The following is a 111948-nucleotide window of genomic DNA, read 5'->3' on the forward strand; positions in this document are numbered from 1 at the left end:
ACAATGAGGTTCCGGAACCGGAGCCCGGCGAACCGATAGGTCTTGCCCTCCCTCTCGAACGGGGCGTTCTCATCCGCCGCCTCGGGCGGCGCTTCCTGCGGCTTGTCCTTCTCGCCAGGCGCCTTGTCGTCCTGCGCCTTCTCGTCCGTGGCCTGCTTCTCGGCAGCAGGGGAGTCGTCCAGGTTGCCTTCGGCGTCGTCCTTGGGCTGCGCGCCGGCGCTCGATGAGAAGCACACGGCGCCGAGCAATGCGGCGAGCGCGGCGGCCCTTGCGTGCACCCCGACCGCGAGCTGCCGACCCATCTTCACGTGGTACATTGTAGGTCACCTAGCGATGCGTAAGTTCAGGGCCGGGCTCCGCGCCCACGGAACGGGCGCGCCGAGGTCAGCATCGGGTTCTCCGCGCGCCCCGGTGGACCGGGCACCAGCGGAGGGGAGGGTACACGAGACGCAGCGCCGTGTGACGCCTGCGGACCGCCCACGGCGGAGCTTTTTCCACGACCGCGCGCCGGAGCGCGCCTGCTCGTGATCGCCGTCGGTGGCCGTGCGATGTTGGCGCGGCAGGGCCCCACGGCGACGGCATTGCTGGCGGACCAAACGAGGTTGCACACAGCAAAATAATCCGCAATAGACGGAAAGGATGATCCTGCATCAGGCCCAGGTCGAGCAGACGATCGACCGCGACGAGCGGGACAGGTTCATCAAGGAGCTCGTGGTGGTGCGGGTCCGCAGCACCGCGCACGAGTCCCCGCCGGCGAGCCGTGGGATCGAGGGGGCGCGCGCGCCGGGGGTGGAGGACGCGGAGCCGGTGGAGCGGGACGTGCCGCTGGCGATGATCCGCAAGCGGAGCGCGCGGCTCCGGAGCACGGTGGCGAGCGTGCTGCTGGTCCACGGGTACGGCCAGAACCGGTACATCTGGCACCTGCCGTCGCGGAGCTTCTCGAACTACCTGGCGCGCGCGGGCTTCGACGTCTTCAACCTGGACCTGCGGGGGCACGGTCGGTCGCGGCACCTCGGGGCGCGGCGGCCGGCCCACGTGACCGATTTCGTCCGCGAGGACGTGCCGGCGGCGATCGAGGAGATCCGGCGCATCTCGGGCCCGCGGCCTGTGTACCTGATCGGCCACTCGCTCGGGGGGCTCGTCGGCTACGCGACGGCGCCGACGATGGGGGACGCGGTCGGCGGGATCGTCACGCTCGGGAGCCCGTACCTGTTCACGCACGGGTCGCGGTCGCTCGCGCTGCTCGGCCGGCTGATGCTGACGGTCGACCGGCGCGTCCCGCTCGGGCAGGGGGCGCTCCCGCTGTCGGCGTGGGGCGAGCCGTTCCGGTTCGTGCGGGCGTTCGTCGAGAGCCCGATCTTTCCGCTGCCGATCCGGGGGTTCGTGCCCGGCTCGATGGAGACGCGGGTGCTCACGCAGCACATGTCGCTGGCGATGGACAGCGGCAGCATCACGGTGCTCCGGAACATGTTCCTGGACGCGGCGGCGTCGCGGAAGAGCGGCCACCACATGGGGAGCCTCTTCGGCTACGCAGAGCGCTTCGAGCAGCTCGACCTGCCGCTCCTGGTCATCGCGGGCACGCACGACGACCTCGCGCCGCCGGCGTCGGTGAAGCCTGCGTACGATTTCAGCCGCTCCTCGGACAGGACGTACCGCGAGTTCCCGCGCGGCCACCTCGACATCGTCGTCGGCCGGGACGCGCCGCTCACGGTGTGGCCGCTCATCGAGGCCTGGCTGAAGACGCGCATCCGGCGGGCGGCGGCGAGGGAGCGCGAGCAGCTGAGCGCGTAGGACGCCACGCGAGGGCGCCGGCGCGACTGCTATCGTAGGCGGATGACCATCGAGCTGCGGCAGCTGGCCCCCGAGCAGCACGGCGAGTTCGTCCATCCCATCCTCACCGCCTTCGGCGCGCTCGTGAACCCCGAGCGCCTGGAGGCGACGAAGCGGCTCCGGGAGCTCACGTATGGCCTCGGCGCGTACGACGGCGGGTCGCTCGTCGGGGCGGCCGGCTCGTTCTCGCTCACGATGACCACGCCGGGCGGCGACGTCCCGGTCGCCGGGCTCACGATGGTCGGGGTCATGCCGACGCACCGCCGCCGCGGCATCCTCACGCGCCTCGTCCGGCGGCACATCGACGAGGCGCGGGCCGCGGGGCAGCCGATCTCCTCTCTCTGGGCCACGGAGGGCTCCATTTACGGCCGCTTCGGCTACGGCCTCGCGTCGCAGGCGTGCTCCATCTCGATCGAGCGCGATCGCAGCGCGTTCCGTGGGGAGGCGAGCGCGGAGGGCCGGGCGCGGCTCCTCGGGGAAGCCGAGGCGCTCGAGGCGTTCCCGCTGGTCTGGGAGCGCGCCCGCCCGCTCGTCCCCGGGATGCTGGCGCGCTCGGAGCCGTGGTGGCAGGGCCGGCGGCTCTGCGACAACGACTTCATCCGCCAGGGGGGCGGCCCGCTCCAGCGCGTCGTGATCGAGGTCGACGGGCGCGCCGAGGCCTACGCGCTGTACTGCGTGCACCACCGGTGGGACGCGTCCACGATCCCGATCGGCTCCGTCCGCGTCATCGAGGCGATCGGCGCCTCGCCGCTCGGGACGAGGCTCGTCTGGCGGTACCTCTTCGACATCGACCTGGCGCATCGGATCGAGGCGAGCCTCCTGCCGCCCGATCATCCGCTCGGCATGCTCCTCGTCGAGCCGCGGCGGCTGCGCCTCACGGCGAGCGACGGGCTGTGGGTGCGCATCGTGGACGTCGAGGCCGCGCTCGCGGCGCGCGCCTACGGCAGCGGCGAGGCGCTCACGCTCGAGATCACCGACCGCGATTGCCCCTGGAACGCGGGCCGGTTCCAGCTCGACGGGGGCGAGCGGCGCGCGACGCGGACCACGGCGGCGCCGGACCTCCGCCTCGACGTCACGGCGCTCGGCTCGGCGTACCTCGGCGGCGTCTCGTTCCGTTGCATGGCCGACGCGGGCCAGGTCGAGGCGCTCTCCGGAGGCGCCATCGAGCGCGCGGACAGCCTGTTCCGCGCCGCGCGCGCCCCGTGGTGCCCCGAGATCTTCTGAAGGCCAGGCCCCGATGACGCTCCCGCTCCGCGGCGTCTACGCGGTGACCCCGACCCGCCGCCGCCGCTTCCTGTGGGCCGCCTGGTGGACGGCCGAGCCGGCGCGCGACCCGTTCCGCCCTCCGGACGCGAGCCAGGGCGGCGCGCGGACCGTCGAGGAGGCGCGGGCGCAGGCCGAGCGCGCGGCCGGGCGCCCGCTCGTCGAGATCGAGCCGGCGTGGGCGACGGCCTGGACGCGCATCCTGCGCGGCGAGCCCCCGTGGCCCAAGCCGCGCGCGCGGCGGGAGGCGCCCCCGCCGCCGCCACCCGGGCCGTCGAGCCGCGCGCCGTCGCGGCCGGCGTCAGCGCGCGGCGTGTCGCCGTTCGCGGTGCTCGGCCTGGCGGAGGCCGCGAGCGCGGACGAGATCCGCCAGGCGTTCCGCCGGCTCGCGCTCGTCACGCACCCCGATCGCGGCGGCGACGCCCGCGAGTTCATGCGCGTCAAGTGGGCCCACGACGAGGCGATGGCCAGGCTGGCGCGGCCCAAGCGCCGGTAGTGGTGCTGCGGGGACCTGGGGCTAAGGGTGGCTCGCCGCGGCGACCTTCCCCGCCTCGTCGAGGAGCGGCGCGTACTCGCGCGCGAGCAGCGGGTTGCCGCGGAGCGCCTCGTCGAGCAAGGCCCCGGCGCGCCGGGCCAGATCCAGGCGCGCCGCGCGCTCGCGCTCCGCCTTCGCCCTCAGGAGCAGCAGCGCGCCTTTCCTGGCGCTCGCCAGCGGGAAGCCCGGGTCGATGGCCAGCGTGCGCTCGATCAGCGCGAGGCCCGCCTCGACCTCCGAGCGCACGTCGAGGAGCCCCGGCCCGGTCAGGGCGGCGCGCTGCCGGTGGACCTCGGCCAGGGCGCCGAAGATCCTCGGATTGCCCCCGTTCGCCTCGAGGGCGCGGAGCAGCGAGCGCTCCGCGGCGTCGAGCGCCGCCGCAGGGCTCCCGCCGCGCGACGCGGCCCACCGCGCCGAGAGCAGCTCGATGTGCCCGAGCGCGAGGAGCGCCCCCGCGTGCTGCGGCCTCGCGGCCACGATGGGCTCGATCGCGCCCCTCGCGGCGCGGAGCGCGGCCGTCGGATCCCCTCCCCGGAGGAGCGCCCCGTGCGCCGCCTCGATGCGCGCGAGGCCCGCCCCCTGCTTCGCCTCGAGATCGTCCGGGTTGAGGTGCGCCGCCGCGCCGTACGCATCGATCGACCGCGCGAGCGAGACCTCCGGGCTGCCGCCGGTGAGCCGCTCGTGCCGGCCCTGGATCAGGTAGGTCAGGGCCAGGTTGTTGTAGGCGCGGTAGCTGTCCGGGCGCCGCCGCAGGGCCGCCTCGAGGCTGTCCTTGGCCACGTCGAGCGACTCCTCGGGCGACGCCCCGTGGTCGAGCTCGTACTGCGCGCGCCGCGCGTAGAGCCAGCCCTGGTTGAGGAGCGGCGGCATGTCGTTCGGCGCGATCTCGATCGCCCGCTCGGCGTACGACGCGCCGATCTCGAAGAGGGGGAGGGGATCGGCGCCGCGGGACGCGGCGTACTCGGCCATCATGCCGTAGGCGATGGCGGCGTCGTTCCACGCCCAGAAGGAGTTCGGGTCGAGGGCGAGCGACCGCTGCGCGCTGTCGACCGCGCGGCCGAGCGAGGGCCACGCGTCGAGCCCCACGGCGCTCTCGTGCGACGCGAGGAGGAAGAAGCTCGCCCCCATCGCGCCGTACGCGGTCGCGTCCGACGGGTCGCCCTGGACCGCTTGCTCGCTGGCCGCGACCGCCTCGACGAGGTCCGACCTCGGGTCCGATCCGCGCGACAGGTCGCGCCTCCCGCGGTGCACGAGCGCCCAGGCCTTCTTGGCGAGCGCGCCGCTCGCCCGCGGGCTCGCCCGGAGCGCCTTGTCGCACCGGGCGATGATCTGCGCGACGACCTCCTCCGCGTCTCCGCCGCGCTGCGCCTCGATCAGCATGATCTCGCTCAGGGCGCGCGCGGCCGCCTCGTGGACGTCGGGATCGCTCTCGGCCATCTCCGCCGCGGCCTCGTACGAGGCGACGGCGCCCCAGAACTCGACGAGCGCCGCCGCGTGCTCCCCGAGGTCGCGCGCCGCCGTGCCCTTCGCGAGCAGGATGTCGCCCTCGAGCTTCTTCGCCTCGTATTCCCAGGGCGATCGCGCGAACGCCAGCCGCGCGTCGGCGAGCGCCTCGTCGAACCGCTCCTCGTAGAGCGCGATGAGCGCCACGGCGTACGACGGCGGCTCCGCGGCCGATCTCACGCTGTCCCTCAGGTACCTGATCGCCGGCTGCTTGTGCCGCTCCTCGAGCTCGAGCTGGTGCGCGGACCGCTCCCCCTTGTCGGCGAGGCGCCGCGCCCGATCGAGCCCCTTCAGGTAGAGCATGCCGTGCACGAGGCCCGCCGCGAATTTCGCCTCGCGCGTGGCGTACCCGCTCGCGAGCGCCGCCTCGAGGTGCGCGAGCGCCTCCTCGGGCTCGTGCAGCGCGAGGTGCCCGCGCCCGAGCGCGTAGCGGCCAGGGCCCTCGACGAGATCGCCCGTCGTCTCGCGCATGCCCTGCATCTTCCGGTCGATCTCGCCCAGGCGCGCCCGGATGACCTCCTTCTCCCGCGACACCTCGTGGAGGGGGAGCGCGTAGGCGTAGCGCATGAACAGCTCCATCTCCTTGACGTCCTGACCGAAGCCCTCGGCCAGGGACGCCACGCGCGCGGCGAGCTCGGCCTGCCGCGCGGCGGCGAGCTTCGCGCGGAGGGCGACGGCGCCCGAGAGCGCGAGCACGACGAGCGCCACGGCGGCCGCCGCGACCGCGAGCCTGTGCTTCCTGGCGCGCTTCAGGGCGCGGTAGCCGATGCCCATCGGCCGCGCGTGGATCGGCTCCCCCTCGAGGTAGCGCTCGAGATCGAGCGCGAGCATCTTCGCGGAGTCGTACCGCCGCTGGGGCTCCTTCTCGAGGCACTTCATCACGATGGTCTCGAGATCGACGGGGATCCGCTTGTCGATCTTTCGCACCGGCGCCGGCAGCTCGCGCGCCACGCGGGCGATGAGGCTCGTCACCGAGGGGTCGACGAACGGCGGGCGCCCGGCGAGGACCTCGTAGAGCGTGGAGCCGAGGCAGTAGACGTCCGTGCGGCGGTCGAGCTGGCGCTGGCCCCCGGACACCTGCTCGGGCGCCATGTACGCCGGCGTCCCCTCGCCGCTCGCCGTCGCTCGGGCGTCCGCCGCGGTGTCCCTCGCGAGCCCGAAATCGAGGAGGTAGGGGCGGAAGGCGCCCTCGGCGGTCCGCTCCACCAGGATGTTCGCCGGCTTGATGTCGCGGTGGATCAGCCCGAGCCGGTGGGCGGCGTGCAGGCCGTCCGCGACGTCGGCCACGATCTTCACCCGCTGCTCGAGGGACAGCTGCTGCGCCACCCGGTGGAGCGGCTGGCCGTCGATGTACTGCATGGCGATGAACGGCTGGCCCTGCGCCTCGCCCACCTCGTACACCTTGCAGATGTTCGGATGCTCGACCCGGGCCTGGGCCCGCGCTTCCCAGATGAAGCGCTGGGCGAGCTCCGGATCGTTGCCCCGTATCAGCTTGAGCGCCACGTACCTGTGGAGTCGCGGGTCCCTGGCCTTGTAGACCGTGCCCATTCCCCCTTTCCCGATGAGCGACTCGCACTCATACCGATCCCAGTTGCGGATGGGAAACCTGCTCGGCACGCGCGACGAGGGCGGCTCGACGCACTGGAACACCGTTTCCTGCGCGGCGCCCGAGCTCCCCGGCGGGGCGGAGCGGGGCGGCCTGCTCTGGGGCGCGATCGAGACGGGGCGGGACGTGGGCTCCTCGCTCGCCGACCACGCGGCGTTCGCACTCTCCGGGCCCGCTCCTCCCATTCGGCTCATGACTCGGACCCTTTTCAACAGCGAAGGTGGAGCCCCCCAGCGCATGGCCTCGAATCGCCATCATCCCGGAGCGCCCGGCCGCGTGCCAGTGAGCGCCTCGCTTCAGGCGTGAGCTACGAGCGATATGACAAAACTGTCGCCCAACGGTAAACCTGAGTTTACGTCCATGTCAACACCCCGGACTGGGCCTATCGCCGCGAAGAGGCCAGGGTGCGATGCGCTCGACGGCGCGATGGGCGTGGGGCGGGAACAGACGGCGGGAGCGCCGGTCAGCGACGTTCAGCGCCGCGCCGACGACAGCGCCAATGAACGATCCAACGAGAGAGCAGCGAGGAGCGGACGCCGTCCGTGACGCTATTTGTGGGGCGCGCGACATGATGCCGAGGTGGGTTCAGCTGCTCCGCTGCTCATGGGCCCGCCGGCGGGCTCGTCAATACTTGACGGTGCAGCCGAACGCCTCGGTCTCTTTCGTGGAGATCGCCTTGCCGGCGGCGAGCTCGGTCAGCGCGGCATCGACGTAGTTCGTGACCTGCTCGCCCGGCTCGGGCTCACCGCCCTTCGTGCTGTCGATGGCGCCGGCGTAGACGACCGTGCCCTGCGGATCGATGACGACCATGTGCGGTGTGCGCTGGGCGCCGTACGCGCGCCCCACGTCGCCCTTCTCGTCGATGAGGACCGGGTAGCTCATCCCGAACTCGCCCTTTGCCTTCACGTTCTCTTCCTTGCCGGTGCCCTGCTTGCCTGGAGCGCCCGAGTTGATGGCGAGCCACACGACCCCCTTCTGGGCCTGCTGCGCCGGCACGTCCTTCAGGCCGCCCTGGCGGTGCGCGAGCTGCACGAACGGGCAACCGGGGTTGAACCACTCGAGGACGACCGTCTTGCCCTTGTGATCGGCCAGCTTGACGGGCTTGCCGTCGAGGTCCGGCAGCGTGAAATCGGGCGCGGGCTGGCCGATCTTGGCCTGGGCCGCCTTCACCTGGGCCGCCGGCGCGTCCGCGGCCTTCGCCTTCGGGGCGTCGGCCTTGGCGGGCTGCGGCGCGGCGGCGCCGGTGGCCGCGGGCGCGCTCGCCTCGCCGGGCTGGGTGCACGCCGCGAGGGCCGCGGCGAGGAACGTCAGGGAGATGAGCTTGTTCATACGGGGACGCTTACCACGCGTCGCGGCAGGCGCATGCGTCACGGGAACTCCGGCCAGTGATCGCCGGTCGCCCACCGGTATCGAAGGCCGAGCTGGCCGAGATCCGCGCCCAGCAGGCCGAGGCGATCGGGCGTCGCGGCCACCACCATCACCGTCCCCACCGCGTCCAGGTGGTGCGTCAACGACACGGCCAGCACGGGGCCGAGCCGCACGACGACGCTGTCGCGGCCAGGGTTGCCGAGCACCTCGGCGGCGGCGCCCAGGCGGAGCTCGCCGAACCGGTCCATCTCCGCCATGTAGCCGAGCCGGGCCCGGTAGAGGTACGGCGGCTTCATCACCGCGTGGAGCGCCTCCTCGTAAAGGTAGAATCCCTCCGGCGTCCCCAGCACCGCATAACCGGTCGCGACGCCGAACAGGCTGCCTCCGAGCAAGGGTATCGAGCCCGACACCTCGATCTCCGCCGCGACGTACCGCGACGGGGGGCCCTGCATGAGCTCGGTGTCCCTGCGCGTGTACGACGCCCGAGGCTCGAGGAAGTACTGGGTCGTCGAGAAGGCGTACCGCGCGCCGCCGCGGATCTCCACGCTGGGCAGCGCGGCGCGGAGGCCCAGGTACTCCGCGCCGCCGTTCGGCGAACCGCTCGCATAGCCCTCGATCCCGAGCCAGGACCAGTGGGGCTTGCCCACGCCGAGCGCGAGGCTCGGCCTGAAATAGATCACGCCGAGATCCATCAGGGCGGAGAGGAACGGGCGCGCGGCGGCGCTCCGCGCCCAGTAAGAGCGCTTCTGCAGGAGGTCGATGCCCGAGGGCACCGGCGGCGGCTCGCCGGCGGGCGACGGCAGGTCGGCCGGATCCTGGGCGCCGGCCCCGGCGGGCAGCAGGGTGAGCGCGGCGAGCGTCGCGGCGGCGGCCAGCGCGCGGCGGGGCGTCATCGCTAGAACCTGCCCACCAGGTACCCGCCGAGCGGCGCGGGCGCGAAGCTGAGCGTGACGCCGTCCGCGCGCGGCGCGTCCGAGGCGGGGGCGCCGCCGCGGTAGTGCAGGAGCCACGGGAGCCCGAGGCCGGTCAGGGCGCCGACCGCCGCGCCCGTGAGCGCGTCGGTCGCGAAGTGCTGGTCGGAGACGACCCGGAGCGTCGCCACGGCCGCCGCCGTCCCGAGCGACGCGGCGCACGCGAGCGCGTCGGGGGCGCCGCCGCCGTACAGGGGCAGGCGCGCGTGGTGCGAGCACACGAGCCCCGCCGCCGTGAAGGCGGTCGAGCTGTGGCCGCTGAAGAAGCTCCTGTACCGCTTGCTCCCGCGGCAGTCGCGGTCCTGCTGCTCCTCCGGCCCGGCGCACCCGGCGCGGTAGGGGCGCTCGCGGCTCGTGAGCCCCGCGACGACGCCGTTCAGGGCCGCGTTCAGCGCGAGCGCCTCGACGTCGATCATCGCGATCTCCCAGGCGACGCTGCCGCGGCCGTGCCCCCACCAGGTCACGAGCAGGGCGTCCACCGCGAGGTGGTTGGTCATCAGCGTGAGCAGGAGATCGCTCGCGTCCCGCGCCATCTCGCGCTGGCGATCGCTGCGGATGCGCATGGCGTCGCGCGCCGAGACGTCGAAGCCGTTCACGGTCGTCCACCGGCCCTCCGACGGCGGGATGGCGAGCGTGCCAAACGCGGTCGCGGCCAGGAGCCCCGTGGCCACATACTCGCTCACGCGGAAGCGCGGCCAGGCCGGATCCCACGCGACCTCGGGCCGCGCGCGAGAGAGAGCCTCCGGCGCGGCCCGGCGCGGCGCGCTCGGCAGCACCGCTCCGGAACGGAGGGCGGTGGTCTCGCCGGCTCCCCGTGTCGCCGCGCCGGACGGCGCTGCGAGCGGCTCGGCTTGCGCCGCAGCAGGCGGCTCGGCTCGCGCCGCAGCAGGCGGCTCGGCTCGCGCCGCTGCAGCGCCGAGCAGCGCCGTCACGGCGAGCGCGCTGGAGGCGAACCGGAGGGGCGCGGCGCACCTCAAGGAGCGGACCGCGCGATCAGAAATCGGGGTGGCCGATGACGAGGAACTCGAGCGGCCCGGCGCCCGTGTTGCGCAGCCCGTGGTGTACGTTCGTCTCGACGTGCATCATCTGGCCGGGGCCGAGGGGCACCTCGCGGTCGCCGACGATGCCGAGCGCCTGACCGGCCAGGATGTAGATGGTCTCGGTGGTCTCCGTGTGGAGCTCGCGCGAGATCTCACAGCCGGGGCCCATCGTGCCCCTGTAGAAGCCGAAGGCGTTCCCGCGGTCTCTTCCCAGCAGCTGCGCCATGAAGACGCCTCGGTTGGGCAAATACTCCATCACGTCTTCGTCGGCTGCGGTCAGCACCACGGCCCCGTCGATCTGCTGCCTCATGGCGATCCTCCTCCTTCACGAGTGAAGCCGCTGGGAGATCGATCCGTTACAGAAGCGCACTGCGTCCTGTCAACGGCGCTCCGCGCGAACCGTGCGACGGCGGCCGTCGGCGTCTCGGCTTCCCTGCTTCTCTCCTTCCCCGTTCCCGCTCTCTGCGTTTCCTGGCTTCAAAAAGGCAACACCACGCTCGCTGCGGCGCGGAGCTCGTAGCTGAACGACATCGTCTTCAACCCCTTCGGAGGGAGCTCGACGTGGCCACGGAGGAATCCGTCCTTCTCGTCCAGCGTCCAGCCGGGGGCCTCGCCGAGCGCGACCTCGACCTCGGCCACCTCGCTGACAGGGATCCGCTCGGTGACCAGCACCCGCTTCACGCTGCTGGAGAGGTTGGACACGGAGAGCTTCACACGCCGGCGGATCTTGCGGCTCCCCGTGATCGCGGCGGTGTCCTGCTCCTCGTCGACGGTGCGCCGCACGCGCACGGCGTCGTCCACGCCGAAGCCGAGCTCGAACGGCTCGCCGGCGCCCACGAAATCGAGCCGGGCGCGGCCGATGAGGCTGCCGCCCCGCGCGACGCGCACCGGGCCTGCCAGCAGCGGGCGCGGCCGCCCGCCGGCGCCGCCGCCGTCCAGCGTCACCGTGGCGCGCAGGTGGGCCGCGGGGTGGACCTCGGGGTACAGCACCAGCGCGAGCTCGGTGGGGAGCGAGCGCCGCGCGATCTCGATGCGCGTCGGGCGGCCGTCCGAGGGGAGGGTCACCGGCTCCGCCGCCTCGAAGATCAGCGGCTCGCCGCCATCGTCCACCCCCGGCATCTCGTCGACCGCCCGCGCCCCGCGGTCGAGCCCGGCCGCGGCGATCGCCTGGTCGCGCGCCTCGACGATCACGCGGCGGCGCTCGATCTCCGTCTTGCGCCGCGCGCGGAGCACGTCGTCCTCGAGCAGCGGCGCCTCGGCGCTCCTCGACGGCCGCGCGGTCGAGAAGCGCGCGGTGACGTTCTCCCAGACCTCGCCCGTCGCCTGCCATGCCGCCGCCCAGGTGGTGAGCTCGATCGAGCCGCCAGGCGCCTGCGCTGCCGCGCCGCCCGCGCTCGTGACCGCGGCGCCGGCGGCGAGCCGCGCCAGGTGCTCGGGGCGCCAGATCGCGCACGCGACGCGGTACGTCAGCTCGATGTCGACGGGCTGGGGCGCGGGGGCGTGCACCTCGACCTCGATCACCGCTTCATAGCGCGGTTGCTCGACGGACCCCTCCCGCAGCCGCGCCCCGGCGCGCCGGGCGTCCTCCTCGGCGCGCGCCCGCGCCGCGCGCGCGTCCGCCGACGCGCCGAGCGCCTCGGCGAGCGCCGCGTGCAGCGCCTCGGCGCCGCCGCGCCACGAGGCGAGGCGCGCGGGCTCGCCGGCGTCCTTCGGGACCTCGCTCATCGCCCGCGCCCACTTCGCGAGCAGCTGGTCGAGGTGGGCCTCGCGCCGCGACGCCCGGTCCCGCGCGCGCTCCGCGGCGCCGGCCCGCAGCGACGCCTCGCGCTCCTCGCGCTCCAGCGCGTCGATCGCCTCGCGACCGAGCGCCGCCTCCCTGTGCGCCCTCCATCGTACGCGCGCCGCCGTCACCCGGACCGCATCCGCGCCCGCGACGCGCGCCTGCACGGTGCGCTCGTCGACGAACACCGAGACGCCGCCGATCGCGATCCACTGCGCCCCGGCCTGGACCTCGACGCGCGCCGCGCGCACGACCTCGGCGCGATCCTCGAACAGCGTCACCGCGCGCGCCGCGCTCGGGTGCGGCGCGCGGGCGCCTTCGTGGCCGCCGCTCTCGTCGCTCGCTCCGCCTCCGCTGGCGCTCCGCCCAGCCCGGTCCGAACCGCTCGCATCCGTTGCCATGGTGCGCTCGTTTCCTTTGTTATTCCCGACGGTTACCGCCGACGATCTCGTTCTTGGACGAGAACACCACGCGGTAGGTGAAGGCGACGGAGGCCTTGCCGCCTGGCGCGATCGGGACGCGCCAGCGCAGCCCGCCGCGCACCGGCTCGCCGAGCTCCTCCTGGGTGTACGGCTCGGCCTTCGGCTGCGACGAGAGGAGCTTGATCTCGACGTCCTTGTCGTCCGTCACCGGGATGCGGTCGAGGACCTCGACCTCGACGCCCATCCCGAGCGACGAGGAGAGGTCGATGACGACCGCGTGCTCGACGGCGAGCGAGCCGCCGAGCAGGCCGGCGCTCGACTCGTCCACGCGCGCGTTCCTGGCGACCCGGATCCGCTCCTCGACGCCGAGGCCGGCGCGGAGGAGGCCGCCCCGGTCCACGCGGCCGAGCGCGGACTGCGCCGCGAGGGCGCCGTCGACGAAGATGTCGACAGGCCCCGCGAGCAGCGGGGCGTCGAACGGGTTCTCGACGCGCGCCTCGCGGTAGACCTCGGCGGCCTCGCGGGGCGCGGTCACGAACCGGGGCGCGGCGGGGGCGCGCGCGGCGCCCAGCGCGACGCGGTGGAGCCTGCCGTTCGACGGCACGTCGGCGGCGCTCTCGCCGACGTAGAAGTGGTCGAATTGCCCGCGCGAGTCGCGCGGATCCACGGCCCGGGGCGGGGCGCCGAGGTCCGCGATGTCCTGCTCCGCCCGACGCGCGTCGCGCCGCGAGGGCCCGGGCTCGTCGCGCGCGAGCCGGCCGCGCTGTTTGCCCGCGCCGGGGAGGTGCAGCGCGTCGAAGTCGAGCCACTCCTCGACCTGCGCGGGCTCGAGCGCCGGGGCGGCCCCGGCGCCCTCCAGCGCCTGCTCGGGAGCGAGCCATTCCTCCTCGAGGCTGGCCGCGGCCTCGACGCTCGCCGCGGAGCCCAGGGCGCTCCGGGGGACCGGGGGCGCGCTCGCCTGGGGAGCCGGCGGCGGGGGCGGCGCCCCGTGGCCGCCGCCGAACGACGGGAGCGACAGCCCGCGCGACTTGCGCGCCGGCGCGGCGAGCGGCATCGGCGGGGCGAACGCCATCGGCGCGGCGGCCTGCATCGGGGGCGGCGGGGCGGCCGGGCCGGATGGCGCAGGCGGCGCTGGCCTCTTCATCGCCGCGAAGGGCTCCGGGCTGGCCCGGTTCCGCGTGGCCTCGTCGCCGTCACGCGCGGGCGGGAGCTTTCCTGGTGCGGCGGTGGTCCGCGCGGCCGGCTCGGGGAGGGCGGCGACGAAGCGGTCGAACCCGTCGAACATGGCGTCGAGCCCCTCCGGCGCGGGGCGGTAGCCGCGGCGCGGGGGGCGCTGCGCGCGGCTGAGCCGCAGCGAGGCGAGCTCCGGCAGCCGCGTGTCCTGCACGAGATCGGCGGTGGCGAGCGCGAGGCGCACGTCCTTCCAGTCCTCGCCGGAGGCCTGCGCGACGAGGGCGTCGAGCTGCAAGGCGACCTCGGTCGCGCCGCGCGAGAACCGCGCCGCGTAGGCGGGCCACCAGCGCGCGGCGAACACGGCGTACTCGAGCCGGAGCGCCGGCTCCCCGGCCGCGCCGCCGCGCTCCGGCGCGAGCCGCACGGCGACGTCGAGGCGCGCCGGGTCGCGCTCCTCGACCTCGCCGCTCGTGGCCTGGGCGGCGTCGAGCTGGGCGGCCAGGAGCTCCTTCCGGGCGCGCTCGAGCTCCGCGTCGAGCGCGGCGGCGCGGGCGTCGAGCGCGGCGAGCTCGTCCGAGAGCAGGCCGCTCACCGCGAGCGCGTCGCGGATGCGGGCCGCCGGGTCGCCCGGCCGGAAGCGCCGCGCGAGCTCCGGATCGAGCGAGACGGCGCCGAGCTGGTCGCGCCAGAGGCGGAGGTGCTCGCGCTCCGCCGACAGGCGCGCGATCGCGAGCTCGAGCTCGCGGAGCTCGGCGGAGAGCGCCGTCCTCGAGACGGGCGCCGGGGGCACGACGAGCCGCGCGCGCACGCCGATCACGTCGCGCACGTCGCGCGCGGGCCCGGAGGCCGCCGCCGCGCCCGCCGGGGCGCCTGCGGCGTCGATGAGCGCGCGGAAGCTCCCCGGCTCGGCGAGCGGCGTGATCCCCGGCACCGAGATCTCGACCGCCCCCCGGGGGAGCGGCGCCGCGAGCTCGACGCGGCGGGTGACGATCGCCCCGCGCGCGTACACGACGACCCCCTCGATACGGCTAGCGCACTCGATCTTCTCGGCCGTCATCGCTCGTCCCCTCGCCCGCGAACGCCCCGTGAGAGCGCGACGGTACCACGCCGCGCGCGGGCCCGGATAGCGGGCTATCTCCTCGTGTCGAGGAAGCCGAACCCGGGCAGCGCGTCGATGCCGTAGGCGCGCAGCGCGAGCTCGTCGAGCCTGTCGAAGTCGCGCCGCCGGAAGGAGCTGCGGAGATCGCTCATCAGATCCTCCGCGACGCTCTCCGGCGGGGGCAGGCGGATCCGCCGCAGGTACTGGGCCTGGAAGCGCAGGTAGCCTCCGCGCATCTTGACCGCATAGGACCACACGAAGAAGAGGGCGACTTTGGAGGCGAGCAGCCCGCCGAGGGCCTCCATGTCCCAGCCCTCCGAGGTGATGAAATAGAGATTGTGGTGCGGATAGAACCTGCCCTCGTCATAGACCACCTCGTTGGAGCCCGCGATGTCGGGGACGAGCAGCTTGGGGGCGGTGGTCAGCGCCGGAACCACGCGATCGATGGTGCGGAACCAGCCTGCGCCGCCCCGCCGCGCGATGTAGCGCCTCCTGATCTCGGCCTCGTGCGCGTGCAGGTACCCGGAGAGCCTGGGGTACTCCTTAAGATGGACCACCTTGCCGTCGGATCCGAAGGGATTGATGACGAACCGCCTGGCGTCGCGGATGCGGCCGTCCTCGATATCGTGTCGCATGACGAGCGGCACGAGGCGATCGCGCTCGATATCCACCTCTTCGCCGACGATGTAGATCCTGTCGTTCCCGGTGGCGACGCCGATGCCGACGCGCGTCCCGCCGACCTCCTCGATCGGCGCGAACCGCGCCTCGAGCGCGCGCAGGGCCTCGAGGTGCTCTGGCGAGCCGAGCACCCACGGGTCGTCGCCCTCGAACCAGGAAGCGTACTCCGACACGGCGACGCCGGAGCCGCGCTCCGCGGCGCCCGCCTCCGCGCGTTCCTCCGCGCGCCCCTCCGCGTGTCGAAGAGCGGCGGACGCGGCCTCGCACTCCTCCGGCGAGGCGGTGCGCAGCGTCGCGACAGGGACGCTCCCCGTCTTGCCGGGCGACACGGCGAATATCGACGGGTAGGCGACGACCTCGGACTCGAAGGGAGACGCGCCGCGCAGATCGACGTAGCACCGCACCCGGAACCACCTCGACAGCAGCCGGCGGAGCGGCGCGCCGTACCGGTTGAGGGTCCACCGGTCGGCGCAGATGAAGGAGAGGATCCCGCCGGGCGCGAGGAGCTCGAGGCCGCGCTCGATGAACGCCACGTAGAGATCGGCGCGGTCGTAGAGCGACCTGTACCGGTGTCGATACTCCTCCTGGAGCTCGGGCGAGAGCTGTTCGATCCTGACATAGGGCGGGTTGCCGACCACCGCGTCGAACCGGCGTCCCTGGCTGGTGAGCAGGAAGTCGCCGTGGGCGATCCAGGCCTCGGAGAGGCGCGTCGCGTCGCCCTGCGGCAGCCCGAGCCGCGCGAGGGCGCCGGCGACCGCGAGGCGCGCGTGGTCGACGTGAGCTCGCTCGACGTCGTACGACCGGATCGCGGGCTCGATCTCGAGGAGGTCGCGATCGTGGCGGCGCGCCGACTGGATCAGCCGCTCGGCGGCGGGGACCAGGAACGCGCCATGGCCGCAGGCTGGCTCGAGCAGCGACAGCGACGCGAGATCCCGGTCCGCGGTGTAGCCCGCGAGATCGAGGATGAGATTCACGACGTGGGGTTTCGTCAGCACCACGCCGTGGGCCTCGCCCGACGAGCGCTCGCCGTAATCGTAGGCGCTCTGCGGGAGCATGACCGTCAGATCGAGGGCTGTCTGCATTGGCGCCGCGAGCATGGTAGCCGCGATCGGCGCGCGCGGGCGACGCTCCACGGCCGCGCTCGCCGCGCGGTCGCGGCGCCCGAGGCCGCGGCCGGCCGCCGCGCGCCGGGCCTCTTCCCCGCTCGCGTGCCGCCGTCGAGGCGCTTTCTGCGTCTGCTTCTGCGTCTGCTTCCGCTTCCGCGCTCGGGGCGAGGCGCGGATCGCGTTTCAGGAGGCGTCGCCATCGAATAGGGTAGAGTCGCCGCATGACCTTCCCCGTGTCTGTCCGTCCCGCCAATCGCATCGCGGCGAGCGTCGCCTGCGGAGGCGCCGTGCAACCGCCGGACGCCGGCGCGGACGCTCGGTCGAGCGAGGGGGGCGCGTGATCCTCGGCATCGGCATCGACGTCTGCGGCATCAAACGCATGGAGGAGGCGCTCGCGCGGTGGGGGGAGCGGTTCTGGGAGCGGGTGCTGTCCGAGCCGGAGCGCCGCTCGCTCGCGCACCGCGTGGACCGGGCGACGGCGCTCGCGGGCCGCTTCGCCGCGAAGGAGGCCGTGGTGAAGGCGATGGCCGGCGCGCCGGGCGTCAGCTGGCACCACCTGGAGGTGCGCGGCGCGCCGCGCATGCCGCCGACGATGGCGCTCCACGGCCCGGCGCGCGCGCTCGCCGAGCGCATGGGCGTCCAGCGGGTCCACCTGTCGATCACGCATGATGCAGGCGTGGCGGCGGCGGTGGCTATCCTGGAAGGGGAGAGCCGATCCCCGACCGAAGCGGACGAGGACGGCGAGAGCCGATCCAGCCTGGACGAAGGGAAAGAGCGCTCGTGATTCCGGTCCTATCGCGCGCGCAGATGCGCGCCTTCGACAAACACGCGATCCACCAGTGCCACGTCCCCGGCGTGGTCCTCATGGAGAACGCCGGCCGCGGCGCCGCCGACGTGATCTCGGCGATCATCGAGGGGCGCAACGCCGGGCAGCACGGCGACGCCGCGCACCGCGCGCCGCACCCGCTCGCGTCCGGCCTTTCGCCCGCGCGGGCGTTCTGGCCGGCGACGTTGCCCTCCGGGGCGGGTCTCCGGGGCCGCCCCGGGAGCGTCCCGCCGCCGCCGAACGGCCGCCGCGACGCCGAGGAGGCCCGCGCCGCGCGCATCCGATCGTTCCCGGTGCGGCACGTCCCGAGCCCGGGGCAGCCCGCGACGTACCCCCTCCACGCCCGCGTCGTCGTCGTCTGCGGGGCCGGCAACAACGGCGGCGACGGCTTCGTCGTGGCGCGCCACCTCCTCGCCCGCGGCGCGGAGGTCCAGGTCTTCCTGGCCGCCCGGTCCGAGAAGGTCACCGGCGATAGCCGCATCAACCACGACGCGTACGTGGATCTCGGCGGCGCGCTGACCGAGCTCCCCCCGGGCGCGTCCCTCGCCCCGCTCGAGGTCGCGCTCGCGGGGGCCGACCTCCTCGTCGACGCGATCTTTGGCACGGGCCTCGACCGCCCCATCGAGGGCCACCTCGCCGACGTCATCGGCGTCCTCAACACGGCGACCTGCCTCTGCATCGCGCTCGACGTGCCCTCGGGCCTCGACGCCGACAGCGGCGCGCCGCTCGGCGCCGCGGTGCAGGCCGACGAGACGGTCACCTTCGGCCACCTCAAGATCGGCCTGCTCACGCCCGAGGGCGCGCGGCTCGCGGGCAACGTGCACGTCGTCGATCTCGGGGTCCCGGACCGGCCGATCCTCGCCCAGGTGGGCCACGTCGCGGAGGTCCTCCGCAAGGAGACGATCGGCTCGTCGCTGCGCCCGCGCGAGGCGAGCGTCTACAAGCACCAGGCGGGCAACGTGCTCGTCATCGCCGGCTCGTCGGGCAAGCTCGGCGCCGCGCTGCTGACCGCGCGCGCGGCGATGCGGACGGGCGCGGGCCTCGTGACGATCTGCACCTGGGCCGACACCGCGCGCGCGATGGAGTCGCGCGTCGTGGAGCTGATGACGACCTCGATCGATCCGGCCCGCATCGCGGCGTCGCTCGACGGCGCGCTCGCCGGGCGGCGGGCGGTCGCCATCGGCCCGGGCCTCGGCCTCGACGAGCGGGCGCGGGCCGCGGTGGATCACGTCGTGCTCGGCTGGGACGGCCTGAAGGTCGTCGACGCGGACGCCCTGACGCACTTCGTGGGCCGCCCGGAGGCGCTCGCGACCGCGCGCGGGAGCCTCATCATGACGCCGCACTCCGGCGAGCTCGGCCGGCTCCTGGGCCGGAGCGCTCGGGCCGTCGAGGAGGACCGCTTCGGCGCCGTGCGCGAGGCCGTGGCGCTCACCCGGGCGATCGTCGTGCTCAAGGGGGCGCGCACGATCATCGCGCTCCCGGACGGCCGCATGTTCATCTGCATGGCGGGCAACCCCGCGCTCGCCACCGCCGGCTCGGGCGACGTCCTGACCGGGATGATCGCGGCCCTGCTGTGCTCGATGGATCCCACCGCCGCGGCGAGCGCCGGGGTGCTGATCCACGCGCTCGCCGGCGATGTGTGGCGCGCGCAGACGGGCAGCGATCGGGGGCTGCTCGCGGGCGAGATCGCCGAGCTGGTCCCGGGCCTGATCGCCGCGCTGGCCGCCGGGAGCGACCCGCTCTCGACGTGACGCGAGCGCCTGCTCCGCCGGACGCCTCGCCCGGCGCCCGCTCTGCTGGACGCCTCGCCCGGCGCTCGCGCGGGTGGGGCCGCCGGGCCGGGCGCGCCGCGGGGCGGCTCGCCACCCTGGCGCGCCCGTTCTCCCTGCTGTCGATTTGACACGCGCCCGCGTGTCTCCGCCCGCGCCGTTCAGCGTGATCCGCGGCCTTCGCGAGGTCCGCGCGGTGGCACCTGCCTTGCCAGTGCCAGTTACGCAGGAGGTCCCGCCATGCTCGTCCACGCCGCTCATGCCCCCGCCCGGTCCTCGAACCCAGCGCCGCCGCCGCCCGGCGCGACGCGCGCGCTCGGGCGCGGGCCGTCCTTCGGGGCGGCGCGGACGGCGCCGGGAGAGGGCTCGCGGGGAGCGGTCGACGAGCTGCTCCGGGGCCTTGTCGAAATGACACCGGAGCTCTTCGGCCGCGCGCTGCGGCTCTCCCGGACGCCCGCGACGGCCGAGGACCTCGTGCAGGACACGGTGGAGCGCGCGCTCCGGTTCGCGGGGAGCTACGAGCCCGGGACCAACCTTCGGGCGTGGGTGCACCAGATCCTCTTCAGCGTCTTCATCACCCGCTGCCGGCGCAGCCGTCGCGAGCGCAACGCCCTCGACGTGCTCGCGACCGACCCGTGCGCGTGGACGGCGCCGGAGCGCTGCGCCGACATGCACGCGCTCTCGCCCGGCGTGCGGCGCGCGCTCGCGACGCTCCCGCCGACCTTCCGTGACACCCTGGTGCTCGTGGACCTCGAGGAGATGTCTTACAAGGACGCAGCGACGCGGCTGGGCGTCCCGGTCGGCACCGTCATGAGCCGCCTGCACCGCGGCCGGAAGCTGCTCGCCGAGGTGCTGCGTGGCGAAGCGCCGGACGGCAAGGCCGAGGCGCCGGACGGCAAGGCCGAGGCGAGGAGCGACGTGAAGGCCGCGGCAGCATGAGCGATCGCGGCGGCGATCTCCGTCGCCCGCGACCGGGATCACGTCGCCCCTGCGCTGCGCCTCTGCGGCCCGATTCGCCGTCGCGACGAGGGCTCTTTCGGCCGCCTGCGCGCCGCGCCCGCCCGCTGCGCCTTCTTGCCGCGGTGATCTGGGCCCCCTACCATCGTCGTGCCACCGAGGAAGCGTTCCTCGCCAGGAGGCACCATGGCAACGACCGCGAGAGAGCCTCACGTCGTGATCGTCGGCGGAGGGTTCGGCGGCCTGAACGCGGCAAAGGCGCTCCGCGACGCGCCTGTCCGGGTCACCCTCATCGACAGGACCAATCACCACCTGTTCCAGCCGCTGCTCTATCAGGTGGCGACGGCCAGCCTCTCGCCGGCCGACATCGCGGTCCCGATCCGATCGGTCCTGTCGCGCCAGCGCAACGTCCGGGTCCTGCTCGGCGAGGTGACGGGCGTGGACCTCGCCGGCCGGCGCGTCACCGTCGACGGCGACCCGCTGGACTACGACTTCCTGATCCTCGCGGTCGGCGCGACGAACAACTACTTTGGCCACGAGGAGTGGGCCCGGTTCGCGCCGGCGCTCAAGAACCTCGACGAGGCGCTCACCATCCGCGAGCGCATGCTGCTCGCCTTCGAGGCCGCCGAGCGCGAGGAGGACCCCGCAGCGCGGCGGCGGCTGCTCACGTTCGTCGTCATCGGCGGCGGCGCCACGGGCGTCGAGATGGCCGGCGCCTTCGCCGAGCTCGCGCGCTACATCCTCGCGCGCGACTTCCGCTCCCTCGACCCTTCGCTCTCGCGGGTGCTGCTCGTCGAGATCGGCGCCCGCATTCTCCAGGCCTTCCCGGAGAGCCTCTCGGCGAGCGCCGAGGAGCAGCTCGCGTCCCTCGGGGTCGAGGTCATCAAGGGGCGCCGCTTCCGCAGCATCGACGAGCAGGGCGTGCTGTTCGAGGACGGCGAGCGCCTCCCGGCAGCGACCGTCATCTGGGCCGCGGGGGTCCGCGGCACCCCGCTCGCGCGCGCGCTCGGCGTCGAGCTCGATCGCGTCGGCCGCGTGAAGGTCGGGCCGGACTGCTCCCTCCCCGGGCACCCGGGCGTCTTCGCGATCGGCGACATGGCCACGCTCCGCGACCGGAACGGCGTCGACGTGCCCGGCCTCAGCCCGGCCGCGATCCAGGAGGGTCGCTTCGTCGCGCGCTGCATCCTCGATGATCTCGAGGGCCGCCCGCGCGGGCAGTTCGCCTACCGCGACAAGGGGACGATGGCGACCATCGGCCGCTCGCGCGCCATCGCGAAGGTCGGGCGCCTGCAGATGTCGGGCACGCTCGCGTGGCTCGCCTGGCTGGCCGTCCACGTGCTGTTCCTTATCGGCTTCAGGAACCGCTTCACCGTCATGTTCGCGTGGATGTGGCAGTACATCACCTTCAAGCGCGGCGCCCGCCTCATCACGGGCCATACCTCGCCGGTGCTCCTGGCGGCGCCCGCGCCTTCGGTGCGTCGCCCGTCGCCCGCGAGCCCGGTCGCGGAGGTGGTCTCCGGCGGCCCCTGAGCGCGCCCTTCCCCCCGCTCGCTTGACGCGCGCCCTCCACCATGGCGGATACGCGTCCAGTGAAGGCACGCAGAGCCCAGACACCCGCGCGATCGGCGGCCGCCGAGCCGCCGTCCCCACCCGCGCCCCCGGCGAGCGAGCCTGGCGGGGATGACCCGGCATTCGACGACGCGTCGGATCTCACGCCGGTCGTCGCCTCCAACCTGAAGCGGTTCCGGGCCGAGCGGGGCCTGTCGCTCGAGCGCCTGGCGAAGGCGTCCGGGGTGAGCCGGGCGATGCTGGGGCAAATCGAGCTGGGCCAGAGCACGCCGACCATCAACGTCCTCTGGAAGATCGCGCGCGCCCTCGGGGTCCCCTTCTCGGCGCTGATGAGCCAGGCGACCTCGCCCGTCACGACCGTCATGCAGGCCTCGCACGCGCGCATCCTGCGGTCTCGCAACGGCGACTTCTCTTCCAGGGCGCTCTTCCCGATGGACCGGCCGCGCAACGTGGAGTTCTACGAGCTCCGCCTCGCGCCGCGCTCGGTCGAGCACGCCGACGCCCACGCCCCGGGCACCGCGGAGAACCTGATCGTCACCGAGGGCTCGGTGGAGATCACCGTGGCCGGCGAGCGGCGCCTGCTCGAGACCGGCGACGCCATCCTGTTCGAGGCCGACAGCCCGCACAGCTACCGCAACCCGGGCAGCGCCGAGGCCGTCATGTACCTCGTCATGACCTACGGTTCGCGCGGGTAGCCCCGCCCCATTTCCGGACCCCGCCGGCCCCGTGTCCCTCCGGTATCCAAGACATGTCCTCCGTTATCCTGGCAGATCTCCCTTGCGTCCTCTGCTTTAGCGTGAGATATGTCCGTTATAGCGGCGGTCACCCGCTGCGAGGAGCAAGGAGGCGGAGCGATGCGGATCACCTGGATTGGTGGGTTGGATCGCAACCAGGCTCAGCTGGAGCGGATGGCGCTGCAGGCGGGGCACCACCTGGAGTTTCACACGGGCAACACGGGCGGCCGCGGGGCGGCCGAGCTGCGGGCGGCCATCGAGCGGGCCGATCTCGTGATCGTGCTGACCGACGTGAACAGCCACGGCGGCGTGCTCCTCGCCAAGAAGCTCTGCCAGAAGCTCGGTCGCGCGGCGTTCATGGCCCGGCGCTGCGGCGCCTCGCGCTTCCAGCAGCTGCTCGACGCGCTCGCGCAGCGGGAATCGCGGTATCTCGCGACTGGATGAGGGAGCAGGGACGATCGATGCGATGCTTGATGACGATGCTTTGTTGTGTGCTGGCGCTGGCGCTCTCGGCGTGCTCGAAGGGCGACGCGGCCGGCGCCTCGAAGTCGGGGTCGGTGCAGATACTGAACGTCTCCTACGACCCCACGCGTGAGCTCTATGAAGAGGTGAACGCCGCCTTCGCGAAGCGCTGGAAGGAGCAGAGCGGACAGGACGTCACCATCAAGCAATCGCACGGCGGCTCGGGCAAGCAGGCCCGATCGGTGATCGACGGGCTCGAGGGGGACGTGGTCACGCTCGCGCTCGCGTACGACGTCGATGCGGTCGCGTCCGCCGGGCTGATCAAGGAGGGATGGCAGGCGCGCCTCAAGGACAACAGCGCTCCTTACACGTCGACCATTGTCTTCCTGGTGCGCAAGGGCAACCCCAAGGGCATCAAGGACTGGGACGATCTCGTGAAGGAGGGCGTGGCGGTCATCACCCCGAACCCGAAGACCTCCGGCGGGGCGCGCTGGAACTACCTCGCTGCGTGGGGGTACGAGCTGAAGCGAGCGGGCGGCGACGAGGCGAAGGCGAAGGATTTCGTCGGCCGCCTCTTCAAGAACGTGCCCGTCCTCGACACGGGGGCGCGCGGCTCGACCACGACGTTCGTCGAGCGTGGGCTCGGCGACGTGCTGATCGCCTGGGAGAACGAGGCGCTGCTCGCGGTGAAGCAGAGCGGTAAGGACAAATTCGAGGTGATCGTGCCGTCGATCAGCATCCTCGCCGAGCCGCCTGTCGCGGTGGTCGACAAGGTGGTCGACAGGCGCGGGACGAGGGCGGCGGCGGAGGCGTACCTCGCCTTCCTCTCCACGGAGGACGGCCAGCGCATCGCGGTGAAGCACTTCTACCGCCCGCGCAACCCGGCGATCCTCGCGGCGGCCGAGTCGGAGGGTGTCTTCCAGAAGGTCGCGCTCTTCTCGATTGACGAGGTGTTCGGGGGGTGGCAAAAAGCCCAGAAGGCGCACTTCTCCGACGGCGGCGTCTTCGACCAGATCTACCAGGCCGGTAAGTAGACTTCGTGGCTCTCCTCTGGCGGCGACAGAGCGTTCTGCCCGGCTTCGGGCTGGCGATGGGGATTACGGTAACGTACCTGTCGCTGCTCGTGCTCGTCCCGCTGTCGATGATCTTCCTCAAGACGGCGACGCTCCAGCCCGCCGAGATCTGGGCGGTGGTGACCTCGCCGCGCGCCGTCGCCTCGTTGAAGATGAGCTTTGCCGCGTCGCTCATCGCGGCGGGCATCAACGCGGTCTTCGGCGTCCTCGTGGCGTGGGTGCTCGTCCGCTACAGCTTTCCGGGCAAGTCGATCGTCGACGCGCTCGTCGACCTGCCCTTCGCGCTCCCGACGGCGGTCGGCGGCATCGCGCTCACGGCCATCTATGCGCAGCAGGGGTGGGTCGGTCGGTTCCTGTATCCGCTCGGGATCCAGAGCGCGTTCAGCCGCCTGGGCGTCGTCATTGCGCTCACCTTCGTGGGGCTCCCGTTCGTCGTGCGGACCGTCCAGCCGGTGATGGAGGAGCTCGAGGTCGACCAGGAAGAGGCGGCGGCGTCGCTCGGCGCGGGCCGCTTCCAGATCTTCCGTCGCATCCTCCTGCCCGCGCTCTGGCCATCGATCCTCACCGGGTTCGCGATGTCGTTCGCGAGGGCGTTCGGTGAGTACGGGTCGGTCGTGTTCATCTCCGGGAACATGCCCCTCAAGACGGAGATCGCGCCGCTCGTCATCATGACCAAGCTCGAGCAGTACGACTACGCGGGCGCGACGGCGCTCGCGCTCGTGATGCTTCTCTGCTCCTTCGTGCTCCTCTTCCTGATCAACCGACTCCAGTCCTGGAGCGGCGCGCGCGGGTCGCGGAGCGCTGTCGAAGCGCCCCAGCCTGCGTCCGAGCGGCCCGCGGGGGCCAGAGCGCCCGGGGTCGCGTCGTAGTGGCTGGCGCGGCCGGCAAGCTGCAGTTCAGGTCGCGCGGGGCGGTGCGCGGCGCGACGTCCGAGCCCCCGCTGGTGCGCTGGGCGCTGACGGCGGCGGCGCTCGCGTTCCTCGGGTTCTTCCTCTTCCTGCCGGTCGTGGCGGTGTTCATCGAGGCGTTGAAGGACGGCCTCGCGGGGTACTGGCGGGCGATCACCGCGCCGGACGCCATCGCCGCCATCGAGCTGACGCTCACGACCGCGCTCATCGCCGTGCCGCTCAACCTCGTCTTCGGCGTGGCCGCGGCCTGGGCGATCGCGCGCTTCGAGTTCACGGGAAAGAGCCTGCTCGTCACGCTCATCGATCTGCCGTTCGCGGTCTCGCCGGTGATCTCCGGCATGATCTTCGTCCTGCTCTTCGGGGCGCAAGGGGTGCTCGGCCCCTGGCTCATCGAGCACGACCTCCGGGTCATCTTCGATCGTCCGGGGATCATCCTCGCGACGACGTTCGTGACGTTCCCGTTCGTCGCGCGCGAGCTCATCCCGTTCCTGGAGAGCCAGGGGGCCGACGAGGAGCACGCGGCGCTGTCGCTCGGCGCGAGCGGGTGGAGCATGTTCTTCCGCATCACCCTCCCCAACGCGAAGTGGGGCCTGCTCTACGGCGTGGTGCTCTGCAACGCGCGGGCGATGGGCGAGTTCGGCGCGGTGTCGGTCGTCTCGGGGCATATCCGGGGGCAGACCAACACCATGCCGCTGCACGTCGAGGTGCTCTACAACGAGTTCCACTTCTCGGCGGCGTTCGCGGTCGCCTCGTTGCTCGTCCTGCTCGCGCTCCTGACGCTCGTGGCGAAGCGCCTTATCGAGCACCGGGCGCAGCGAGACGCCGCTCCGGAGATCGACCCGGCGGCGAAGGCCGGCGCGGGGTGACGCGCGTGCTCCATCGCGCGCGGGACGGAGCGCGCGACGGAGCGAGGGCCGCTGGAGGACTCGGCACGAGCGGCACGAGAGGGAGCGCCGGGGACACGGCGCTTCCCTGGAATCGCCGTTGTCCAGGAGAACGGATGGCGCGCGGAGAACAGCAGATCTCGACGCTTCGACGCGGGTGAGCGCCGCGGGAGGTGCGCTGTCGGGGCGCGCCCAACTTGCGATTGGCCCCCGGCGCTCCAGGTTCGAGGGAGGGGTCACCATGCGGTTCTTCGAAGCGGTTGGGCGTGTGATCGGGGGAGCGCTGTCTCCTATCGCCGTGGGGGGCAGCTTCATCCGGAGAGCGAGGCTGTTCCATCCCGACGGCGTGGTCTACTGCGCGGGGGTGAAGGCGCTCGCGGTGGAGGGCGATGTCGGCGCACTGGCGCAGCGGCTGGCGGGGCCGGCGCTCGTGCGGCTCTCGGGCGCGATGTGGCGGTGGCGGGGCGGCAAGGGCGAGCGCCGCCCGGACGTGCTGGGGGTCGCGGTGCGCTTCCGGACCAGCGAAGAGGTGACGCCGGCCGCGAGCGCCGGCGATCAGGACCTCATCTTCGTGAGCGCGCGCCGACTTTTGCTGCTCCCGTTCGCCCTCTTCACGACGAAGAGGCACGACTTCCTGGACAACGACTACTACGCGCTGGCGCGGTTCGACGTGGCCGGCTTCGGTCGCGCGGAGTTCCGCCTGGTGCCGCTGCGCGCGGCGGTGGTGAAAGGCAACCGCCTGGAGAAGCTGGAGCGCGCCGCTGCGGCGGGGCTCGCGCTGCTGCGCCTCGAGGTGAGGCGAGGGGGCTCGCGCGCGCGGTGGATGGCAGTGGCCGATATGGAGCTGTACGAGCCGGTGGACATCGACCAGCGCGCCCTCCGCTTCAACCCGTTCCAGACGGGGAAGGGGATCGTGCCGCGCGGGCTGCTCCAGGCGACGCGGCGGGCGGTCTACACGGCCAGCTACATCGGGCGAGCCCTGGGGGCGCGGGAGAGGGTGCCGCGCGCGGGAAGGGCACGGCGCGGCGGGCGCGAACAGTAAGCCACGCGGGTGTTCTGGAGGGCTGCGGCGCGAACGCGCCGCAGCCCCCCTCCGCCGGCTCCAGGATCGGAACGGGAGGGAACTGGAAGCCGGAACGACGACGGAACGACGACAGAATGACGCCAGAACGAGCGTGGTGGAGCGCCGGCTGAAGGGACGGCTCGGCCGCGTGAATGTAGACGGCGGTATCAAAGGCGTTGACAGCCGCGCAGAGATGAGGCATGACCTCCCGCCGCTTCGAACAGTCGGTGAGGTAGCCAAGTGGTTAGGCAACGGTTTGCAAAACCGTTATACGCGGGTTCGAATCCCGTCCTCACCTCCGCAACGACGACAGTCCGGCCCGAGCGTTGACCGAGATGCCGCGGCCTCATGAGGCGAGCGCGGTGCGCCGGCGAAGCTGACGGGCGCTCGCCAGCGCGCCGGTATCGTCGACGTGAGCCGGAGCGGTACGGTCGCCACCACGGCGCTCGCGTCCTCGCCTCAGCGAGGATCGAACCAGGTGTAGCCGTAGTCGAAGCAGAGCTCCTCGCCCGCGTGGATGTCGCGGAGCGCGATGGCAGCCATCGAGTCCGGCACCGGACCGTCATTCATCTCGACGTTGGGTGTCGCCGAGTGGTTGTAGAGCGCGAGCAGCCCCCACGCATACGCCTTCTCCCGCCCCGGCTCCTCCCCCCACGTGAACACGTGATGGAGCGCCTGGCAGTCGCGGTGGTCCTCGCTCTTCAGATCCGACGCCTGGAAGCAGCTGACAGCGGCCCACTCGACGACGGCGCCCTTCGGCAGGAACCGGCGAGCGAAGACGCCCCGGCCCTTCCCGGGGATGCGGCGCCACACGACGTTCGGGTGGAACTGGTTCTCGGCGATGAGGGCGTCGATTTCCTGGTCGGTCATGGCAGGCGCCACCGACGCTATCACGCCCCGCCATCTCGGGTCACCGCCACGCCCCAGCAGGATACGCGGTGCCACCTGCGGTCCGGACCTCGCGCTCGAGTACAGCGGCGAGAGAGGGGCGTCCAGCGAGCGCGGCGGTGCTCGATCGCCTATCGGCAGCGCGGCCTATCAGCACGATCACCCAGCAGGTCGTGAAGAACGTGCTGCTCACGCACAGCGCACGCTGGACCGGAAGATGCGCGAGCTCCTCCTCGCCCGCCCCATCGAGCAGGAGCTCACGAAGGACCAGATCCTCGAGCTCTACCTGAACCACATCTATTTCGGGCACGGCAAGACGCAGTGATCGTCGCGAGGCGACCCGGCTCCTTCGGCGCCCCGCGCCGCGGCCTCCTGCTCGGGCTGGCCGGGCGCGCGGCGCCCTGGTGATCCTCGCGGCCGCGACACCGGCCCCACGCGGCGCCGCCGCGCGCTATGTTCGGCCCGCCCGCATGAAGTGGTCGCCGATCCTCGCCGCCCTGCTCCTGCTCGCGGCCGCGTGCAAGAGGCCCGACCCCGCCGAGGAGGCGGTCGCGCTCTCGCCGCAGGCCGCGAAGGGCAAGGCCATGTTCTCCACCCTCTGCGCGGCGTGCCACGCCCCCAGCGCCAAGCTGGTCGGCCCTCCGCTCAGCGAGATCGCAGCGCTCTACAGGACCGATCCCGCGGGCATCGTCCGCTGGGCCGTGACCCCGGGGCGAAAGCGCACCGACGTCCCCCCGATGCCCAGCTTCCGCGGCGTCCGGGAGTCGGATCTCGCCGACATCGCGCAGTACATCATCGAGGCCGGCACCGCGGCCGGAAAGCAAGGTCCATGATCTATTCGTTCGTCCTCGTCGCGCACTCGTGGCTGCGCTGGGTCGTCCTGCTGCTCGGGCTCCTGGCGCTCGCGCGGTCGGTCCGCGGCTGGGCCCAGCGGGGGCCGTGGACGGCGGCGGATCGCAAGGTGGGCGCGGCGTTCATCGGTTCGCTCGACGCCCAGCTCCTCCTCGGCGTCTTGCTCTACACCGCGCTCAGCCCGCTCAGGCCCACGTCGCTGGCCGCGCTGAAGGCCGCCATGCCCATCGCGGCGCTGCGCTTCTTCGCCGTCGAGCACATCTTCGCCATGATCGTGGCGGTGGCGGTCGCCCACGTCGCCTGGGCCCGGGCGAAGCGAGCCCCGGACCCCACCGCGCAGCACCGGCGCCTGGCGCTCGGCGTCGTCTTCACGCTGCTCATCATCCTCGCCGCCATCCCGTGGCCCTTCATGGCGTACGGTCGCCCGCTCTTCCGGCTGCCCTGAGAGGCCGTCCGCCGTCGCCTGCGCATCCCCGGAGCAGCAGCCCGGGGCGCCGGCTCACGCCACGTCCTCCCGGCTCATCCGGAGCAGCCACAGCGGGGCCAGCGCCTGCGACAGGCTCCGCACCAGCGACGACTCGGCATACCCCATCACGTAGTCCTCGATCTCGATCGGCGCAGTCGCGCCCGGGCGGCGCGGCGGGTCGAACCGGACCCGCCGCACCACCGGGAGGAGCTCGGCCGGGTTCGGCGGGAGCGCGCGCCCGCGCCGCGCCGCCTCGTCGAACGCCGCCTGCAGGTCGAGGTGCTCCCGGACCGCGCGCGCCGGCGAGAGGCCCGGCCGGGCCGGCAGGACGCGCACCCGCACCACCTCGGGGCCGCGCGAGAGCGACGTCCAGACGTGCGCGCCCGTCTCGAGCTCGAAGAAGTCCATCACGCACAGGCCCACGACGCTCAGGACGAGGAGCTCCGCCCCGCGCCCGGGGGCGGCGAGCATCGCCTCGATCCCCGCCGCCCCGCGGCCCTGCTCGACCACGCGCGCGCGCCCGTCGCCGTCGGACGCGCTGCCGAGCGGCGCGCACGCCCACCCCTCCACCTCCCCCCCTGCCTCGCCGTAGGCGCGCGCGAGCGCCTCGAAGAGCCCCTCCTCGGGCTCGTCGCGCGCGCCGGCCGGCCCCTCGTCGAAGCGCGCCGCGCGGAGCAGCTCGATCAGGACCGCGTGCTGGCCCGGCTCGTCCACCTTGCGGAGCGCGCGCCGGAGCGCGTGGCCCTCCGCGATGCACTCCAGGACCTCCTGCTTCGCCGGCCGGCGCAGCGGGCCCGGCAGCTGGCGCCGGTGGAACAGGCGCACCCGGGAGCGGCTCCACTCGTCCTCGACCGTCACGTAGCCGAACCGCCGCACCTCCAGGTCGAGGTGTTGTTGCTCGTCGTCGTCGCCGCTCCGCCGCCGGACGAGGTCGATCCGCTCGCGGAACGCCCGGATCGCGCCGCGCATGGCGTCGAGGTTGTAGACCGCCTCCGCGTGCTCGTGCGCCTCGGGCCCCTCGGCGGCGGTCCGGCCGTGCTCCGCGAGGTGGTAGCGGATCCGCTCGGAGAGGCGCGCGAGGCCGTCGCTCCGATCGAGCGCGTCGACGAACTCGAGCAGCGGTGAGAGCTCCGCCGTGAGCGCGCCGAGCGGCCTCGCCATGAGCGGCGCGAGGGCCCACGCCGCGGCCGCGGGCTCGGCCTCCGCGAGCGCCTCGCGGTGCAGCGCAAACGTGGGTGACGCGGGTGACCCGCGGGACGCGGCGCCGTCGCCCGCCGCGGCGGCGCCGTCGCCGCGCGCGGTCGTGAAGATGCGGATCACCTGCATCGCGGCGGGCGCGCCGCGGGTGAGCGCGTCGCTCAGCAGCGATCCGATCTCGTCCTCGATGAACCGCTTCACCGAGCGGGCGCCGTCCTCGGCCACGAACGCCTCGCGCGCGATCCGCTCGGCCACGCCGGCGCCCCGGCGCACGAAGACGCTCCGCTCGGCGAGCCCGCGCCGGCCGAGCAGCCGGTCGAGCTCCTTCTCGGCCACCCGCACCGCCACCTCGGGCGTCAGCGGGCGGAACGGCACGACGCGATCGATCCGGTTGAACAGCTCCGGCGGGAAGAAGTCGCGCACCGCCCGCGCGACCTCCTGGGCCGACTCCTCCGCGATCGCGAGCGCCCGCGCCTCCGAGAGCCCCGCGCCGCCGAAGCCGACCAGCGCCCGCGACCGCGCGCCCAGGTTGGACGTCATCACCACCACCGCGTGGTGGAAGTGCGCGGGCCTCGCCGCCGCGTCCGTGAGCCGCCCGTCCTCGAAGAGCTGGAGCAAGAGGCCGTGCACCGACGGGTGCGCCTTCTCGATCTCGTCGAGCAGCACCAGCGAGAACGGCTGCTCCCGCACCCGCTGCGTCAGGAGCCCGTCGGGCGCGTAGCGATCGCCGACGAGCCGCGCCGGCGCGTCCGGGCCGCTCTGCTCGCTCATGTCGAAGCGGAGCAGGCGCGACGCGCTGCCGTAGATGAGCTCCGCCATGCACCTGGCGAGCTCGGTCTTGCCGGTCCCCGTCGGCCCGGTGAAGAGGTACACGCCGTACGGGCGCCGCGGATCCACGAGGCCCGCCTTGATGCGCGCCACGAGGTCCGCCGCCGCGCGCACGGCCTCCGGCTGGCCGATCACCCGCCGGCCGAGCTCCTCCTCCAGCGCGCCGGCGTCGAGCGGCTCGTCGCCGCCCAGGAGGAGCCGCGGTACGCCGGTCTTCTGCGACAGGAGCCGCAGCACGTCCTGTGAGCCGATCGGCCGCGGCGCGTGGCCGCGCGCCGGCCCCGGATCCCCGGAGGGGGAGGGCGTCACGCCCGCGCGGACGACCTCGCGCAAGAGGTCGATGGCCTTGCCCGGCAGCGCCTGCGCCGAGAGGAGCGATCCGCCGAGGTCGAGGATCGTCCGCAGCACGTACGGGCTCACGCGGGCGGCGTGGCGCTGCTCGAGCGCGCGGACCTCCCGCACCATGAGGCGGAACGTCTCGGAGGGCGTCGCCTCGGGGAGGAAGAGCGGCGTGAACAGGGCCGCGAACGACGGGGACTCCTGCTCGAGGAGGCGGAACGCCTCGGGGGAGCACTCGCCGACCATCACGATCTCGCGGCGGGAGAGCGGGCCGCGGAAGAAGTCGGCGAGCGAGCGCTCGCTCTCGCGCGACCTGCCGATCCGGCCGAAGTGGTGGAGGTCGTCGATCACGAGGATCGCGCCGCGGCTGCGCGCGTCCTCGACGAGCTCGACGCACCGCTTCTCCCAGTCGCCGAGGTGGCTCATCCCGGCGATGAGCCTGCGGCCGCTCACGGCGACGACGTCGCGGACGCGGTCGAGGTTCTTGTGCGCGCCGTAGCCGTCGGCCGCGAGGAGATCGAGCACCGCCCGGTGGATCAAGGTCGTCTTGCCGCACCCCGGCGGGCCGACGACGACGACGGGCTGCGCCCTGCCCGCGCCGAGCAGCAAGGCGAGCTGCTCGCGCTGCGGCGATCGCGGCACGCCCGCGTCGAGATTGCCCTGGGCCGCGCGCTGCGTGAGGCTCACGCCGAGGTTCGGCAGGACCTTGAGGCCCCGGCGCTTCTTCCAGCGGAACGCCGGATCGGCGCCGGTGTCGTCGTCGCCTGGTCGCTCCGGCAGGTCCGCGAGCGCCGAGCGCGGGGCGCACGAGAACGACAGCGCCGCGATGCGCTCCTTGCCCCGGCTCCAGAGCCGCGCGATCTCGTCGTCGTCGAGCGCGGCCCACGCGATCTGGAACAGCGCGCGGAGCTGCTCGTCCAGCGGGAGATCCTCGCGGATCGGCGCGGCCTCGCCCTGGCGGGCGGGGTGGTAGGCGAAGACGACGCGCTCGTGCTCCGAGGCCCAGCGCGGCTCGAGCACGACGGGGCAGAGCCCGCTCACCTTGCGCCGCTCGGAGGCGCCGGAGAGCGTGAGCTCGAGGCGCACCTTCTCGATCCGGATGCCGCGGGGGAACTCGAAGCGCGCGAGCTCGGCCGCGCGCGCCTTCTCGAAGACGGCCCTGAGCTCCTCGGTGAGCAGGCGCCGGACGCGCTCCGCGTGCCGCCCCTCCCGCGAGCGCGTGCCCGGGCCGAGGCCGAGCGTCACGCACTCGACGTTCGTGGTCCGCCGTTCGAAGAGCGGGATCGTGAAGTGCACGGCCTCAGGGTAGTGGCTCTGCCAGGTCAGGCGTCGGGCAAATCATCCAGCGCCGGGCCGTCCCCGCCTGCGCTGAAGTACTCGCTCCGATCCAGCCCGCTCCCCTCGTCCTCGAACAGGAGCAGGTGCGTCAGCGCGACCTCGTCGAGCCGCTCAAAGTACCAGGCCGGATCCATCGCGATCCGCGCCCTGCGCCCCGCGATCAGCGCCGCGCCCTCGACCTCGTCGAGCTCGCGCGCGGCCGCCCCGCGCCGCCGCGCCGCGGCCGAGCCGGCGGGCGGCGGCGCGAGCGACCTGTGCTCCCACTGGTCCTCGGCGATGTCGGCCGCGTGCGCGACGAAGTGCACGAACACGTGCAGCCGGCCGTCGTCCGGCGCCTCGCCCGCGTCCCGCTTGCGCGCGACCACCCGGTGGAGCCCCCGCTCCAGCGAGAGGAACGCCCCGGCGTACGCGCCGGTGCAGCGGAGGAGCACGCTCCGGAACCCGCGCTTCGGCTTGTCGAGCGCGTCCAGCACGTCGCCGGGAGCGCGCGGCGGGCCCCACCGCCGGCTCGTGGGCCACGCGCCGTCGCCGGGCCCGGCCCGGTCGCCGTCGATGTGCAGCGTCGCGCCCCACCCGCGCCGCGGGAGCTCCTTGAGGAGCGGCGCGAGCCACCGCTCGAACGCCCCCGCGTCGAGCTCCTCCAGGATCAGCGTGATCGCGTCGCGCCGCGACTCGGTCGCGACGAGCGCGCGGGGCAGCACCTTGCGCACGCCCTCCCACGCCGCGCGCGCCTCGCCCGCGAGCCCGCGCACCTCCTCGCCCTCGAGCAGCGCCATCAGGGCGAGCTCCTCGACGCCGTGCATCTCCTCCTGCGCGCGCTCGAGCTGCCCCCACAGCTCGCTCAGCCGGTGGTGCTCGGCCTGCAGCGCCGCGGCGTCGATCTCCTTTCGCCGATCGCGCGACGGCCCGCTCGCGAGGCTCAGCTGCGTCAGCAGGAAGTCGATCTGCTCCTTGAGCTGCTCGAGCGGCCCGAGGCCCATCCACCGGTCCACCTCGCGCCGGAGCTCGCCGACCTGCTCGACGCCGAACGCCTGCTGCGCGGCCTTCGCCGCGCGCCGCCGCCGCGCCGCGAGGCGGAGCGCGGGCGTCTCGGCGCGGGCGACCACGGCGCCGTCGGCGGGCGCCGCCGCTTCAGGCTCGCCCGCCTCGGTCACCCACACCGTGAGATCCCGCGCGTCGCCCCCGAGCCTCGCGAGCAGCCGCGCGAGCGGCGCCGCGAGGTGCTCCTCGACGTGGCGCCGCAGCGCCCGCGCCCCGTACGCCGGCGCGTGGCCGTCCTCGGCGAGCCGCGCGAGCGCCCGCTCCGACACCTCGAGCGCGACGCCCGCCTCGGACAGCCCGCGGCGCTGGGCGAGGCGCTGCGCCGTGAGGCGCGCGACCTCGGCGAGCTCCGCCCGGGTCAGCGCCCGGAAGGGCACCACGCGATCGATGCGGTTCACGAACTCCTGCCGGAACGCGCCCGCGACGACGCGCTGGTAGTGCGCCTCGTCGAGCGCGGCCTGCTCCTCCGGGGCCTCGGCGCCTCGCTCGCCGGCGAACCCCGCCCGCGCGCGCCGCTCCGCCGCGCCGAGGTTCGACGTCATGATCACGATCGCGTTGTGGAAGTACGCCGTCCTGCCGCGCGCGTCGGACAGGCGCCCCTCGCCGAGCACCTGCAGCAGGAGATCGAACACGGCCCGGTGGGCCTTCTCGATCTCGTCGAGCAGGAGCACGCAGAACGGCTGCTCGCGCACGCGCTGCGTGAGCAGCCCGCCCGCGCCGTCGGTCCCGCGGATCAGGCGATCGGCCGCGCCCTCGCTCGAGAACTCGCTCATGTCGAACCGCGAGAGCCGATCGGGCGAGCCGAAGAGCAGCCCGGCGAGCGCGCGGGCGAGCTCCGTCTTGCCGATGCCCGTCGGCCCCACGAAGAGGAACGCCGCGAGCGGCTTGTCCGGCGGCGAGAGCCCCGCCTTCACCACGGCGATCGTCTCGGCGAGCGCGCGCACCGCGCGCTCCTGCCCGACCACGCTCGCGCCGAGGTCGCGCGCCACGCGGTCGACGCGGAGCGGGAGATCGTCGCGCAGCAGGAACGCCGGCATCCCGGTGCGCATCGAGAACAGCTCGTGGAGATCGCTCCGCCCGAGCGTGACCGGCTCCCCCTGCGCGGTCCGCTCCCGCTCGTGCACGGCGCGCAGGTCCTCGTAGAGGCGGACCGCCTTGCCCGGGAAGGCGCTGTAGGGCAGGTAGCGCTCCGCGAGATCGACGAGCGCCGTCAGCGCGTCGCCCGCGACCACGGGGCGGTGCGGCTCGACGCGGCCGTCGCGCTCGGCGCGCGCGGCGAGCGCCTTTCGGGTGCTCTCGGCCGAGAGCGGATCGACCCGGATGCGGCTCAGGCCCGCGAAGAACGCCCAGTGCCGCCCCTCGAGCGCGTCGAGCCGGTCGTCCCGGAGCTCGCACAGGACGCGCACCCGCCCCTCGTCGAGGTAGGGCCGCATCGCGCCGGCCAGGTCCACGTGCCCCCCGTCGACGCGCTCGGCCAGGAGGTCGTCGAGGTTCTCGAAGTAGAGCACCGCGTCGAGCGCGGCGGCGGCCTCCATCACGCCGTGGATGCGCTCCTGCCACTGCCCGAGGCCGCTCATGCCCGCGATGAGCTGCGCGCCCGACGTCGCGTAGACGAGCCGCGTCTGGCGGGCGACGTACGCCAGCGCGAGCGCGGTCTTCCCGGCGTGCTCCGGGCCCACGAGCAGCACGCCGAGGCGCTCCTCGCCGTCGAGCAGCGCCGCGAGGCGCGCGAGCTCCGCGTCGCGGCAGGTGAGCGGCGGCGTCGCGAGCGGGCTCCGCTGCGCCGCCACGTGGAGCGGCGTCGCCACCGCGACGAGCGTCTCGACGGCCTTCTTCCGCCGCGCGCGCTCCACGATCGAGGCGCCGCGCGGCCCGTGCCCGCCCGCGCGCTCGGGCTCGGGCAGCGGCGCGTGGAGCACCTCCAGGCGGTGCGCGCTCCCGGGCAGGAGCCCCAGGTGCTCCCACGTCGACAGGACCTGCGACGCGAGCAGCCGGCGCACCTCGTGCCGGATCGCCGCCTCGATCGGCTCGCCCGCCTCCACGTAGAACGCGTGCCCGAGGCTCGGCACGAGCACCCACGCGTCGCTGTCGCCGCGCTCCGCCGCCGGCGTCTCCGTCTGCCCGCGCGCGTCCAGCTCGCCGGCCGGCACGACGACGCAGGGGAAGCTCACCGGCACCTCGTTCCGCAGCTTGCGCGGCAAGTCGTCGCGCGGGACGGGGACGCTCACGGAGAGGAGCCCTGTCCCTTGCGGGAACGAGAGCCGGGAGACCGCCTCGGGCCGGGCGCGCGCGGCGTGCTCGCGCAGGAAGAGCTGCTGCTCGACGAGGACGTCCTCGTCGCGGCCGAAGCTCGCGACGTCCGGCGCCGCGACGGGGAAGGCGAGGCACGCGCCGTCGAAGCGCTCGCGCACGAAGACGAGCGCCCTGGCGGTGCGCCCCTCGCTCGCGTCGCGAGCCCCTTCCGCGGACGCGCCCGCTCCGTCCTCTGGAGCGGGCGCGGATCGCCCGTCGTCGCTGGAGCTCGTGCTCATCCGAGAGGGCGGAGCAGAGCCGATCCGCCCTCCCGGCGCAACCGGGCGAGCAGCATGATCCGCGTGGTCCGCGTGATCAGCTCACGTCGGGTCGGCCTTGGGCGTGGTCGGCCCGCTCGGGGGCAGCTCGGGCTGCTTGATGTAGTCGGTCGGGAGATCGCCGGTGAGCGACTTGAGGAACGCGACGATCGCCTTCACCTCTTCGGGCTTGGCCTCCACGCCGAGCTGGTGCCACGCCATCTTGGTCACCGTCTCGTCGAGCGTCGCGATGGAGCCGTCGTGGAAGTACGGGAAGGTCTTCTCGACGTTCCTGAGGCTCGGGACGCGGAAGAAGAACTTGTCCTTCTCGTCCTTCGTGTGGTCGAAGCGCCCGTTGTCCTTGAGGCCGGGGAACTCCTTTACGAGGCCGAGCTTCTGGAACGTCGAGCCGCCGACGGCGACGCCCGTGTGACAGGTCGGGCACCCGAGCGAGATGAACTTGTGGAACCCGGCCTTCTCCTCGGCGGTAAGGGCCTTGTCGTCGCCGCCCAGGAACTTGTCGAAGCGCGACGGCGTGACCAGGCCGCGCTCGAACGCGCCGATCGCCTTGGCCATGTTGTCGTAGGTGATCGGCTCCTTGTCGTCGGGGAAGGCCGTCTTGAAGAGCTTCACGTACTCGGGGATCGACTTCAGCGTCGTGATGACCCGCTTCTCGTCCGGCATGGCCATCTCGACGGGGTTCAGGATAGGCCCTTTGGCCTGGTCCTCGAGCGTGGCCGCCCGGCCGTCCCAGAACTGGGCGACGTGGGGGCCCGCGTTGTACGCAGAGGGCGAGTTGCGGCCGCCGAGCTGGCCCTTGTGCCCGGAGGAGAACTGCTTGTTGTCGACGCCGTAGGTCGAGAGGCCATGACACGAGTTGCAGGAGATATCGTGGTTCTTCGAGAGGCGCGTCTCGTACCACAGCATCCTTCCCAGGGTCACCTTGTCATCGGTGATCGTGTTCTTGTCAGTCTCGAATTTTGCGGGCAGGACCTTGAAGGACTTGACGTCCTTCGGATCGAAGACGAGCGGCTTCACGTCGCTTGTCGCCGCGGCGGTCGCGGCGGGCTTCGCCGTGTTCGAGGCCGGGGCGGCCTTGTGCTCGTACTCCGCGGATCGTTCGCAGGCGCCCAGCCCGGCGGCGATGAAGAGCACACTGATGAGAGATGAGGGCCAACGCATGAGGTCTCCTGGCTCGTGAGGACGCCGTCCACGGTATGAGAGAGCCGCCGTGGACGTCAACGCGCGCCGCGGCCGCCCCGTCGCCGCGCTCGCCGGCCAAGGCGCGGTGCTGGCGGCGGTCGCGGGGGACGCCCCCGGGGTGATGCGTGTTACCGGCCGGTTGCGACTCGTGGTCTCGAAGGTAGCGCAATGAATGTCGAGGTGCCTCCTGCGCGCCTATCTCCTCCGAGGTGCGCTTCTCCGTTTCGCCCGATTTCTCGAGGTGGTGCGCCGCGCGCTCGCGCGGCCTGCGGGGTGTAGCGGGCGAGCTGCGGTAGGGCGGAAGCGCGGAAACGCCGGAGGGCGGAAGCGTGGCGGCGCGGAAACGCCGGAGGGCGGAAGCGTGGAAGCGCGGAAACGCCGGAGGGCGGAAGCGTGGAAGCGCGGAAACGCCGGAGGGCGGAAGCGCGGGAGCGTGGACGATGCGAGGCCGGTCGGCGAGGGGGCCCTTGCGCGGCCGGGGGGCGCCGGGCAACCCTGTCGGCCGTGCAATCGCCGATCGACAGCGGGGTCGTGCTCATCACCGGCGCGTCGTCGGGCATCGGCCGCGCGCTGGCGCACGAGATCGCCCAGCGCGCCCGGGCGCTCGTGCTGGTCGCGCGCCGCAAGGAGCGCCTGGAGGCGCTGCGGGCCGATCTCGCCGCGGCGCGGCCGGCGCTCGCCGTGCTCGCCTTCGGCTGCGATGTCACCGATCGGGCGGCGGTCGACGCGATGCTGCTCGCCGTCGAGGCCGAGGTCGGGGGGGTCGACGTCCTCGTCAACAACGCCGGCTTCGGTGACATCGGCGTGTTCGATCTCTCCGCGTGGTCGCGCACCGAGCAGATGATCGCGCTGAACGTGACGAGCCTCGCGTACCTCACGCACCGGCTCGTCGGCCCGATGGTGTCGCGCGGGCGCGGCGCGATCGCGAACGTGAGCTCCGGCTTCGGGCTGACGTTCGGGCCCGGGATGGCCTCGTACGTCGGCACGAAGCACTTCGTCACGAGCTTTACCGAAGCGCTCCGCCTCGATCTCGCCGGCACCGGCGTGCGGGTGACGCAGGTCTGTCCGGGGCCCGTGCGGACCGAGTTCAACGAGGTGGCCGGCAACTTCACGGGCCTCGAGCCTCCCGCGCTCCTGTCGATCTCCCCGGAGCGCTGCGCGCGCGCGCTGGTCCGCGCGGTGGACCGCGGCCTCGCGCTCGTGGTGCCCGGGGTGGTGGCGTGGCTCGTCATCCATCTCGGCGTCATCTGCCCGCGGTGGCTGCTCCGGCTCGCCTACTGGCCGATCGCGCGCGTGCTGCGGAAGAAGCAGCTCGCGGTGCGCGACGCTCCGGCGCCGCCCTGAGCCCGCGTCTCGGCGGCCACGGTCGCCGAGGCGGCGCGCGCGCGCTCGTGGCGCAGGACCTGGGCGCCGTGGCGAGAGCTGCGGACCAGAAGGTTCATCTGCGGCCGTGTCCGCCCTCGTGGTAGCGTCAGGCTCCTCTCGTCGAGCTCTTGAGGAGAACCACGGATGAAGAAATATCGGTGTCTGGTCTGCGGATTCGTCTATGACCCGGCGGTCGGTGACCCCGACACAGGCGTTGCGCCGGGGACCTCGTTCGAGGACCTGCCTGACTCCTGGATGTGCCCGGAGTGCGGCGCGACCAAGGCCGATTTCGAGCCGATCGACGAGTGAGCGGGCCGCTCCTCCGCGCCGTCTCGGCGAGCCTCGCGCCGCGGACAGCGCGGAGGCGCCGGCGGGGTGAGCACATCGGCCGCGCGGTCTCCGCGCACCGATGTGCTCCTCGGATCGCGCCGCGCGCCGTCCCGGTGGACGCTCCACCTCATCCACCGTCGATGGGCCTGACGCACGCGGCCGGGTGAGCGCCAGCCGCGGCCGCGCGGGCGCTCAGCGCAGCGAGGCACAGGGCGACGTCGGGCAACGCCGCGCAACGCCGCGGCGGGCGCTCAGCGCAGCGCGCCGCGACCTGCCCCCCGTGCTGATGGGACCTCCCCTGCGGACGCCCGAGCGGTGTGCGTCACTGCATAACCGCATGAGCTCGCACGCTCACCATGGCCCGCGTCTCGCGAGGCCGTACGCTCGCGAAGGAGCAGCGATGGCGTGGAAGACGAAGAAGAACGGCTAAGAAAGAGAATGAAACTGCTTCGAGGGTGGACCTGACAGGGATCGAACCTGCGACCTCTAGAGTGCGATTATACTGGCCACCTGGACACGGCCAGATTTCGCGGACATTCTCGGCCACGGGAGCCCCTTGGAGCCAAATCGGGCTTTCGGAGCCTGGCCGAATCCTGGCCAGGCCGGGTCGCGCTTCGACCCCTCTCGGGACGAGCCGGCGGTCTCGGTTTGTCGCGCGCTCGGCCCGGGTGGCGCGCCGCGTCGGCGTTGCCGAGCTCGGGCTGCTAGCCTGCGCACATGGCTCCACCCGTCCCCGGCTCCGTTCCCGACCTGCTCGGCCGCTTGGTGCCGCCGAGCGCGCTCGCGGCCGCTCGCTCTGCCGGCCTCGACCTCGCCGACCCGGTGGTCGCGGAGGCCTTCGCGGAAGGCGTCTTGTTCGCCGGCGAGCTGCTGGCGGAGGATGACGCACGCGGCGTCGAGACCGCCGCGTGAGCCACTACCCCCAGAGCTCGGCGAGGTCGAGCTCGACGGCCTCGAACGGCTCAATGCGCAGGCGCGCCGCTTCCCGGTGCGTCCCAACCAGAGCCCAGGCACCGCTCGGGAGCAGCGAGTACGCCTCGAGCGTCCGCTGGCGAGGGTCGACGAGCCACGCGTGCCGCACGCCTTCGCGCGCGTAGACGGGCATCTTCAGCTCGCGCTTCAGCTCCTCGGTCGACTCGGTCAAGACGTCGCAGACCCAGTCCGGCGCCAGCTCGACGTAGGCCGTCTCGGGGAGCTTGGGCATGCGCTCGAGGCGCCAGCCGGCGAGGTCCGGCACGAGCACGTCCGAGTCGCCCGGCGAGCCTGGGTCGGGAAAGTGCATCTCGACCCCGTCCAGGATCCACCAGCCGCCTGGGACGTTGTCGCCGTGCCAGAATGGGTCCAGCAGGCCACCCATGGCCGATCTCGCAAGAGCGTGCCGCGGCGCGCCGCGCGAGGTCACGTACATCGCGCCGCCGATGAGCTCCGCCAGCTTGTGCGGTGGCACCGCTTCGAGGTCGGCGTACGTCGCGCGGCGGCGCTTCTCAGCGGGCTGCCCCATGCCCTCAGCTCCTGCGGTCCTTCTCCGAGAGGCCGATGGCCTCGGCGACGCTCGTCGCGTGGATCGCGCGCCGGTGCCAGTGCTTGAGCTGGGCCAGATCGGTGCAACGCGACACCTCGACGCGCACCGACTCGGAGACGTCGAAACCGCGCGCCACGAGCACATCGAGCACGGCCTCGCGGGCCTCCGCCAGCCGCTCCTCGTGCAGGGCCTGCGCGATCGCCGGCGGCCGCTTCACCAGCAACGCCAGGGCGATGGTGTTGTCGGCGGCCGCAGCGTCAAGGAGCTCGGAGACGCGCAGCGGCCGCACGAGACACGGATCGCTGAGCACCGCGTCGTCGGGCAGAGGCGCCCAGCCGTCGGTCTCGCGCGACCATTCGAGGAGGCGCCGCTGCTTCACCAGCATGCAGAAGACCCGGCGCACCCCACGACGGATGAGCTCGCGGGCCTTGGTGGTGGGGACGCTGAGCGCCTGCTCGCTGGTTACCTCGAACGCGAGCTCCTCGAGGCGCCTCCCACCCGTCTCCGGGTCGGGCTCCTTGAAGTAGACGCTCACGTCGGGGGCGAAGTCCGACACCTCGCTCGTGCGCGTGAGCATCTCGACGGCCACCGCGTAGCCCCGGGCGGCGTGCGCGCCGATCACGCGGTCGATCAAGCTCTGGTGCTCGGCGTGGGGAGGGTCGGCCGGCGCGGCGAACACCTCGACGCCACCGAGGTACTCCAGGCGCGTCTCCGGCGGCGCCAGGCGGTCATCGACGCGGGGCTCGCGGTACGGCCCGCGTCCAGGGAAGGCGGCGCCCCCGCCGGCGGCGTGGGGAGGGCAGGCCAGGCTCATCGGCGGGCGGCGCGGGTCCATGAGGTCAAGCGTAGCCGATGGTCCAAATGGTACAAATGTACCAAATGGACCATTTGGTCCATCACGGCTGACCCGAGCCGCCCGGGTCGCTGCCGCGGTGCAGGTGCAGAAGCACAAGCTCGGCCCACCGGCGTCCCCTCGGTTCGCATCGGATCTGAAGAATCCGGAGAGCCAGCTCTCGCGCTCCTGGCCGTCGCGCCTCCCGCTGCGCAGAGCGCCACAGGCGCTTCCGTAAGGATCTGCTCATAACGCGCTCTCGTCGGCCTCGTCCACCGCGACCCCGTGTTCCCGCGCCCAGCCGAGGATCATGCGACGCATGGTCACGCCCTGCTGGGCGGCCGCGCGCCGGAAGGCCAGCCGGGTCTTCTCGGTGACCATGATCTTCAGCGGCACCTCCTCCCCGTCTCCGATGAACCGGCGCGCCTCCTCGGCGGCGGCCGTGCGGGCCTCGCTCGGGCGGACGGGCCGCACGCCTCTCGGGTCACCCATGGGCCAGCTCCTTGGGGGCCGCGAGCGCGCGCCACACCGCCAGGAGCTCGGCCGCGGCCGGGCCGCCCGGCGCGGTCGTGAGCACCGACTCGCCCGCGAGCGCGGCGTCGCTGAAGGCGACGCGCGCGCCGATGCTCGGCGCGAGCTCGCCGACCGACCGCAGCGCGTCGAGGGCGGCGCGCCCGCCGCGCGTGCGCTCGTTCACCGCGTTCATCACGAAGAGCCGCCGCGCCCGCGGGCGCTGCATCTCGTCGCGCACCAGGTCGGCGGAGTCGAGGAGCGCCAGCGTATCGGCCGCCGCCCACCAGTCGAAGGCCCCAGGGCGCAGAGGTACGAGCACGACGTCCGCGGCGAGCGCCGCGGAGCGCGTGACGTCGCCGAGCCGCGGCGGACCGTCCAGCACGGCGACGTCGTAGCCCGCCGTGAGCTCGCGAAACCGGGGCAGGTTGAGCGCCCGGTCCGCCTTCGCGCACGCCAGGCCGTCGAGCCTGCTCGACGCCTCACGGGTGGCGCTCCAGTCGAGCGCGGACCCCTGCGCGTCGAGGTCGAGCAGCAGCGTCCGGCGCCCCTCCAGGTGCGCCGCGGCCGCGAGGTTCACGGCGAGGGTCGTCTTGCCGACGCCCCCCTTCTGGTTGACCACCGCGAGCGTGAGCCGCGGCATCCTGGCCCCCTTCGGCACGTTGTCCATCAGCTCCACCTCCGCCGCGCCTCGGCCGCAGCAGCCCCCACGCTCGGCACGAGCGACACGGCGCCGCGCGCCCGCTCCAGGTGCTCCGGGAGCAGGTGCGCATAGAGCTTCGAGGTCCTCGTCTCGCTGTGCCCTAGCAGCTGGGACAGCAGGTACATGTCGGGCAGCGCCTTGAGGAAGTGCGCCGCGAACGTGTGCCGCGCCGTGTGAGGTCCTCCTCGCAGGCCCTTCGCTCCGCAGAGGCAGGCCCGCTGGTGGTCGGTCCAGACGGGGCACTCGCGGTCGTGTCCGGCAGCTTTCCTCGCGCGGTCGAACTGGAGCTTCGGCCAGCAGCGCCAGCGCTCGCCGGTGCTGCACGGGAAGACCCACCGCGACGAGCGCCGCTCTCGCCGCAGCCACGGCAGCAGCGCCTCTCCGATGGGCACCTCCCGCGGCTCGTTGTCCTTCGGCTGCCACTCCGCGTTCGGCCAGATCCGGATGTGGCCGCGCTCGACGTCGACCTGCTCCCACGTCAGGGCGAGGGCTTCCCCCTTCCGGCAGCCGGTGTTCACCAAGAAGACCACGACCGGCAGCAGCTCGGGCGACAGCTCCTCGAGGGCCTCGTAGAGCGCGCTGATCTGCCCCTCGGTCCAGTAGGTCACGCGCCCCCGGCCACGGACGGGCAGCGGCTGGATGTTGAACCGGGAGATCGGCACCGGGATCTCTCGCGCGTACGTGCAGACGGCCTGGAGCACGGCGAGCTCGTTGTTGATGGTGCGCGCCTGCTTGCCGTCCGCGAGCCGCCGCCGCTTGTACGCCTCGACGCTCTCGGTCGTCATCGCGGTGAGCCGCAGCTCGCCGAAGTGCTCGATGAGCGTCGCGAGCTGGTAGGCGCGCACCTTCCAGGTCGAGGGCCGGAGGTGCATCTCAGCGTGAGGGCGGTATCGGACCAAGCAGAAGTCGCAGAACTTTGGAGCGGCCCTGACCTCCGCGGGTTCGCCCGCCTCGATGGCGACGCGCTGCCTCGCCTCGAACGCCTCCGCCTCCGCCTTCGGCCCCTTGACGATCCACTCCCTCTGCCGTCCCCGAATCGAGATCACTACGCGCCACGTCCCGCGGCGCCCGGTCTTTGGATAGACGGGCATGTCCACCTCGCTGGCCGGAGAAGAGGGCCACGATACCCCACTCCGGGATCCTCCACCGCTGGCCGACCCGCGTCGCGCCCGGGATGGCCTCGCGCTCGCAGAGGCGACAAACCGTCTTCGCCGACACGCGCAGGATCGCAGCCGCCTCGGCGGGCGTCAGGATCCTCGGGGCCGCGGTCGGGGCGCTCACCGGACCTCCACCGAGAGCGCGAGCGTGAGCGCGAGCGCCAACAGCGCTTCGTCGTAGCCCCTCGCCCTCGTCCGCGCGCACGCCGCGGCGTCGGCGCAATGCTCCCCCGCGGTGGCCTCGCAGACGTCGCACGGCTCCGCGGGGGGATCGACGTCGTGGTAGTGCCGGCCCGCGTGCCCGGCGGGCATCTGGCACCGCAGCCCGCGAGGACCCAGGCTCGCGCAGGCCGTCACCGTGACGCCGCGGCTCATCGCGCGAAATCCGGCGCCGCGGGCGACGGCTCCCGCGCCGTCGGACCCACCAGCCACTGGACGAGCGCCGCGGCCCCCTGGAGCCCCTGCTCGAGCGCCATGTACGCCGCGTCTGGGAGCGGAACCTCGCCGGAGATGCCCACGATGTGCCGGCCGTTGAAGCGCCCGGTGTCGACCACCTCGCCGCGGCGCTCGATCTGCAGCCCACCGCCCGTCGTCAGCTCGGCCGAGTAGCCGACGCCGTCGACCTGCACGTAGACGCGCACGAGCGCCTGGTCCACGAGCACCTCGGTCACCATGACCAGCCCCCCCGGTTCGGGTTGCTGAGCGCCGGCACCGGACCCACGAGCCGCCACGGCTTGTCCGGGTCTCGCGTCACCGGCGTCGCGACGAACGCCGCCCCGTCGAACGCGGTCAAGAACTCCTTCTTGTCGGGGCCGTTGTAGATCAGCCGCCCCGACACGGGGAACTCCACCACGTACAGGTTGGTGCCGATCTCCTTGCACGCGACGCCGCGCGAACGCAGCGGCACCGGATCCTCGACGTAGTAGACCCCGTAGTGGCCAGAGGGCACCTCGCGAAAGGCCTCGCGGAGCCCGCGCCCCCACGGCACGAGCCTCACGACCAACCAGCCCACGAGCACGCACGCCAACACCCCAAGCACGGCTAGCTCGAACATATGGACCTCCGTTGTCGACCTCGCGCGCGGTAGGCCCTGCGCCAACCGCGCAACCGGAACACGCGCGCTTCCGCGCGGAGCTGCTCTGACGACCTCAGTCGCCGCCGCACGAGCCACCTTCGTAGGGGACGAGCACAGCGAGCGCAGCGACCAGCACCCCCGCCACAAGCCCCTCCTTTCGCGCCTACGAGGGCTTTTCGCGCCCCGACCCGCTCCCGCGTGGGAGCGGCATCGTGACGAGCTCCGCGCCGGTGCGAAGCGCGAGCAGCTGGATCGTCATGCCCAGCAGCCGGCATCGCGGAACGCCGCTCTGGAGAGCGATGTCGATCGCGACGCTCACCGTCGCGAGCGCCGCGGTCATGGCGGCGTCCTCGTCCCGCGCGATGCCCCTCGCGTTCAGGAAGCCCGTTACGGCGTCTGCCACGGCGCGCGCCAGCCCGTCGGGCCAGTCGGCGTCCGGCGGCTTCCCGACCGCGCTCCCACCCGTACCCCCCGCTCGATCCTCACCCTGCATGCTCGGTCTCCTCCCGCCGGCCTTGCCGGCGCTCCACGCGCTCCAGCCCTTCGCGCGCCTGCGCGAGCTCCGCTGGTGAGAGCTCGCCGTCCCACAGGGCGCAGGCGTCGCAGTCGAGGTACCGCAGCGCCCCGTCCGGCAGCTGCACCACGGCGATGCGGCGCGCGCCCCCCTCGCGCTCGACGTCCATCGGGAAGACCACGACCGGCGGGAGGATCATGGCGCCCCCGTCGAGGGCGCCGCCGCGCTGGCCCCTGAACCGCCGCAGTCTCGGCAGCGCCCCGCGACGCATCCGCAGATCGACTGGCCCGCGGCGGCGCCGACTACCTCGGCGTTGCCGGGAATGCGGCGGCCAGCGAAGATGATCGCATCCCAGCCGCACCGCAGGCACACCCCTGAGCCGCGGCATCCCTCGCACGCCGCCGGCGGCGGCGCCGCATCCCTCTCTGCGCGGAGGTCCGTCAGCCGCTGCTCCGACGCACGCAGCTCGGCTCCGACCCGCTCCAGCTCCTCGGAGAGGCGCTGGCGTTCCTCGGAGAGGCGCTGGCGTTCCTGCTCCTCGCGGTCGAGCCGCTGCCCCAGCGTCAGCGGCGGCGCGGCGCTGCCGCCGTCGGCAGCGGCTACGCGCCAGCCAACACCGTCGCAGACGGCGCAGTCGCCGCCGTTGCACGCGACGCAGAGCCCTCCACCCTGCCGGCGGCCGAGGCCGCTGCAGTTGCTGCAGAGGCCGGACCCCGCGCACGCGCTGCAGCGCTCTTCAGCAGCTGCCGGGTAGCTCGGAGGGGCCGGATCGGTGGGACGGTCGCCGGACGTCTCGGTCGGGTGGTCGTCGGAAGGAACTGCGTCCATCGAGACCAAGCGTACGGTTCTATTTTGTACGTGTCAACTTGTACGTACAAGTTGGGAGCTTGCTAGGTGATCTTCTTCTTGCGCACGTGCGTGCCTGTGCTCGATGCCGGTTGGGACTCGCCCAGCTGTCCGAGCAGCTCCCGTTGCACCTCGATGAGCTTCTCTCCGTAGGCGCGGGGCGGGAGCCCGATCGGCTGGTCTCGGGCCCACGCTCGGACGCGCGCGACTGCCTCCGGGGAGACGGCGTCGCCCATGTACGCAACCGCGATATCGAACGCACTCATCGTTGACTCGTGGGTAGAGCGGCCCTGCTTGATGAGCTCCACGGTCTCCTGCAAGTCGGCGTGTCCATCCAGGTAGGCGTTGATTTGGGCGAGCGTCACGCCGAACCCGTCAGCCAGGGCTTCGCGTATCGCCAGCGAGCTCCCCTTGTTGCTTCCCCTCTCCAGGCGAGGAAGTTCGGTGCGTCGGAGGCCTGCTCTCTCCGCCAGTTCCTCCTGCGTCAGCTGCATGGCCTTCCGGAGGGCCCTGAGTCGAACGGCGAGCGTCACGCCGCCGACGGTACCGGGACCTGACTGTAGCACAATTCCCGACCCTGCTCGTACAAGTTGACACGTTCAAACTTGTACCTTAGCGTCTTGCGGTGCCTGTTCATCGTCCTACCGATGGCGCTCGCGAACTCCGGGCGTACCTCACGCGCCAGGACCTCAGCGTCCCGAAGTTCTGCGAGCTGCACGACCTCGACCGGATCACCGTGCAGCGCGCGCTCAACGGTGAACGCCGACGGACCTCAGTCGATTTCGCGTGGGATATCGAGCAGGCCACCGGGGGCGAGGTGCCCTGGTACAAGTGGCGGAGCGTCACCGCTCGGGGACCGGGTAGCGGTCTCTCCCGGGCGACGAGGCGAGTCGTACCTGCCCCCCCGCGTCGAGCCGCTCGATGAGCCGCGCCAAGTCGTCGCGCCGAGCCGGCGCCGAGCCGGCCCAGCGGCCGCCCGTGCCCTGGAGACCGCAGACGCTGGCCGCTCTGCGAATCATGCGTCGGTGGCTCGCGAACCAGGCCAACGACCTGCGTACGGCCCTCGACGAGTTCCGCGAGCTCGAGGCGAGCGGGGCGCCGGGGGGCGCGCGCAACCGTGAGCTCCTCGAGGAGCTCTACGAGCACGTGCGCGCGCAGCAGGCGACGTTCGACGCGCTCATCGCGCCGCAGGCCGCCGAACCCAGCCCCGTAGAGGTCGGGGACGACGAAGGCTTCCTCGAGCAGATGACCCTCGATCGCGCCCTCAAGGTCATCTGGGACGTGAAGCGGCGAGCTTGCCGCGGCTTGTACCGCCGCGAGCTCGCCGCCGCTGGAGCGGAGGACTCACCCGGGGCCACCGCCGGCCAGCCCGCGCCGGCGACCCGCGGGCAGGAGGGGGAGAGCCGGCAGGCCTGTGAGCCGGCGGGTCCTGCGCGCGGGTCGCGCCGGGCCAAGGCCGCCGTTGCCGGCGAGCGCGGGCAGGCCCCGCGAGCTCGCAGGAGGGCTCGATGACGGGCAGCAAGCGGCGCTGGGGCCCGCAGGCGCTCGCCGTCTTGCGGGCGCTGCACAAGGATGCCGAGGCCAGCGCCGGTTTCTTCCATCGGCTGGTCTCGGAGGCGCAGGCACGCGAGAAAGCGGAGCCGAGCTCCGTCTGGTTGTCGGAGATCGAGATGCCGCGTCTTCAGAGCCTCGAGCGCGAGGCCAAGGCCACCGAGTTCGTGCTGCGCGATCTGCTCGGCTCTCAGGGCCCGTTGCCGAGCGGTGCGCAGCCGGGCCACGTCGTCGAGATCGTCGAGATCTGGACGCGCCTCGGAGAGGCGCGCAGCCGGTTCAACGACGTCGACCGCGGCAAGGAGCCGCGGCCGGTGTCCGAGCCCCAGGAGGAGAGCCGGCAGGCCTCTGAGCCGGCAGGCCCTGCGCGCGGGTCGCGCCGGGCCGAGGCCCTGTTGCCGAACGAAAGCGGGCCCGGAGGTGCGCTCACACCCGCCGAGCCCAACGCCACCCCTCGGAAGAAAGGCCGCGCCCATGACCCGTAGCATGACCCCCGCTGCAGGCGAACCCCTGCGGAGGTCCGATCGCATCATCTTCGAGGCGCCTGTCGATCGCCTCATCCCATCTCCCACGCAGCCCCGCACCCGGAATCGCGACGGCGCCGATCTGGTCGAGAGCGTCCGGGAGCACGGCGTCCTCGAGCCGCTCTGGATCCGGAGCTCGGTCGACGAGGGCAGGTACGAGATCATCTTCGGAGAGCGACGCTGGAGCGCCGCGAAGGTCGCCGAGCTCGCGACCGTGCCCGCCGAGCTGCGGGACGATCTGACCGCGGAAGAGGTCATCATCCTCCAGCAGATCGAGAACGGCCAGCGCGAGGACGTCTCGCCGCTGGACGAGGCGCGGTCGTACCAGCTGCTGCAGCAGCGGTTCGGGCGGGCGACCCACGAGGTCGCGAGGATGGTCAACAAGCCCGAGGCGCGCGTGCTGCGGCGGCTCAAGCTGCTGACCCTGCCCGAGGACGCGCAGCGCGCCCTCGAGGGCGGGGCGCTGCCCCTCCGGTCCGCGGAGACACTCGCGCGCATCCAGCACCCCGACGACCGAGCCGCCGCCGTCGCCCGCGTCCTGGCTCGCGAGGAGTTCAGCCCGCTCGAGGTGACGCGGATGGTCGAGCGCGAGTTCATGCTCCGGCTCGCCGCGGCGCAGTTCGATCCGGACGACGCGCGCCTGGTGCCCGAGGCGGGGCCCTGCTCGAGGTGCCCGAAGCGGAGCGGTGCCCAGATGCTGCTCTACGCCGAGGCGGGCGAGGAGGAAGACCGCTGCTCCGATCGGGGCTGCTTCGAGCAGAAGAAGCTGGCGCACTGGAAGCGCGTCGCCGCAACCGGCCTCGCCCGCGGGGTGAGGGTCGTGGAGGGCGAGGAGGCCTCGCGGCTGTTCCCAGCCGGGCACATGGCCGGGAAGACCGCGGCGGAGTTCGTCGAGCTCGACCAGCCCTGCTACATGGTCGCGCCGGCGCCTGTGCCCGCCGGCGCTGGCGACGAGGACCTGGAAGCGGACGACGAGCCGCCGCGGCCGCCCACGTGGCGCGAGGCGCTGCGAGGAAGGGCGGTGCCGACGACGCTCGTGCGCGACCCGACCGGCGGCGTGCACGAGCTCGTCACGCGCGCGGAGGCGGTGCGGGCGCTCGACGTCGCGGGCCAGCTGCCGTCCGAGGAGGAGCCGCGTGTCGCACCGAACGCGGGCCGCTCGCCGGCGGAGGCGCGCATCGCGCGCGTTGCGGAGCAGAGCGCCTACGAGAAGGCGATCAGCGCGATCGCCGACAAGGCGGGCGAGATGAGGCCGACGCTCGCGTTCTGGCGCTTCCTGGTCTCGGTGCTGATCGAGGTCCTCTACACGGACCTGAGCGACGTGATCGAGCGTCGGAAGATCGAGGTGCGCGACGACGAGAGCGAGGAGAAGGCGGTCCGGCGCCACGTCGCCGGCGCCAAGGAGCCCGAGGCGCGCGCCCTCGCGATCGAGATCCTGGTCGGATCCCAGGGCGACGTTTCCTACGCGCGAAAGGATTCCGCTCTCCACATGGCGGCGCTGTTCTACGGCGTGGACCTGAAGAGGATCCACGCTGCGGCGCTGCGGAAGGCCCGCGAGACGGCCGCGCAGGATGCGCGCGAAGAGGGGCCGAAGCGTGCGGCCAAGGGCAAGGCGCGCCAGGCCGCGGCGAACCCACCGGCCAAGGCCAGCGCGTCTCGCGATGTGCGCCAGGCCGGAGCGGGCGAGGAGGCGTGCGCGGTGTGCGGCTGCACCGAGGCTGCGGCCTGCGAGGGTGGGTGCTGCTGGGTCGCACCGACCCTGTGCTCCGTCTGCGGCAGGCTCCAAGAGCGCATCGTCGAAGCGCTCGCCGAGCGGTCCCTCTCCCGCGAGGACCTCCGCGCCGGGCTCGAGGCGGAGGAGCAGCCGTTCGCGCAGCGCACGCACGCGGCGTGCGACGAGCTCGTCGCGCGGAAGGTCGTGCGCGAGCACGACCACAAGCTCGAGCTTGTCCAGCGCCGCCTGTTCGCCGGCGCACGCCCGCAGAAGGGACGCAGCGCCGGCAGCGCACAGGCGCGCGCGGAGGCCCCGTGATCCCGCGCTCCAGGCTCGTGGTGCGCGAGCGCCAGCTCGTCGCCGAGCTGCTCGCCGGACTCCAGGTCGACAAGGAGCAGCTCAGGGCGATCAGCGACCTGCAGCTCCGCTGCATCGTGGCTGCGAAGCTCGCGGTGGACCGGCTCGGCTTTGACGTGGAGGACGAACAGCTCGCCGACCTGGCGCACACGCTGATGGAGCTGTCGCCTGACACGCGGGGCGTCCGGCTGAAGTACGTCGTGGGCGAGCTAGAGCGGCTCCGGCGTGAGGCGGGTGTCCTCACGAGGGAGGTCGGCCATGTCGACTAGGTACGCTGTCATCCGCGGAGAAGAGCTCCGCGAGCCCGGCGGCCGCGAGGACGCCGAGCCGGCAGGGACAGGCCGAGACCTGCTGCACAGCCTCGCCGCCGGCGCTCCCGCGGGCTCCATCGAGGTGGAGGTGCTCACCCGGTGGGCAGACCTGATCGAGGCGAGCCCACGGCTCGTTTTGCACGCCGCGGAGGCCTACGCGACGTGGGCACGTGGGTTGAGGCTCGTGGACGCCGCCCAGCGGTTCGAGCGTGCGGTGCTCTGTTCCGTCGTGGAGCTGGAATGGCCGACGCGGCGGGGCGCTGACCGGCGCCGAGGGGCCCCGTCATGAGCGGCGAACACCAGCTCGTCCGGGAGCTGCGGCAGCGCGGCCTCATGCCGCTCGTGAGGGCGGTGGCCCGCGACCACGGGGTCAAGGCGATCGAGGTGCTGGGCCAGCAACGGGGCCGGGCGCTGCACGCCGCTCGCCGTCGCCTGTGGTCGATCCTGGCGGAGCGCTACCACATGTCGTCCATCGAGATCGGCCGGCTCTGCGGTCGCAATCACACGTCGGTCCTCGCCGCGATCCGGGACGCGACGCCCGCCGCGCCGCTCGCGCGCGCTCCGCGCGGGCCCCAACGCTCAGAGGGCGCGGCGGCATGACGTCCGGCGCCCGCCGCGCGCCTGACGGCACAGAGCCAGCGTTGGCGCGCGCGGCGGGCCCAGCCTCCGACGTCGAGCGGATGCTCGCCCAGCTTCCGGCCGACGGGGGCTGGGTCCTCGAGAGCCTTGCCGTGGAGCGCGCGGGGCTGCCCTGGCGTCGCGCGGGTCCCGCGCTCGCGGTGCTCTGCTCGGAGGGCAGCGCGGAGGTGCGGCATTGGCGCGGGTACACATGGGCACGGAGAGGACGAAATGAGCGACGAGACAGCGAGCGCACACCGCGATGTGCGCCGCGGCCCCAGCGGGCGGGACGGCGGCGAGCGGTCGGTCGCCAAGAAGCGTGACGACGCCAGGGGCGGCGGCGGGCGCCTGAGCCGCGCAGGCGGCTCCGGTGCGCGCCGGCGTCGCTCGTCGGCGCTGGAGCGTCACCGGACCAACGGCGGACGGTACCGCATCGTCTGGGTCTCGATGTGGGGCGACCAGAAGTTCCGGTCGTTGAGCGACCAAGGCAAGCTCCTGTGGCAGTACCTGCTGACCGGCCCGGTCGTGACAACCCTTCCGGGGCTCGTCGCCGCGGGGCGCGCGCAGATCGCCGAAGCGCTCCGGTGGACGGTCGAGAAGTTCGACGCGGCGTTCGCCGAGCTCGAGGAGCTCGGCATGGCGACGGCCGACTGGAACGCGTGCGTCGTGTTCCTGCCGAAGGCGGTGCGCCACAACGCGCCGGCGAACCCGAACACGGTCCTCTCCTACCGCGGCCACTGGGACGAGCTGCCGGAATGTTCCTTAAAATTCGATGGGTTAGAGCCCATCATCGCCCACCTCATGACCCGGCCCGAGAGCTTCCGCGACGCGTTCGTCCGCGCGTTCGACGGCGTGCCCATACCGTTGCCGCAACGGTTCACGGAACCGTTCACGGAACCGTTGCGCAACCGTTCCGTGAACGGTTCGCCGAACCAGGATCAGGATCAGGATCAGGAATCTGATCAGGATCAGGAAAAGGAACTCTCGAGAGCGCAATGCGGGGGGGCGCGCGCGGACGCTCGAGAGGGAGGGGGAGAGGATCCGGGAGGGGAGGGGGAGAGCAGCGGCGCGCCGCCGGCGGAGGACAGCGGGGCATCGACCCTCTCGCCGTCGGCGGAGGCCATCCTGGCCGAGCTCCAAGCCCGCCCGGCGTTGCGCGAGGTGGCGGAGCCGGCGTTTGCCGTGGCGCTCGGGGAAGCGGTCGACGACGGCCAGCAGACGCTCGAGCGGGCGCTGCGGGCCATCCGGGAGGCAGCGCTGAAGCAGGCCGTCGACCAGCGGCCGCGGAGGGCGCTCAAGGCCTTCCTCGCCGGCTGCGTGCTGACGGGGCCCATCGGACGGTCGGCACCGGCCGGCGCCGAGCTGCCCGAGGCGTCGTCGGCCGAGGCGGCGCTGGTGCTGGACGTCTACGCCGAGGCCTGGTCCCGGCGCTACGGCGCCTACTGCGAAGACCCGGACGGCGCTGACCGCGCGTCGGCCGGGCGCCTCGTCGCCAAGGCGCGCCGGGTGCTCGAGGGTGCGCCGAGCGTCGGCGAGGCGGGTGAGAGCGCGTGGATCGAGCTGGTCCAGTTCTGGGTGAAACGGTTCCTGCGCGAGAACGAGCACGCGGATCGCCGGCACCGGCTCGACCTGATCCACGGGCGCCTGCGCGACTACCGGACGCCGTGGCACGAGCGGATGGACCGCGAGCAACGCCTCGCGAAGACGCGGCCCGAGGAGCACCAGGTGGGCCCGCGGTTCGCTGGAGCTCCGCCGGCGCGGCGAGCGGACGGGGAGATACCTCCCCCGCCGGAGCTGCGGAGCCTGCTGGAGAGGCTTGATGGGGTGGCGCGAGACGAGCTGCAGGAGCTCGGCGCTGACGCAAAGGCAGACGCCTCCGCTGCCTGAAGCGGAGTGGAGACCACATGAAGAGCGAGACCGAAGCAGCGTGCAGGGAGTTTGCGGAGAAGCTCGAGCAGGCCTGGACGGCCGCGGCGCGCGCGTGCAGAGCCCTCGGCGAGGATCCGGAATTCGCGGAGAGCGTGGGGGCGAGGCGGATCGACCCCTCGCTGGTGGGGGGGCTCAAGGTGGCCCATGGGCTCGCAATGATCCTGCCTGCCCAGGCGGAGGTCTTGGCCTTCGCGACGTTCATGGCGGGCTCCCAGAACGGTCCAGCCTGGCGCCGCGCGGTCGACGACGACGTCGGGGCGCGCTGCGAGAAGCTCAAGGACCAATGCTCGTGCGGCGAGTGCCAGTTTTGCAGCGCGAGGGAAGCCGCCGTGCAACGGGCGATCGACGTTGCGCGCGCGGCGAGCAGCTGACGGCGACGCATTGCAGCGGCGTCCGTGGAGGGGGGGACATGGACGATGACTTCCAAGCTGTCTGGAAGGAGCGCGGGGTGATCCGTGCAGCGCTCCAACGATCCGGTGTCGCGGTACATGACATCGAAGATGTCGCGCAGGAGGTGTGCCTCGGAGCGTGGCGCGTGCTGCAGGGAGGGCGGTTCGCGCCCGTCGCCGGGCTGAGACCCGGGGCTGCGCTCCGGTGCTGGCTCCGGGGGATCGCGCGGCGGCAGGCGAGAGACCACCGTCGGAGATCGGCTCGCCGCGGCGTCGAGCTGCTCCCCGACGACCTGGCCGAGCCGACGCCCGGCGCCGACGTCCGGCTCGAGCGCCGGGCGGAGGTCGCGGCCCTCGGCGAGCTCGCCGCCGTGCAGCAGCTCGTGCTCGTGGCCGCAGCGGAAGGGCGCTCCATCGAGGAGATCGCGGCGATGACGGGTGTCGCGCCAAAGACGGCATGGGCCCGGCTCCGGGAAGCGCGCTCGGCGGCGGCCGCCGCCCTGACGCGCCATCGCGCCCGTGAGCGGTTCGCAGAGGGAAGGGTTCGCCTTGCTCTCGACGCCAGCGTCCGCCCGCCGCGCGTTGTGCGGCAGACGACCCGCTGATTCCCTTTTCATCGCCCACCCACGCGCACACTCTCGCGTAGGGACATTTTGTGTCCTATGTTCTGGTAAATCCTGACGCGCGGCCGCAATGGTATGTACACTTAGCGATCGTGTCAGAGTCACACCCTGCGCACTCCCGCCCGTTGGTTTCAAGCCCCGCCGGAGAGGTCGCCGGGCGACAACCACGCGTCGAATGGGTCGATTGCGAGGCCGGCCTGCGCGTGGTGGTGGGCCCCCAAGGGCCGGTGGTCGAAGCAATCGCCCGGCTCGACGCCATGGGCCAGCCTGTGTGGCGACCTGTCGACACGACCGACCCGGCGGAGACGCGCCAGCGCAAGCTCGTCGGGTGGAAGGCGATGACGGCCCACGCTGGTCTCCAACCGTCGCAATGGCGCATGGTCTATAAGGCGAGCCGGCGGAACCTCGATCCGCTGCTCGTGTTCTACAACGCCTGGGACGAGCCGTTCACGTACGAGGTCGTGATGGGTGATTGGCTCGCGCGGCAGGTCCGGCCTGCGCGCGCGTTCGACCTCGAGCGGCTCGCGGAGCGCGCGCGCGGGCGCATCATCCAGCGGCCACGTGTCGGCCGAGGGCGCGCGGCGTAGCCCTGCGCCGAGCGCTGGATCGTGCACCGGCGTGCATTGCGTGTACCCAAGTGTACTTGGCGCACAAAAAGGCCGATAAACATAGGGGAATAAATCGCCTGTCGTGTACCTGGATGCACCTCGTCAGCGCGCCGGGTGAGCGCGCATCGTGCGGCCTGTGCCGACCGACGAGACCGCGACAGCCGAGGTCCTCTGCCGCGTCGCCGCGGTGGAGCTCGTGCCCGTCGAGCAGCTCCGGCGCGACCGCCAGCCGCACCTCGTCTACCTCGCCTCGCTGACGACCCAGAAGGGCCGCCGGGCGATGCGGGGCGCGCTCGACGCGATCGCCTCGGAGCTCAGCGCCGGCGCCGATAGCAGCGCGCTCGACGCCGACTCGGTGCCCTGGCACCTCCTGCGTTACCAGCACACCCAGGCCGTCCGCGCGGGGCTCGTCTCGCGCTATGCGCCCGCGACGGTGAACCGGGCGCTCGCGGCGCTCCGCGGGGTGCTCCGCGAGGCGCGCCGGCTCGGGCTGATGTCGGCCGAGGATTGCGCCGCCGCGTGCGACCTGAAGCCTGCGCGCGGTGAGCGGCTTCCGCGCGGCCGCGCGCTGCGCGAGGCGGAGGTCCTCGCGCTGCTCGGCGCCTGCGACCTCCGCTCCCGAGCTGGAGCGCGCAACGCGGCCCTCGTCGCGCTGCTCTACGGGTGCGGGCTCCGCCGCGCGGAGGTCGTGGCACTCGACTGCGAGGATTACGTCGCCGGCGAGGCCGCGCTGAAGGTGGCCGGCAAGGGTGGCAAGGAGCGCCGGGCCTTCCTCGGAGGCGCCGCGGGCGCCCTCGAGGCCTGGCTCGCGTCGCGCGCGCACGTCGCGCACCCGGCGCTGTTCCTGCCGATCGACCGGCTCGATCGCATCGGGGCGCGCCGGCTCACCGACCAGGCCGTGCTCGACATCCTGCAGCGCCTCGCCGCGGCCGCCGGCGTCGAGCGCTTCAGCCCGCACGACGTCCGCCGCACGTTCATCACGCAGCTGCTCGATCGGGGAGCCGACCCGATCACGGTGCAGCGGATGGCGGGGCACGCGCAGGTGACCACCACCCAGAAGTACGACCGCCGCGGCGAGGACGTGCAGCGCCGAGCGGCGGAGTTGTTGCGGCTCAAGTGAGCCGGAGGACCGCATGGAGATCAAGTTCGCGAGCGTGAAGGAAGCAGCGGATGCGTGGGTCGAAGCGACGCTGCAGGAGAAGAAGGCGGAGGCCGTCAAAGAGGCCGCGAAGCCCGTCCTGATGGCCTATTTCGACGAGCACCCCGGAGAGACGAACTACGACGGTCGAATCGCGTTGACCAGCGTCTCTCAGGTGAGGCTCGATAACGAGAAGGTGAAGCGGGAGCTCGGCGCGGAGCTCTTCCGGTTCCAGCGGACGATCTCCTATCGCTCGCTGGCGCTGATCACGAAATGAGCGCGCGGCGGCGACTGCCGCTCACGCGCGGCGACTGCATCGACGGTCCGCGGCCGTGTCCGCACGTTCGGTGCGTCCACCACCTCGGGCCCGAGCTCACAGCGCCGGACCTGCCGACGAGCTGCGCGCTCGACGTCGCGGACCGCGGGGGCGCGAGCGCCGGCGAGGTGGCGGCGGTGCTCGGGGTGAGCATCGACGAGGTGCGCCGCATCGAGAGCGAGGCTCTCGCGCGTGCGCGAGTGAATTGGCAATAGGCCGGTGGAATACGCCGGATCGAGGGAGAGCATGCTGGGGAACACCATTCTTGATCAACCCATCGCGAAGTGGGCCGAGTTGCACTCAAAGCAAGACGCGCAGGGGCAGTACATCCCGCTGGAGGGTGGGGCCGACTTCAACTATCATCAGGAGGCCAGAACGGTGATGGAGGGGCTCGTGCTGGCGATCGTGACCCAGGCGGCGCTCGTCACGCGGCACGAGGTCGAGCGCGAGATCGAGCGCGCCTTGGCGCCCAAGCCCTCGCGGGTGCGTGCCGCCTGCGGCCGCGTTCTCCGACGCCTCGCTCACCTGGTGGATGCGAGCTCGTGATGCACCGTGATCGAGGCCCTCGTGCCGGTGCTGGTCATCTTGGGCGGCTACGGCGCGCTCGTGTACCTGGCCTGGAGGCGCTGATGGCCCTCTCGGGCCTGCTGGTGCTCGCCGAGCTCGCGCTGGTCTGCGCGGGCTGCGCGGGCCTGCCCGAAGCCGATACGCCCCTCGACGTGCCTCCGGCGGAGGCCGTCAGCGCCGCGATCGTGGTCTCGTATCCGAGCGCGCAGCGCGCGTGCGTCGAGCTCGCCACGGAGAGCGCTCATCGGGTCGCCTGCGTGCGCACGGTGCGCGAGGCGTTCCGCGCCGCGGTGCGGGTCGTCGACCAGGCCGTCGACGAGGACCTCGCCGAGCTCGCGGCGCGCGAGGCGGCCCGATGAGCGCGCTGTCCTGGCTGCCCGACACCGCCGGCGCGGCACGAGAGGCCGAGGTCCTCGAGGAGGTGCGGCTCGGCCGTCACGATCCCATCCGGTGGGCGACGATCCGGGTGACCGATCGCGCGCACGTCCTCGAGGTCGAGCTGCCGGAGGACGCGCTGCAGATCGAGGGGGTGCGCGTCAACGTGACCGCGCGCTCGGCCCAGCAGATCGCCGATCTCCTGGGCTGCCTCTTGCCGACGCCGCGCATCGTCGCTCTGGCCCACCAGCAGGCCGCGGTGCGCATCTACGTCGGGCCGCGGGCGCCCGACGCGACGATGGCGACCACGGCGACCATGATCGCGCGCTCGCGCGACATCGACGCGGCGATCGCGGGGCGCGCAGGCCTCGTCTCGCAGGGGGGCTGGAAGCATTGGGTGCTCAACCCGGGGGCGACGGCTCAGCGCGCGGCGAACTACGGCTGGATGCGGCCCGACGGCCGCCCGTGGCAGAGCCTCGGGCTTGCCCACAACCTCGATCACACGGACTACTCGCAGGCGTGGCAGTGCCCGCGCCGGCGGTGCCGTCTCGATGGCCGTGAGGCGGACCTCGCCGATGTGCTTCGCGACCCGCTGCTCGCGCCCCTGGTCTCGTGGGACGGCGCGCTCCTCGGCGCGAGGCAGCCGGGCGTGCTCCTGGCTGGTCAGCCGTTCGCGCCGCCGGCGCCGCCAACCGCCGCGCCGGCCCCGCCGCAGACGTGGATCCCGGCGCGGAACTTCACCGCTGCGTCGCGCGCCGTCGCCGACCTGGTGGTGCTGCACTCGACCGAGGGCGCGCGTGGCCGTGGTGCTGCGCGAGCCGTCGCGCGCTGGTTCGGCGGGGGCGCCGCGCCGCAGGCCTCCGCCCACTACGTCGTCGACGACGACGAGGTGATCGCGTGCGTCGCTGAGGACGACGTGGCCTGGGCTGCGCCGGGCGCCAACCGCACCGGCATCCAGATCGAGCTCTGCGGCTCCGCGCGCCAGAGCGCCTCGGAGTGGCTCGCCGGCGGGCTCCTCGCGCGCGCGGCCGATCTCACCGCGGGCATCTGCCGCAGGCATCAGATCCCGATCTGCAAGCTCTCCCCGGAGGACCTCGCCGGCGGCGCGAGGGGCATCACGGGGCACGTCGACGCGAGCCGTGCGTTCCGCAAGAGCGACCACTGGGACCCGGGCCCGAGCTTCCCCTGGTCGACGTTCCTCGAGCTCGTGGCCGCAGCGAGGGCGACATGACGGAGCTCGAGTACGACGTCGCGAAGGACGAGGTGTACGACCGGGCCGCGAGCAGGCTCACCGCGATCATCTGGAGCGCTGGTGCCTCGTCGATCGGCGCAGTCCTGGTCTCGGACACGAGCTGGCTGCTCATCACGCTGTACGTGGCGGCGCTCCTCGCAGCCGCCGTGTTGGCCATCGCCTTGCGCCGCGTGCGGACGCTCTGGCAGCTTCGCGCCGCCGCAGGCCTCGCCGAGGACGAGGTGGACGTCGACCTGGAGGAGCTCGAGCACCAGCCCGTCACGTTGGAGCGCTCCGCGGTGATCGCCGCCCTCCGCGAGGCGTGGCGCGAGGGGGAGGCCCTGACCGCCTACGGGGATAAGTACGTCGAGCTCGAGCAGCAGGGGTTCGGAATGAAGGACGCCGCGGAGAAGATCGCTGCCACCCTGGGCGTGGACGAGGCGGAGCTCCGAGCGGAAGGAGCGCCGGCCGATGACGCCTGACGAGGTCCGCGCCGCAGCCGGCCTGATCCCCTTTGCGGACCACGCTGGCGTCGGCGGGAGGCGCGGCACGGGGCGCACGACGCGCGTGCTCTGCGAGGCCCTCGCCGCCGCGAGCGAGGGCCGCCGAGTCCACGTCGTGGCCGCGCGAGGGGAACGGCGCGTCCATCTCGAGCGTCAAGCACGCGACCTCGCGCGCAAGGCGGGCCTGTCGCTCGAGAAGGTGCGAATCCTGGCCCCCCAGGAGCCTCACAAGCTCTTGAGCCTGCCGCGCGAGGACCTCGTGCTGCACGACCACTACTGATGTCGACCGTGCGCGCCTTCCTCCGTCGCTTCCGAGAGGCCATGGCCAAGGCCGACATCTCCGTGTGGCCCGTGACCGTGCGCCTCGATCAGCCCGACTTCGACCGGCCCGAGCCGCGCATCAAGCACGGCCACATCGCGTTCCGGCGCGAGCCGCCGGCGGACGCGACTCAAGCTTTCGAGAACTCACATTCTCATAAGTGCCAATGGTGAGCCGCCACCCGGCAGGAGAGCTCTTGAATTCCGCTGCTACAGTAATAGAGGGGGCGCCGGGCGACGGAGTGGGCACTTTTTCGCGCACGGCGCGGGCGAGCTCGGGAGTTTATGCAGCACTGCATAGCTCGCGACTGCATATCGGATCGATGCGGAGCGAGGGGAGCGTGCTGCTCCAGAAGGCCCCCGGAACGCAGGCCGAGAAGGCGCGGAAGCTCGGGGTCACCCAAGGCACGGTATCGCGCTGGGAGACGGGGAAGTCGGCCCCGCGCAGCTACGAGGACCGCGACGCCTGCCGTCGCGTCTACGGTATCCCGCTCGAGGCATGGGCGCGTCCCGCGTCCAGCGCGATCGGCGCTCAGCCGCCTGCATAATCGAGGGCCGCGCAGAGCGATTATGCATCACTGCATATCCAGATCGCTCACCTTCGCTGGGTGACGACCGAGCGCTGCACGATCTGCCGTCTCCCCGCCGACCGGCGGGCGGCAATCGACGCAGCGCATGCGGCAGCCGCCGAGGCGGCAGATCCGGACGCGGCGATCCTCGCCCTCGCTGACCAGCACCGCGTATCGCGTCTCGCGCTCCAGCGGCACCGAACGCACGTGCAGCGAGCGGCGCAGCGCCCGCCCGCGCCCGCCCCCACGCAGCCCGAGCCCACGAGAGGCCCTCATGTAGAACCACCGGAGTCAGAGCGGGAGCCGCGGCCCGATGGCCTGCTGCCCGCGAGCTCGCTGGAGCGCGTCGGGATGATGGCGGACCGCGCGCTCCGAAACGCGATCGACGCCGCCAAGGACCCGACCATCACGCCGTCCGCGCTGCGGGAGATCCAGGCGGAAGCACGGCAGTGGGAGACGCTGAGGGCGAAGATCCGAGGCGACGGCGCCAAGGTCCCGCCGCTCCATGAGCACCCGGATTACGTGGCCTTCGTCGAGCTCGTGCTCGAGGCGGTCGACACGTTCCCGGGCGCTGCGGAGCGGCTCCTCGAGGTCCTCCGTGCGCGGAAGGCGGAAGCCGCCGCGAAGGAGCTCGCCGCCTGATGGGCTCCGCGGCTGCTGGCACCTGGCTCGACGACCTGGAGACGCGCGTCGTCCAGCGGCGCGCGGCGCGTGTGCGCCGCACCTGGCCGAGCCCCGAGTACCAGCGCGACCCGAACCGCTTCTGCGCGGAGCAGCTCAACTTCGAGCCGTGGGACAAGCAGGCCGATGTCCTCGACGCGCTCGTGCCCGCCGGCGCGTGGGTCAGCGTCGTGTCCGGCCACAAGATCGGCAAGAGCTCGCTCGCGGCCGGGGCGGCGCACTGGTTCGCGAGCTCGTTCGACGAAGCGCGCGTGGTGCTCCTCGCGCCGAAGGCCGAGCACATCCGCGTCGTGATCTGGCGCGAGGTCACGAAGTTCTACAAGCGCTCCGGGCGCTGCCCCGACTGCCGCGCCATCGAGCTGCGCGAGGGCAAGACGCCCGACCCGTGCCCTTTCTGCTCGCCGCTCGGTGATCCCGAGTGGCTGTCTGTCGAGCCCCACCGCGGGCTCAGGTACCCGGACGGTCGCGAGATCTTCGGGTACACGGCGCGCGACGTCGACGCCATCGGGGGCCTCAGCGGCCCGAACATGCTCTTCATCTACGACGAGGCCTCCGGCATCCCGGACGGCGTCTTCAACGCGATGAAGGGCAACGCCGCCGGCGGCGTGCGGGTGCTCATGATCGGCAATCCCCTGCGGACGACGGGGGAGTTCTACGCGAGCCGCCACGACCCGGCGAAGAAGAAGCTCTACAAGACGTTCCAGATCAGCTCGGAAGACACGCCGAACGCTCGCTCCGGGCGCGTCGTGATCCCGGGCCTCGCGACGCGGCGGTGGTGCGATGAGCGCGCGGAGGAGTGGGGCAAGGACTCCGTCCTCTACGCCGTTCGCGTGCGCGGGGAGGACCCGAAGTACGAGGAGGGGCAGCTCGTCCCCGTCGACGTGATCGAGGCAGCCGAGCAGCGCTGGGAGAGCGCGCGCGCCGAGGGGCGGCTCCAGATCGGGGTGGACGTCGCGTTCACGGGCGACGACGCCGCGATCGCGCCGAGGCGGGGGCAGAAGATCCTCGAGGTCATCTCGATCTCGAACGCCGGCGACGAGGAGCAGCTCGCCGAGCACGTGATGAGCGCAGCGCGAGCGCATCGGCTCCCGCACGAGCGCCCGCCGCTCGTCGTCTACGACTCGAACGGGCCCGGGGTGCGGCTGGGCAAGGCGCTTCAGCAGTACGCCGGCGAGATCGAGATCGTCGGCGTCAACGGCACCAACACCGCGCGGCGGCCTCGCGAGTACTTCCAGCTCCGCGACGAGGTCGCGTGCAGCTTCGCGGCCTGGCTCAAGGCGGGCGGCGCGATTCCCACCGACGGGAAGCTGCAGGGCGAGATCGGTCACACGAAGGCCTTTGACGCCGGCGGCGGGCGCCGGCGGGTGATCTCGAACGACGCGCTCAAGAAGATCCTCGGCCGATCGCCTGATCGCCGGAACGCCTGCGAGCTCGCCGTGTGGGAGGCCCGGACGCTCACGAGCGAGGAAGCCGGGCCGCTGGTGAAGGAGCCGACGCCGGCGGAGGTCCGCTCCTACGCCGCCCTGCGGGGCGACGCCGGCCGCGCGGCGCCCGCTCCAGGGCTCAGCCCCTACGCGGGCGCGATCGACCCGTACGGCGGCCGCGGAGGGCGTCGATGAGCCTCCGCGCCCGCATCCGCCAGGTCGTCGGCCAGGCCGCGCGCCAGGCCGCCGAGATCCTTCTCGAGCCGACGACGCCGGCGCCGGCGAGCGTCGCCGAGGCGCCGAGGCGCAAGCGCCGCCGGGCCCGCAACCTGGCGCCGCTCTCCCGCACCGTTGTCGAGTGGTACCAGGCCGACCTCGCGTGCGCGTCGCAGCTCGCGGACGGCGGCAACCTGATCGAGGTCGGGCGCTTGCGCGGCGCCCTGACCCGGGATGCCGTCGTCCGCGGGCTGGTGGATACGAGGTTCGGCGGGCTCGTGCGTCTGCCGCGGCGCTGCGTCGGGCACTCGGAGGTCGTGCGCTGGCTCGACGGGGAGCAGGGGCAGCCCGGGGTCTTCGACCACATCTTCCCTCCCGCCGAGCTCGCGCAGCTCGACGCCGACGGCGGGATCTGCGGAGTCGGGGTCGGTGAGTTCGTCCTGGAGGAGGGGATGTACCTGCCGCAGCTCCGGCGCCTCGATCCCCAGTGGCTCTACTACCGCTACGACGAGGACCGCTGGCAATACCGGTCGGCAGCGGGGCTGCTCGATATCGAGCCTGGCAACGGGCGCTGGGTGCTGCATCGCCCCGGCGGCGTCAACGAGCCCTGGAAGAACGGCATCTGGTACGCAGCCGGGCGCGCCTTCATTGCGAAGGAGCACGCGATCAACTACCGCGAGAACTACGCGGGCAAGCTCGCGCACCCCGCGCGCGTGGCCGTCTCTCCGCAGGGCGCCAGCGAGGACCAGAGCCAGTCGTGGTTCCAGTCCGTGATGCAGTGGGGCGTGAACACGGTCTTCGGGATGACGCGCGGATACGACGTGAAGCTCCTCGAGAGCAACGGCCGCGGTCATGAGGTGTTCCACGCGATCATCGAGCACTCGAACCTCGAGTTCATGATCGCGTTCGTCGGGCAGATCGTGACGCAGACGGGCGGCGTCGGATTCAGCAACTCCGACACGTTCGAGACGATGCTCTACAACCGCATCGAGTCGGACGGCATCGCGCTCGCCGACACCATCAGCACGCAGGGGATCGAGCCCGTGGTGTGGCGCTACCTCGGCGGCTCGTATCTCAGCACGCCCACGCGCGTCGAGTGGGACACGCGCCCGCCGGCGGACATGGCGGCTGTCGCGGAGACCCTCACGAAGGCCGCCGGCGCCATCAAGGCACTCCGGGAGGTCATGGCAGCCGACGGGATACCGCTGGACACGCGACAGCTCCTGTCCGACTTCGGGGTGCCCGTGCGCGGCGACGTCGATGGCGACGCGCAGCCGGACGACATCGCCGCGCGCATCCTGGCCCGGTGGCGGAGGGACTACGGCGAGAGCGGCGCGCTCGTCGCCGCGCGCGCGCTCATCACGCTAGCGGAAGAGGCCGCGAACGACGTGGAGGCAGACCTTGCTGCTGCCTGACCTCGAACAGCGCCTGCGGTGGTGGCAGTTCCGGCTCGGGCTCCGCGACTGGACGCTCACGGCCCGCTACGTCGACGACCTCACACGGAAGGACGGCACGCCCGTGTGGGGCTTGTGCTACCGGCTCGTCGACAACCGAACCGCCGAGATCCTCGTGCGGACGCCGGCGGACGCGGCGGAGCTGGCCGAGGTCGAGGAGACGGTCGTCCACGAGCTGCTCCACTGCCTGCTCGCGCCCCTCGGCGGCCACGAGCCGGCGTCGAGAGCCGCTGAAGAGCAGGCCGTGTGGACGCTCTCGCCGCTGCTCGTAGAGCTCGGCCAGAGCAGCCGGGGAAGGATTCTCGCGCGCGCGATGAGCCGCGCGGGCGTGCAGCTCGCCGCGGGACGCACCCGCTCGAGCGGGAGGTCTCGAATGGATCCGACGTTGATCGCGGCGATCAAGGCGTTGCTCTCGAGCGAGAGCATCGAGCCTGATCAGGTAAAGGCCCTGCTGGCGGAGATTCTCGCCGCGTGCGAGGGCTCGGGCGGGGCGGCAGCCGACGGGGCAGGGGCGCCCGCCAAGACGGACGAGGAGGGGGCCAGCGGGCCCATGGCCGCGGCCGCGGTGGGCGGCGAGGGGGAGGGCGGGGGCGACGCCGACGGCGGCAACAAGCCCTACCAGCGCGCCGGCGGGGGCAAGGCCTCCAGCGTCGCCGTGGAGGCCCTCCTGACGGCCTTCCGCGCGCGGACCGAGGCACCTCGGCGGAGCCGCGAGGAGCGCCTCCGGGAGCTGCGGCTGCCGAAGGACATCGCCGACCTCGCGGCGAAGCTCCCCGACGCCGAGTTCGACGACTTCGCGCGGCAGGTGGAGCCGCTCGCGCGCAGCAGCGGCCCGGCGCGTACGGCGACCCAGGGGGAGGGCGCCGGGCGCGTCGGGGGGGCGCTGGGCATGAGCCGCGAGGCCGCCCGGGCGCGCCTGCCGCGGGACCAGCAGGAGGGCCTCACGAGGGCCTTCGGGAGCCGGGCGGCGCGGCCGGCGATCGCGCGCGCCCGCGGCGGCGAGCTCGTCATGTCGCACGTGGGCAACGTGCCCGAGGGCTCGACGCCGCTCGGCGCAGGAGGGGGGAAGTAACATGTCCGCGACGACGGGACCTGTCGGCGAGCGGCTCCGCTCGTGCCGCGTCCTCGAGGGCGTGCCCCTCGCGGCGAACACCAAGATCAACCAGGGCGCGGCCGTCGCGTTCGACACGGCCGGCAACCTGGTGCCGGTCACTTCGAGCACGACGATCAAGCCGGCCGGCTTCGCGCCGAAGACCTACGACAACACGGGCGGCGCCGCTGGCGCGGTCCTCGGCGCGATCGACTTCGGCCGAAATCGCCTCATGCGCGGCTACCTCAACGACGCCGCGCCCAACGCGGTCTCCAGGGCCAACTGCGGGAGCACCGTCTACTGGCTCGACGACCAGACGCTGACGACGCTCGCGACTGGCCACGTCGCCACCAACAACAGGGTGCTGGACGTCACGACCGCGTCCAGCGACCTCGGCGCTTTCGTCTGGATGGAGGTCTGAGCCATGGGCGCGATCACGCAGCAGTTCATCACGTCCTTCGAGACCGAGCTCCAGCACCGGGTGCAGAGCGCGTGGACCAGGGTGCTCAAGCGCCTCTGGTGGCAGAAGATCGCCTCGACGCAGCCGAGCAACACGCTCACCGAGATCTACGAGTGGCAGCTCTCGACGGCGCGCATCCACAGCATGGGCCAGGAGGGCGCGAACCGGATCTACGCCGACCTCGTCTCGCAGCAGTTCTCGATCACCAACGAGTACTGGGGCGAGGCCCTGAAGCTGTCCAAGCGGCAGATCAAGGACAACCAGTACGAGATCGCCGCGCAGTGGGCGAGCGACATCGGCAAGGCGGGCGCGTATCACCCGCAGCGCCAGGTCGTCCAGCTCATCAAGAACGGCAAGGTGAAGAAGTGCTACGACGGGCAGCCGTTCTTCAGCACGAGCCACCCGTACAACCCCTTCAACGCGGGCGCGGGGACCTACTCGAACCTGTTCACGCTCAACTCGAACGACGAGCCGTTCGACCTCACGGCGGGCAACCTGGCCGAGGCCTACGCGTACATCGAGTCGGTCTGCCAGCCCGACGGCGTGACGCCGCGCTACCTCGAGGCCACGCAGCTCATCGTCGCTCCGCAGAAGCGGCTCACCGCGGGAACGCTGACCGGCGCGAAGACGATCACCGACCCCACCAACCCCACTGCCGGGGCGAGCGCGGATAACATCCTCGCCAACCAGGCCGACTACAGCTTCGTGCCGCCGATCGTCGCGCCGGAGTTCGGCGACGAGCCGCACGTCTGGTACCTCGCGGTCCCGATCGTCGCCGACGAGGAAGCGCCGATGCGCGGAGCGATGGTGTTCCAGGAGCGCGAGGCGTTCGTCCTGTCGACGTACACCGACATGACCGACATCGAGCTCGCGCGGGTCAACCAGTACGAGTGGAACTACGAGGGTAGGAGCGCTGCGCAGTACGGCGACCCGTTCCTGTTCTTCCGGTTCGAGGGGACGCCGCCGACCTGACGTCGGCCGCGTGAACACGAGTCGAGCGCCCGTCCGCGGGCGCGCCCCGCCCCGCCCGGCACTGCCTGGCGGGGCTTCGGGGTCAGAGGGTCCAGATGCCATATCTCACCGTCCCAGAGTTCCGCACCCGGAGCATCATGCCCGGGGAGGACATCGACGAGCTTGAGACGCGCTATCCGGGCTTCCTCGGAGCGAAGCTCGAGGAGCACAGCTCGCGCATCGACTCCAGGCTGGTCAAGCGGTACGTGGTCCCGCTGCGGTCGCGGACCACCGACGCGCCCCCCGAGATCGTCTATGCGTGGCTCACGGCGTTCGTCACGCTGGACGCCTATCTCCGCCGCGGGTTCAACCCGAGCAGCGAGCAGGACGCGTACATCTCCGCGCAGCGCGACTGGGCCGACGAGGACATCAAGGAGACGTCGGACGCGGAGAACGGCCGCTACGAGCTCGTCCTGGTGACCGACGGCGTCGGCGCGTCCGCGGTGTCGAAAGGCACACCGCTCTCGTACGCCGAGCCCGATCCGTACTCCTGGCAATACCGGCAGGTCGACGCGCTGTCGCTGAGAGGAGGTCGCGTTGGCTTCCGGCGGTGACTACGCGGCGCTGGAGCGCATGATCTCGGCCGCTCAAGAGTTCGCGCGGCTCCCGGAGCTCGCCGCCCCGCTCGCGGCGCAGAAGGTCGGCGAGGAGCTCCACCGCACGGCGAGCGCGGGGCAGGCACCGGACGGCACGCCGTGGGCGGTGCGCAAGGTCGACGGCGGGCGCGCGTTGAAGAACGCCGCGAAGGCGATCGCGGTGAAGGCGATCGGTACGGTCATCCTCATCACGCTCACTGGGCCTGAGGTCTTCCACCACTTCGGCGCCGGCGGGAAGCCAGTGAGGCGCGTCATCCCGCTCGGCAGATTGCCGGAGAAGCTCGGCAACGCGATCCGCTTGGGCTTCGTGCCGCCGTGGCGGCAGCTCGTGAAGGGCGGGAGCAAATGACGGTCTTCGGGCACATCAGCGACATCGCCGCCGCGGACAGAGATGCTTTGTCGCGCTCCGCGCGCGTGCGGGTGCGGTGCAGGCCGCAGCGAGGGGAGTCTCCCAGTATCGCCGACATGGAGGTCCTGGCCGTGCTCGATGATGGCACGGAGATCCCCCTGCGTGGCGTGACGGCGCTTCGTCTCGAGACGTCGGCGGAGAGCCCCGCGGTCGCGCTCGTGCTTCGACTGAGCGATGCCTCGATCGACGTCGAGGCGCCGGCGCTGGAGGTGAAGTCTTGAGCTTCACCGGCCTCTACCGCCACGTGAAAGACAAGCTCGCGGCCGCCGGAGTGACCGCGGAGGTCGTGTTCGGTCGGCGCGAGATCGCCAAGCAGATCAACCAGGGCTCCGGCTGCGCCAACCGCGTGGTCTTCGCCCCCGGCGACGATGGTGGCTCCCTGGGCGGCTATGACGCCCCTGTGAAGCCCGGGCGCAACCCGCGCTCGCTCTGGGACTGGACGTTCGTCGGTCGCGTCTTCGTGTGGGCGTACGACCCGGCGGCGCCGAACGACGAGGTCGCCAACTGGGAGTCGCTCGTCGAGCTGCACGACTTCGTCCTCGAGGCGATCCACAGCTACACGGCGGGCTTCTACAGCCCGAGCGCGCCTCGCCTCCTCGGCACGACGGAGCGCCGGTTCGGCGAAGAGGTCGTGTTCCAGCTGGAGCACCGCCAGCCCGTCGTGGCGACGCCGCGCCCGAGGAGAGAGGCCCCGATCCAGGGGAATGGGCAAACGTTCCTGGTGACGCCGAACGGCGAGGAGCAGGGGTGCTGAGATGAACCCGAGTGTCGAAATCGATGTGCTGGACAACCAGCTGGATATCCGAGCTCCGCAGGACGCCATGCTCGCTGTCGTGGCGACCGCGGCCGACGGACCGCTCGGCGTGTCCGCGCCGATCACCCAGACGCAGGACCTCGTCGACGCGTACGTCGAGGGGCCGCTCGTCGAGGCGTGCGCGTACGCGATCGAGCGCTTCGGCCTGACCGTTCTGCCGGTCCGCACGGATGCGAGCGTGGCCGGCGGCTACGGCACGCTGACCGACGGCATCACGGGGACCAGCAACCCGACGCTCGATGCCACCGCCGAACCGATCGACGAGTTCGAGATCGTGATCCGGTTCAAGACGGGCGGGACGATCGGCGCCACGGGGATCACCTACTGGCGGTCGTACGATGGCGGGCGGACGGGCCTCAATTCGACCGATCCGGTGTACGCACTGGGCACGGCGACGAAGCTCACCGTGCCCGGGGGCGGCGCGGTGGACTTCGCGGCCGGCACCATCATCACCGGCGACCAGCTCAGCTACCCGACGACCGCCCCCGGGTTCGATGCCACGGAGCTCGGCGCCGGCCTCACGTCGCTGCGCCTGACCCAGGCTCGCTGGTCGTCGCTGTTGGTGTACGGCGACCTGGACGCGACGAAGCTCTCCACCCTCGACGCCGGCCTCGAGGCGATGCACACCGCCGGCCGCGAGCGGCGGGCCGTGGCGCACGCCAGGAAGCCGAACCCCGGCGAGAGCGAGGCCACCTACCTCGCTGCGATGATCGCGGCGTTCGGGGCCTCCGCCAGCCGCCGCGTGGCGCTCTGCGCGGGCGGGGCCAAGATCGACTCGTCCATCTCGCGCCGGCGCTACCGGCGCTCGCCAGCGCTCGCCGTCGGGGCGCTCGCGGCCGCCGTCTCGGAGGAGATCGACCTCGCCGAGCTCGCCTATGGGCCGTTCCCTGGCGTCGCCATCGCGGACGGCAACGGCAACCCGGACGAGCACAACGAGTTCATCAACCCTGGGCTGGACGATCAGCGCTTCCTGACGCTGCGGTCGTGGGAGGGGCGCGCGGGGGTGTGGGTCAACAACCCGCGCCTCTTCGCGCCGGTCGGCTCCGACTTCCTGTACCTGCAATACGGCAGGATCGTGGACATCGCGTGCACGGTCGCCCGGACCGAGCTCGAGCCCATCCTGTCTCGTGGCGTCGTGGTCAAGAAGGACGGGTCCGGGAGGATCGACCCGGATGTCGCCCTCTCGATCGAGGGGCAGATCACCGCCCGTCTCGGATCGGCTCTCGTCGGGAACCGCAAGGCGACGGCGGTCGTCTTCACGCTCAGCCGGACGGATGACGTGCTGCGCACCGGCGCGATTGGCTGGCAGGTCCGCGTCGTTCCGCTCGCGTATCTCAAGAAGCTCCGGGGGAAGGTCGCGCTCGTCGCGTCGGCGAACGCCCCCGTCACGGTCACGGGGTGAAGCATGGCAACGGGCAAGGATGTCTTCCGTCGCAACGGCTACGAGCTCTCCTGGTCGAGCGCGACGGCCAAGATCGACAACGACGAGTTCTACGGGTTCACCGGCGTCGACTACGAGGAAAAGCTCGAGAAGGCTTTCGCGTGGGGGATGGACAAGGCCGGTGTCCCGCGCGGCCGCACGAAGGGGAAGTACAGCGTCGAGGGCAGCTCGATCAAGATGTACAAGTCCACCGCGCTCGCCCTGATCGAGGCGCTCGCGCGCAAGAGCCCCGACGGCAAGAGCTACGGGAACGTGCAGTTCCACTTCACGCTTCAGTACGTGGAGGACGAGATCTCGGTCACCGAGGAGCTCTTCGGCTGCGAGATCTCGGGCGCCAAGAGGAGCATCTCCAACGGGCCCGACGCGGCGATCGACGAGATTCCGATCTCCGTCATGTACGCGAAGCTCAGCACTCCGAACATCCAGGGCATGACCCTGTTCGACAACCGCCAGGGAAGGTACTGACGACATGAGCGACAGCGAATACGAGGACCATCCGAGCGCCGCCGGCGAGCAGGAGAAGGAGCTCCAGGCGAAGCTCGACAAGAAGCGCGAGGAGCTCGCGACCCTCCAGGCCGGTCGCGAGAAGGCGCGGCGCCTTGCGGAGATTCAGGAAGAGATCGCCGCCACCGAGCGCAAGTGCCGGGAGGAAGCGGCGCTGTCTGCGGCCGAGGCGAAGTACGGGCCGCTCGGCCTGCGCACCGCCGCGATGGAGACGCGCGTCGGTCTCGTCATCTTGCGAAGGGGTGACGGCATCAAGGTCCGCATCTGGGCGGACAAGCACGGTGCGAACCCGTCGGTGCAGGCGTGTCGAGAGCTCGTGCGCCCGAACGTCGAATATCCGCCCATCGAGGAGTTCGACGACATGGTCAAGGAGATGCCGATGGTGCTCGTGACCGCCGCGGGCAAGGTCCTCGAGCTCGCCGGCATCGGTTCGAAGGAGGTCGGGGGAAAATAGACGAGCTCGTGGAGCGGGCGAGGGGGAACGACGGGCTCAGCGCCGAGCTCATTCGTTGCCTGTTCCAGGAGCGCGGACGCACCGAGGCGGAGTTCGTGAGGGGCGCGGCGGGCGCGGTGGTGATCCTGAGGGAGCTCCGCCGCATCGAGGCAGCGATCAAGTCGCTGCGTGGGTGACCGGACATGGCTGGAGACCAGGAAGCCAGGTTTGCGATCGACCTCGACGCCAAGGGGGCGGACAAGGCGCGCGATCTGGCACAGGCCCTCTCCGGCCTGCGCGACAAGATGAAGGCCGACCAGGCGGCGGTCGGCGAGCTGCAGGCCGCGCTCCGGCGTCTCCAGGTGGGCGGCAACGCGAACACGGAGGTGTTCAAGAAGCTGCGCGACCAGCTCACGGCGAAGAAGGCAGCCCTCGGGGCCGCGCAGGAGCAGTACGTCAAGCTGGGCGGGACATTCGGCCCGGTCGCGGCCCAGGCCGGGGTCGCGAACGCCGGCGTGTCCAACCTGATCTCGACGGTCACCGGCTCGGGTGATCCGGTGGTGGGGCTCATCGGCCGGGCGAACCAGCTCAAGGCGGTGCTCGGCAAGGCGGGCGCCGCCGGCGCCGCGATCGTGCTCGCCGTCGCGCTAGTCGCCCTGACCGTCGCCGCGGTCGCCGCCGTGGCGCAGCTCGCGGCCTACGCGCTCCAGGCCGCGAGCGCGGCGCGCGAGACGCGGCTGCTCTTCGACGCGGTGAACGCCGGCGCCGGCGCCGACCAGCGGCTCGGCATTCAGGTCGAGCTGCTCTCCCAGCGAGTGAACCTCGCCCGCGGGCAGCTCAACGAGATGGCCCTTTCGCTCGGCCGCACCCGGCTTCAGGGGCGCGCGCTCGAGGCCGCCTTCTCGGCGGTCGCGACCACGACCGCCGTCATGGGCAACGCTGCGGGCAGCACCCTCCAGAGCATCGCGACCGAGGCGGCGCGCACGCGCGTCTTCGTGCTCAACGCCTTCTCGCTCGACGGGACCGGGCTCAAGCTCCAGGACGTCGCCGCGCAGCTCGCGAAGCGTACCGGCGCCTCCATGCGGGCCGCGATCACGGCCATCCAGAACGGCCGGGTCAAGGTGGTCGACGGCCTCGCCGCACTCGACGCGGCGGTCCAGGCGAAGTTCGGCAAGCTCGCCGCCGCGCAGATGCTGGAGTTCGGCACGCAGCTCCAGCGCGCACGGGAGGACGTCGGGGCGCTCTTCAAGGACGTCAAGATCGACCGCTTCCTCGAGGGCCTGCGCGGCGTGCTGCGCCTGCTCGATCAGAACACCGTCACTGGGCGGCAGCTCAAGTTCATCGCCGAGACGGTCCTCAACCCGATCTTCGAGGCGGTCGGCACCGTCAGCCCGTACGTGCAGGCGTTCTTCAAGGGCATGGTGATCGGTGCGCTGCTCGTGGTCATCACGGTGCAGCGGCTGAAGCGGTCGTTCGACGACGCGTTCGGCACCAGCACGAAGTCGAAGGTCGACTGGCTCAAGGTCTCGATGTACGCCGGCGTCGCTGCGGTCGCGCTGCTCGGCGGCATGCTGCTCTCGCTCGTGCCGATCGCCGGGCTCATCGCCCTGTCGTTCGTGCCGCTCGGGGTGCTCGTGGGGGTGATCGCGGCCGGGCTCGTCCTTGCGATGCTGGCCGTGGGCGCGGCCGTCTTCGGGCTCTACGTCGCCTTCCGGTGGGCCTACGACGCCATCGCCGGCGTCGACTTCGGCGAGCTCGGGGCGCGGCTCGTGGACGGCCTCGTAAACGGCATCACCGGCGGCGTCTCGCGCCTCGTGAAAGCGGTGAAGGGACTCGGGTCGTCGGCGGTCGCCGCGCTCGAGAGCGTCTGGAAGATCGCCTCGCCGTCAAAGGTCGGGTTCGAGAAAGGCGACTTCCTCGGCCAGGGTGTGGAGCTCGGCGTGGAGCACAGCACTGCGGGGGTCGAGGCGGCCTCGCACGGGCTCGCCGGCGCGGCCGTCGAGAGCCTCGGGGGGACGAAGGGGGGCGGCCGCTTCGGCGCCGGCGGCGGCGGGCGCGGCGCTCCGATGCTCTACGTCGAGCATCTCGAGGTCAACGGCGTGAAGGACGCCGACGAGCTCACGAGCCGCACGTTCCTCGCGCGCCTGGTGGACGTCCTCGAGAACGCGGCGACGACAGGCGGGATCCCTCTCGACCCGGAGACGACATGATCAACCCGCTGCGCGACTCCGATCCGTGGAGCACCATCGTGCTCGCCAGCCGTCGCAACCCCGGCCTCGCGGAGGTCGTCGGCGCCGGCTCGCCGCGGGACTGGGACATCCGGAAGGGATACGGCCTCTCCGGCGCGTTCGTCGTCTACACGGGCGACAACCTCGCGAAGTTCACGGTGCGGATCCGTCTCTTCGACGATGCGCACTTCGATGAGTGGGACAGCTGGGCGCAGCTGCTGACGAAGCCCCCGCGCGGCGTGCGACCCAAGGCGCTCGACATCTACCATCCCGCGCTCGACGACCTCCAGATCCGCTCGGTCGTCGTCGAGGACCGCTCGCAGCTCGCGCCCGAGGACGAAACCGGGATGTGGGTGTGTGAGATCAAGTTCATCCAGTTCCGGGCGCCCATGCCGATGCTCTCGAAACCGGAGGGGAGCACCGCGGCGCTGAAAGAGCCCACGGCCGAGGACCGCTACGACACGTCGATTCTGTACCTGAAAGAGCAGTTTCAGAAGCCGACAGACGACCTCGGAACGGTGTTTAGCCGGGCGCTGGGAGGCTGACGAATGGCTCTCTTCGCGACGATCAACGGCGCTCGCGTCCTCACGGCGAGTCTCCACGTCCCGTACGCCGGCCTCTGGTTCGTGGACGTCGAGCTCGACCAGGCCGTGACGGTCGCGGGCTCTGCCGTCGTCACGCTCGGCGGGCTCGAGCTCCGCGGCGTGGTGGCGCCTGCGCGCTCGGGAGCGTTCCAGGACCGGCGGCGCGCGCGCGTCGTGGCGGGCGCCGGCGGCTGGCTGACGAGGTGCACCGCGCGCCAGATGCACAACACCCAGGGGGTCACGCTCCGGAGCGCGGTCACCAGCCTCGCCGCGGACGTCGGCGAGACGTTCGACCCGACGACGCTCTCGGGGAAGCTCGGCTCGAGCTACTTCATCCGGCAGGCTGCGCCGGCCTCGCGCGTGCTCGAGCAGCTCCTGGGCGCGACGCCTTGGTGGGTGGACTACCAGGGCGTCACCCGCGCCGGCGCGCGCCCGCGCGTGGAGACGCCCGAGCAGGCCTACCAGCTGCTCGACTTCAACGAGCGCGAGAAGGTGGCCGAGCTCGCGCTCGACGACCCCACGGCCGTGGTGGTCGGTTCGGTGCTGCGCGGCCGGCTCGAGCGGCCCCTCCTGGTGCGGGAGCTCCGCATCGAGATGAGCAAGGCCGCGCTCCGCGCGAGCGCGGTCGGAGAGGAGCTCGCTGCGTGACCGGCGATCAGCTGCTGCGGACCCTCGCGACGATCGTGCGAGAGCTCCTGCCCAAATACGACTTCCTCGGCCGGTACCGATACCGGGTGATCGCGATGCAGGAGGACCTCGTTGTCCTCCAGGCCGTGAACCGGCGCGCCGGGCTGCCCGACATCCCGCCGATCCCGATCGTGGCCGGCATGGCGGGGCTCTTCGCGGAGCTCACCCCGAGCGCGATCGTGCTCGTCGAGTTCATCGAAGGCGACCCACGATACCCCATCATCACCGGCTTCTCGCGCGACGGCGAGGAGACGTTCGTCCCGCTGTCGCTCGCCCTCGACGCTGCGCAGGAGCTGCTGCTCGGCAGGACAGCGGTGCGGGGCGTCGCCCGCAACGCCGACAGCGTGACGACCCTTCTCCCGCCGGCGACGTTCACCGGCACGATCGGCGGCTCGCCGGCGACCGGAATGGTCGTCTGGTCCCCGGGCCAGACGATGGGGAGCATCACCACCTCGTCGGCGAAGGTGAGGTCGGAATGATCTCGGACCTCGGCTCGCTGACCCTGGGGGCGGTGGTCCCCGCCGCCGCCGGCGCTGCGGCCGCGATCGACGTCGCCTGCGACATCGCGGCGCCCAACGTGTCCGCGCAGCTCACCGCGCTGGCGTCGTTCACGCCCACCGCGTCGCTCTCCCTCGCTGCGCAGCTCGAGATCGCGCAGTCGATCGTGAGCAACCTCCAGGCCTCGATTGCGCTCGGGATCGAGCCGCCGAGCCTCGCCGAGCAGGCCGCGGCCGCGGCCGCGATCATCTCCCAGCTCGAGGGGATGTTCGCGACGGTCCAGGCGCAGGCCGAGATCGGGGCTGCGCTCGAGGCGCAGCTCGCGGTGGGCGGCGTGCGCCTGCTGGCCTTCGCGGGCGCGCAGAGCGCCCTCGGCGGCGAGCTCGCCGCGGCCCTCGGCCCCGACGCGACGGCGGCGCACGCCCTCGTCCTGGTGACCACGAGCAGCAGCGCCTGGGCGGCGATGCAGGGGGTGTTCACAACGTCATGAGCCTCCTCGAGGACATCCTGGGGTCGGTGGTCGCCTCGTTCGGCGGGCCCAGCGCGCCAGCGGCCACGGTGGACGGCTTCGGAGCCGACCTCGACTGCGCCGACGACCTCCGCGACGACCTGCGCATGGCGGGGCCCACGCTGGCGCTCGCGCAGGCGGCCTACAGGCGCCTCACCACGCCGCGAGGCGGGGTGATCGACGCGCCGGACTATGGCTTCGACCTCCGCTCGCTGCTGTCGCGCGGGATGACGCCCGCCGAGCTCGCAGCCGTGCCCGGGCTCGTACGCGGCGAGCTGACGAAGGACGAGCGCTTCGAGGACGTGGAGACGCGCGCGCGGATGCTCGACAGCGCGACCCTCGAGCTCGTGATCAGGTGCCACACGGCGGCGGGGCCCTTCGAGCTGACGATGAACGTAACGGCGGCCGCAGCCGCCTTCGCAGGGGTGCGCTGATGCTCCCGATTGACCAGCTCATCAAGCCTCTTTCCCGAGACCAGGTCAGGGACTCAGTCTATCGACTCCTCACGGCCACGGGGCTGCCCGTGACCTCCTGGAAGGAAGGTGGCGTAGCGAGGACGATCATCATCGTCATCTCGGCCATCTTCGCCGGCTTTACCGAGGTGATCGCGCTCGCGATCCGGGCCAACTACCTCGACTTGGCCGAGGGGATCTGGCTGACGCTCCTCGCCTACTACGTCTACGGGGTCGAACGCATCGGGGCCACGTTCGCGACCGGACAGGTCACGCTGGTGAACTCCGGCGGTGGCGTCTACGAGTTCGAGGCCGGGGAGTTCGTCTGCCGCAACCCGTCCACGGACGCGCACTATACCAACGTCTCTGCGTTCACGCTCGGCGCAGGCGAGACGCTCACGATCGACATCCGCGCGGTGGTGGCTGGCTCCGACGGGGACTCGTCGGCCGGGCAGATCTCGGCCCTGGTGACCACGATGCTCTCTGTCACCTGCTCAAACGCGGCGGCGCTTGTCGGTCGGAATGAGGAGTCGGACCCTGCGCTGCGACAGGTGTGTAGGGACTCGCTCGGGGCGCTCAGCCCGAACGGTCCCCAGGCCGCGTACGAATTCTGGGCGAAGCGAGCAAAGAGGGCAGACGGAACGACCGTCAACGTCACCCGCGTGTGGGTGAGCCCGGCGAGCTCGGTCGGCCACGTGCAGGTCTACGTCGCTGGCCCGAACGGCGAGATCAGCGGGAGCGCAGGCGACCCGAACACCGACCTTGGCGCCGTCGCTGCGACCATCATGACGCGCGTGGTCCCGAAGGGCGTGAGCTGCACCGTCGCGAGCGCCACCGCCGTGAACATCACCGTCACCGGCACGGCGTGGGTGCAGGCCGCCGCGAACCTGTCGGACGCGGCGTGGCAGGACATGTTCAAGAGCGAACTGGATGCGTACCTGTCAGAGGCCCCGATCGGAGGCTACGTGCTGACGTCGGCGCCGGGACACATCCACCGAAACGCCTTGATTGGCGTTGTGGAGCGGGTGTCGAAGTTCGTTATCAAATTCGACCCCACGCTACCAGTTGGGGATACGGCCCTCGCAGAGGGCGAAGTGCCCGCGTCGGCAGCGCACTCGATCACCGTGCAGCAGGTGTCATGATGGCGTCACAGACACAGCCCATCGACATTGGATCCGTTGCTGAAGTGCACCCAGCACCTCAGCCCCGGAGCGCAGTGCCCCGAACCGAGCCAGAAACAGTCGGCAAAGTCTCCGTTGGGTTCCCTCCACGTGACTTCATATTCTATGCTTCGAGGATTGCAGTCGGCGTAGATGCCACTAGGCGTCGAGCAGCGCACGGGGTACTCGACGCACGCACCGTTGTGGCAGAGTCCGCCCGAGCACAGCGTGCCCTCCGCGGCCAGCTCGTGGGTGGGGCCAGCGGGGCCGCACGCGTCGACTGTGCAATCGTTGCCGTCGTCGGCGACGTCGTCGGGCGCGGGCACCGCCTGCTGGCCCCCGCGGCCGCTGCAGCGCTGCTCGAGGCAGTCCCCGGGCGTCTGCGCCGTGAGCGGCGTTCCCTCGGGGGCGAGCTCGCGTCGGCACACGCCGTCGTCGCAGGTCGGCCAGGCGCACGGACCTTTCGAGCCAAAGCAGTCCTCGGCAACGACGCACTCCGGAGCGGGCGCGCCGCCCTGACCGCCCTCGCCGCCGGCCGACGTGCTGCTCGCCGTCGTCGCGGCCTCGCCGCCCTCGCCGCCGCTGGTGCTGGCGCTCGAGGAACTGCTCGTCGTGCCCAGACAGCCGAGGCAGGCTCCGTAGCCGCTCCGGTCCTCAAGGCACGCTCGCACGCCCCCGGTGGCCCCGTCGGGGCAGGTGCAGTCGACGAGCTGCCCGTGGAAGCACACCGCCGCCGGCGCAGGCGCGCCCTCGAAGGGCACGCCGCACCCCGCGAGCAGGCTCGCCAGCACCCCAACGACTGCGCGCATGGCCGGTCAGGCTACGCCGCTCGTGGTGGGCGTCAACGGGAGGCGACATGGCCCACCTGAGCTTCCGGGAGAGCTTGCGACGCTACGTTCCGCCCTGGCTCTCCGACCGGCCCGGGCGCAGCGTCGCGTTCCGGTACCTCTACGGGATCGCCTCGGTCCTCGACGCCGGCGCCGAGGTGCTCGTGCAGGGCATCCAGTCGCGCTTCCCCGGCGTGGGAACCCCGACGGCGCTCCCGTACATCGGCCGCGACCGGCGCATCTTCCGGGGCCCGCAGCAGACCGACGCGGCGTACGCCGCGGAGCTCGTGCGCTGGCTGGAGTACTGGAGGACCGCCGGCAACGCGTACACGCTCGCGCTCGCGCTCCAGACGTTCCTTTTCCCGGGCGCGCCGCGCGTGCGGCTCGTGACACGCACGGGCCTCTGGTGGACTCTCGATCCGTCGGGAGAGCTGAGCTGGCACCAGGCCGAGCCTACCAACTGGGACTGGGACTCGCTCTCGCACCCTGGCAACGCGGACAACTGGTCGGACTTCTGGATGATCGTCTATCCGCCGCACTTCGACGCCGCGGGGGAATGGGGGGCGAGCGACGGCCAGACGTGGGGCGCAGGGAAGGCGTTCGGCCTCGACGTGGAGACCGGTACCGTCGAGACGCTCAAGCGTCTCATCCGGCAGTGGAAGGGCGCGCACACGCGCTGTGTGTCCCTGATCGTGGCGTACGAGCCGACGAGCTTCGACCCCCTCGCCGCGCCGGGCGCGCCCGGAATGCCCGACGGCCGCTGGGGCTACTGGAGCAAGGACGACGGGAGCGGGGGACGAGTGAAGTCGAGGCGCGAGGACGCGCGGTACGTGGAGGTTTGAGCCGTGGCGCAGTATGAAGGCAACGACACGTTTCCGGAGTCGGCCGAGCTCGTCAACGACGGAACGGTGCGTGACGCGGGCAGCGTCAACGTGCCGGTGGAAGTCGCGCTCGACCGCACCACTTACCTTCGAAACGTCGGGTTCCGGCGCGTCGGCTGGTGGTCGGCAGAGGGCAGCTCTAGCTCGACGTTCTCCAGCGCACACCCCACGTACGGCCCCAACGTGACCGATCCCGCGGCCAACTGGATCGTGACCGTCACGGGGACGAGAGTCGGCGACGTGATCCAGATAGACCTCGTCGCCGCGGTCGACGTGGGCGCCGTCACGACGATCGAATTCAAAGTCGGCGTGACGGACGACGTCGGGGTCGGTAGCGAAGTGCTGGCGCCCGGGAGGTACGAGGCGTCCGGCACCACCACCGATACCACATCAAACAACCCTATCTTGATAAGCACGTACCACACGGTCGCTGCTGCTGGCACGACGAGGATACGGCTGCTCGGTAGGCGGTCAGGGTCTGGTAGCGTAATAGTCCGCGATCGCGGAGGGATCAGGGCGGTGCTTCTCCGTCCTAGTGGGAGTTCTGCATGAGTATTCTCAATTGGATCGATACGTTGTTCTTCGGCGTTCGACGCGTCTTCGCGGCTGGTGTGGAGGTGCCCGAGCGCCCGGCAATCAACTTCGCCGGTGGGGGAGTTACGGTGTCGGACGACCCGGCGAACAACCGGACCACGGTGACCGTGGCCCCTGGCGACATGCTGTTCTACTACCACAAGACGGACGATGACGCGTTGGACAGTGACGACACCCGGGAGATCGTGATCTCGGGTCCGTTTGGCACGAGCAACGCAACGCTGGTGGGGGCGTCCTTCATCCCGAGCGGCCTCTTGGCCGCGCACGCGACCAACTACGCAGAGCTGGAGCTGTCGGTCCGCGACGTCGATGAGGGTGTAGTGGTCCGTGTTGCTGCCACGGGTCTCACGATCCCCTCGGGAACGAACGCTACGGGCAACTGGGCCGGGTTCGTTCCTGTCCCGCTCACCGACCTCACCAGCGGGGCTCCTTTCGGCCCGAGGGAAGCCCTCTCGTTCAGGATCAACAAATACGGCTCGGGTGTGCCGGTGCCGGCGGGAACGCTCGTGGTCGTCTGTCGACCGGCCGCCGCCTGACGTCAGCGTGAACCCCCCGGACCCCGTGGCGCGCAAAGCACGGTCTGTTGCTCGCGTAGGAGAGTTGTAATGCAGAATCCGTCTTCCAATGTCTACATCGAGGGTGCGATCGCCGCCGGCGCCGCCGTTGAGAGGCTGGCCAACGTGAACTCTCTCGTCGACGGGCGGCTCGATCAGCTCCCGTGGCGCCTCACCGCGCCGTCGCTCGCCCCGCGGATCCGGGCCATCTACGCGAACGCGGGCTCCACCGGCCCGCGGCGATCCGTCGTCGTGAACTACGACGGCTACTGCCCCGCCGGCGGGTACCTCGAGCGGCCGTTCACCGTCCCGGCCGGGGTCACTGAGGTGCGGGTCGAGCTCGACGACGTGCGGCTCCCCGACGAGGTCAGCTCGTCGCCGGCGTTCGAGCTCCAGGTGTACGACGCGACGGGGATCACGCTGCTCCACTCGACCGCGGTCACGCCGAGCAGCACGCCGACGGACGTCAAGACGGTGCCGATCGCGGTCACGCCTGGCGTGGAGTACCGCGTGCGGGTCGCGTGCAACGTCTCGGGACAGGCGCGGTTCGCCGTGGGCTGGCTGCGCGTCCGGCCCACGGCGACCACCAACGGCTTCTGGTCGAACTTCGTGCGGATCGACGTTTCCCACGCGATCCTCAACGACAACCTCGAGAGCGGCTACGCCAACCCGCGGTATGCGGCTCAGAGCCCGTTCTCGCACGTTGACCTGCTCTTCAGCGGTGACCGGATCGCCTTCGAGGTGCTCGACAACGCCGGCGACTACCTCGCCGATCGCGCTCAGCCCAGCGTGTTCGTGAACGGCGTCCCGATCGACCCGCCGCTCGACACGAACATCGGCGGGATCGCCCACTGCATCGTGAAGATGCCCCCGTCGACGGGCATGCAGGCCGTCACCATCTGCGCCGGCCCACAGGCTGTGTCCGGGCTGCCGGCGCCCGTGACCGAGCCGCGCGGCTCCTTCATCTGCGCCGTGTACGTCCCGCGGTACGCGCGCGTGGAGGTGCTCCCCGAGCGCCCGAGCGCGAGCGGCGAGACGATCGTGCTCTTTGGCGATTCGAAGCTCGCCGGCTTCTACTCGGCCTCGCCCGGTCGCGACTCGATCGTCCATCTGCTGCGGGCCGCTGGACACCGGGTCATCTGCGCTGCGGTCGGCGGAGATACGCTGTTCTCCAAGACGGGTGCGACGCTGTCCGTCGCGGCCTGTCTCCCGATCGCGCGCAAGCTCGTCCGCGAGAACCCGACGCAGGTCATCTTCGGGATGGGGCGAAACGACATCAAGGCGGCGCTGTTCAACGCCACGGACTTCCTGACGCAGGCCGGGAACGCCGCGGACGCGATCCACCAAGCCGACACCGATGTCCAGGTGAAATTCCTCGCGTTCAGCCACGAGACCGCCGGCACCGAGGAGCCGGCGCTGGACACCGTGCGCGCGGGCATGCGCACGCTGGCCGCTGCGCGCTCGCCGTGGTGCTCGTTCCTCGACGGCGCCGGCCTGTGGAGCGTCGCCGAGGCGAACAACTACACGACCGACCAGGTACACCCGAACGACGCGGGCCAGGAGCGCAAGGCGAGCCTCATCCTCGGGCCTGGGGATGAGTACCCCTGGTCCCCCATGCAGCTCGCGAACCTCTTCGCGTGGTGGGAGCCCGGCCCAGGCATGACCGGCGGCCCCATGACGGCGGTGACGGCCAGCGGCACGAGCCCGCCCACGGTGACGCTGAGCGGAACGGCAACGATGGCCGGCCACTTCAGGTTCGAGGTGAAGACGGCCGGCGCCGGCGGCAGCGCGTCGCCGGCGGCGAAGGGCCGCTGGTCGTTCTACAACGGCGGGCGCTCCTGGGTGCAGCAGGACGTGCCGCTGACGCCGACGGTGTACATCGCGCCGCTCGGGATCACGGTGAACTTCAGCAGCGGCGTCTACCCGAACAACGCCGTCTACACCGCCGACGTCCACGTCGGCCAGGTGCCCGACCTGAGCGGCAACGTCCGGCACCTCGTCGGGGTCACCAACCAGTTCCCGCCGTTCATGCTCAACGGGATCAACGGCAAGCCGTGCCTGGGGTTCGTGCCGGTCGACTTCATGCGGCTCACGGCGATCAACATCCCGGCGCCGTATGCCCTCTTCGTCGTCGGGAAGTTGACCTCCCAGGCGTCGCTGCGGGCGCTCCTCGGCAGGACGGCTGCGGGTAGCGGCATGGAGTTCTACTCGAACACGGCGACCACGATGGCTGCCAGCGACGGCGCGGTGACGCGCCAGGTCACCGTCGATGCGACCGTGGCGCGCTGCTACGGCATCATCGTCAACGGGGCCTCGTCGCAGATCCGCGTCGACGGCGCGTCGACCACCGTCAGCCTCAACAACGTCGCCTTGACTGGCCTGGGCGTCGGCGCTGACAGCGAGGCTGGCCACGGGTGCGACGGTCCGGTGGCGAGCGTCATCGTCGTCGCGGGCCTGCCGAGCGAGGACGAATGCAAGGCCATCGAGGCGCGCGCGCGCGCGCGATGGGCCACCGCGTAAGGAGTTCTGCGTATGGACGAGGAGTACATGTCACCCGCGTCGCGGCGAGCCGGCCGGGACGCGCCCAGCGACCCGCGCCGCGCCGCTCCCCGCGTCGTCAGCGCGAGCGACGCCGAGCTCCGCGCGCTCGAGCTCGCGGCCTCGGCCGTGGAGGGGGTGCGGGCCGTGCAGGCCGACCTCTCCGAGATCAAGGAGATGCTCGGTCGAGCGCCATCGCCGGGCCATGAGGGCACCGGCCTGATCGGCGCCGTGTCCGAGATGCAGGCTTCGCTGGCGCGGCTCGACGCGCCGGCCGAGCGGCAGGCGCCGTCCAAGGCTCGCAAGGTCGCCCGAGCTCCGCTCGTGATCGCCCTCATCGCGGCGCTCGGGGGCAGCGCGGGCATCGCCGGGATCGTCGACGCCGTCTGGGGGCGCGCCGCGGCCGCGCCACAGCAACAGACGACCGAGCGGTGAGCTCGGGCGGCGGTCCGACGAGCAGCCGCAGTGGCCGCGTCGTGAAAAACCCTGGCTGTGACCCTGGCCAGGGGCGCGCCGGAGGCGCGGAAGGAACCGGATAAGCTAACGATTTCGAGGGTGGACCTGACAGGGATCGAACCTGCGACCTCTAGAGTGCGATTCTAGCGCTCTCCCAACTGAGCTACAGGCCCTCGCTTTCGAGAGCGCGGACTCTACTCGCCGGGGCGCCGCTGTCAAGCATAGATCGCGGTTTTCTCTCCCTCGCCCGTCCGTCGTTCGGCGCCATGCTGGGCGTCCCCCCTGGGCTCCCTTTGCTTCCGCTGGTTCCCCTGCTTCCCCCCGCTGTGGTTCCTCCTGGTACCTCGTCGCCCAAGGACGAATTTGTGGTGGCGAAGTGGCGCGATCCGTGCGAGCCGCTGGAATTCCGTCGGGACGTGATGGATCGCACCCCTTCGAAGGCAGGGGCCCAACCGGCAAGCCTGGGGCGTGGAGAGCTCGCGACGGCCATCTCGTCGCCTCGGGCCGCCATGGCTGCCGAGCTTGCCGGCATCCTGAGCCGCGCTGTCGTCCTCGGGGATGACGAGGCGACCCGGGTCGTTCACGGAGCGATCGGTCGGCTGCTCGGGCTGCCGGCAGCAACGTAGGAGCAACCAAGTGTTTGCGCCTCATGCGAAGCGCCGGAGCGCCGGGGGATGCCCAGGCCAGAGCGGACTCGGTGTATTGGCGATCTAGGTACGAGAGCGGCCCTCGCGGAGAAGGCGGGCAGGACGCCAGCCCTGGAGCGTAAGGGAGCGCCTGCGCGGGCGTGCCGCCCGATCAGGAGATCGACGGGGCGGGCTCCGGTCGATCTGTCTTACGCGCTCGGGGTTGAGATTGTCATCTTGCCGAGCAGCTCCTTGAGAAATGCCTCGTAGCTCTGCCTGCGGGGCGCAGCCCCCTTGGGAAGGCAGGAGGGGAGCGTCTCGAACACCGCATCATAGTTGGGGTTGCCAAAGTACACGACGCTCAGCCGCTCGCTGCCCGCACGCTCCCTGGGCGTCACGACCTGGTGCCTCGTGGCCTTGAGGCGACCGTTGCTGATGAACTCCATCATGTCGCCGATGTTGACGATGAAGCAGCCAGGCCTTGCAGGCACCGGGTGCCAACTGCCCTCATGCTTTATCTCGAGTGCGTGCTCTCCGTTTGCCATCTCGCCGGGGCTGAGGATGGTCAACATATTCGGATCGGCGTGCTCGGCCAGGCGCCTGACTGCAGTATTGCAGTGCTCGGGCGCGGGCTCCGGGTAGTAGACGCCGGTCAAAGCGCTACAGTGCTTGGAGAAGAACGGCTTCCAGAAGTTCGGCGGCAGGTCAGCGGCAAGACCGATGAGGTTCGTGATGTGGTTGAAAAGCCTCTCCATCGCTGCATAGTAGTCAAATACGGCCTCCTGGAGACCGGGCGCCGTCTCCTCGGGCGGCCAGATGTTCTCCGGGACTATGAAGTTGGCGAAGTCCGCCTGATAGTACGGGTCCGTGGCGCGCGCTTCTCTCGAGACCTCGCGGCCAAAGCTCAATCGCTCGCATAGATCGGCCGTATCGGATTTCTCGCCGTAGACGGCGCTGAAGTTGATCTCCGTGAGGCCGGTGTATCCCCGCATGGGGGTCCCTTTGGCCTTCAACTTGTCGGAGACAGGCTTCCGAAAGAAGCCGAGCAGCTTGTTGCGAACCTCTGCGACGAGGCTCTCTGGCACGCCGTGGTTGCAGATGCAGAAAAAGCCAAGCTTCTGCAGAGCCGACCAGATCTCTTTTGCTGCCCGCTGGCTAGCTTCGGGCTCGTTGCTCCCCGTAGCTCCCAAGTCGATGATAGGCAGGTCAACTCGATTCATGATATCTCCCATGGGACGGCACTTTCATGGGATCCGAAATCGCTGGCTCAATCGTTTGGTACGATCATTCGACTTTGCGGCCGTCTTTGAGAAAGTAAAGATTGTCGACGGGCGCGCTTAGCATGCTGCGCGTACGTTGTCAACGTGCCAGGGGACAGCGGGTGGCCCTACGGTGCCGAAGAGCCGGATGTGAACAGCACTCATCCGGTTCTGTGAGAGGCGCCCCCCTGGCAACGGGGGGCGCCTACCCGATAGGACGTCTCAGGCGAGTTCTGCCCGTCCCCTCCCCGTGCCACGAGCAAAATCCCTGGGGGGCCGGACGGCTCGGCGCTACCCCACACGCAACTAGGGAAGGATTGGGGCGATGAGGTACTAGTTGGCAGGGCTCGGCGGCTCCGCGGGCGCGCCGGGCGCCGGCGGAGGCTCCGCCTGCGCGCGCGCCTGGGCCTTCGGGTTCTGGAAGACGAAGAGCTTCTCGCGCTCCTCCCCGTAGCTCTCCGTGCTGCCCCACTTCGGGTTCCAGTCCTTCACCCAGTACACCTCCCCGGAGACGATCGCGTCCTCGGGCCGGCCCGTGCGCTCCGGGTAGCGGTAGATGTACTCCTTCATCGCGTCCCGGTACGAGGTGTTCGCCGGCAGCTTGATGCGGGCGAAGTAGTCGCACCAGATCTGGGTGTACGCGAAGCTCTTCGCGTGCAGGAGGTCGAAGTTCGGCGGCTCGCCGGTGAAGGGGTTGATGTGGCGGCCGTCGACCGTGATGGCGTCGACGACGATCGTCCCGTCGTCCATCACGGGGTTCGGCGAGAACATGAACCAGCCCTGGAGGAACCGGAGCTTCTGCGAGAGGACGCGCGTCGGCTCGGGGTGAGGCACCTTCCAGCGGTTCTTGATGACCCAGAGCTCGACCGCCGCCTGGTTGACCGCGCCGACGAACATCACGAGCACGGCGACCTCGCGAAACGTCGCGAGCACCTTCCGGCCGGCCAGCCGGAGCGGCGCCGGCGGGGGCGCGATCTCCGAGCGCTCCGGGATCCGCGCGCCGAGCGCCCGGCCCAGGCTGCGGCGGTGCGCCGCCGCCATCGCCGCGGTCGCCGCGTCGCGCACGAGCGGCAGGCGGAGCACCCACGCCACGGCGGGGCCGAGCGGGATCGCCGCGACGATGTCGGCGAGCGCCGCGGCCCCCTCGGCCGCCTCGCCGCCCGGACGTCGCACCGAGAGCCCGTGGGCCGCGGAGCTCGACGCCTCGAAGGTGAGCAGACCGAACCGGTCCATCCGCTTCAGCAAGCGGCAGGCGAGCACGGCGCCCGGCGAGCGCGGGTCGAACAGCACCACGCGGGCCCGGTGCATGCGCCGCATCGTGCGCGCGGCGATCTCCCAGTCCTCGCGGCCGATGAGGAGCGTGGAGAACACGCAGAGCGCCCACGCGAACGGTCCCAGCACGAACGTCATGCCGAACCCGACGTGGAGCAAGTTCATCATCACGAGCGTGAGCCGCCGCGCCCACACCCGGCCGAGCGGCGACAGCAGGCACACCGGGATGGCCGCCTCGAACGAGATGACCATCCTCGTCATGAACAGGATGAGGAAGTTCGGCGCGTAGTCGCGGATGTCCGCCACGATCGGCGTCACCATCCGGTCGACGTACAGCACGAAGTGGACCGCGGTCCCGTTCTTCCAGGCGGGGCCGGTCTTGTGCACCACGTTGAAGAAGTAGATCGCCGAGAGCTGGATCAGCAGGACGGGCCCGAGGACCGTCACGTAGGCGTCCGGCTTCCGGGGGTCGTCGAGCGCGGAGCGGTCGTTCAGATCGTCCGCGGTCCGCTCGCGGCTCCGCTTCAGCGACGCGAGGAGCGCGTCGACGGAGAAGCGATCGCCCATCGGCAGGAAGCACGTCCAGAGCAGCAGCAGGTTGTGGACGACGTAGCCGCCGTTCTCGATGAGCAGGACGCGCCCGTTCATGCTCGTGACGAACACGAGCGAGAGCACCTGCATGAGCTTCGTCTTCCAGCCGATGAGCAGGCAGACGTAGGTGGCGAAGATCACGGCCCAGAGGACCCAGAGCTCGCCCGGCGTGGAGAAGGCGTTGACGAGCGAGAAGTTCCCGCCGCCCTGCGGGCGCCAGAGGTTCACGTGGTTCGGCAGGACGCCGATGTCCGCGAACATGTCGGACCACGCCCAGCTGCGGCGGAACAGGTCGCCGATCAGGAAGAAGCCGAGCAGGATGCGCGTGAAGCCGAGCGTCCGCCGGTCGAACGTGAAGAAGCTGTCCCGGAGGATGTCCCACATCGAGGGCCCGCGCGGCCGTGGAGGCGGCTCCGGCGCCGCGCCGTCTTCCTCGTCGTGCTCGCCCTCCGCGGCGCCATCGTCCTCCGCGGCGTCGTCGCGCTGCGCCGCGCGCGCTGCGCTGTCGTCGGCGCGCGCGCCCTCGCTCGCGCTGGAGCCCATCGCGGCGGCGGCCTCCGGGCCTGCTTCGCGGCCCTCGCCGGGATCCTCGTTCTCGTTCCGGAGCGCGCCCTCGGGCCCACCCTCGTCGCGATCGTCTTTTGCGTTCATAAGGCGTCGAGATCGATGCTGCGCGAGCGGAGCGCTCGCCGTTCCCATCCCCTACCTACCGCAACCGCGCGGGCGCCGCACGAGGCGACCAGGAGCGCGACGCGCGAGCGCGCCGGGTCACGCCCTGTGGGCAGGATCGCGACCGCACGGCGCGCTTGATGCGCGCGGCGCGGGACGGTAACGAGGAGGGCGACATGCGCCCCATGTCCAACGCGCCCGACGCGCCCGACGCGCCCGACGCGCCCAACGCTGAAGAGCGCCTCGCGCTCGCGAGCTGCGCCTTCGTGGCCGGCTGCATCCTGCTCGCGCCGCGCGAGTGGATCTCGGCGGGGCTCTCGCTCGCGCTCGCTGCGGCGCTCTTCGGGTGGCACCTCCGGCGGCGCGCCGCGGCCCCGAAGGGAGGGCCGGCGGCGCCCGCGCAGGGCGCCCGCGGCGCTCAGGGCGCGCCGGGTGAAGAGCCGCGGGCGCCAGCCTGAACGCGCAGCGGAGGGCGGCCGAAGCGGGCGCGCACGCGGTCGGCGACGGCGCGCACCCGCGGCGCCCCGAGGAGCCGCCGTTCCAGGCGCCGCTTGCCGGGGATGTCGAGGAGCATCACGCCGATCAGGATCACCAGCGCGCCCGGACCGGGGACACCGGGCAGCGACAGCAGGATCCCGAGCGTGACGGCCATCACGCCGAGCAGGTTCTTCCCGACGCGCGCCGCCACGCGCACCCAGGCCGGACGCCCTTCCAGGAAGGGCGCCTCCTCCTGCCTCTCCAGGTAGTCCTCAGGCAGCCGAACGAGCACGACAGTGACGAGCGCCATGCCCGCGATGAAGCTGGCGAGGCACACGCCCACGGCGATGGCGAGCTGCTCGCGGTGCGCCTCGGCGAACCCGAGGGCGGCGTCCGTCATCGATGAGGCGGAGGGCATACGGCGACGAGGCCAGAGCATACGGCGCGCGGCCGGCTCGGGCGAGGCGCGCCGGGCGGCTCAGGGGATGAGCACGGTGCCTATCGCGCCGGGCTCGCTCGCCTCGCGCGCGAGATCGCCGGGCTTGAGCCGCCCCAGGATGTGGATGCGGCGGACCCCTTCGGCGAGCGCGGCGAACGACTCCTCGAGCTTCGGGATCATCCCGCGCGTGACGGCGCCGCTCGCGATGAGGGCGCGCCCTTCGGCGACCGTGAGGCTCGGGATGCGCGAGGCGGGATCGGAGACGTCGCGCAGCACGCCCGGCACATCGCTGACGAGGAAGAGCCCCGACGCGCCGAGCTCGACGGCGACCCGGTTGGCGACCGTGTCGGCGTTGATGTTGTACGTCTGCCCGTCCGCGCCGGCCCCGAGGCAGGCGAGGACGGGCAAGTAGCCGCCGCTCCCGAGCAGCTCGAGCAGCCCGCGATCGACGCCCGTGATGTCGCCGACGAGGCCGAGGTCCACCGGCTCGGGCCCGGCGCCGGCGTAGACCTGCGGCGGCCGCTTGACCGCCGAGAGGGCGGGCCCGCTCGCGCCGTGGAGCCCCACCGGCCTCGCGCCCGCGGCGACGAGCGCGGCGCAGAGGTCGACGTTGAGCTTGCCGGCGACGACCATCTTCATGACGTCGAGCGTGTCCGCGTCGGTGACGCGCTGACCGGCGACCTGCCGGACGGGGATGCCGAGGCGCTCCTGCAGCCGGGTGGCCTGCGCGCCGCCGCCGTGGACGATGATCGCGCGCGCGCCCGCGCGGGTGAGCGCCGCGAGGTCGCTGGAGAGGATGGCGAGGGCAGGGCCGCCCACGACCTCGCCGCCGAGCTTGATGACGAGCGGGCCCGTCGCCGTGGTCACGGGTGCCTCCGCGCTGCTCTGGGACATTTCATGAGGGGCACACGTACCACTTCTGCTGCGGCCAGGGCAGAGGTCGCCGGCGCGCGGCGTGGTGGCGGGGTGGTCGCGGGGTGGCAGCGCGAGCGGGCGCCGGCGACCTCGCGCGGGGCGGCGCTCGGCCTTCGGTGGCTTCCGTGGCATGCTGGCGCCGTGATCCAGGCCCTCCGACAGGCGCTGTCCAGCCGCGCGGAGCCGATGCTCGCGCTCCTCGAGCGGCTGGTGAACCTCAACTCGTTCACGGACAACCCGCGCGGCGGCGACGCCGTGGGCGAGGTCCTGGCCAACGAGCTCTCGACGATCCCCGGCCTGTGCGTGCGGCGGTTCGCGAGCGCGCGCTACGCGGCGCACTGGGTGGCGGAGAGCGAGGCGGCCAAGGCGTCGCCGGCGGGGCACGTCGCCCTCGTCGGGCACCTCGACACGGTGTTCCCCCCGGGGGTCTTCGAGGGCTTCCGCCTGGACGGGGAGCTCGCGCGCGGGCCCGGCGTGCTCGACATGAAGGGCGGGCTCGTGGTGGTGATCGAGGCGCTCAGGGCGCTCGAGCGGATCGGCGCGCTGCCCGCGATCCCGGTGCGGTTCGCGATCGTGGCGGACGAGGAGGTCGGGTCGCCCGAGGGGCGCCCGCTGCTGCAGCGCGAGCTCGCGGGCGCCGCGTGCGCGCTCGTGTTCGAGGCGGGGCGCGAGGGGGACCGGATCATCACCGCGCGCAAGGGCACGGGGGGCGCGACGGTGAGGGCCACGGGCAAGGCGGCGCACGCCGGCAACGCGCACCGGCAGGGCGCGAACGCCATCTGGGCGCTCGCGCGCTTCATCGACCGGGCGCAGCAGCTCACCGACTACGGGCGGGGGGTGACCGTCAACGTCGGCAAGGTGAGCGGAGGGCAGGGCAGGAACACGGTGCCCGACGCGGCGGAGGCGCAGGTCGACCTCCGCTTCGTGAGCCGCGCGGACGGCGAGGCGACGCTGGCGGCGCTCGCCGCGGCGGCGCGCGAGGCGGCCGCCGAGGTGCCCGGCACCGCCGTGCAGGTCGACGGCGAGATCGCGCGGTCGCCGCTCGCGCGGACCGACGCGAGCGCGGCGCTCTGCCGTGAGTACGCGGCCTGCGCGCGGGCGGCGGGGCTCGGCGACGCCGAGGCGCCCCTCCTCGGCGGCGGATCCGACGCCAGCTCGACGGCCGAGATCGGGATCCCATCCATCGACGGGCTGGGGCCGAGGGGGAGCGGCTTCCACACGAAGGACGAGCTCGTCGAGGTGGGCACGCTGGTCCCCAAGGCGGAGGCGCTGGCGGCGTTCCTGCTGGGCCGGCGCGCCTGAAGGGCTGACGGGCGGCGCGCGCGACTCCGACGCTCGCCTGCCGCGGGCTGCTACGTGCGACCCCAGTGGATCACCTGGGCGGCTGCCTCGGGCCGCGGCTGTAAGGGATCCCCTTGCTGTGATGACGCGAACCCGCGAGAATGTATTTATGGCAAGCGGGGCTGATTACACATTGACGGGCGTCATCCACGAATCCTCGGCGACGACGGTCTACCGGGGAGTTCGAGAGAGCGACCGCTCCCCGGTGGCGATCAAGCGGCTCAAGAGCGAGCGCCCGCTGCCGGTCGAGATCGCGAAGCTCAAGTACGAATACGCCATCGCCCGAGACCTCGCGCTGCCGGGCGTCGTGAGGGTCTATGGGATCGAGAAGGTGGGCAGCGGCCTGGCGCTCATCATGGAGGACGCGGGCGAGCGCCCGCTCAACGAGATCATCGGCGCGAGCAAGCTGAAGCTGGAGGACGCGCTCCGTATCGCGATCTCGATCGCGGACGCCCTGGAGTCCATCCATCGACGAGGCGTCACTCACATGGACGTCAAGCCGCACAACATCCTCATCAACGCGGAGACGCTGGAGGCGAAGCTGACGGATTTCGGCAGCGCGACGCGCCTGTCGCAGGAAGCCCACAAAGCGAACCGCTTCGCGTCCTTCGAGGGGACCCTGGCCTACATGTCGCCGGAGCAGAGCGGGCGGCTGAACGTCGTCATCGATCGCCGCACGGACCTCTACTCCCTGGGCGTCACCCTGTACGAGATGGTGACGGGCGTCCTCCCCTTCCGGACGACGGACCTCATGGATCTCGTGCACAGCCACATCGCGCGGACCCCGCCGGCGCCGCAGACCGTGTCGCCCGCGGTGCCGAGCGCCGTCTCCGACATCGTGATGAAGCTCCTCGCCAAGAGCCCCGACGACAGGTACCAGAGCGCCCACGGGCTCAAGCTCGACCTGGAAGAGTGCTCGTCGCAGCTCTCGTCCAAGGGGAAGATCGAGCCGTTCCCCGCCGGCCGATACGACTACGTCGATGAGCTGCGGGCGCCTCAGAAGCTCTACGGCCGGGAGACCGAGGTCGCGCTCCTCTCCGACGCGTGGGTCCGCACGAGGCAGGGCGGGAGCGAATCCGTCCTGGTCTCCGGCTACTCCGGGATCGGCAAGTCGGTCCTCGTGAACGAGCTCCAGAAGAGCGTCGTTCGTGAGAGAGGGTATTTCGCGACCGGCAAGTTCGACCAGCTCAACCGGACCACGCCGTACGCGGCCGTCGCGCACGTCTACCAGGAGCTCATCCGCAACATCATGGCGGAGTCTGCCGAGGCGCTGGGGCAGTGGAAGCGCAGGCTGGCGGCGGCGGTCGGCTCGAACGGGCAGCTCCTCATCGATCTGATACCGGAGCTCGAGCTCCTCATCGGCCCTCAGCCGGCCGTCCCGGCGCTCGGCCCCACCGAGTCGCAGGCGCGGTTCCAGCTGACGCTCCAGAACTTCTGCCGCGCCTTCCCCTCCAAGGAGCGCCCCCTGGTCCTCTTCTTCGATGACCTGCAGTGGGCGGACGCGGCGTCGCTCAAGTTCCTCCAGAGCATCGCGGCCGAGGCGCGGATCCCCTACATGCTCATGATCGGCGCGTACCGCGACAACGAGGTCGACGCGAGCCACCTGTTCTCCGTGGTCCTCGGGGAGCTCCGCAAGAAGGCGGCGGCGGTGAGCGAGCTGACGCTCAAGCCGCTCGCCTTCGCCGACGTGAACCAGCTCGTCGCCGACACGTTGAGCTGCGATCCTCACCGCGCGGAGCCCTTCGCGAGGCTCATCTTCGACAAGACCCGGGGCAACCCGTTCTTCATGAGCCAGCTCATGAAGAGCCTGCACGCCGAGAGGCTCCTCTCGTTCGACCCCGGCGGCTTCTCGTGGACATGGGACCTCGATCGCATCCGCGAGGCGAAGGCCTCGGAGAACGTGATCGAGCTCATGGTGGGCAAGATGCGCCGGCTGCCCGAGCGCGCCCAGCGTATCCTCTCCCTCGCGGCGTGCGTCGGCCACCAGTTCGATCTGACGACGCTGGCGATCGTGACGAGGCGGTCGCGCCTGGAGGCGGCCCGCGAGCTCTGGGGCGTGCTCCGCGAGGGCTTCATCCTCCCCGTGGACGCGGAGTCCAGGTTCTTCGATATCGCCATGGACGGTGAGCTCGCCGTCGCCGAGGACGGCTCCGACGAGGAGCTCAACGTCTCCTACAGGTTCTTGCACGATCGCGTGCAGCAGGCCGCCTACGCGCTCATGGACGACGCGGACAAGCAGGCGGCGCACCTCCAGATCGGGCGGCTGATGCTGGAGGACAGCAGGCGAGATCAGTCCGAGGCCGAGCTGTTCGACATCGTGGGCCACATGAACAGGGGCGTCGCCCTGATCACGGACGATCGCGAGAAGCGGGCGCTCTCGCGGCTGAACCTCGACGCCGGCAAGCGGGCGAAGATGGGGGCGGCCTATGACGCCGCGGTCCATTACCTCGAGATCGGGACATCGCTGCTCGACGCGGAGAGCTGGAAGAGCGAGTACGAGCTCGCGTTCGGGCTCCACGCCGAGCTCGCGGAGTGCAGGTGCCTGAACGGCGGCTTCGAGGCGGCCGAGCCGCTGTTCGACGTCCTCGCGACCCAGGCGAAGAGCACGCTGGATCGCGCGAAGGTCTGCGTGCTGCGCATGACCTTCTACCTGATGCTCGGCCAGATCAACCGGGTGATAGACCAGGCGCTGGAAGCGCTCGGGCTCCTCGGGGTCGAGCTCCCGCAGGCCGCCGAGGAGCGCGAGGTGATGCTGCGCGCGGAGCTCGCCGCCTTGCGCGCGAGCCTGGAGGGGCGCGCGATCGCCGATCTCATCGACCTGCCGCTGGCCTCCAGCGCGGAGACACAGATGACCCTGGGCCTCCTCGGCGAGCTGGCGACGCCGGCGAACGCCGTGGATCCGACCCTCGCCTTGCTCGTGGTGATCAAGCAGATCAACCTGTCGATAAAGTACGGCAACTCGGCCACGTCCGCCCTGGGGTACGTCTCGTTCGGCAGCATGCTAGGGAACGATCTGCCCCTGTTCCGGGACAACCCTCAGCGATACGAGGAAGGGTACGAGTTCGCGAAGCTCGGGATCGCGCTCAACGAGAAGTTCAACAACGTTCGCCTCACCTGCAAGCTGCTGATCTACTTCGCGGCGACACTCCATCTGTTCGAGCATCTCTCGGCGACGATCGACTGCTTCGGGCGTTCCCGCCAGGCCGGGCTGGCGAGCGGCGACCTGGTCTATGCGTCGTATTGCTGCATGCACATCGCGGCGGCGAAGCTGAACCTCGGCGACGATCTGGACGCGCTCGCGGACGAGATCGAGCAGAACCTCGCGCTCGTGCGGCGGATCGGCGACCTGACCACGATCCACGCCCTGGTCTGCGCGAAGCAGGTGGTCGCGAACCTCACGGGTCGAACCGAAGGGGGGCACTCCCTGAGCGGCGGGGCGTTCGACGAGGCCGAGTTCACGAGGTCGATCGAGGGGCCGGAGCTCGGCTACGTGGCCAGCTGGTACAGCGCCTTCAAGCTCCAGCTGAGCTACCTCCACGGGGACTACGCGTCCGCGCGCTCGTTCCTGGCCACGGCCGAGCGGCAGAGCGTGGGGTGGACGACCCACGCCTGGGCGACGGAGATCGTGTTCTTCGGCTGCTTGACGCTCGCGGCGTCGTGCGACGGGGCGCCGGACGGCGAGCGGGCGCAGCACATGGAGGCGATCGCGAGGCTCGAGGCGAAGCTGAACCACTGGGCGGAGCTGAGCCCGTCCAACTACGCCCACAAGAGCACCCTCGTGGCGGGCGAGGTGGCGCGCCTCTCGGGGAGGACGCGGGACGCGATGATGCTCTACGAGAAGGCGATCGAAGCGGCGAGGGCGAGCCGGTTCGTGCGCGACGAGGCGATCGCGAACGAGATCGCGGCGAAGCTGTACGAGGCCGAGGGGCTGCTCCGGGCCGCTCGGGCCTTCATGACGGACGCCTACCACGCGTACCTCTTGTGGGGGGCGACAGCCAAGGTGGAGAGCCTGGCGCGGGTCGCTCCCCACCTCGTGCCTGCCGACGGAGGGCTCCTCGGGCCGCGCAGCGTGGTCGCCTCATCGCGCTCCGGCAGGGCGCAGACCACGTCGACGACGCGGCTCAGCACCAGCATCCTCGACGTGGAAGCCGTCATCCAGGCTGCGCAGGCGCTCGCGGGCGAGGTCGTCCTGGAGAGCGTCGTGAGCCGGCTGATGGAGATCGTCATCAAGAACTCCGGCGCGCAGAAGGGCGCCCTCATCCTCGAGCGAGAACAGCACCTGCTCGTCGAGGCGGTCGTCACGGCGGAGCCGAGCTCGCTCCGGGCGGGCCTGGCCGCCCCGCTCGAGGGGAGCGCCGACGTGCCGGTCTCCATCGTGCAGTACGTCGCGAGGACGAAGGAGCCCGTGATCCTGGCGGACGCGACCCAGGAGTCCCGGTTCGCGGCCGACCCGTACATCGCCGCGTGCGCCCCGAGGTCGATCCTGTGCCTGGCCATGGTCCACCAGGGCCGGACCAAGGGGATCATCTACCTGGAGAACCGGCTCGCCCCGAGCACCTTCAAGCCGGCGCGGCAGGAGCTCGTCAGGCTCCTTCTGACGCAGGCCGGGACGGCCGTGGAGAACGCGCTGCTCTACGAGCACCTGGAGCACCGCACGGCGGCGCTCCAGGAGGCCGAGCAGCGGCTCGGGGTCGAGTTCGCCGGGCGAGAGCGGAGCGAGCGGGAGCGCCTGTCCTTGCAGGAAGAGATCATCCGGGTGCAGAACGACCGGCTCGCGGAGCTGTCCACCCCCATCATCCCGATCACCGACCGGATCATGGTCATGCCGCTGATCGGGATGATGGACCGCGCGCGGGCCCAGCAGGCGCTCAGCACCGCCCTGCACGGGGTCGAATCGAACGGCGCCGAGGTCGTGATCATCGACATCACCGGCGTGAAGCTCGTCGACACCGACGTCGCGAGCACGCTGATGGCCACGGCGAAGGCCCTCCGGATGCTCGGGGCGCAGGCGGTGCTCACCGGCATCCGCCCCGAGGTCGCGACGACCCTCACGGGCCTGGAGATCGAGTTCAGAGAGATCGTGACGCGGGGGACGCTCCAGAGCGGCATCGCGTACGCGCTGCAGAGGACGGGGAGGACCGACGGCCTCGTGAAGAGCGCCGCGCGTTGAGCGCGGCGCTGGCTCGACCGGCTCAGGTCCTCGCCTGTCCGCTGTCGGGGCTGCTGTCCGGGCCGTTTCTCCGGGAGCTCCATCGGCTCAACCCCGAACGCGCGGTGCTCTCGGGGATCCTGGCCCGCATGCGGCTCCGCGCCGTGATGTGCGCCCGGACGACGCGGGCCACGGACGCGACCTGAGGCGGCTCCATCATGGTGAAATGGTTGCCCGGGACCTGGTGCATGACGAACCGCCCGCGGGTGAGGTCCCTCCAGTAGTCGACGTCGTCGGGCTCGCTCGCGCCGAGCTGATCGCGCGCGCGCACGAACAGGACGCTGGCTTCCGTCGGGCGCGGCTCGTAGAGCGTCATGGCGCGCCAGGTGCTCAGCACGATGGCGCGGAACGGCGCGTCCTCCTGGAGCGCGGCGACGAAGCCCTGGTACGCCTTGGGGGCCGCGTCCTTGAGCCCGATCATCTGCCGGAGCACGTCGTCGGCGCTCCCGATCGACGCGCCCCGCGCGGACGCAAGGGATCCGGTGTCCAGCAGGAGGAGCTGCACCTTCTTCCCTTCCGCCAGGAGCTGCTGCGCCATCTCGTAGGCGATCACGCCGCCGGCCGAGTGGCCGCCCAGGAGGTACGGGCCCTCCGGCTGGACGGCGCGCAGCTCTTGAACGTACCGCGCCGCCATGGCGGGGATCTCGGAGAAGACGGGCTCGTCGGGCTCCATCCCCGACGCCCGGATCCCGTAGATGGACAGCTCGGCGCCGATCTGCCGCGCCAGCTCGCGGTAGATGAAGATCGTGCCGCCGATGGGCTGCACAAGGAACAGCGGCGCCCTGCGGTGCGACCCGACGTGGAGCGGGACGATGAGCCGGCCGCGCCCGCGCCCCGACGCGACGCTGGCGCTCCTGTAGGTGGGCGGCGCGGAGGCGCTGGAAGGCTGGCTCTCGTGGATGTGCTCGGCGAGCGCCGCCACGGTGCGGAGCTCCAGCAGCGCGTGCACCGATAGCTCGACCTTCAGCCGCTCCTTGATCAGGGCCCGCACCTCGATCGCGCTCAAGGAGTGCCCGCCGAGGTCGAAGAAGTTGTCGTGCGGCCGCACCTTGGCCACGCCGAGCACCTCCCTGAAGATGTCCGCGAGCGCGCGCGCCACATGATCCGCAGGCGCCCCGGCCCTCTGCTCGGAGCTCGCGTCGCCCCGGTCCGTCGCAGGCGCCGGGAGCGACGCCGCGTCGCTGCTGTCGAGCGCCGACGAGGGCGCCGCCATCGTCGCAGGCGCCGGGCGCGAGGCGCCGAGCACGTACGGCGTGCGCTTGAACGGGTACGTCGGCAGCGGGACGCGCCGGCGCCGCTCGTCCCGGGAGAACGCCGCCCAGTCGACGTCGGCGCCGGCGCACCAGAGCTGGCCGACGGCGGCGAGCAGCGCCTCCAGGTCCGTCCGATCGGAGCCCGAGCTCGCCATCGTGGTGAGAATGAGCCGCCCCGCGCCGGCGTCGGGGTGCTGGCTCGCCAGCGTGGCCAGCGTCCGCCCGGGCCCGACCTCGACGAAGACGTGATCCGGGTCGAGGAGCAGCGCTTCGAGCCCTCGCCCGAAGCGGACGGTCCCCCGGAGGTGCCGCGCCCAGTAGGACGGATCCTGGGCATCGGCGTCCGTCATCCACGCGCCGGTGAGGTTCGAGAGCATCGGGATGCGCGGCGCCCGTCGCTCCAGGGAGGCCGCCAGCTGGGTCAAGCGGTCCGCGAGCGGGCCGACGAGCGAGGAGTGCGCCGCCGTGGCGATCGGCAAGCGCCGGGTCTCGTGGCCCTCGCGCGCGCACGCCTGCTCGAGGCGCTCGATCGCCGGCAGCGTCCCGGAGACGACGCACACCTCCGGGCCGTTGACGGCGGCCAGGGAGAGGCCGTCGCCGAGCCGATCGAGCAGCGCGTCCTCGGAGAGATGCACGACGAGCGTCGCCACGTGCCTGGGCAGCTGCTCGTACAGGCGCCCGCGCGCCGCGATGAGCGTCACCGCGGCCTCGAGCGACAGCACGCCCGCGACGCAGGCGGCGGTGTACTCGCCCAGGCTGTGTCCGCTGACCGCCGCGGGGCGGATGCCCCACGACAGGAGGAGCCGCGCCGTCGCGACCTCGGTCGAGAAGATGGCCGCCATGTTCGCGCAGGGGGCGCGCAGCTGCTCGGCCGCGCGCTCGCGCTCCTCGGGGCCCGGGAAGAGCAGCGCCCGGATATCCACGGAGAGCGCGCGCTGGAACAGCGTGGCGCACTGATCGAGGCTCTCCCGGAAGACGCGCTCGCTCCCGTACAGCTCTCGCCCCATGTCCACCCGCTGGGAGCCTCCGCCGGGGAAGAGGAACACCACCTTCGGCGCGCGGCCCTCGGCGACGTCGCTGAAGGCGTGGGCGGGATCGCGCGCTCGCAGGCGGGCGGCCGCCGAGACCGGGTCGCGGCAGACGACGGCGCGGCGATGCGCGAACCGCGCCCGCCCCTGCTGGAGCGTGAAGGCGACGTCGGGGAGGGAGACGCGCGCCGCGTGCCGCAGGTGCCCGGCCAGCCGATCCGTGATGCCCTCGAGCGCTTCGCTCGTCTGCGCGGACAGGACCAGCAGCTGGCAAGCCCGCGACGGGCCGGACGGATCCATCGCGGGCGCCTCCTCCAGGACCACGTGGGCGTTCGTGCCCCCCATCCCGAAGGCGCTCACCCCGGCGCGGCGCGGGCGCGTTCCGCGCTTCCAGGCGAGCGGCGCGGCGTTGACGAAGAACGGGCTGCTCTCCAGGTGGAGCTCGGGGTTCGGGCGCCGGAAGTGGAGCGTGGGCGGGATCAGCTCGTGCTCGAGCGAGAGCGCGGCCTTGATGAGCCCGGTGGCCCCGGCGGCCGCCCCCAGGTGCCCCAGGTTGCTCTTCACCGAGCCCAGCGCGCAGAACCCGACTTTGTCAGTGCCATTTCTGAAGGCGCGCGACAGGGCGGCGACCTCGATCGGATCGCCGAGCCTCGTGCCCGTCCCGTGGCCCTCGACGAAGGTGATGCTCTCCGGCTCCACCCCTGCGGCGGCGTGCGCCTTGAGGATCGCCTGCGCCTGTCCTTCCGTGCCCGGCGCGGCGTAGCCGACCTTGCGCGAGCCGTCGTTGGTGATCGCGGATCCGAGGATGACGGCGTGGATGTGGTCGCCGTCGCGGAGCGCGTCCTCCAGCCGCTTGAGCACGACCACCGACACGCCGCTGCCGGCCACGGTCCCCTGCGCGTCGGCGTCGAACGGCCGGCAGTGCCCGTCCGGCGACGCGAGCGAGCCCTCCTCGTGGACGTGACCGAGGCGCGTCGGCGGGAGGACCACGACGCCGCCTGCGAGGACCATGTCGCACTCCTTCGTGGCGAGGCTCTGGCAGGCCAGGTGCACCGCGACGAGCGACGTCGAGCACGCGGTCAGCACCGTCACGGCGGGCCCGCGGAGGCCCAGCTTGTACGCCACCCGCGTCGTCAGGCCGTCGGTGACGTTCCCGGTGAAGATCCGGTAGTACTCGGCGCTCAGCGGCGCCTTGGGCATGCCGACGCGCTCCAGCCAGTACAGCGGGGCGTCGCTCCCGGCGAAGACGCCGACCGACTGCTCGCACGAGAGCGGGTCGTAGCCCGCCCTCTCCATCGCCTCCCAGGCGCACTCGAGGAAGATCCGGTGCTGCGGGTCCATGAGCATCGCCTCGTTCGGGCTGTAGCCGAAGAACCGCGCGTCGAAGCACATCGCGTCGTCCAGCACGCCGCACGCCGGCACGAGGTTCGGCGCGCGGATCAGCTCCAGATCGACGCCCGAGGCCTCCAGCTCCTCGGGCGTGAAGAAGCGGATGCCCTCGACGCCGTTGCGCAGGTTGAACCAGAGCGTGTCGACGTCGCGCGCCTTGGGGTAGCGCCCGGACATCCCTACGATTGCGACGGCGTTCGCGGGCGCCGCCTTGCGCTCCGGCGCGGGGGCCCGGCGGCTCGAGGGGCGCGTCGGCGGCGCCGGCGCTGCGGTCTCGTCTGCCTCCGCGGCCCGCGGGGCCGCCCCGAGGTGAGCGGCCAGGCTGCGTATCGTCGGGTGCTGGAACAGCTCCACGATCGGAACGTTCCGGCCGAGGCGCGCCTGGAGCGCGGCCTGGACCTGCACGAGCAGGAGCGAGTGGCCGCCGATCTCGAAGAACCGATCATCGAGCCCCACGCGGTCGAGGTCGAGCACCTTGCGCCAGATCTCGCTCAGGACCGCCTCGATGTCCGAGGCCGGCGCGGCGGTCTTGGGCTCGGCGCTCGGCGTCGGGCGATCGGGCGCGGGGAGCGCGCGCCGATCGACCTTCCCGCTCGCGTTGAGCGGCAGCGCGTCGAGCTTCACGAAGATCGCCGGGACCATGTACTCGGGGAGCTTCGCCGCGAGGAACTCCCGCAGGGCCGGGAGGAGCGCGCGCGCCTGCTTCGCGCGGAGCGGGTCGTTGACCAGCGGCGAGCGCGCCTGTCCCTCGGCGGCGCTCGCGCCGAGGAGGGCGCGCGGCCTCCGCGGATCCCCGTCGCGCTCGAAGAGGACGTCCATGCGCTCCGGGCCTCCGGTCCGCGACCAGGTGACGCGGACCGCGTAGCCCAGCCTGCCGCCGAGCTCCCAGAGCGCCTCCGGCTCGATCGCGACGCCGGCGCGCGCGGGGCCCGCGGCGCAGAGGTCCTCCTTGGTCCCGCTCGCCGTCGAGAGCGCCGCTGCCAGGGCGACGTCCGCGTGCACGCGCGCGTTCGGGATGCCCAGCACCTCCAGCGCCTCGGGGCGGTCCTCCCGCAGCGACCGCTCGATCTCGTGGAGGTCCGCCGCCGCCGACCCGCCGATCGATCGAGCGATCGCGGCCGGCTCCGCCGCCGCGCCAACGAACAGCACGACGTCGTACCGGTAGCGGGTCATCTCCTCGGCGCCGTGGCCGCGCTTGAGCCAGATCTCCACGTGGCTCACGCCCGGGATCTGGCCGCGCAGGGCGCGGAAGTAGTCGGGCGCGACGACGAGCTCTTCCTCGATCGAGATCGCCCGCCGCACCCGGCCACGCAGCTCCTCGGCCGCTGTATCCGGCGACGCCCGGTGGAGCTGCACCGACGCGTGGAACGCCTCGAGCAGGGGGAGGCTCCGCACGTCGCCGATGAACACGAGCCCGCCGGGAGCGACCGAGCGGACGGCGCCTTCGATCACCGATCGCAGGTAGTCGGCGCCGGGGAAGTACTGCACGATCGAGTTGAGGACGATCGCGTCGAAGCTCCCGGGCTCGACGTGGCTGAAGTCGTTGGCCTCGCGGCGCGCCAGCGTCACGTGCGTGTACCCCCTGGCGGCGAGCCTGGGGCGGAGCAGGGAGATGGCCTGCTCCGAGAAGTCGGTCGCCAGGTAGGCTTCGCAGCGGGGCGCCGTCTTCAGGAGAAGGAGGCCTGTCCCGCAGCCGATCTCCCAGACCCGCTTCGGCTGGAAGGACAGGATCCGCTCGACCGTGAAATCGCGCCACGCGCGCATCTCCGCCGCCTCGATGGGCGCGCCGGTGTAGCTGCTGTTCCAGCCCGTCGTGTCGAGGTCCGGATCGGTGACGGCGGTGTCCTTCGCGTAGGTATCGTCGTACAGCGCGCGCCACTCCGTGACGTGGCCCGCCTGGAGGCTCGCGTCGTGCGCCGCGGGCTGCCCGCCGCTGCTCGGCACCACGTAGGCGACGAGGCGCTTGTCGCCGTGAGCGTCGTCCGTCGCGAGGACGACGGCGTCGTCGAGGGCGGGGTGCTGCCTGAGCGTGGCCTCGATCTCGCCGAGCTCCAGGCGGAAGCCGCGGATCTTGACCTGGTGGTCGAGCCTGCCGAGGAACTCGATGTCGCCGTCGTGCCGCCAGCGGACGAGGTCGCCGGTGCGGTACATGCGCGCGCCGGGGTCGGAGGAGAAGGGGTCGGGGAGGAAGCGGTCTTCTGTGAGCTGCGGGTCGTGGAGGTAGCCGCGGGCGAGGCCGTCGCCGGCGATGTAGAGCTCGCCGGGGACGCCGACGGGGACGGGCTGCCGGCGCGGGTCGAGGAGGTAGACGCGCACGTTGTCGATGGGCCGGCCGATGGGCGGCTTTCGTGAGGGGCCGCGGTCGGCGGGGGCGCCCCGGAGGAGCGAGCAGGAGGTGGTGACGACGGTGGCCTCGGTGGGGCCGTAGTTGTTGACGACCTCGAAGGGGATGGCGCGGTGAGGCCAGCGCCGTAGCCTGTCGCCGCCGGTGAGCAGGGCGCGCAGGGAGCAGCGAGCGGGCCAGTCGAGGCGCAGCAGCTCCTCGGCGATGGGGGTGGGGACGAAGGAGACCGAGATGTGCTGTTCCAGCAGCCACTGCTGGAGCTCCAGGGGCGAGCGGCGGATGGCATCGGAGGGGATGTACAGGCACGCGCCGGAGCAGAGCGAGGGCCACATCTCCCAGACCGAGGCGTCGAAGCCCGGGCTCGCGATGAGGGTGGTTCGATCCGTGCTGGACAGGGCGAACCGCCGCCTGTGCCAGGCCACCAGGTTGGTGAGCCCGCGGTGCTCCACGAGCACGCCTTTCGGCCGGCCCGTGGAGCCCGACGTGTAGATCACGTACGCCAGGTCAGAGGAGCCTGTGCTCCTCGGCGGCGCCGAATCAGGCTGCCCGGTGAGCGCCCGCCCGTCGGCGTCGAGGCGGATCACCACGCCGCCGAACGCGGGGATGCGGTCGGCGAGGCGCGCTCCGGTGATGAGCACCGGCGCCCTGGAGTCGTTCAGCATGAGCTCCAGCCGCTCGCTCGAGCTCTCGGGGCCGAAGGGGACGTACGCCCCGGAAGCCTTGAGGATCCCGACGATGCCGACCAGGAGAGCGAGCGACCGTTCTGCGTGGATCGCGACCGCCGTCCCCGGCACCACGCCGGCCTCGCGCAGGCGGTGGGCGAGCTGGTTCGCTCGGCGATCGAGCTCGCCGTACGTCAACGAGCCGCGGTCGGCCACGGCGGCCAAGGCATGCGGCGCGCGCGCCGCCTGCTCCTCGAACAGGTCGAGGACGCACCGGTCCCCTGGAGGGTCGACCGCCGTGTCGTTCATCTCGATCACGAGCCTCCGCTGCTCGGCGCGCGTGAGCAGCGGCAGCGACGACACCGGCTGATCCGGCCCCGAGGCCGCGGTGGAGAGCACCGTCAGCAGGTGCTCCGCCATCCGCTCGATCGTCGCTCGATCGAAGAGATCGGTGCTGTACTCGAGCATCCCCGTCACGCCGTCGGGGCTCTCCCAGGAGTACAGCGAGAGGTCGAAGATCGTCTTCTTGGCGTCGGCCTCGATGGGACGGACCTCGACCCCGGCGAGCGCGAGATCGCGCTCCGCCGGGCTCTGCGGGGCGAAAGCGATCTGCACGACCGGGTTGTAGCCCGGGCTGCGCTCGGGCCTCAGCTCCTGCACGAGCACATCGAAGGGCAGCATGTCGTGCTCGTAGGCCTCCAGGCACAGCTGCCGCACCCGCTGGAGCAGCTCGTCGAAGCTCGGGTCGCCGGACAGATCGACGCGCAGGGGCACGATGTTCACGAAGAAGCCCATGATGTCCTCGAGATCCATGCGCGCCCGGTTGGCGCTCGGCATTCCGATCAAGAGGTCGTCGCGCTGCGTGTAGCGGTGCAGCAGGACGGCGAAGGCGGCCATGAGGACCATCGTCACCGTCATCCCCCGCTGGGCGCTGAGCTCCCCGAGGCGCTCCACGAGCGGCGCGTCGATCCGGAAGGAGACGGTGGCGCCGCGCAGGCTCTGGATCGCCGGCCGCGGATGATCGCTCGGCAGCTCGAGCAGGGGGGGCGCGTGGAGCAGCCGCTCTTTCCACCAGGCGAGCAGCTCTGCTCGGGCGCTGTCCCTCATCTGTTCGCGTTGCCACGCGGCGAAGTCGGCGTACTGGATCGCGAGCTCGGGCAGCGCCGCGGGGGCGCTCCCGCGGTGGCCGTCGTAGAGGATGGCGAGCTCGCGGAACGCGAGCTCGATGGACCAGCCGTCGGTCGCGATGTGATGGAGGTGGAGCCACAGGATGTGGTCCTCCGGCCCGAGCTTGAGCAGGCAAGCCCGGAGCAGGGGGCCTCGCTCGAGGTCGAAGAGCGTCTGCGCCTCTGCGTTGATGCGCTGGTGCGCCGCGACCTCCCGCTCTTCCGCGGAGAGGTGCTGGAGATCCATCACGTTGAGCTGCAACGAGCTCTGCGGGGCGATGATCTGGACCGGCCGCCCGTCGCGCTCCGCGTAGGTCGTCCGCAGGATCTCGTGCCGCTGCGCGAGCTCGCGGAGGCTCTTGTCCAGCGCTCCGATATCGACGCGCCCGCGCAGGCGGAACGGGAACAAGCAGTTGTAGGCCCGGCTCTCCGGCGCCAGCCGCTGGAGGAACCAGAGGCGCTCTTGCCCGAAGGACAGGGGCAGCGGCCCGAGGCGCGGGACGGGCGAGATCGCGCGCTCGGCCCCGCGCGCCGCGGGCTCCTGCCTCACGAGGGGCGCGAGCTCGGCGATGGTCGGGCGGCGGAAGAGCTCCTGGAACGCGAGTTCGACCCCGAGCGCGCTGCGCACGCGGGAGAGCAGCCGCACGGCATGGACAGAGCTGCCGCCCAGCTCGAGGAAGCTGTCATGCACCCCCACGCGCTCCTGCCGCAGCACCTCCTGCCAGATCCCGGCGAGCGCCCGCTCGACGGGAGAGCGAGGCGCGACGAAGGCGTGCGCCAGCGCGGTCCGCGCGGGGCCGGGGGCCGGGAGCGCCGCTCGGTCGACCTTGCCGTTCGCCGTCATCGGCAGCGCGTCGAGCGCGACGATGGTGGACGGCACCATGAACTCGGGCAGCCTGCCCAGGAGGTGAGCGCGGAGCGCTGCCGGCGACGCCTCCACTCCTCGCGCGGAGGCTCCGTCGCCGCTCGTCGGGACCACGTAGGCGACGAGGCGCTTGTCGCCGTGAGCGTCGTCCGTCGCGAGGACGACGGCGTCGTCGAGGGCGGGGTGCTGCCTGAGCGCGGCCTCGATCTCGCCGAGCTCCAGGCGGAAGCCGCGGATCTTGACCTGGTGGTCGAGCCTGCCGAGGAACTCGATGTCGCCGTCGTGCCGCCAGCGGACGAGGTCGCCGGTGCGGTACATGCGCGCGCCGGGCGCGTCGGAGAAGGGGTCGGAGAGGAAGCGGTCGCGGGTGAGCTCCGGGTCGTGGAGGTAGCCGCGGGCGAGGCCGTCGCCGGCGATGTAGAGCTCGCCGGGGACGCCGACGGGGACGGGCTGGCGTCGGGGATCGAGGACGTAGATGCGCACGTTGTCGATGGGCCGGCCGATGGGCGGCTCGCGTGAGGGGCCGCGGTCGTCGTGGGCGTCCCGGAGGAGCGAGCAGGAGGTGGTGACGACGGTGGCCTCGGTGGGGCCGTAGTTGTTGACGACCTCGAAGGGGATGGCGCGGTGAGGCCAGCGCCGTAGCCTGTCGCCGCCGGTGAGCAGGGCGCGCAGGGAGCAGCGAGCGGGCCAGTCGAGGCGCAGCAGCTCCTCGGCGATGGGGGTGGGGACGAAGGAGACCGAGATGTGCTGTTCCAGCAGCCACTGCTGGAGCTCCAGGGGCGAGCGGCGGATGGCATCGGAGGGGATGTGCAGGCACGCGCCGGAGCAGAGCGAGGGCCACATCTCCCAGACCGAGGCGTCGAAGCCCGGGCTCGCGATGAGGGTGGTTCGATCCGTGCTGGACAGGGCGAACCGCCGCCTGTGCCAGGCCACCAGGTTGGTGAGCCCGCGGTGCTCCACGAGCACGCCTTTCGGCCGACCCGTGGAGCCCGACGTGTAGATGACATACGCCAGGTCGTCCGGCGCCTGGCCAGCGGCCGGAGGCACCTTGTCCGCGGGCTCGCGATCGAGCATCGCCCGATCCGCGTCGAGGCGAACGACGCTGAGCCCGCGGCTCGGCACCCGGCAGACGAGGGCGTCGCTGGTCAGGAGCGCCGACACCTTCGCGTCCTCCATCATGAACGCGAGCCGAGCCGGCGGATAGGCCGGGTCGAGCGGGACGTACGCGCTCCCCGCCTTGAGCACGCCGAGCGCGGCCACGATCATGTCCGGTGAGCGCTCCAGGCAGATGCCGACGAGCGCGCCAGGCCCGGCGCCGCTCTTCCGGAGGAGGTGGGCGATCTGGTTGCTCCGCCGATCCAGCTCGGCATACGTGAGCCGCTCGCCTTCGAACGCCACCGCGGCGGCGGAAGGGGCGCGGCGCGCCTGCTCCTCGACCTGCTCGTGGACCAGCTCGCGCGGCGGCGCCGTCGCCGCGCCGCTGCTCCAGTCGACGAGCAGCTGCCGCCGCGCGTCGGCCGACAGGAGAGGCAGATCCGAGATCCGCTGATCAGGGGCCTCGGCAGCGCCGCCGAGCAGCGCCTGCCAGTGCTCGAGCAGCCTGACCGCCGTCGCCTGCTCGAAGAGATCGCGGCGGTAATCGAGCCTCGCGACGACCCCTTCGGCGGCGTCCTCGACCCTCACCACGAGATCATGAGCGACGTACGGAAGATCGAGGTCCGTTCGGGTCAGCGTCAGCAGCGGCCCATTGCACGGCGGGGGGCTGGGGGGCGTCGCCGCGAAGAGGACCTGGACGATCGGCGTGCGGCCCGGGTCCCGCGGCGCGGCGAGCTTCTCCAGCAGCGCCCTGGCGGGAACCTCGCTGTTCGCTCTGCCCTCCTCGATGGAGCGGTGTACCTGGCGCAGGAGCTGTCGGAACGAGGGCTGTGCGCCGAACCTGCCCCGCACGATCACCGGGCCGCCGAAGAGGCCGATGAGCTCCCGGACGTCCGGCGTATCGCGCCCGGGCAGGGGCGTGCCGATCAAGACATCCTCCTCGCCGGTGATCCGGTGCAGGACAGCCAGCATCCCCGCGAGCAGCGCGGTGAACAGGCGCGCTCCTTCGTCCCGGGCCGCCGCTTCGAGGCGCAGGAGGAGCGATCGGTCGAGCGCGCGCTCGACCGACCCTCCGTCGAAGGCATGCACGGCGGGCCGCGGCCGGTCCGTCGGAAGATCCAGGGCAGTCGGCGCGCCGGCGAGCTCCCGTGTCCAGTGGTCGAGCCGCGCGTCGAGGCGATCGCCGGCGGCGCGGTCGAGCTGCCGCCGGACGTGGTCCTGATAACGCATGGGCAGCGCCGGAGGTGTCATGGAATGGTAGAGGGCGCAGAGCTCCGAGAAGAACAGCCCCACGCTGAAGGCGCCGTCGCAGACGAGGCCGTGCATGGACAGCGCGACCAGGTGGCGACGCTGGTGCGCCCGGATGAGCGTCACCCGCCAGAGCGGGGCACGCTCTAGATCGAAGGGGCGAGCGGCCTCCTCGCGGGCGGCCGCGAGCGCCGCCTCGCCCGAGGTGGGCTGTAGGTCCGGGGCCAGATCCACCTCTCCGAGGTCGATCGCCACCGCGGGCCTGACGACCTGCGCGGGCTCTCCGTCGCGCTCGACAAAGGAGGTCCTGAGCGGCTCGTGGCGCGCCGCGATCTCCTCGATGGCGCGGCGCAGCCTGGGTACATCGAGATCCCCGTCGAGCCAGGCCGCGCCGCCTTCATGGATGACCGGCGCGGGACCATGGACTCGAGCAAGGAGCCATTTCGTCTCTTGCTCGAAGGAAAGTGGCGCGTAAGTCAGCTCAACCATGGCGCATGCCCTCCTGTCCGTTGATGTCAGAGAGCACCTCCCTCCTCCCGCTCCGAGCGTTCGGAGAGGCCCTTGCAATGGGCTCACGCGCGCCGCGTAGGCGCACCCATGCAGGTTGTCAGGCACTCCATTCGCTCGCGCGCCGGACGTCGGCTCAGCGATGTCCTCGGTGACATGGCGCTCCTCCTCCCGAGCGCGCTCCTCCTCCCGAGCGCGCATCAGGCGTACGCCTGTCACGGAACCATCACGCGAGAACTCGACGGCTTCGCCTCCCCCGGCGACACCTTTTCTTGGTCTACAGAATTAATAATGATCCTTTATCGTGGTATTGCCAAGCGGAATGATCGAAATCGTTCGAGCGACGAGCGGAAGGCTCATCTCGATCATGGTCGAGTTCCCGCCCGAGTCCCTGCCCGAACAAGTTCATCTGTGACGCGCTCTGGTCGGCGCGGCGCGGCGCCGCGCCCGGGGCCGCGCCGGCAGGGGACCGCGTCTGGCCCTGAGCAGCCAGCGCCTCCGTGGCTCGGCGGGGGCTGTCCGCGGATGGACCGCGAGGGCAGGCGCTACTCTGTGGGAGGATCGGTGAAGAGCATACCAGTCGTCGCCGTGAGCTTCTCCAGGATTGCGGGCCCGAAGCGCTCGGCGAAGCGCGCCCTGTCCTCGGGCGCGATGACGACGTCGCCCGGCTCGTCTTCGCGCTCGTCCGTGATGATGGCGAGGAGCAGCCCGGGCTCCTGGCCGACGTTCTCGAACTGCCGGTAGACGCCCACGGGCACGTCGATCATATCGAACGGCTCGAGCGTCGTCTCGTCCGTGGCGCCCTCGTTCCAGCGCAGCGCGAAGCGTCCAGTGAGGCACAGAAATACCTCCCTCGAGCGACGGTGTGCGTGCAGAGGGACTTTGTCGCCAGGCCTGCAGCTGACGATGCCCACGCTCATGCCTTTGGGGCCGACGATGGCCGGCCCCGTCCCCTCGCGCGCGTCCCCCGCCGCGTGCGCCATCAAGAGATACAGAGGAGGGTTCACGGCGTCGAACGCCTCCTGTGGGATGCTGGTGTCAACGGTGTGATTCACGTAAGCCCGGAGCTCGCCGAACCGCGCGATGCGCGAGCGCATCTGCTCCGGGGTGATCTTCAGCGTCGTCATGATAGATCCCCCTTGTCTGCCGCGTCCGAGCTCCTGGACCGCTCGGCGCGGCTCTTCTGCAAAGATACCGCGGGCTATGGCGGTACGCTCGATCGATTCCCTGCTTCGAATCGACTTTATCGCTCTCTATGGTCGCGCGTCACGGGGGTGACGCGCGTGAGCCGTGTGTTGGCTGAGCAATGGACAATACTGGGCCAGTGTAGTAGCGTGGCCCGGGAAGGCCGATCTCTGGAGGAGCTCGGAAGCGTCGAGACGCGACGCCGCCGATCCCGCGGAGCGCCGGACGGTGAAGCCGATACGGCCCCGGCGCCTGTCGGTCATGTCTTTGTGAACGACATTGAATTCCAGGGACAGCCGTTTCCGCTGCGCCGGCAGCGCCGTGGTCATTGGCGAATTCCAGGGACAGCCGTTTCCGCTGCGCCGGCAGCGCCTGCGTCACCGGCGGGCGTGTCAGCGCGTCACTCCAGCACCACGAACTTCAGATACCGCCCCTCCCACCACGCCGGCAGCGTCGGGTGGTCCTCCGGCTGCCCGTGGATCGCCCGGATCCGAAGGTCGTCCCGCTCCAGCGTGGCGTCGTCCAGCGTCGCCAGGAAGTCTTCCGCCGTGATGTGGCTCGAGCACGAAGCCGCGCACAACACGCCACCTCGATCCAGCACGCGCGCGACCGCGGCGTGCAGCCGCCGGTAGGCGCCGAGCGCGCGCGGCTTGGCGCGCTCGCTCGGCGCGAAGCTCGGCGGGTCGCAGATGATGAGATCGTACCGGTCGCCGCGCGCGCGGGCCTTCTCGAGGAAGTCGAACGCGTCCGCCGTCACGAACTCGTGGGCCGCCGGATCCTCGCCGTTCTCGCGGAACGTGCGCTGCGCCGACGCGTGCGCGGCCGACGCCGAGTCGACGGAGGTGACCCGGCCCGCGCCGCCGAGCGCCGCGGCCACCGAGAAGCCCCCCGCATAGCTGAAGAGGTTCAGCACGCGCCGGCGCCCGGCCGCGAGCGCGCGCACGCGGGCGCGGTTGTCGCGCTGGTCGAGGAACGCCCCCGTCTTCTGCCCGCGCGCGAGATCGACTTCCATCGCGACCCCCGTCTCCCTCACGAAGAGGCGATCCGGTAGAGGAGGCCCGTGCAGGTGCGCGAGCTTCTTCCCGTCCGCGTCCTCGCCCGCCGCCGCCTGCGCGCGCGCGCGCAGGCCGATCGAGCGCACGCCGCGGGCGCCCAGCGCGCGCGCGAGGTGCGGGAGCAGGCGATCGAGCCAGGGCGCCAGCATGTCGCCGTCGAGGCGGATCACCGCGGCGCGGTCGTACCGATCGATGACGAGCGACGGCACCCGGTCCCCCTCGCCGTTGCACAGCCGGTAGGCCGTGGTGTCGCGGCCATCGAACCAGCCGTCGCGCAGGGCGAAGGCGCGCTCGAGCCGCTCGGCGATGGCCCGCTCGTCGAGCGGCGGCGCCTGCGTGCGCTGGAAGACGCGGACGGCGATCGCCGAGTCCGCGTCCCAGAGCCCTCGCCCGAGGAACGGCGCCCCCTCGGCCGACAGCTCGACGACGTCGCCCGACGCCGCGGCGCCGCCGCGGTGCGCGCGCTCCCCGCGCTTGCCCTCGCCGCGCTTGCTCCCGTGCCCGCCGCCGTCCGCGATGCCGTCTCGGTAGACCCATGGGTGGCCGCGGCGGACGGCGGCGGCGGCTGGCGCGGTGAGATGGACCCGCATCGACCCCGCCTAGCACGGTAAGCTCGCAGCGTGCTGCACCGAGTTCGTTCGTCCGGATGGGCCTGCCTCGGGGGGATCTCGCTTGCCGTCGCGGCAGCCTGCACGCAGGACCACGGCGTCCTTGGCCGGGATCCATCGAGCGGGGCGAGCACCTCCGGCGCCGGCGGCGGCCCGGGAGCGACCACGAGCGGCGCGACGACGACCACGGGCGCGGGCGGCGGCGCGGTCGAGCCGCCGGGGCCGACGAAGCTCACGGTGGTGAACGGCATCAGCGATCACGACGCGGTCCGCTTCTGCTTCCTCGCGTACCCCGACGGGACGGGCGCCGGCGTGGATCCCTGGCCGGGCGCCGCCGCGGGCCTCGCGTTCGCCCGGGCCCAGGAGGTCGAGCCGCTCGGCGCGGCGATCCCCGAAGGGGCGAGCCTGCGCGCGCACGTGATCGCCGGCGACCTCCGCGCGACGGAGGGGCTCGACTGCGCCGAGATCCTCGCGCTCGCCGCGGAGAGCGCGGCCCCGATCGTGGCCGCGGGGCTCCCCGTGCTCCCGGCGCCCGTGTTCGCCGAGGAGAAGAGCCTCCTCGTGGTCGCCACCGGATGCCTCGGCGGCGAGGGACACACACACGAAAGCGAGAAGGAAGGCTGCGGCGACGCCTACACGATCGACACCCCGACCGCCGGCCTCGTCGCGGTCGCCATGTCGCGGCGGACGAGCTTCGACAGGGTGAGCCTGCAGGTCGCGCACGCGAGCGCGGCGACGCCGGTGGTCCATGTGGAGCTGACGCCCGGGCGCGAGGACGCGACCGGGGTGACGCTCGCGCAGGACCTCTCCTACGGCGCGATCGCGCCGTTCCCACCGTCCACCGGGTTCTCGGTGAGCGACCTCGGCGCGCTCGACGAGGTCGCGATCGAGACCCGCGATCCCATCGAGGGGATGGTGACGTCGTCGGTGCCGATGCGCGAGATCCTGGCGAGCAGCGACGTGCCGGCGGCGGACATCGGGGACGGTCAGGGGTTCGTGCTTGTCGCCGTCGGGGCCGCTCCGGGGGCGGAGCAGGGCGGGTTCTGGCACCCCCTGACGTACTCGCTCTTGCGGGCGAATCCCTGAGCTCGTTTCCAAATCATCCCATTACCGGCGAGGTTCCGGGGTTCACCGTCTCTCGTCGGACGGAACGACCACGCCTCACCTGGCAGCGCGCTGTGGACTCGCCTTGATTCCGCCTCGGGCATCAAGGCCCCATCGAGCGCGGTTCGCAATGCCACGATCCTGCCGTGTGATGCCGTGTTGTCCAGTATTTGCGCAAGACCCCGATTGCTCCTGTACGGCCGACTCGAGTGTGTCCGGCGTGTCTGCCGAGCTTGCAGCGCGCGTTGTCTTATCGGAGGATGAGGGACCTGCCCCCTCGGTCTCAGGCGCCTCCCTCTCTCCTCGCAGATCAGCGCTTCGCGGGCCTCCTCACGGCTCTGCCTGGCTCTTCGGCAAGGAGCGTCGCGCCGGGAAAATCGTGAGTCGCTCGACGAACGGGAGCGCCCTGTACGGATGACATCACGTGACAATCACCCGCCGTGACGATCGGATGAATCTCCAGTATAACGCGAGTGCCGAAATTCCGAGGGGGGGAGGGAACATGGCGACACAGGTATTTGTCGGGGCGAGCTCCGCGGCGGATCCGAGAGAGGCTGCTTCAGAGGCCGTGACGACGGCGCTCCGCGGGTCTTCCCGCATGGAGCATGTGGCGCGACCGGCATTCGCCCTCGTCTTATCGACGGACCAGTACGACGCGGACGCGCTCGCCGCGGCCGTGACGAGCCAGCTGCCGGGCGTCCCCTGGGCGGGGTGCTGCACTGCAGGGGTCTTCGCCGGCAGCCGGCTGCTCCGGCAGGGGCTCGTGGTGGGGCTTGTCGCCTCGGAGACCGTGCGTGTCGGCGTCGGGGTCGCGCAGCCGGTGAGCCAGGACGGGCGGCGCGCCGGCGTGCTCGCCGCCTCGCGCGCCCTCGAGAAGTTTCCGTCGTCCGTCGCTCCCGGGTGGAGCCGCGCGCTCATCGTGCTGCCGGACGCGGTCACGGGCAACGCCGCCGACGTGGTGCGCGGCGCGGTCGAGGTCGGTGGGACGGGCGTCGTCTGGGCCGGCGGCGGCGCGGGCGACAACCTCCGCTTCGTGCGCACCGCGCAGTTCGCGGGCGGCAGCGCCTACTCGGACAGCGTGGTCGTGGTCGCGATCGACTCGCCGGCGCGCATGGCGACCGGCATCCGCCACGGCTTCCGGCCGTATGGCCCGCCCACGATGGTCACCCGCGCCGAGGGCACGGTCCTCGCCGAGCTCGAGTACGAGGGCGCCTTCTCGGTTTACCAGCGCACCGCGCGGGCGAGGGGGGATCAGGTGAACATCGACGGCTTCGCCACGTTCGCCATGACCCACCCGCTCGGCATCCCGCAGGCCGACGGCGAGCA

The 111948-nt window shown here is 72.0% G+C and carries 105 protein-coding genes, 2 tRNA genes and 1 pseudogene (2 of these 108 running past the window's edge); 71 read left to right on the forward strand and 37 right to left on the reverse strand.

What is annotated here, in order from left to right; genetic code table 11:
- A protein-coding gene (locus tag WME82_RS01555; RefSeq protein ID WP_437743828.1) for a hypothetical protein crosses the window boundary here: on the reverse strand, positions 1–317 show its beginning. The gene continues 613 nt to the left of window position 1, outside the view; the window shows 317 of its 930 coding nt (coding positions 1–317); it begins with the start codon at positions 315–317; the stop codon falls past the left edge of the window.
- A 322-nt stretch (positions 318–639) separates the two neighbouring features.
- Between WME82_RS01555 and WME82_RS01560 the strand changes: the two genes are divergently transcribed.
- The 3 genes from WME82_RS01560 to WME82_RS01570 are packed head-to-tail and all read left to right on the forward strand — an operon-like array spanning position 640 to position 3589.
- Entirely contained in the window at positions 640–1791 is a 1152-nt protein-coding gene (locus tag WME82_RS01560) for an alpha/beta fold hydrolase (protein WP_437743829.1), read from the forward strand.
- 42 nt (positions 1792–1833) lie between these two features.
- Positions 1834–3054 (forward strand): GNAT family N-acetyltransferase, encoded by a 1221-nt coding sequence (locus WME82_RS01565; RefSeq protein ID WP_438041379.1) that lies wholly within the window; start codon positions 1834–1836, stop codon positions 3052–3054.
- A 13-nt stretch (positions 3055–3067) separates the two neighbouring features.
- Positions 3068–3589: a J domain-containing protein gene (locus WME82_RS01570; RefSeq protein WP_438041380.1), complete on the forward strand. Its 522-nt coding sequence runs from the start codon at positions 3068–3070 to the stop codon at positions 3587–3589.
- Between the two features lie 21 nt (positions 3590–3610).
- On the opposite strand, the gene WME82_RS01575 is transcribed toward WME82_RS01570, so the two are convergent.
- The 8 genes from WME82_RS01575 to WME82_RS01610 all read right to left on the reverse strand — a co-directional run bounded on the left by WME82_RS01575 (position 3611) and on the right by WME82_RS01610 (position 16350).
- A complete protein-coding gene (locus tag WME82_RS01575) occupies positions 3611–6931 on the reverse strand; it encodes a protein kinase domain-containing protein (RefSeq protein WP_438041381.1) in 3321 nt (1106 codons plus the stop codon).
- 430 nt (positions 6932–7361) lie between these two features.
- Positions 7362–8066 (reverse strand): thioredoxin family protein, encoded by a 705-nt coding sequence (locus WME82_RS01580; RefSeq protein ID WP_438041382.1) that lies wholly within the window; start codon positions 8064–8066, stop codon positions 7362–7364.
- 38 nt (positions 8067–8104) lie between these two features.
- A complete protein-coding gene (locus WME82_RS01585) occupies positions 8105–8998 on the reverse strand; it encodes a hypothetical protein (protein ID WP_438041383.1) in 894 nt (297 codons plus the stop codon).
- Between the two features lie 2 nt (positions 8999–9000).
- Positions 9001–10053, reverse strand: a complete 1053-nt coding sequence (locus WME82_RS01590; protein ID WP_438041384.1) for a phosphatase PAP2 family protein — start codon at positions 10051–10053, stop codon at positions 9001–9003.
- A gap of 16 nt (positions 10054–10069) precedes the next feature.
- Positions 10070–10426, reverse strand: coding sequence for a cupin domain-containing protein (locus WME82_RS01595; RefSeq protein ID WP_012232951.1), 357 nt, complete (start codon positions 10424–10426; stop codon positions 10070–10072).
- 167 nt (positions 10427–10593) lie between these two features.
- Complete coding sequence (locus WME82_RS01600; protein WP_437860848.1) at positions 10594–12297, reverse strand: DUF4139 domain-containing protein; 1704 nt, start codon at positions 12295–12297, stop codon at positions 10594–10596.
- Between the two features lie 19 nt (positions 12298–12316).
- A complete protein-coding gene (locus WME82_RS01605; protein ID WP_438041385.1) occupies positions 12317–14548 on the reverse strand; it encodes a DUF4139 domain-containing protein in 2232 nt (743 codons plus the stop codon).
- Between the two features lie 74 nt (positions 14549–14622).
- Positions 14623–16350 carry an Eco57I restriction-modification methylase domain-containing protein gene (locus WME82_RS01610; protein WP_438041386.1) on the reverse strand — a complete coding sequence of 576 codons (1728 nt, stop codon included), beginning with the start codon at positions 16348–16350 and terminating at the stop codon, positions 14623–14625.
- Positions 16351–16711: 361 nt separating this feature from the next.
- Between WME82_RS01610 and acpS the strand changes: the two genes are divergently transcribed.
- From acpS to WME82_RS01665, 11 genes are all read left to right on the forward strand, one after another.
- Positions 16712–17158, forward strand: coding sequence for a holo-ACP synthase (gene acpS, locus WME82_RS01615; protein ID WP_438041387.1), 447 nt, complete (start codon positions 16712–16714; stop codon positions 17156–17158).
- Complete coding sequence (locus WME82_RS01620) at positions 17155–18951, forward strand: NAD(P)H-hydrate dehydratase (protein WP_438041388.1); 1797 nt, start codon at positions 17155–17157, stop codon at positions 18949–18951. Before acpS ends, WME82_RS01620 begins: the two co-directional genes overlap by 4 nt.
- A gap of 258 nt (positions 18952–19209) precedes the next feature.
- Positions 19210–19908 carry an RNA polymerase sigma factor gene (locus WME82_RS01625; RefSeq protein WP_438041389.1) on the forward strand — a complete coding sequence of 233 codons (699 nt, stop codon included), beginning with the start codon at positions 19210–19212 and terminating at the stop codon, positions 19906–19908.
- Between the two features lie 204 nt (positions 19909–20112).
- On the forward strand, positions 20113–21456 hold the full coding sequence (locus WME82_RS01630) for an NAD(P)/FAD-dependent oxidoreductase (RefSeq protein WP_437743842.1): 1344 nt from the start codon (positions 20113–20115) through the stop codon (positions 21454–21456).
- Between the two features lie 41 nt (positions 21457–21497).
- Complete coding sequence (locus tag WME82_RS01635; RefSeq protein ID WP_437743843.1) at positions 21498–22190, forward strand: helix-turn-helix domain-containing protein; 693 nt, start codon at positions 21498–21500, stop codon at positions 22188–22190.
- A 159-nt stretch (positions 22191–22349) separates the two neighbouring features.
- Entirely contained in the window at positions 22350–22673 is a 324-nt protein-coding gene (locus WME82_RS01640) for a DUF2325 domain-containing protein (RefSeq protein ID WP_012232960.1), read from the forward strand.
- Positions 22670–23725: a sulfate ABC transporter substrate-binding protein gene (locus WME82_RS01645; protein ID WP_437743845.1), complete on the forward strand. Its 1056-nt coding sequence runs from the start codon at positions 22670–22672 to the stop codon at positions 23723–23725. Before WME82_RS01640 ends, WME82_RS01645 begins: the two co-directional genes overlap by 4 nt.
- Before the next feature lie 5 nt (positions 23726–23730).
- Entirely contained in the window at positions 23731–24633 is a 903-nt protein-coding gene (gene cysT / locus WME82_RS01650; protein ID WP_437860870.1) for a sulfate ABC transporter permease subunit CysT, read from the forward strand.
- Positions 24633–25538: a sulfate ABC transporter permease subunit CysW gene (cysW, locus tag WME82_RS01655; RefSeq protein ID WP_438041390.1), complete on the forward strand. Its 906-nt coding sequence runs from the start codon at positions 24633–24635 to the stop codon at positions 25536–25538. Before cysT ends, cysW begins: the two co-directional genes overlap by 1 nt.
- A 259-nt stretch (positions 25539–25797) precedes the next feature.
- A complete protein-coding gene (locus tag WME82_RS01660; RefSeq protein WP_438041391.1) occupies positions 25798–26598 on the forward strand; it encodes a hypothetical protein in 801 nt (266 codons plus the stop codon).
- Positions 26599–26845: 247 nt separating this feature from the next.
- A tRNA-Cys gene (locus WME82_RS01665) sits at positions 26846–26917 on the forward strand.
- A gap of 161 nt (positions 26918–27078) precedes the next feature.
- Here the strand turns inward: WME82_RS01665 and WME82_RS01670 are convergent.
- The gene (locus WME82_RS01670; protein WP_438041392.1) at positions 27079–27489 is read right to left on the reverse strand and encodes an SET domain-containing protein; all 411 of its coding nucleotides are present in this window, start codon (positions 27487–27489) and stop codon (positions 27079–27081) included.
- A gap of 235 nt (positions 27490–27724) precedes the next feature.
- On the opposite strand from WME82_RS01670, the gene WME82_RS01675 reads away from it, so the two are divergent.
- From WME82_RS01675 to WME82_RS01685, 3 genes are all read left to right on the forward strand, one after another.
- The gene (locus WME82_RS01675; RefSeq protein WP_438041393.1) at positions 27725–27832 is read left to right on the forward strand and encodes a transglycosylase domain-containing protein; all 108 of its coding nucleotides are present in this window, start codon (positions 27725–27727) and stop codon (positions 27830–27832) included.
- A gap of 145 nt (positions 27833–27977) precedes the next feature.
- On the forward strand, positions 27978–28340 hold the full coding sequence (locus tag WME82_RS01680; RefSeq protein WP_437743851.1) for a c-type cytochrome: 363 nt from the start codon (positions 27978–27980) through the stop codon (positions 28338–28340).
- Entirely contained in the window at positions 28337–28804 is a 468-nt protein-coding gene (locus tag WME82_RS01685; protein WP_438041394.1) for a hypothetical protein, read from the forward strand. The genes WME82_RS01680 and WME82_RS01685 overlap by 4 nt, the downstream gene beginning before the upstream one ends.
- A gap of 54 nt (positions 28805–28858) precedes the next feature.
- Here the strand turns inward: WME82_RS01685 and WME82_RS01690 are convergent, their stop codons facing one another.
- From WME82_RS01690 to WME82_RS01700, 3 genes are all read right to left on the reverse strand, one after another.
- Positions 28859–32485, reverse strand: a complete 3627-nt coding sequence (locus WME82_RS01690; protein ID WP_438041395.1) for an AAA family ATPase — start codon at positions 32483–32485, stop codon at positions 28859–28861.
- Between the two features lie 26 nt (positions 32486–32511).
- Positions 32512–36099 carry an AAA family ATPase gene (locus tag WME82_RS01695; RefSeq protein WP_438041396.1) on the reverse strand — a complete coding sequence of 1196 codons (3588 nt, stop codon included), beginning with the start codon at positions 36097–36099 and terminating at the stop codon, positions 32512–32514.
- Between the two features lie 81 nt (positions 36100–36180).
- Positions 36181–37299 carry a cytochrome-c peroxidase gene (locus tag WME82_RS01700; protein WP_438041397.1) on the reverse strand — a complete coding sequence of 373 codons (1119 nt, stop codon included), beginning with the start codon at positions 37297–37299 and terminating at the stop codon, positions 36181–36183.
- A 525-nt stretch (positions 37300–37824) separates the two neighbouring features.
- On the opposite strand from WME82_RS01700, the gene WME82_RS01705 reads away from it, so the two are divergent.
- The 3 genes from WME82_RS01705 to WME82_RS01715 all read left to right on the forward strand — a co-directional run bounded on the left by WME82_RS01705 (position 37825) and on the right by WME82_RS01715 (position 39927).
- A complete protein-coding gene (locus WME82_RS01705) occupies positions 37825–38664 on the forward strand; it encodes an SDR family NAD(P)-dependent oxidoreductase (protein ID WP_437860981.1) in 840 nt (279 codons plus the stop codon).
- 165 nt (positions 38665–38829) lie between these two features.
- Entirely contained in the window at positions 38830–38994 is a 165-nt protein-coding gene (gene rd / locus WME82_RS01710; RefSeq protein WP_438041398.1) for a rubredoxin, read from the forward strand.
- Between the two features lie 738 nt (positions 38995–39732).
- On the forward strand, positions 39733–39927 hold the full coding sequence (locus tag WME82_RS01715; protein WP_438041399.1) for a hypothetical protein: 195 nt from the start codon (positions 39733–39735) through the stop codon (positions 39925–39927).
- A gap of 4 nt (positions 39928–39931) precedes the next feature.
- Here the strand turns inward: WME82_RS01715 and WME82_RS01720 are convergent, their stop codons facing one another.
- From WME82_RS01720 to WME82_RS01785, 14 genes and pseudogenes are all read right to left on the reverse strand, one after another.
- Positions 39932–40516, reverse strand: coding sequence for a Uma2 family endonuclease (locus WME82_RS01720; protein WP_438041400.1), 585 nt, complete (start codon positions 40514–40516; stop codon positions 39932–39934).
- A gap of 4 nt (positions 40517–40520) precedes the next feature.
- Positions 40521–41372, reverse strand: a complete 852-nt coding sequence (locus WME82_RS01725; protein ID WP_438041401.1) for a Uma2 family endonuclease — start codon at positions 41370–41372, stop codon at positions 40521–40523.
- Positions 41373–41615: 243 nt separating this feature from the next.
- The gene (locus WME82_RS01730; protein ID WP_438041402.1) at positions 41616–41861 is read right to left on the reverse strand and encodes a hypothetical protein; all 246 of its coding nucleotides are present in this window, start codon (positions 41859–41861) and stop codon (positions 41616–41618) included.
- A complete protein-coding gene (locus WME82_RS01735; RefSeq protein ID WP_438041403.1) occupies positions 41854–42549 on the reverse strand; it encodes an AAA family ATPase in 696 nt (231 codons plus the stop codon). Before WME82_RS01735 ends, WME82_RS01730 begins: the two co-directional genes overlap by 8 nt.
- Positions 42549–43628: a tyrosine-type recombinase/integrase gene (locus WME82_RS01740; RefSeq protein WP_438041404.1), complete on the reverse strand. Its 1080-nt coding sequence runs from the start codon at positions 43626–43628 to the stop codon at positions 42549–42551. The genes WME82_RS01735 and WME82_RS01740 overlap by 1 nt, the downstream gene beginning before the upstream one ends.
- A gap of 67 nt (positions 43629–43695) precedes the next feature.
- Positions 43696–43944: pseudogene (locus WME82_RS01745) on the reverse strand (helix-turn-helix domain-containing protein); the annotation flags it as partial.
- On the reverse strand, positions 43860–44114 hold the full coding sequence (locus WME82_RS01750; RefSeq protein WP_438041405.1) for a hypothetical protein: 255 nt from the start codon (positions 44112–44114) through the stop codon (positions 43860–43862). The pseudogene WME82_RS01745 and the gene WME82_RS01750, both read right to left, overlap by 85 nt.
- The gene (locus tag WME82_RS01755; protein ID WP_438041406.1) at positions 44111–44413 is read right to left on the reverse strand and encodes a hypothetical protein; all 303 of its coding nucleotides are present in this window, start codon (positions 44411–44413) and stop codon (positions 44111–44113) included. Before WME82_RS01755 ends, WME82_RS01750 begins: the two co-directional genes overlap by 4 nt.
- Positions 44407–44793, reverse strand: coding sequence for a hypothetical protein (locus WME82_RS01760; protein ID WP_438041407.1), 387 nt, complete (start codon positions 44791–44793; stop codon positions 44407–44409). Before WME82_RS01760 ends, WME82_RS01755 begins: the two co-directional genes overlap by 7 nt.
- 184 nt (positions 44794–44977) lie before the next feature.
- Complete coding sequence (locus WME82_RS01765; RefSeq protein ID WP_438041408.1) at positions 44978–45307, reverse strand: hypothetical protein; 330 nt, start codon at positions 45305–45307, stop codon at positions 44978–44980.
- Positions 45297–45527, reverse strand: a complete 231-nt coding sequence (locus WME82_RS01770; protein ID WP_438041409.1) for a hypothetical protein — start codon at positions 45525–45527, stop codon at positions 45297–45299. The genes WME82_RS01765 and WME82_RS01770 overlap by 11 nt, the downstream gene beginning before the upstream one ends.
- Positions 45524–46156 (reverse strand): hypothetical protein, encoded by a 633-nt coding sequence (locus tag WME82_RS01775; protein ID WP_438041410.1) that lies wholly within the window; start codon positions 46154–46156, stop codon positions 45524–45526. The genes WME82_RS01770 and WME82_RS01775 overlap by 4 nt, the downstream gene beginning before the upstream one ends.
- Positions 46157–46218: 62 nt before the next feature.
- Entirely contained in the window at positions 46219–46707 is a 489-nt protein-coding gene (locus tag WME82_RS01780; protein WP_438041411.1) for a helix-turn-helix domain-containing protein, read from the reverse strand.
- A 309-nt stretch (positions 46708–47016) separates the two neighbouring features.
- Positions 47017–47193: a hypothetical protein gene (locus tag WME82_RS01785; protein ID WP_438041412.1), complete on the reverse strand. Its 177-nt coding sequence runs from the start codon at positions 47191–47193 to the stop codon at positions 47017–47019.
- On the opposite strand from WME82_RS01785, the gene WME82_RS01790 reads away from it, so the two are divergent.
- The 20 genes from WME82_RS01790 (at position 47192) to WME82_RS01885 (ending at position 59794) form a co-directional block, all read left to right on the forward strand.
- A complete protein-coding gene (locus tag WME82_RS01790) occupies positions 47192–47686 on the forward strand; it encodes a hypothetical protein (RefSeq protein WP_438041413.1) in 495 nt (164 codons plus the stop codon). The genes WME82_RS01785 and WME82_RS01790 overlap by 2 nt on opposite strands.
- A 41-nt stretch (positions 47687–47727) precedes the next feature.
- Positions 47728–48210, forward strand: coding sequence for a hypothetical protein (locus WME82_RS01795; RefSeq protein WP_438041414.1), 483 nt, complete (start codon positions 47728–47730; stop codon positions 48208–48210).
- Complete coding sequence (locus WME82_RS01800; protein ID WP_438041415.1) at positions 48200–50281, forward strand: ParB/RepB/Spo0J family partition protein; 2082 nt, start codon at positions 48200–48202, stop codon at positions 50279–50281. Before WME82_RS01795 ends, WME82_RS01800 begins: the two co-directional genes overlap by 11 nt.
- The gene (locus WME82_RS01805; protein WP_438041416.1) at positions 50278–50589 is read left to right on the forward strand and encodes a hypothetical protein; all 312 of its coding nucleotides are present in this window, start codon (positions 50278–50280) and stop codon (positions 50587–50589) included. Before WME82_RS01800 ends, WME82_RS01805 begins: the two co-directional genes overlap by 4 nt.
- The gene (locus WME82_RS01810; protein WP_438041417.1) at positions 50579–50920 is read left to right on the forward strand and encodes a hypothetical protein; all 342 of its coding nucleotides are present in this window, start codon (positions 50579–50581) and stop codon (positions 50918–50920) included. Before WME82_RS01805 ends, WME82_RS01810 begins: the two co-directional genes overlap by 11 nt.
- A complete protein-coding gene (locus WME82_RS01815) occupies positions 50917–51231 on the forward strand; it encodes a helix-turn-helix domain-containing protein (protein WP_438041418.1) in 315 nt (104 codons plus the stop codon). The genes WME82_RS01810 and WME82_RS01815 overlap by 4 nt, the downstream gene beginning before the upstream one ends.
- A 249-nt stretch (positions 51232–51480) precedes the next feature.
- Positions 51481–53136 (forward strand): hypothetical protein, encoded by a 1656-nt coding sequence (locus WME82_RS01820; RefSeq protein WP_438041419.1) that lies wholly within the window; start codon positions 51481–51483, stop codon positions 53134–53136.
- Between the two features lie 17 nt (positions 53137–53153).
- The gene (locus WME82_RS01825) at positions 53154–53549 is read left to right on the forward strand and encodes a hypothetical protein (RefSeq protein ID WP_438041420.1); all 396 of its coding nucleotides are present in this window, start codon (positions 53154–53156) and stop codon (positions 53547–53549) included.
- A gap of 38 nt (positions 53550–53587) precedes the next feature.
- A complete protein-coding gene (locus tag WME82_RS01830; RefSeq protein ID WP_438041421.1) occupies positions 53588–54172 on the forward strand; it encodes an RNA polymerase sigma factor in 585 nt (194 codons plus the stop codon).
- A 245-nt stretch (positions 54173–54417) separates the two neighbouring features.
- Positions 54418–54777 (forward strand): hypothetical protein, encoded by a 360-nt coding sequence (locus WME82_RS01835; protein WP_438041422.1) that lies wholly within the window; start codon positions 54418–54420, stop codon positions 54775–54777.
- A gap of 157 nt (positions 54778–54934) precedes the next feature.
- Positions 54935–55918, forward strand: a complete 984-nt coding sequence (locus WME82_RS01840) for a tyrosine-type recombinase/integrase (protein ID WP_438041423.1) — start codon at positions 54935–54937, stop codon at positions 55916–55918.
- Between the two features lie 13 nt (positions 55919–55931).
- Positions 55932–56213, forward strand: a complete 282-nt coding sequence (locus tag WME82_RS01845; protein WP_438041424.1) for a hypothetical protein — start codon at positions 55932–55934, stop codon at positions 56211–56213.
- Positions 56210–56467 (forward strand): hypothetical protein, encoded by a 258-nt coding sequence (locus WME82_RS01850; protein ID WP_438041425.1) that lies wholly within the window; start codon positions 56210–56212, stop codon positions 56465–56467. Before WME82_RS01845 ends, WME82_RS01850 begins: the two co-directional genes overlap by 4 nt.
- Positions 56468–56498: 31 nt before the next feature.
- Positions 56499–56798: a hypothetical protein gene (locus tag WME82_RS01855; RefSeq protein WP_438041426.1), complete on the forward strand. Its 300-nt coding sequence runs from the start codon at positions 56499–56501 to the stop codon at positions 56796–56798.
- Between the two features lie 83 nt (positions 56799–56881).
- Positions 56882–57178, forward strand: coding sequence for a hypothetical protein (locus tag WME82_RS01860; RefSeq protein ID WP_438041427.1), 297 nt, complete (start codon positions 56882–56884; stop codon positions 57176–57178).
- Entirely contained in the window at positions 57175–58425 is a 1251-nt protein-coding gene (locus WME82_RS01865) for an N-acetylmuramoyl-L-alanine amidase (RefSeq protein ID WP_438041428.1), read from the forward strand. Before WME82_RS01860 ends, WME82_RS01865 begins: the two co-directional genes overlap by 4 nt.
- Positions 58422–58907, forward strand: a complete 486-nt coding sequence (locus WME82_RS01870) for a hypothetical protein (protein ID WP_438041429.1) — start codon at positions 58422–58424, stop codon at positions 58905–58907. The genes WME82_RS01865 and WME82_RS01870 overlap by 4 nt, the downstream gene beginning before the upstream one ends.
- Complete coding sequence (locus WME82_RS01875) at positions 58897–59208, forward strand: hypothetical protein (RefSeq protein WP_438041430.1); 312 nt, start codon at positions 58897–58899, stop codon at positions 59206–59208. Before WME82_RS01870 ends, WME82_RS01875 begins: the two co-directional genes overlap by 11 nt.
- 41 nt (positions 59209–59249) lie before the next feature.
- Positions 59250–59420 (forward strand): hypothetical protein, encoded by a 171-nt coding sequence (locus WME82_RS01880; RefSeq protein WP_438041431.1) that lies wholly within the window; start codon positions 59250–59252, stop codon positions 59418–59420.
- Positions 59421–59569: 149 nt separating this feature from the next.
- Positions 59570–59794 (forward strand): helix-turn-helix transcriptional regulator, encoded by a 225-nt coding sequence (locus tag WME82_RS01885; protein WP_438041432.1) that lies wholly within the window; start codon positions 59570–59572, stop codon positions 59792–59794.
- A 27-nt stretch (positions 59795–59821) separates the two neighbouring features.
- Here WME82_RS01885 and WME82_RS01890 read toward each other — a convergent pair whose 3' ends face one another.
- Complete coding sequence (locus tag WME82_RS01890) at positions 59822–60091, reverse strand: hypothetical protein (RefSeq protein WP_438041433.1); 270 nt, start codon at positions 60089–60091, stop codon at positions 59822–59824.
- 75 nt (positions 60092–60166) lie between these two features.
- On the opposite strand from WME82_RS01890, the gene WME82_RS01895 reads away from it, so the two are divergent.
- The 21 genes from WME82_RS01895 to WME82_RS01995 all read left to right on the forward strand — a co-directional run bounded on the left by WME82_RS01895 (position 60167) and on the right by WME82_RS01995 (position 76447).
- Positions 60167–60457: a hypothetical protein gene (locus WME82_RS01895; RefSeq protein ID WP_438041434.1), complete on the forward strand. Its 291-nt coding sequence runs from the start codon at positions 60167–60169 to the stop codon at positions 60455–60457.
- Complete coding sequence (locus WME82_RS01900) at positions 60457–62115, forward strand: hypothetical protein (protein ID WP_438041435.1); 1659 nt, start codon at positions 60457–60459, stop codon at positions 62113–62115. Before WME82_RS01895 ends, WME82_RS01900 begins: the two co-directional genes overlap by 1 nt.
- Positions 62112–63551: a phage portal protein family protein gene (locus tag WME82_RS01905; RefSeq protein ID WP_438041436.1), complete on the forward strand. Its 1440-nt coding sequence runs from the start codon at positions 62112–62114 to the stop codon at positions 63549–63551. The genes WME82_RS01900 and WME82_RS01905 overlap by 4 nt, the downstream gene beginning before the upstream one ends.
- The gene (locus WME82_RS01910; protein WP_438041437.1) at positions 63538–64662 is read left to right on the forward strand and encodes a hypothetical protein; all 1125 of its coding nucleotides are present in this window, start codon (positions 63538–63540) and stop codon (positions 64660–64662) included. Before WME82_RS01905 ends, WME82_RS01910 begins: the two co-directional genes overlap by 14 nt.
- 1 nt (position 64663) lies before the next feature.
- Complete coding sequence (locus WME82_RS01915) at positions 64664–65101, forward strand: hypothetical protein (RefSeq protein WP_438041438.1); 438 nt, start codon at positions 64664–64666, stop codon at positions 65099–65101.
- Positions 65102–65104: 3 nt separating this feature from the next.
- Entirely contained in the window at positions 65105–66112 is a 1008-nt protein-coding gene (locus tag WME82_RS01920; protein ID WP_438041439.1) for a Mu-like prophage major head subunit gpT family protein, read from the forward strand.
- Between the two features lie 95 nt (positions 66113–66207).
- A complete protein-coding gene (locus WME82_RS01925; protein WP_438041440.1) occupies positions 66208–66705 on the forward strand; it encodes a hypothetical protein in 498 nt (165 codons plus the stop codon).
- Entirely contained in the window at positions 66689–67096 is a 408-nt protein-coding gene (locus WME82_RS01930; RefSeq protein WP_438041441.1) for a hypothetical protein, read from the forward strand. The genes WME82_RS01925 and WME82_RS01930 overlap by 17 nt, the downstream gene beginning before the upstream one ends.
- Positions 67097–67212: 116 nt before the next feature.
- Positions 67213–67377 (forward strand): hypothetical protein, encoded by a 165-nt coding sequence (locus WME82_RS01935; RefSeq protein ID WP_438041442.1) that lies wholly within the window; start codon positions 67213–67215, stop codon positions 67375–67377.
- Entirely contained in the window at positions 67374–67910 is a 537-nt protein-coding gene (locus tag WME82_RS01940; RefSeq protein ID WP_438041443.1) for a hypothetical protein, read from the forward strand. Before WME82_RS01935 ends, WME82_RS01940 begins: the two co-directional genes overlap by 4 nt.
- Before the next feature lies 1 nt (position 67911).
- Positions 67912–69372, forward strand: coding sequence for a DUF2586 family protein (locus WME82_RS01945; RefSeq protein WP_438041444.1), 1461 nt, complete (start codon positions 67912–67914; stop codon positions 69370–69372).
- A 3-nt stretch (positions 69373–69375) separates the two neighbouring features.
- On the forward strand, positions 69376–69876 hold the full coding sequence (locus WME82_RS01950; RefSeq protein ID WP_438041445.1) for a hypothetical protein: 501 nt from the start codon (positions 69376–69378) through the stop codon (positions 69874–69876).
- 4 nt (positions 69877–69880) lie between these two features.
- Complete coding sequence (locus WME82_RS01955; protein ID WP_438041446.1) at positions 69881–70369, forward strand: hypothetical protein; 489 nt, start codon at positions 69881–69883, stop codon at positions 70367–70369.
- A gap of 8 nt (positions 70370–70377) precedes the next feature.
- The gene (locus WME82_RS01960) at positions 70378–70545 is read left to right on the forward strand and encodes a hypothetical protein (RefSeq protein WP_438041447.1); all 168 of its coding nucleotides are present in this window, start codon (positions 70378–70380) and stop codon (positions 70543–70545) included.
- 6 nt (positions 70546–70551) lie between these two features.
- Complete coding sequence (locus tag WME82_RS01965) at positions 70552–72558, forward strand: hypothetical protein (RefSeq protein WP_438041448.1); 2007 nt, start codon at positions 70552–70554, stop codon at positions 72556–72558.
- Positions 72555–73121 carry a hypothetical protein gene (locus WME82_RS01970; protein ID WP_438041449.1) on the forward strand — a complete coding sequence of 189 codons (567 nt, stop codon included), beginning with the start codon at positions 72555–72557 and terminating at the stop codon, positions 73119–73121. Before WME82_RS01965 ends, WME82_RS01970 begins: the two co-directional genes overlap by 4 nt.
- Before the next feature lie 3 nt (positions 73122–73124).
- On the forward strand, positions 73125–73808 hold the full coding sequence (locus WME82_RS01975) for a hypothetical protein (protein WP_438041450.1): 684 nt from the start codon (positions 73125–73127) through the stop codon (positions 73806–73808).
- The gene (locus WME82_RS01980) at positions 73805–74326 is read left to right on the forward strand and encodes a hypothetical protein (protein WP_438041451.1); all 522 of its coding nucleotides are present in this window, start codon (positions 73805–73807) and stop codon (positions 74324–74326) included. The genes WME82_RS01975 and WME82_RS01980 overlap by 4 nt, the downstream gene beginning before the upstream one ends.
- Entirely contained in the window at positions 74323–74835 is a 513-nt protein-coding gene (locus WME82_RS01985) for a hypothetical protein (RefSeq protein ID WP_438041452.1), read from the forward strand. Before WME82_RS01980 ends, WME82_RS01985 begins: the two co-directional genes overlap by 4 nt.
- On the forward strand, positions 74832–75287 hold the full coding sequence (locus WME82_RS01990; RefSeq protein WP_438041453.1) for a hypothetical protein: 456 nt from the start codon (positions 74832–74834) through the stop codon (positions 75285–75287). Before WME82_RS01985 ends, WME82_RS01990 begins: the two co-directional genes overlap by 4 nt.
- An 89-nt stretch (positions 75288–75376) precedes the next feature.
- The gene (locus tag WME82_RS01995) at positions 75377–76447 is read left to right on the forward strand and encodes a baseplate J/gp47 family protein (RefSeq protein ID WP_438041454.1); all 1071 of its coding nucleotides are present in this window, start codon (positions 75377–75379) and stop codon (positions 76445–76447) included.
- 5 nt (positions 76448–76452) lie between these two features.
- On the opposite strand, the gene WME82_RS02000 is transcribed toward WME82_RS01995, so the two are convergent.
- The gene (locus WME82_RS02000; protein WP_438041455.1) at positions 76453–77274 is read right to left on the reverse strand and encodes a hypothetical protein; all 822 of its coding nucleotides are present in this window, start codon (positions 77272–77274) and stop codon (positions 76453–76455) included.
- 47 nt (positions 77275–77321) lie between these two features.
- Here WME82_RS02000 and WME82_RS02005 point away from each other — a divergent pair, with 47 nt between their 5' ends.
- From WME82_RS02005 to WME82_RS02025, 5 genes are all read left to right on the forward strand, one after another.
- Positions 77322–78134 (forward strand): hypothetical protein, encoded by an 813-nt coding sequence (locus WME82_RS02005; protein ID WP_438041456.1) that lies wholly within the window; start codon positions 77322–77324, stop codon positions 78132–78134.
- Between the two features lie 3 nt (positions 78135–78137).
- On the forward strand, positions 78138–78725 hold the full coding sequence (locus tag WME82_RS02010; protein WP_438041457.1) for a hypothetical protein: 588 nt from the start codon (positions 78138–78140) through the stop codon (positions 78723–78725).
- Positions 78722–79303, forward strand: coding sequence for a hypothetical protein (locus tag WME82_RS02015; RefSeq protein WP_438041458.1), 582 nt, complete (start codon positions 78722–78724; stop codon positions 79301–79303). Before WME82_RS02010 ends, WME82_RS02015 begins: the two co-directional genes overlap by 4 nt.
- A gap of 69 nt (positions 79304–79372) precedes the next feature.
- Positions 79373–81841, forward strand: a complete 2469-nt coding sequence (locus WME82_RS02020; RefSeq protein WP_438041459.1) for an SGNH/GDSL hydrolase family protein — start codon at positions 79373–79375, stop codon at positions 81839–81841.
- Between the two features lie 12 nt (positions 81842–81853).
- Complete coding sequence (locus WME82_RS02025) at positions 81854–82294, forward strand: hypothetical protein (protein ID WP_438041460.1); 441 nt, start codon at positions 81854–81856, stop codon at positions 82292–82294.
- A gap of 121 nt (positions 82295–82415) precedes the next feature.
- Here WME82_RS02025 and WME82_RS02030 read toward each other — a convergent pair.
- The 3 genes from WME82_RS02030 to WME82_RS02040 all read right to left on the reverse strand — a co-directional run bounded on the left by WME82_RS02030 (position 82416) and on the right by WME82_RS02040 (position 86714).
- A tRNA-Ala gene (locus WME82_RS02030) sits at positions 82416–82488 on the reverse strand.
- A gap of 662 nt (positions 82489–83150) precedes the next feature.
- On the reverse strand, positions 83151–84173 hold the full coding sequence (locus tag WME82_RS02035; protein ID WP_438041461.1) for an isopenicillin N synthase family dioxygenase: 1023 nt from the start codon (positions 84171–84173) through the stop codon (positions 83151–83153).
- Between the two features lie 360 nt (positions 84174–84533).
- The gene (locus WME82_RS02040; RefSeq protein WP_438041462.1) at positions 84534–86714 is read right to left on the reverse strand and encodes a hypothetical protein; all 2181 of its coding nucleotides are present in this window, start codon (positions 86712–86714) and stop codon (positions 84534–84536) included.
- Positions 86715–86908: 194 nt separating this feature from the next.
- Here WME82_RS02040 and WME82_RS02045 point away from each other — a divergent pair, with 194 nt between their 5' ends.
- Positions 86909–87190, forward strand: a complete 282-nt coding sequence (locus WME82_RS02045) for a hypothetical protein (RefSeq protein ID WP_438041463.1) — start codon at positions 86909–86911, stop codon at positions 87188–87190.
- Here WME82_RS02045 and WME82_RS02050 read toward each other — a convergent pair.
- A complete protein-coding gene (locus WME82_RS02050) occupies positions 87151–87609 on the reverse strand; it encodes a hypothetical protein (protein WP_438041464.1) in 459 nt (152 codons plus the stop codon). The genes WME82_RS02045 and WME82_RS02050 overlap by 40 nt on opposite strands.
- Before the next feature lie 78 nt (positions 87610–87687).
- Complete coding sequence (gene argB, locus WME82_RS02055) at positions 87688–88542, reverse strand: acetylglutamate kinase (protein WP_438041465.1); 855 nt, start codon at positions 88540–88542, stop codon at positions 87688–87690.
- Positions 88543–88704: 162 nt separating this feature from the next.
- On the opposite strand from argB, the gene WME82_RS02060 reads away from it, so the two are divergent.
- Both WME82_RS02060 and WME82_RS02065 read left to right on the forward strand, forming a co-directional pair.
- Positions 88705–89865 (forward strand): M20 family metallopeptidase, encoded by a 1161-nt coding sequence (locus WME82_RS02060; RefSeq protein WP_438041466.1) that lies wholly within the window; start codon positions 88705–88707, stop codon positions 89863–89865.
- A 148-nt stretch (positions 89866–90013) separates the two neighbouring features.
- Positions 90014–95074 (forward strand): protein kinase domain-containing protein, encoded by a 5061-nt coding sequence (locus WME82_RS02065; protein ID WP_438041467.1) that lies wholly within the window; start codon positions 90014–90016, stop codon positions 95072–95074.
- 22 nt (positions 95075–95096) lie between these two features.
- Here WME82_RS02065 and WME82_RS02070 read toward each other — a convergent pair whose 3' ends face one another.
- From WME82_RS02070 to WME82_RS02080, 3 genes are all read right to left on the reverse strand, one after another.
- Positions 95097–106652: an amino acid adenylation domain-containing protein gene (locus tag WME82_RS02070; RefSeq protein WP_438041468.1), complete on the reverse strand. Its 11556-nt coding sequence runs from the start codon at positions 106650–106652 to the stop codon at positions 95097–95099.
- Between the two features lie 563 nt (positions 106653–107215).
- Entirely contained in the window at positions 107216–107797 is a 582-nt protein-coding gene (locus WME82_RS02075) for a cupin domain-containing protein (RefSeq protein ID WP_438041469.1), read from the reverse strand.
- Positions 107798–108255: 458 nt separating this feature from the next.
- Positions 108256–109500 (reverse strand): class I SAM-dependent rRNA methyltransferase, encoded by a 1245-nt coding sequence (locus WME82_RS02080; RefSeq protein WP_438041470.1) that lies wholly within the window; start codon positions 109498–109500, stop codon positions 108256–108258.
- A 30-nt stretch (positions 109501–109530) separates the two neighbouring features.
- On the opposite strand from WME82_RS02080, the gene WME82_RS02085 reads away from it, so the two are divergent.
- On the forward strand, positions 109531–110604 hold the full coding sequence (locus tag WME82_RS02085; RefSeq protein ID WP_438041471.1) for a hypothetical protein: 1074 nt from the start codon (positions 109531–109533) through the stop codon (positions 110602–110604).
- Positions 110605–111220: 616 nt separating this feature from the next.
- On the forward strand, positions 111221–111948 hold the 5' portion of the coding sequence (locus WME82_RS02090; RefSeq protein WP_437743868.1) for an FIST signal transduction protein. Its footprint extends 370 nt past the window's final position; only the first 728 of its 1098 coding nucleotides appear in the window; the start codon lies at positions 111221–111223; the stop codon falls past the right edge of the window.

It is taken from the genome of Sorangium sp. So ce128 (assembly GCF_051525245.1).
GTDB lineage: Bacteria > Myxococcota_A > Polyangia > Polyangiales > Polyangiaceae > Sorangium > Sorangium cellulosum_B.

What these genes read in the sequence shown, in the direction of transcription:
- WME82_RS01560 (WP_437743829.1), top strand. Translation starts at nt 640, where the DNA reads ATGATCCTGCATCAGGCCCAGGTCGAGCAGACGATCGACCGCGACGAG.
- WME82_RS01565 (WP_438041379.1), top strand. Translation starts at nt 1,834, where the DNA reads ATGACCATCGAGCTGCGGCAGCTGGCCCCCGAGCAGCACGGCGAGTTC.
- WME82_RS01570 (WP_438041380.1), top strand. Translation starts at nt 3,068, where the DNA reads ATGACGCTCCCGCTCCGCGGCGTCTACGCGGTGACCCCGACCCGCCGC.
- WME82_RS01575 (WP_438041381.1), bottom strand. Translation starts at nt 6,931, where the DNA reads ATGAGCCGAATGGGAGGAGCGGGCCCGGAGAGTGCGAACGCCGCGTGG.
- WME82_RS01580 (WP_438041382.1), bottom strand. Translation starts at nt 8,066, where the DNA reads ATGAACAAGCTCATCTCCCTGACGTTCCTCGCCGCGGCCCTCGCGGCG.
- WME82_RS01585 (WP_438041383.1), bottom strand. Translation starts at nt 8,998, where the DNA reads ATGACGCCCCGCCGCGCGCTGGCCGCCGCCGCGACGCTCGCCGCGCTC.
- WME82_RS01595 (WP_012232951.1), bottom strand. Translation starts at nt 10,426, where the DNA reads ATGAGGCAGCAGATCGACGGGGCCGTGGTGCTGACCGCAGCCGACGAA.
- WME82_RS01600 (WP_437860848.1), bottom strand. Translation starts at nt 12,297, where the DNA reads ATGGCAACGGATGCGAGCGGTTCGGACCGGGCTGGGCGGAGCGCCAGC.
- WME82_RS01605 (WP_438041385.1), bottom strand. Translation starts at nt 14,548, where the DNA reads ATGACGGCCGAGAAGATCGAGTGCGCTAGCCGTATCGAGGGGGTCGTC.
- WME82_RS01610 (WP_438041386.1), bottom strand. Translation starts at nt 16,350, where the DNA reads ATGCAGACAGCCCTCGATCTGACGGTCATGCTCCCGCAGAGCGCCTAC.
- WME82_RS01625 (WP_438041389.1), top strand. Translation starts at nt 19,210, where the DNA reads ATGCTCGTCCACGCCGCTCATGCCCCCGCCCGGTCCTCGAACCCAGCG.
- WME82_RS01630 (WP_437743842.1), top strand. Translation starts at nt 20,113, where the DNA reads ATGGCAACGACCGCGAGAGAGCCTCACGTCGTGATCGTCGGCGGAGGG.
- WME82_RS01635 (WP_437743843.1), top strand. Translation starts at nt 21,498, where the DNA reads ATGGCGGATACGCGTCCAGTGAAGGCACGCAGAGCCCAGACACCCGCG.
- WME82_RS01640 (WP_012232960.1), top strand. Translation starts at nt 22,350, where the DNA reads ATGCGGATCACCTGGATTGGTGGGTTGGATCGCAACCAGGCTCAGCTG.
- WME82_RS01645 (WP_437743845.1), top strand. Translation starts at nt 22,670, where the DNA reads ATGAGGGAGCAGGGACGATCGATGCGATGCTTGATGACGATGCTTTGT.
- WME82_RS01660 (WP_438041391.1), top strand. Translation starts at nt 25,798, where the DNA reads ATGCGGTTCTTCGAAGCGGTTGGGCGTGTGATCGGGGGAGCGCTGTCT.
- WME82_RS01670 (WP_438041392.1), bottom strand. Translation starts at nt 27,489, where the DNA reads ATGACCGACCAGGAAATCGACGCCCTCATCGCCGAGAACCAGTTCCAC.
- WME82_RS01675 (WP_438041393.1), top strand. Translation starts at nt 27,725, where the DNA reads ATGCGCGAGCTCCTCCTCGCCCGCCCCATCGAGCAGGAGCTCACGAAG.
- WME82_RS01680 (WP_437743851.1), top strand. Translation starts at nt 27,978, where the DNA reads ATGAAGTGGTCGCCGATCCTCGCCGCCCTGCTCCTGCTCGCGGCCGCG.
- WME82_RS01685 (WP_438041394.1), top strand. Translation starts at nt 28,337, where the DNA reads ATGATCTATTCGTTCGTCCTCGTCGCGCACTCGTGGCTGCGCTGGGTC.
- WME82_RS01695 (WP_438041396.1), bottom strand. Translation starts at nt 36,099, where the DNA reads ATGAGCACGAGCTCCAGCGACGACGGGCGATCCGCGCCCGCTCCAGAG.
- WME82_RS01700 (WP_438041397.1), bottom strand. Translation starts at nt 37,299, where the DNA reads ATGCGTTGGCCCTCATCTCTCATCAGTGTGCTCTTCATCGCCGCCGGG.
- rd (WP_438041398.1), top strand. Translation starts at nt 38,830, where the DNA reads ATGAAGAAATATCGGTGTCTGGTCTGCGGATTCGTCTATGACCCGGCG.
- WME82_RS01715 (WP_438041399.1), top strand. Translation starts at nt 39,733, where the DNA reads ATGGCTCCACCCGTCCCCGGCTCCGTTCCCGACCTGCTCGGCCGCTTG.
- WME82_RS01720 (WP_438041400.1), bottom strand. Translation starts at nt 40,516, where the DNA reads ATGGGGCAGCCCGCTGAGAAGCGCCGCCGCGCGACGTACGCCGACCTC.
- WME82_RS01725 (WP_438041401.1), bottom strand. Translation starts at nt 41,372, where the DNA reads ATGGACCCGCGCCGCCCGCCGATGAGCCTGGCCTGCCCTCCCCACGCC.
- WME82_RS01730 (WP_438041402.1), bottom strand. Translation starts at nt 41,861, where the DNA reads ATGGGTGACCCGAGAGGCGTGCGGCCCGTCCGCCCGAGCGAGGCCCGC.
- WME82_RS01735 (WP_438041403.1), bottom strand. Translation starts at nt 42,549, where the DNA reads ATGGACAACGTGCCGAAGGGGGCCAGGATGCCGCGGCTCACGCTCGCG.
- WME82_RS01750 (WP_438041405.1), bottom strand. Translation starts at nt 44,114, where the DNA reads ATGAGCCGCGGCGTCACGGTGACGGCCTGCGCGAGCCTGGGTCCTCGC.
- WME82_RS01755 (WP_438041406.1), bottom strand. Translation starts at nt 44,413, where the DNA reads ATGGTGACCGAGGTGCTCGTGGACCAGGCGCTCGTGCGCGTCTACGTG.
- WME82_RS01760 (WP_438041407.1), bottom strand. Translation starts at nt 44,793, where the DNA reads ATGTTCGAGCTAGCCGTGCTTGGGGTGTTGGCGTGCGTGCTCGTGGGC.
- WME82_RS01765 (WP_438041408.1), bottom strand. Translation starts at nt 45,307, where the DNA reads ATGCAGGGTGAGGATCGAGCGGGGGGTACGGGTGGGAGCGCGGTCGGG.
- WME82_RS01770 (WP_438041409.1), bottom strand. Translation starts at nt 45,527, where the DNA reads ATGATCCTCCCGCCGGTCGTGGTCTTCCCGATGGACGTCGAGCGCGAG.
- WME82_RS01775 (WP_438041410.1), bottom strand. Translation starts at nt 46,156, where the DNA reads ATGGACGCAGTTCCTTCCGACGACCACCCGACCGAGACGTCCGGCGAC.
- WME82_RS01790 (WP_438041413.1), top strand. Translation starts at nt 47,192, where the DNA reads ATGCGTCGGTGGCTCGCGAACCAGGCCAACGACCTGCGTACGGCCCTC.
- WME82_RS01785 (WP_438041412.1), bottom strand. Translation starts at nt 47,193, where the DNA reads ATGATTCGCAGAGCGGCCAGCGTCTGCGGTCTCCAGGGCACGGGCGGC.
- WME82_RS01800 (WP_438041415.1), top strand. Translation starts at nt 48,200, where the DNA reads ATGACCCGTAGCATGACCCCCGCTGCAGGCGAACCCCTGCGGAGGTCC.
- WME82_RS01810 (WP_438041417.1), top strand. Translation starts at nt 50,579, where the DNA reads ATGTCGACTAGGTACGCTGTCATCCGCGGAGAAGAGCTCCGCGAGCCC.
- WME82_RS01815 (WP_438041418.1), top strand. Translation starts at nt 50,917, where the DNA reads ATGAGCGGCGAACACCAGCTCGTCCGGGAGCTGCGGCAGCGCGGCCTC.
- WME82_RS01820 (WP_438041419.1), top strand. Translation starts at nt 51,481, where the DNA reads ATGAGCGACGAGACAGCGAGCGCACACCGCGATGTGCGCCGCGGCCCC.
- WME82_RS01825 (WP_438041420.1), top strand. Translation starts at nt 53,154, where the DNA reads ATGAAGAGCGAGACCGAAGCAGCGTGCAGGGAGTTTGCGGAGAAGCTC.
- WME82_RS01830 (WP_438041421.1), top strand. Translation starts at nt 53,588, where the DNA reads ATGGACGATGACTTCCAAGCTGTCTGGAAGGAGCGCGGGGTGATCCGT.
- WME82_RS01845 (WP_438041424.1), top strand. Translation starts at nt 55,932, where the DNA reads ATGGAGATCAAGTTCGCGAGCGTGAAGGAAGCAGCGGATGCGTGGGTC.
- WME82_RS01850 (WP_438041425.1), top strand. Translation starts at nt 56,210, where the DNA reads ATGAGCGCGCGGCGGCGACTGCCGCTCACGCGCGGCGACTGCATCGAC.
- WME82_RS01855 (WP_438041426.1), top strand. Translation starts at nt 56,499, where the DNA reads ATGCTGGGGAACACCATTCTTGATCAACCCATCGCGAAGTGGGCCGAG.
- WME82_RS01860 (WP_438041427.1), top strand. Translation starts at nt 56,882, where the DNA reads ATGGCCCTCTCGGGCCTGCTGGTGCTCGCCGAGCTCGCGCTGGTCTGC.
- WME82_RS01865 (WP_438041428.1), top strand. Translation starts at nt 57,175, where the DNA reads ATGAGCGCGCTGTCCTGGCTGCCCGACACCGCCGGCGCGGCACGAGAG.
- WME82_RS01870 (WP_438041429.1), top strand. Translation starts at nt 58,422, where the DNA reads ATGACGGAGCTCGAGTACGACGTCGCGAAGGACGAGGTGTACGACCGG.
- WME82_RS01875 (WP_438041430.1), top strand. Translation starts at nt 58,897, where the DNA reads ATGACGCCTGACGAGGTCCGCGCCGCAGCCGGCCTGATCCCCTTTGCG.
- WME82_RS01880 (WP_438041431.1), top strand. Translation starts at nt 59,250, where the DNA reads ATGGCCAAGGCCGACATCTCCGTGTGGCCCGTGACCGTGCGCCTCGAT.
- WME82_RS01885 (WP_438041432.1), top strand. Translation starts at nt 59,570, where the DNA reads ATGCGGAGCGAGGGGAGCGTGCTGCTCCAGAAGGCCCCCGGAACGCAG.
- WME82_RS01890 (WP_438041433.1), bottom strand. Translation starts at nt 60,091, where the DNA reads ATGAGGGCCTCTCGTGGGCTCGGGCTGCGTGGGGGCGGGCGCGGGCGG.
- WME82_RS01895 (WP_438041434.1), top strand. Translation starts at nt 60,167, where the DNA reads ATGATGGCGGACCGCGCGCTCCGAAACGCGATCGACGCCGCCAAGGAC.
- WME82_RS01900 (WP_438041435.1), top strand. Translation starts at nt 60,457, where the DNA reads ATGGGCTCCGCGGCTGCTGGCACCTGGCTCGACGACCTGGAGACGCGC.
- WME82_RS01905 (WP_438041436.1), top strand. Translation starts at nt 62,112, where the DNA reads ATGAGCCTCCGCGCCCGCATCCGCCAGGTCGTCGGCCAGGCCGCGCGC.
- WME82_RS01915 (WP_438041438.1), top strand. Translation starts at nt 64,664, where the DNA reads ATGTCCGCGACGACGGGACCTGTCGGCGAGCGGCTCCGCTCGTGCCGC.
- WME82_RS01920 (WP_438041439.1), top strand. Translation starts at nt 65,105, where the DNA reads ATGGGCGCGATCACGCAGCAGTTCATCACGTCCTTCGAGACCGAGCTC.
- WME82_RS01925 (WP_438041440.1), top strand. Translation starts at nt 66,208, where the DNA reads ATGCCATATCTCACCGTCCCAGAGTTCCGCACCCGGAGCATCATGCCC.
- WME82_RS01935 (WP_438041442.1), top strand. Translation starts at nt 67,213, where the DNA reads ATGGAGGTCCTGGCCGTGCTCGATGATGGCACGGAGATCCCCCTGCGT.
- WME82_RS01945 (WP_438041444.1), top strand. Translation starts at nt 67,912, where the DNA reads ATGAACCCGAGTGTCGAAATCGATGTGCTGGACAACCAGCTGGATATC.
- WME82_RS01950 (WP_438041445.1), top strand. Translation starts at nt 69,376, where the DNA reads ATGGCAACGGGCAAGGATGTCTTCCGTCGCAACGGCTACGAGCTCTCC.
- WME82_RS01955 (WP_438041446.1), top strand. Translation starts at nt 69,881, where the DNA reads ATGAGCGACAGCGAATACGAGGACCATCCGAGCGCCGCCGGCGAGCAG.
- WME82_RS01965 (WP_438041448.1), top strand. Translation starts at nt 70,552, where the DNA reads ATGGCTGGAGACCAGGAAGCCAGGTTTGCGATCGACCTCGACGCCAAG.
- WME82_RS01970 (WP_438041449.1), top strand. Translation starts at nt 72,555, where the DNA reads ATGATCAACCCGCTGCGCGACTCCGATCCGTGGAGCACCATCGTGCTC.
- WME82_RS01975 (WP_438041450.1), top strand. Translation starts at nt 73,125, where the DNA reads ATGGCTCTCTTCGCGACGATCAACGGCGCTCGCGTCCTCACGGCGAGT.
- WME82_RS01985 (WP_438041452.1), top strand. Translation starts at nt 74,323, where the DNA reads ATGATCTCGGACCTCGGCTCGCTGACCCTGGGGGCGGTGGTCCCCGCC.
- WME82_RS01990 (WP_438041453.1), top strand. Translation starts at nt 74,832, where the DNA reads ATGAGCCTCCTCGAGGACATCCTGGGGTCGGTGGTCGCCTCGTTCGGC.
- WME82_RS02000 (WP_438041455.1), bottom strand. Translation starts at nt 77,274, where the DNA reads ATGCGCGCAGTCGTTGGGGTGCTGGCGAGCCTGCTCGCGGGGTGCGGC.
- WME82_RS02005 (WP_438041456.1), top strand. Translation starts at nt 77,322, where the DNA reads ATGGCCCACCTGAGCTTCCGGGAGAGCTTGCGACGCTACGTTCCGCCC.
- WME82_RS02015 (WP_438041458.1), top strand. Translation starts at nt 78,722, where the DNA reads ATGAGTATTCTCAATTGGATCGATACGTTGTTCTTCGGCGTTCGACGC.
- WME82_RS02020 (WP_438041459.1), top strand. Translation starts at nt 79,373, where the DNA reads ATGCAGAATCCGTCTTCCAATGTCTACATCGAGGGTGCGATCGCCGCC.
- WME82_RS02025 (WP_438041460.1), top strand. Translation starts at nt 81,854, where the DNA reads ATGGACGAGGAGTACATGTCACCCGCGTCGCGGCGAGCCGGCCGGGAC.
- WME82_RS02035 (WP_438041461.1), bottom strand. Translation starts at nt 84,173, where the DNA reads ATGGGAGATATCATGAATCGAGTTGACCTGCCTATCATCGACTTGGGA.
- WME82_RS02040 (WP_438041462.1), bottom strand. Translation starts at nt 86,714, where the DNA reads ATGAACGCAAAAGACGATCGCGACGAGGGTGGGCCCGAGGGCGCGCTC.
- WME82_RS02045 (WP_438041463.1), top strand. Translation starts at nt 86,909, where the DNA reads ATGCGCCCCATGTCCAACGCGCCCGACGCGCCCGACGCGCCCGACGCG.
- WME82_RS02050 (WP_438041464.1), bottom strand. Translation starts at nt 87,609, where the DNA reads ATGACGGACGCCGCCCTCGGGTTCGCCGAGGCGCACCGCGAGCAGCTC.
- argB (WP_438041465.1), bottom strand. Translation starts at nt 88,542, where the DNA reads ATGTCCCAGAGCAGCGCGGAGGCACCCGTGACCACGGCGACGGGCCCG.
- WME82_RS02065 (WP_438041467.1), top strand. Translation starts at nt 90,014, where the DNA reads ATGGCAAGCGGGGCTGATTACACATTGACGGGCGTCATCCACGAATCC.
- WME82_RS02070 (WP_438041468.1), bottom strand. Translation starts at nt 106,652, where the DNA reads ATGGTTGAGCTGACTTACGCGCCACTTTCCTTCGAGCAAGAGACGAAA.
- WME82_RS02075 (WP_438041469.1), bottom strand. Translation starts at nt 107,797, where the DNA reads ATGACGACGCTGAAGATCACCCCGGAGCAGATGCGCTCGCGCATCGCG.
- WME82_RS02080 (WP_438041470.1), bottom strand. Translation starts at nt 109,500, where the DNA reads ATGCGGGTCCATCTCACCGCGCCAGCCGCCGCCGCCGTCCGCCGCGGC.